Source organism: Bacillus sp. JH7 (assembly GCF_001563515.1).
Taxonomy (GTDB): Bacteria; Bacillota; Bacilli; order Bacillales; family Bacillaceae_G; genus Bacillus_A; species Bacillus_A cereus.
Genome location: NZ_LPUS01000022.1, coordinates 403,385 through 518,727, shown reverse-complemented (window position 1 = coordinate 518,727; position 115,343 = coordinate 403,385). Strand labels below are relative to the sequence as shown.

The following is a 115,343-nucleotide window of genomic DNA, read 5'->3' as shown; positions in this document are numbered from 1 at the left end:
AAACAAAAGTGAGAAGAGTATTGTGGTACAAGACCCGGATGGATATAAACTTCAAGTGATAGAGAAGGATGAATAGACGGAGGGGATTTAGTGGAGAGAAATTATGAAGAAAGTGCGTTGTTTGAGCATCAATTTTGGTTAAAGGTACTTACTGATCATGCACAATTTTTACTGGATGCATTAGCTCCGAAGGAAAAAGAGGATATAAAAAAAGCTACTTACTTTGTTGAAACATTTACGAATTTGTTAAATAAAGTTCGGAATGTGAATCTGATGGCATTTTCAAAAGAGGCAGAACAAGCCGCTAAGGAGATTCGGGCGTTTAAATTAAATATTATACAGAAACAGCTGGAAGGGAAAATTACTATTCATTTTACGCCAACTTTTATTAATCATATGGTAAACGAAGTGGAAGAGTATATAACAGTTTTAGAGTTTTTGAAGAAAGGGGAAGTTCCGCCTGTTTTTCATGAATTACATTATCATCTCGTTTGGTTAACGGATGCGGCTGGTCATGCAGGCTCTATTTCTGGTGGATTAGATCTTGTTGAAAAAAGATTGAAAGAGAAAAGCGAAGAATTTACGAAGCATTTTGAACAATTTTACTTAAAGGCAGTTGAAATGACAGGGTATTTACGGACAGAGCTGCATCATTTTCCTGCATTAAAGAAGTTTACGAAAGATGTTTCACTTGAATTGAAATTATTTTCGCATTTTTTACATGAAGTGGAAGAGCTCGAGTTATCTCATGAAGTATTAAGTGCATTATCAGCTAGAATGGCAGATCATATGGCAAGAGAAGAATGTTACTACTTATTAAAACTAGCTCAATCGTCTGGACTTGAAATGCCGAAATGTAATCCGCTTTAAAGAAAAAGAGGTCAATTTTATTTGGCCTCTTTTTCTGTTTTATTGTCTCTTTTTATTTTTGCTTGTTCAATGCTTGCCTGTAATGTCTCCATAATATTAATGATGTTCGGAGCTGGAGAGATTGTTTCGGTTTTTTCCTGCTGTTCAATTTTGTTTTCGATTAGTTCGGTAAGGGCTTCTTTATACTCATCTGTATACATCTCTTGTTCAAAAGGATTTGTAAGATGGTGGATTAAATTGATTGCTGCTGTGAGTTCTTGTTTTTGAATCGGATAATTTTCGTTACTTGGTAAGTTAGGTGTATTTGTTATAGCGCGAATTTCATTAGGGTAGTGAATAGTTTGCAACATAAGACCATCCTCAAAGTTACGGATAATAGCTAAATGTTGTTTTTTTCTAATAGAAATATGAATAAGCCCAAGTTTATTTGTACGTTCAAGAGCTTCTTTTAATAATAAATACGATTTTTCATGTCCTGGGGTAGGACCTATAAAATAAGAGCGATCATAAAGAACAGAATCGATTTCGTTATTTTGGACAAAAGATATAATACGAATGGATCGTGGTTCATGAGCTTGTTGTAATTCAGCTAATTCTTTTTCATCCATAATAATATATTTATGAGGTGCGTATTCATAGGCTTTTACAATATCGTTATCATCAATTTCTTCATCCGTACAATCAGGAGCAAATTTTTTATATTTAATAGGTGTTAAACATTCTTTATGGAGGCTTAAAAATTTTATATCGTTTTCTTCTACGGCACTGTATAGTTTAATTCCTATATTTAATAGTCCAAGTGAAAGTGCACCTTTCCAGACGGTATGCAAATGAAACATCTCCTTTCGTTCAAAAATGATTATGTATATTATGAGATAGTAAGAAATTTCCTATACGTTTTTTGTTTTTTACGAAAGGGATTGGGATATAAAATATATTGACAAGCCCTCTGAAATATTTTAATGTGAGTGTATAAAATTGTGTATAAAGGGGAGTAACTTATTACAGTAAAGTCGTCATTACAGGGAGAAACCCTCGGCTTTATTGGCAACGTTTCGTTGTTAGTGAGACCTTTACCAGCAATGGTAAAGGCCCCTTTCTGTCTTTTTGAGGACCCTTACCATATTTGGTAGGGTCCTTTTCGTATACAAAGAGAGGAGATATAAAAATGAAAAAACTTATTAGTAGATTAAGAGTTGTATTTCATGTTCGCCGATTTGTTCCATTCCTATTTGACTTTTTTACTTCAAAAGAGGTTTCAATAAAGAAGAAAATTTTATCTGTTGCTTTTTTAGTTGGTTATGTTGCGATGCCGCTTGATTTAATTCCAGACTTCCTACCGTTTATCGGTATTTTAGATGATATTGGAATTGTGTTATTTATTTTGAACCGAATTGTAAAAATGGCGCCAGTTCAATTACAAGAAAAGCATAACGTAAACGTAGGATAGGAGTTAAAATATGGAGCAAATGATTTTAGATATAATCGAGTTTTTAAAGCAGTTTTCTTATTTTGGAGTTGTATTGGCTTTAACGTTCGAATTTATTCCGGCAGAAGTTGTTTTGCCTATGGTTGGGTATTGGGTATACGAGGGAGATATGAATTTTTGGCTAGCTGTATTAGCTGGAACACTTGGCGGAACGACAGGACCGTTAACGTTATACGCACTTGGTTATTATGGTGGTCGTCCGCTATTAATAAAATACGGAAAATACTTCTTTATTAAAGAAGAACAAATTCAAAAAGCAGATGATTTCTTTGAGAAATATGGACCAGTTGTAGCATTTGTTGGACGCTTTGTACCAGGGGTTCGAACGCTTATTTCTGTTCCGTGTGGTATGGCGAAAATGAACATATGGAAATTTAGTATATATACATTTGTAGCAATGTTCCCGTTAACGACTTTGTATGTTTATTTTGGAATGAAATTAGGTCCGCATTGGGAAAAAGCAGCGGATGTTGTTGGACAATATATGCTACCGATATTAGGAGGCGTTATTCTTATTGTTGCTAGTATCTTTGTCTATAAATATATGAAGAAAAGAAACAAAACGGAATCTATCTAGTCATTTGAATATTTTTTGAAAATAGATGAATAGTACAGGCAAAAGACTCTGAGGGACATACACATATAGGGAATATAAAAGAGAGAGGGGAAACAACTATGTCTTGTGAGTGCTCAGGGTCAGCATTAACTTGTTGTCCAGATAAAAATTATGTGCAAGATAAAGTGTGTAGTCCGTGGTCTGCTACTGTAGTTGCAACAGCAATTGATAATGTTCTCTATACAAATAATATTAACCAAAACGTAGTTGGTACTGGTTTTGTTAAATATGATGTTGGACCAGGCCCAATTACTGTAGAAGCGCTTGATTCTGCTGGGGGTACAATTGATACACAAACATTAAACCCAGGAACGAGTATTGCTTTTACGTATCGTCGCTTTGATAGTATACAAGTTGTGTTACCTGCAACACCTGCTGGAACGTATCAGGGAGAATTTTGTATTACAACACGTTATCCACTTTCATAGCAGAATAGGAGAGGATCGAAATGGGAATGAGAAGTTCCAGTTTGTCTTGTTGTTCTAATAAAACACTTGTGCAAGACCAAGTATGTACAGACTGGTCTATTACAGGTGCTGGTACTCAAATTGTATATACAAATAATATCACGCAAGAAGTATATGGTTCAGGTTACGTGAAATATGATGTAGGTGCGAACCCGATTACAGTTGATTTTTTAGTTGGAGCTACAGTAATTGATACAATTACTGTACAACCGCAAAGTAGTGGTACTTTCACTGTCCGATATTTTACGACTGTTCGAATTACTACGACAGGAACAACTGTTAATCAAGGAGAGTTTTGTATTACTGTACGTTATCCGATTTCATAAAAAAGCATACCGTAAATGGTATGCTTTTTTATTGAGAAAGCAATGAAATTGGTATTCTATAAGCAACATGTAAATTCGCAACAGTACTTACCTTCTAAATATAGTGAAGGGTTACTTTGTATATTGATAATACTGACTGACTCTAAGTCTTTTCCTGTGTAAGATATTGTATTACCAGGAAACACAGTGAAAACATTAGTTACTGCTCCAACAATTTGAATCATAATTGCTTCCGTGCTGCTAGTACTATTGTAAACCGAGACAGTACCTGATATAAGTAGTATCCCATCACTTTGCCACAGTATCATTGATTGTGATCCATCTTTGACAGAGGGGATGGTGTTATTCGTTATGAGGAAATTTCCTGCAAATTCATTTGTTACTCGTTCACAATTTGGATTTGGAGGAGGGGGCGGTGGACAAGGGTCTGGATAAATGATAGATAAAGGAGCGAAACAGCCAATATTTTTTTTGTTCTTCAATACAACCCCTCCTTTTAAGTTGTCTTTTATTACTATTAAATGTAAAAGCATGGCCGATGTGTTAAAAAAAGAAGGAAATATTAAAAATTAAGATTGTCTAATAGGCTTAAACCTTAACTTATCATTAGTGTTATAGAAAAGATTATATGTAAATGGTCATAGGAAAAGAATGATTAGACTCTTTTAGACAAAAGGTGGTTGTATACCATAGTACGAGGAATGTTGGACTTAATTTCTAATTAACTGTATATTTACAAAAATCTAATAAAGTTCATTTGTTATTTAAACGACATTAACATATATTAGATAAAATAGCCCTTGTAATGAATCAATTATTATGAGGAGGATTCACGTGGACAGAAATGCTTTAAGAAAAGTAAAAGGCCTTATTGGATTATTAATGGTTTTTGTATTAGCATTCGTATCATTTCCGTGGAGTACATCAGTCAAGGCGGAAGAGAAAAAGCAAGAAAAGGCATCAAGTGAGAAGAAGATAGTTTTTCCAGTTGTAAGTGATGTGCATATTAAAAATAGTGGAACGGATGATACGTTTCGCTGGAAAAGAGCGATTGAACAGTTTAATACATTAGCACCAAAGCAAGATGCGTTTGTTATTGTAGGTGATTTCACAGATACAGGATCAGTGCAGCAATATGATCGTTTCATGCAAGTGTATAATGAAAATGCAAATAAAGATGCAGTGCGAATGAATTCTCTCGGTAACCATGATTATTGGAACGGTTTATCCGTAGAGGGTGCACAGAAGCGTTTCTTAGAAAAAACAGGTATGGAATCAATTTATTATCATAAGGTGGTAAAAGGTTATCACTTCCTTGTTATGTCTCCAGAGAATGGAACAACACATGGTTATTATTCGGACAAGCAAATTAATTGGTTAAAAGAAGAAATGGCAAAAGCACAAAAAGATGATCCAGAAAAACCGATTTTTGTATTTTTACATCAACATATTAAAGATACAGTGTATGGTAGTCAGGAATGGGGAACACAAGATAGCGCAAAAATTAATGCAGTGTTAAAAGAATATCCACAAGTTATTACGTTTTCAGGTCATTCACATTATCCGTTAGATGATCCGAGATCGATACATCAAAAAGACTTTACATCAGTTGGTACATCTTCAGTAAGTTATATGGAAGTTGAAGGTGGTAAAGTACAAGGGAATATCCCGCCAGGAGCTAGTACGTTAAGCCAAGGTTTATTAGTAGAAGTAGATGAAGAAGAAGTGACGATTAATCGCCGTGATTTCCATACGAATTCTTGGACAGGCGAGCCTTGGAAAATTAAATTACCAGCAAAGAAAGAAACATTTACACATGTAGAAGATCGTGATAAAGAAAAGCCTTACTTTGCTAAAGATGCAAAGCTTGCTGTATCAAATGTAACGGAAAATGCGGCAACAGTAACATTCCCGCAAGCATTGGACAACCTCCTTGTTCACTCTTACCGTGTGCAGGCTAGAGATAAGCAAACGGGTGAAATAAAAAATAAATTGTTAGCATTCTCAGAGTTTTATCGTGATCCAGTGCCGAAAGATCTTACGTTTACGCTTGCAGGGTTAGATGGCGGGAAAGCATATACACTTGAAGTAGTTGCGATTGATTCATTTGGCAATGAAACCGCACAGCCGTTAACTGCGGAAATTACTACGAAAAAAGATAATATTGACCCGAATGTGAAAGTACCAAAAGCTGATGTTTTCGATGTAAACTTTGCAGATGGTACATTTAAAGACAATTCACCATTTGGTACAAAAGGTGATGTGAAGGGCAATGTGACTATTGAATATGATAAAGCATTGAAGAAGAATGTTATGAAGTTAAACGGAAAAGCAAATACATTTGGATACCTTCCATTTTCAGCAGCACAAAAAGAGAAAATAGTAAATACGTTTACATTAGAAACTGTATTTTCAATGAATGAAATTCGCGGACAAGGTATTTTGCAAAATACAGAGAGCGGCGGAATTGGATTTGAGTCTACAGGAAGTGGATATGTTGAATTATGGGCTCACATTGGAGGTAGCTATAAACGTGTTGGTGTTCAATTAGAAGCGAACAAAACGTATCATTTAACAGGAACGTATAACGGAAGCGAATTGGCAATTTACGTAGATGGTAAAAAAGTAAATAGTCAGCCAGCTCAAGGAAAAGTTTATAACCCGAACGTACCATTTGCATTTGGAGCGGATCCTGATAGTAACGGAAATGGTGGTATTCCGTTAAATGGACAAATCGCGTTAGCAAAATTATATAGTAAAGCTTTAAGTTCTTCAGAAGTATTAGCATCATACAATGAGTTTTCTAACCGTACGAAGTTAGAGCAAGTAAATGCGTTATTTGAAGAGCTTGGAAAAGTAAAAGAAGTGTTAGTTAGTACGTATGAATTTGGTGATAAGCCAGGTCAATATTCAAAGGAAGCCTTTCAAGAATTAGAGAAAAGCTATAACATTGCAAAGCAAGCATTTGAAAATGTAGGAAGTACTGGGGAACAAATTATTCAAACATATACCGAATTAAAATCAGCTAATGTAACATTCGTACAATCTAAAGTAGTAGAACAACCGAAAACACCGAAAGAAAAATTACAAATCAATATTGAATCTGCAAAAGTAGTAGTGAAAAAAGCACAAGATGCAAATGTAACGGACGGTTCAGTGAAATCATTGCAACAAAAAATTACAGTTGCAGAAGCTGTATTACAAGATGTGCAAGTAAAAGATGCACAGGTAGAAACGATGAATCGTACATTAGAGTATGCGATTTCACTTGTTGAAAAAAGTATGAACAAATAAGAGAGAAGAAAAGAAGCTTATCATGATAGGCTTCTTTTTTGTTATACTAAAAGTAGCATAGAAAGAAGGAGCGAATAATTTGGAACAGAAAAAGCTAAAAAGAATTCTTGAATATGTATGGATCGCGGTTGTGCTCCTTGTAGGATATTATTTATTAAAAGATAAAAGTATTTGGGTTTTATTCTTAATGACGTTTTTATTAGCAGGATTAGGAACGTTATTTATTAACTTCTTCTTTGATAGTTTGAATGCCTGGAAGAAGAAAAAGAAGGGGACGAAGTAAAGGAGGGAATATATGCAAAAGTGGAAGCTCATATATCAGGTGATTATTTTCTTAGTGCTTGTGGGTATTGGAATGATCAAATACTCGACACCAATAGGAAATTGGGCATGGTTTACAGCTTGCATCGGCATATTTTTCATTTTACAATCGTTAACGAAAAAATATAATAGTACAGAAAGATAGCTCGCCGTTTTATCGGCGAGCTATTTTGTTATGCTTTTTTCTGTTCATCATTTGTTTTTTCAATAGCTAAATGACTATGCTTTCTAGAGTAGAAGAAATAGAAGCATAAGCCGACTATAAGCCAAACTGCAAAGCTAATCCATGTTGTTTTAGACAAATTGATCATTAAATATAAGCAGCAAAGAATTGCAACAACTGGTAATACAGGTACGAAAGGTGTACGGAATCCGCGTTTTAAATCAGGGTGTGTTTTTCGTAAAATAAGTACTGCGCAGCAAACGAATGTAAAGGCTGTTAATGTGCCGATGTTTACTAAATTCGCTAGCAAATGTAAGTCTAAAAGGCCTGCTAATAAAGCAGCAACAACGCCAGTAATCCACGTATTTAATAAAGGGATTTTTACTCTTTTATTTACACGTGCTAACGCTTTTGGAAGTAGACCGTCACGGCTCATTGCATACGAAACGCGAACTTGTCCATACATAACGACTAAGAGGACGGTTGTCATTCCAGTCATCGCTCCAACAGCGAGTAGTCCTGCAATTGTATCCTCACCAACGAAATGCAATGCAAATGCAACTGGATCAGAAACGTCTAATTGCGTATAAGGAACCATACCTGTTAAAACGAAAGATACAATCATATATAAAACAGTACAAATAAGAAGAGAACCGATAATACCAATTGGTAAATCACGCTGCGGTTTTTTCGTTTCTTCTGCAGCGGTTGCGATTGCATCAAATCCTAAGAAGGCGAAGAACACAGTGGCAGCCCCAGTAATAATACCGTCGTATCCGAATGGAATGAACGGTGTCCAGTTTTCAGGTTTTACATATTTTGCGCCTGCTACGATAAAAGCGATAATAACTGCTAGCTTGATAAGAACCATAATATTATTAATGCGAGCGCTTTCGCGTATACCGAAGCTTAAAAGACCGGTAATGATTAGTAAAATACAAACAGCGGGTAAATCGATGAGGCCACCTTTTCCTACGCCAGGCGCCGAGGCGATTATGGCGGGCAGGTGTATATTGAAACCTTGTAGTAATGATTGTAAATAACCAGACCAACCGACAGCTACTGCTGCAACGGCAAGTAAATATTCGAGCATTAAACACCATCCGACGATGAAGGCGACGACTTCTCCGACTGTCATATATGCGTAAGTATACACACTTCCTGAGACAGGAATAGAAGAAGCAAATTCAGCGTAACAAAAGGCTACACAAGCACAAGTAAATGCAGCAATAAGGAATGATAGCATAATACCAGGACCAGAATGTTTTGCTGCAACAATACCTGTTAATACAAAGATCCCTGTCCCAATTACGGCGCCGATTCCTAAAAACGTTAAATCGAGTGCAGTTAATGTTCTATCTAGCTGCTTTGGTGATTCAGTACTAAGCGCTTTTTTTCGTAATAATGACTTCACTTTGGACTCTCCCCCCGTTTTTTCATTTCCATAACTGCGACTATAGTATGAGCCCATTAAAAAAGAGTAAGTAAGGAAGTGGAGGTGCAGTTATGGTATGTAGTTTTTTAAAATTGCTGGATTAATCTTAATATAATTCAGAATATTTTGTCAAATAAAAATATGACAAATAAAATGCGGATCAATAGGGGAAACTACTTGCAGAAATGGACGAGGGTTAACGACCCACTGATTAAAGTTAAAGTAGGAGCAGATGCTATGTTATTTTATTTTGAACTTGTCGTCATTTTACTTTGTACGAAATTAGCTGGTGACATTAGTGTGAGACTTGGTCAGCCTTCTGTACTTGGTAAGTTAATTGTCGGTATTATTATCGGTCCGGCTGTACTCGGTATTATTAATAGTTCTGAACTGATTGATGAACTGAGTGAGATTGGTGTTTTGTTACTTATGTTTATGGCGGGACTTGAAACGGATTTAGAAGAGTTAAATCGGAATTTGAAATCGTCATTTGCAGTAGCGGCTGGTGGAATTATTTTTCCTTTCATCGGTGGTTATGTAACAGGATTGCTGTTTGGATTAATACAATCCCATGCCATTTTTTTAGGGTTATTACTTTGCGCGACATCGGTTAGTATTACGGTGCAGACGCTACGTGATCTAGGAAAAATGAATACGAGAGAAAGTACAACAATTTTAGGTGCTGCCGTATTTGATGATGTCATTGTCGTTATTTTATTAGCATTTGTAATGAGTTTTTTAGGAACACAAGATGTGAATATAACACTTGTCATTGTAAAGAAAATTATTTTCTTTGTAAGTATTGTTTTTATTGCTTGGAAAGTCGTTCCTTGGATTATGAAAATGCTTGTCCCGCTTCGTGTAACAGAAGCGTTAATTAGCGCGGCTCTTATTATTTGCTTCTCTTTTTCTTATTACAGTGAAATGATGGGAATTGCAGGCATTATTGGAGCATTTGCAGCAGGAATTGCTATTTCTCAAACAGAGTATAAGCATGAGGTGGAACATAAAATTGAACCGATTGCTTATGCAATATTTGTTCCAGTATTCTTCGTAAGTATCGGAATGGAAATTACATTTCAAGGCATTGGAAGCCAGCTTTGGTTCATTATTATTATGACTCTCATTGCAATTTTCACAAAGTTAATCGGATCAGGTTTAGGAGCGAGACTGACAGGATTTAATCTCCAATCTTCTATTAGTATTGGCGCGGGGATGGTATCACGTGGTGAAGTAGCGCTTATCATCGCTGCAAATGGACTTACGGCGAATTTATTAGCGAAAGAAAATTTCACAGCGATTGTTATTGTTGTTATATTGACGACGATTATTACACCGCCACTTTTGAAGAAATATTTTGTATAGAGAGGAAGGGCTTATCTGATGTAGGTAAGCTCTTTTTTTATTCCCAAAAGCAATGATCATATAGCATGAAGGGTTTGTAATTATGGTAAAATCTATGTATGTGATATGACAAGGAGAGGGAAGTGTGAAGATTACGAAGGAGAAGGTTATCGGTGTAATCGTACTTATTGCAGTATGTATACCATTTACGGCATGGAAAGAATCAAAAGTGAAAGATTTTCCGGTTTCTATTTTTTCGGAAGAAGCAGATGGTGAGTACGGTCAGAAGCTGAAATATACTGCTTTTTTACCTGATGTTGCGATTTGGATGAACGGTTGGGAAAAGAAGTGGACAGAAGGGGAAAGAACTGTTTATCAAAAAGGGAATCGCATTGTAAATGTGTTTCATCCTCCTGGCGATGATGGTTATTACCTTCTTGAAGCAAGAGAAAATAAGTGAACGCAACCGTAAGAAGTGGAGGTTAAATAGTGAAAGCTTCAACATTACTATTTAAAATTGAAAGTAATATGGATCAATTTTCACCAGCTGAGAAGAAGGTTGCCATGTACATAATGGAGAATGCAGAGATTGTTCCGAACTTAACGACGAAAGAAGTGTCAACGAATGCAGGCGCAAGTGAGGCGAGTGTCGTTCGTTTTTGTAAGTCGATTGGGATTGGGAGCTTTAAAGCATTTAAGATAGCACTCGTTCGTGAATTAACGATTGCTGATTATAATATTAACGATTTTTCAGTGATGAATACAGAAGATGGACCGTACGATTTATTTAATAAAGTTACTTATGTGAATAAAGCTGCAATTGAGGCGAGCGTGACGGCGATAGATAAAAAAGAACTTGAAAAAGCTGCAGATCGTATTGTAAATGCCGATAAAATTATCTTTTATGGAGTAGGCGGATCAGCTACTCCGGCGATGGACGGAGCTTATAAATTTACAAGGCTCGGATTTACAGCGATGATGCTATCTGATTTTCATATGATGCTGCCGCTTGTGACGAATTTAAAAGAAGGCGATATATTTGTTGCGATTTCAACATCTGGTCGAACGAAAGATGTGCTTGAAATGGCGCAGTATGCAAAGAGACAAGGTGCAACTGTTATTGGAATTACGAAACTAGATCAATCATCACCGTTATATAAAGAAGCGGATATTCGCCTTTGTATGCCAGATGTAGAACAAGATCATCGTATTGCGAGTATTGCTTCGAGAATGACGCAATTGAATATGATCGATGCTTTATATGTGATTACTTTCAATCGAATTGGTAATAAAGTATTGAATCAATTTATGGAGACACGAGAAGAAGCGTTGCGGTTACGGAAGTTAAAGTAGAAGAAAAGATGAGGAGACTCATCTTTTTTTATCCCGCTATTTGCCGTGCAGTAAGACCCTCACTTCAAAATTCAGCGGAAGCAAAGAAAGTTAGGTGGGGATCAACTGCCCGTTAATGCCCGATTGGTGCGGGCTAATAATCAGTGGGGATGAACAAAACCCCCACTGATTAAAGTTTCACTTTATGATCTTTGACAAAAATATGTCATGTTGTGAAATTTTATTTCGTAAAATAAGAAAGAGTCATTGATTTTTAGTTTCTTAAAGTTATAATAAAAGTGTGAAATATAATTTCAAAGAGGGTGGCAATATGTTAGAAAATTTATCGACAGAACATCGTAATGAGAAAACAATGAATTTGGATGAGATGAGCATAAAAGAAGTGTTGCAAAGTATGAATGAAGAAGATCGAACTGTTGCGTTAGCAGTTGAAAAAGAGATAGAACAAATTGAAAAGGTTGTACAGACTGTTATTAAATCTTTTGAAGAAGAGGGACGTTTAATTTACATTGGTGCTGGTACGAGTGGTCGTTTAGGTATTCTAGATGCAGTGGAATGTCCGCCGACATTTGGCACGGATGATAAAATGGTGCAAGGATTTATAGCCGGTGGATTGAAAGCGTTTACTAAAGCGGTGGAAGGTGCTGAAGATCGCGAAGAGTTAGCAGAAGAAGATTTAAAAAGTATTGGATTAAATGAGAAAGATACAGTGATTGGAATTGCTGCAAGTGGTAGAACTCCTTACGTAATTGGCGGCTTGAAATACGCACAGAGCGTAGGAGCGAGTACAGCGAGTATTTCTTGTAATAAAAATGCTGAAATAAGTAAATATGCAAAGTTAAATGTGGAAGTAGAGACAGGTGCAGAAATATTAACAGGATCAACACGTTTAAAAGCTGGTACAGCACAAAAATTAGTGTTGAATATGATTTCAACAGCTTCGATGATTGGTGTAGGAAAAGTATATAAAAACTTAATGGTAGATGTTCAATCCACAAATGAAAAGTTAGTAGAACGGTCAAAACGAATTATTGTGGAAGCAACAGGCGCTAGTTATGAAGTAGCGGCAGAGTATTATGAAAAGGCAGAACGTAACGTAAAAGCTGCCATTGTTATGGTGTTGTTGCAGTGCGAATATGGGGAAGCACTGGAGAAACTAAAATGCGCAAAAGGGTTTGTGAAGAAAGCACTATAAAATAATAGGGAGGGGGATTCTATTATGAAGAAAGAAGAGAGAATGGCCAAGGAAATTTCGGAGCAACTTGGAGGAATAAAAAATATTCGTAGTATTGCTCATTGTATGACGAGACTACGATTAACGCTTCATGATGAAAGTAAAGTAAACATGGACCTTTTGAAAAAGGTTGAAGGTGTTATGGGTGTTATAGAAGATGAGACGCTTCAAGTTGTCGTTGGTCCAGGAACAGTAAATAAAGTAGCAGCTGAAATGGAAGGCTTAACAGGACTACGAATTGGTGAGGTAGCAGATCATCACCTTGAAGATATTGGGCAAGAGATGAAATCAGAGATTAAGAAGAAAAATAATACACCGGTGAAAAACTTTTTACGAAAAATAGGAAGTATTTTCATTCCGTTAATTCCAGGACTTGTTGCGTCAGGAATTATAAACGGGGTTGCTAACTTTGCGAAAAATGCTGGTGCTGATCCAAATGCAACGTGGTTACAAATGTTACTACTCATTGGCGGCGGTATCTTTACATTCTTAGGAATTTTAGTTGGTTGGAATACAGCGAAAGAGTTCGGTGGGACACCGGTTCTTGGGGCAATTGCTGGTATTTTAATTTTCAACCCGGCGATGGCAAACGTAAAATTGTTTGGTGAAGCATTAGTGCCTGGACGGGGCGGATTATTCGCAGTTATTTTTGCAGCATGGCTTATGGTTGTAGTGGAAAGACAAGTTCGAAAAGCAGTGCCAAATGCAGTTGATATTATTGTGACACCACTCATTACTGTATTAGTTGTAAGTATCGTAACGATGTTAGCCATTCAGCCATTAGCAGGTTTCTTATCAGATGGTATTACGAGCGGAATTAATGCGATTTTAAATATTGGCGGAGCATTTGCTGGCGCAGTACTTGCGGGAACATTTTTGCCTCTCGTTATGGTCGGATTGCATCACGGTTTAACACCAATTCATATGGAATTTATTAATCAAACACACGTAACACCTTTATTACCAGTACTTGCAATGGCTGGTGCTGGCCAAGTGGGCGCAGCAATTGCGATTTATGTGAAAACAAAAAACAAACGACTTCGAAATGTAATTAAAGGTGGATTGCCAGTTGGCTTTTTAGGAATTGGTGAGCCGCTATTATACGGGGTTACATTACCACTTGGGAAACCGTTTATTACTGCTTGTTTAGGAGCGGCTGTCGGTGGTGCATTCCAAGCAGTTATGCAAACGGCTTCACTTGGAATTGGCGTATCAGGGCTATCTTTAATTCCGTTAATTGCTGACAATAAATATTTACTATATTTCTTAGGTTTAGTAATTGCATATGCTTTCGGATTTATCTTTACGTACTTCTTCGGATTTAAAGAAGAAATGGCAGAAAACATATAGAGAAAGGGATTCCTTTCTCTTTTTCTATTAATAGAAAGGGAGATTTACATGATCGGAGTTTCCATTTATCTTTCAAAAGAACGAGTAGAGAAACAAGAAGAGTGGTTAAAAGTAGCGAAGGAAAATGGGTTTACATCTATTTTTACATCACTGCACATTCCAGAAGATGATCCAAATACGTATAAAGAGTTAATTCAAATATTAGGGAGACAAGCTCTTGCACGTGAAATGGAGCTAATGGTTGATGTTTCTCCAAAATCGTTACACCATTTAGGGCTAACATATGAAAATGTGGAAGAGTTATTGAACTGGGGCATTACCGGTTTAAGAATGGATTACGGCATTGCGCCAAAAGAAATTGCAAGCGTATCTCATAAGATGAAAGTAGCTTTAAATGCGAGTACGATTACAAAATCATTTTGGAAAGAATTACTTGCAGAACATATAAGAGTAGAGAATGTAGAAGCATGGCATAATTTTTACCCGCGCCCAGAGACAGGACTAGCAAAGTCTTTCTTACAAAAACAAAATCAATATTTACAGAAGTGCGGAATAAAGACAATGGCATTTATTCCAGGAGATGCGGAAAAACGAGGGCCGTTATATGAAGGGTTACCAACGTTAGAAAAACATCGCAATATGCGCCCACTTGAAGCGTACTTAGAACTTGTTCAAGATTGTGGTGTTGATAAAGTATTGATTGGAGATATAAGCGCAAGTTTAAAAAGTATGCAAGAAGTAGCTAGTACAAGTAGAGGGATTATTCCATTGCGTTACAAATCATTTATAACTGATAAAGAAGTATTAAAAGTGGTAGAGCAAGTGCATACAAATAGACTAGATCCGGCTCGTGATGTTATTCGATCTGTAGAATCAAGGGAAGGAAATAGAGTGGTGATAAAGCCGATGCATACAATTGTAAGAAAGAAAGGGAGTATTACAATTGATAATGAATTGTACGGTAGATATGCAGGGGAGATGCAAGTTGCCATAAATGATTTATCTGTAGATGAGAAAGTGAATGTTGTTGGAATGGTTGTAGAAGAGGACGTGTCTTTACTGCCTTATATTGGTGCTGGAAAAATGTTTCAACTTTTTCTATGCGATAGAATAAAAGCTTGAATTAGCGCTATTTCGTATGAAAACATTATCCGTAAAACGGATAATGTTTTTGTTTTCTTTAAAAAAGTATTTGACGAATGAAATAAAATACCGTATTGTTTTGACTTGTAAATAAAAGTTCACCATAACAAAACAAAAAGGAGAGTTCAAAATGAATCAATATATTGGGAATTTAATTATTCGTATCGTGTTAGGAGTTACGTTCTTTGCACATGGTTTAGCAAAGTTTCAATCAGGTATTGATAACGTAGCAGGATGGTTTACAAGCATCGGTTTACCAGGTGGCCTTGCATACGGCGTAGCAACTGTAGAATTAGTTGGTGGTATATTATTAATTATCGGTTTAGGTGTACGATATGTAGGATTGTTATTCGCTCTTATTTTAGCTGGAGCTATCGTAAAGGTAAATGGAGCAGCAGGTTTATTAGGAGATGGAAAGAATCCAGGATATGAATTAGATCTTGCATTATTATCAATGGGTGCGTATTTATTCGTAGTAAAAGCAGAAGGATATGTAGATCGTTTCTTAAAAGAGAAAGTAATGAAAACGAAGTAAATTTTATTTATAAATTGTTGACTTGAAGAATTAATGTAACTATAATGATTACAGCTAATAGATTAAGAGTAAAACAATTTAAATGTTTTTTTATACAAGATGTAACCGTGATGGTTACGTCTTGTGTAAAAATAAATAAACGGGAGGAAGTAATATGCCTAAATCAAATTTAGAAATTATTAAAAGCACGTATGAAGGATCAGCTTCTTCGAATGCAAAGCATTTAGCAGAAGCCCTCTCTGAAAAAGTGGAATGGACAGAGGCAGAAGGTTTTCCGTACGGCGGAACATATAAAGGCGTAGAAGCTATAATGGAAAATGTATTTAGCCGTTTAGGATCAGAATGGGATGATTATAAAGCAAGTGTAAATACATATCATGAAGTAAACGGAAAAGATGTAATTATTGCTGAAGGTATGTATTCTGGAGTTTATAAAGAAACAGGAAAATCATTTGAAGCAGAATTTGTTCATGTATGGCAACTTGAGAACGGAAAAATCGTGAAGTTTAAGCAATATGTAGATAGTCATATTGTTAGGGAAGCGATGAAGAGATAATGCTTTTTAAATGGATCGTAGGTATATGCATTACAATTATAGTAATTTTCTCGTCTATAGTTGGCGGAAAGAAATTGCTTGCATATGTGGAAAAAGAAAATAAAAATATTCAAACCGAGCGAGCGGCAAACGAAAAAGAGAAAAAAGCTGCAGAAGAAGCTCCGCAAATTAGTGAAGGTGAAATTATTTCTACTATGCATAAAATGGTGCACCAAAAGGTAAAATCCTCTGAAAAATGGGGATTTGTAGAGATGACAAAAAAGGAAATTTCTAATGTAAAAAGAGATATTGAAAATAGTACAGGTTTTCAATATAAAATGAAGTTATTTTCTATTATAAATAGGTGGGAAAAAGGAGATTTTTCTCAAACTGTTGAGGAGCATAACTTTTTATGGAGCCTTCAAGGTGGAGATACTGGCAAGGCGACGGAACGTTTATCGCCAGAAGAGGAAAAGCAGTATATAAGAGAAATGAAGAGTAAATAAAAACATCGCCAACCTAGATGACGATGTTTTTTCATTAAGAATGTTTTCGTATTAAAGGTCTAGTTGGCTGAACGGCAACAGTTTTGAAATGAGAAAATAAATAACATCCTGTTACAACGACAACTGTCCCTAAAATTTGTATCCACGTTAATTCTTCTCCGAGGAATATGAATGCTAAAATGGCTGTGAAAATTGGATTGAAGTTTAGAAAAATACCTGATGTAGTTGCGCCTAATTTTTGTACGCCAATATTCCAAAATACCATACAAAGAACTGTCGAAATAAGCCCAGTATATAAAAGTGATGTGATGAAAGAAGTATTTATATTTGAAACAGTGAAGCTACCTATGTTGAACGGTAGTAATAAAATAACGCCGAAAATACCAGAGTACAACGTTGCCATAAGTGGTGTAGTTGTTTTTGTTGCCCATTTACTACAAACAGAATAGATTCCCCAAATACAAACTGCTGCAATCATCCATAAATCACCGCTATTAAAATGTAGTGAAAATAAAAGCGAGAAATCACCTTTTAATAGGACGAGGATGACCCCGAAGAATGAAAGAATCATGGATAGGATTTGAAGTGTATTTATTTTTTCTTTTAGAAATAATACTGAAAATAATGCGATTGAAATTGCATTCAATGTAGAGATAAGACCTACATTCGTAGCGGATGTTTTTTCTAATGCTAAAAATTGAAAGATGTTAAAAAGAGCGACTCCTGAAATTCCCATGAATATTAACGGAAGTATCGCGGTACGTGGTGGAAGGATTTTCTTTTCTTTAAACCATACCATTGGTAATAAACAAACAATCGCAATCAGCCACCTTAAACTTGTCAGTGTCATCGGTGATGCATGATCGACGAGTGATTTTCCAACGACGAAATTTCCTCCCCATAATAAGCTCGTTAGTAATAGTAAAAAGACGTAAAAATAAGGCATGATAAAATCCCCTTTTTTGTAATCAATACTAATTGTAAATAATTTTAGCATTTTTCTTTATTATGTAATATATTCTTTTGTATAATGGTGAAAACTCGATAAAATATTTAGTTTAAAATGATATTTACAGAAAAATATTCAGTTTTATATAAATTATAAGTTGTTTTTTCGAATAATCATCGGTAAGAAAAAAGGAGGAATTGTAATGGAGTCGTCTGTTATTAAAGTGTTGGATGATTTGGATGTACAAATTTTAGATATATTGCAGAAGGATTCACAAGTAAGTAATGCAGAGCTGGCACGTCGCGTTAATTTATCACCGGCTGCGATGCATGCAAGAATAAAAAGGTTAGATGGGGAAGGTTTCATCGATAAGCAAGTTGCGATTTTAAATCAAGAAAAGCTTGGGTTTGATTTATTATGCTTTATTTTTATGAGTACGAATATTCATCAATTTGACAAGTTGGAAGTGTTGGAGAAAGAATTAGAATCAATGCCGGAAGTGTTAGAATGTCACTGTTTAACAGGAGAGTACGATTATTTATTAAAGGTTGCAAATCGTGATCGTAAAGAACTAGAGCAGTTTATTAGAAAGCTGAATAAGCTTGGTATTACACGTATACAGACGAGTTTGGCACTTCGTGAAATTAAATATTCAACAGTATTGCCGATACGAGATGAGGAACCGAGCATCGATTAGATTGCTTGGTTTTTTGTTTGTATAAAGTGATTGACGAGGAGAAAAGAGAGCTGTATTATTATATAAAATTATGAATTAAAATTCATTTAAAGTTATAAATATTAATATCGAGGGCAAGGGGATGTAATATGAAAATCTGTAATGCGGTGACGAGTGATGTGAAAGAAATTTATAGTCTTATTGAGGTTTATGCAAAAGAGGGAGTTGTTTTACCACGTTCTCTTTTGTCTCTTTATCAATATTTGCAATGTTTATATGTTATGAAAGAAGATGAGAGAATTGTTGGAGTTGCTGGATTGCATGTATTAGGGGAAGATCTTGCAGAAATACGATCGTTAGTAGTTTCGCATACATATGTAGGGAAAGGAATAGGGCGTATGCTCGTAAATCATGTAATGGAGGAAGCTACGAAAATAAATGTAAGAAGAGTAATTTCCTTAACATATGAAACAGTATTTTTTCAAAAGTGTGGATTTGATTTTGTAAATAAAGAAACGTTGCCAGAGAAAGTATGGATTGATTGTAGACATTGCCCAAAGATGGATTATTGTGATGAGGTGGCGATGGTGCGGTATGTTGGATAAAAAATTTATAGGGAAAAAGTTCCCACTATTATTTACATATATAGTGGGAATATATATTTCCATAAGAAATGGATAGGTTATTAAGAATTTGAATTCGTTTGTCTTACGGCAAAATTATAAAGTGGATCTTTAAGTTCATAGTTATACGTTAAACCGTCGACAATTCCTACAACTTTATCATTATCATAAAGGTCGAGCATAAATTGTGCCATTTGTTTTGCAGTGTGGAATTTTGGTACAACATTATCGTATTGGAATTCATCAATATCAAATGAACGCTTCGCAAATTCTGTTTCAGTTGCAGCAGGAGCTAAAACTTTTGCTTGCAGTTTTGCGCCTTGTTCTTTCAGTTCGTGAGACAGCCCTTCTGTAAATGCACTTACATAGAATTTCGTAGCGCAATACGTAACAGCATCAGCAACAATCGTGTATCCGCCGCCCGATGAAACGTTAATAAGCTGTGTTCCATCAACCATTGAATAATCTCTAACGAAAAGAGAAGAGAGTATTGTTAGTGCTTCTATATTGACATGCAACATCGTCTCGATTTTATTTAAATTTTGTTCGGCAATTGAGGCGAAATTACCAAAACCTGCGTTATTAATCCACGTTTCAATTTGAAAAGCTTGTAGGCTTTCATAAAGTTTATAAACATCTTCAGTAACAGATAAATCAGTTCGTCGAATGACAACATCCAACTCTGGATGCATTTCGTTAATTTTCAATTTTAATCCATCTAATTCTTCTTGTCTTCGAGCTACAAGTACTAAATTTTTCCCGCGAGATGCAAATGCTAAAGCTGCTTCATAACCAATTCCGGAACTTGCACCAGTAATAACCGTATATTTCATATAAAATCCCCCTAAATTCAAATTCATTTATGGTTAGATTGTATTTGTTAGAGTATACTCTAAGTCAAATGTTTTTTATAAATTTGATACGTTCATAAAATATATAAGGATAAGCATGTGGAGGGAGTTTAGTATGTATACAATTAGTGAGGTAGCAAAATTATTAGGATTGAGCACACATACACTACGTTATTATGAAAAGGAAAATATATTGATTGCAAATCGTGATACAAATGGAAATCGACTTTACGAAGAGTCACATATAAAGTGGTTGCAGTTTGTAATGAAATTAAAACAAACGCAAATGCCAATAGCGAAAATAAGAGAATACGCTAGATTATATACAGAAGGGGCGCATACAACAGAAGCTCGTTTACAGCTCCTAGAAGATCATAGGAAATCTATTCAGATTCAAAGAGAAAACTTAGAGGTTACAGAGAAGATGCTTGAGAATAAAATTATTGCATACAAGGCCTCTTTGGAAAATAAATAGAAAACAAAATCCGCTCCTTAGTTATAGGATAAACATGGATTTGATCTCATAGTGTGTTGGCAAATAAAAAAGAGCAGCTAGCAAAAGCTAACTGCTCCATTCAAGGGATCTCTCCAAGGGGGAGTGGAGAAAATATTATGTTACTAGCATTATTGACAGATTATTAGGAAATATACAAATCGGATGAAAGAAATTTTAAATAAACTTTCGGCATTGACAATTTTTAAAATGTTCATGTACAATACATATGAATGACATTCAGTCATTTTTTTATGTGACAGGATGCATTTAGCTTAGAAATGAACAAATACAATGGTAAATGAGGATGATAGTTGTTTTTATATAGTATTGATGAAAGAGTATATTTTTTAAAACAAAAATGACTGATAGTCAGTCATAAGAGGTGAGAGGTATGAAAAATAGAGCTTGGTTATATGTCATATTAACATGTATCTTTGAAATTTTTTGGGTGTTTGGTTTTAATACGGCTAATACTTGGTGGCATTGGATTATTATTTTAGGAGTTATCGCTGTTGATTTTCACTTCCTTTCTAAAGCGTGTGAACATCTTGCAACAGGAACTGTATATGCTATTTTCGCTGGAGCTGGTACGGTAGGTACTTTCTTAATGGATGTATTTCTTTTCGGTGGAAGTTTCAGCGCAGGCAAACTATTCTTCATTCTTATGGTAGTAGCCGGCGTTATCGGTTTAAAGTTAGCTGACAATAAAGAAGAAACTGTGGAAGGAGTTGCTTAAAAATGGGTTGGTTTTTCGTATTTTGTGCTGCAATTAGTGAAATAGTCGGTGTGATAGGACTTAAAATGTATAGTAAAGATAAGACATTAGCCAATGGTGCGATTTATATAGGTGGGTTTGCTACATCCTTCGCATTTTTGTATACTTCCTTCTTATTTTTACAAGTAAGTGTCGCGTATGCGGTTTGGATTGGTATCGGAACAGCGGGTGCAGTTTTGTTAAACATGTTCTTGTTTGGTGAGTCGAAAAGTAAAGCGCGTATCATTAGTGTGTTTCTTATTGTATGTGGAGTGACAGGATTAAAGGCACTTTCTTAAAGATATATTGTATTTTTATCTCCTAATTGTTTATTAGGAGATTTTATTATAAAAAAATGATTTCCTCTTAGAGTTCACTATCATTGACAGTACAATCGATTATCTTATAAAATGAGTGACAGTCATTCAATATGCGTGTGAAAGGGTTTAGATGATGAATAAAAAAGAGAAAATTGTCTATGCAGCTATTGAAGTGTTTCAGGAAAAGGGCGTCGAAAAAACGAAGATTTCTGATATCGTGAAATTAGCTGGCATTGCGCAAGGAACTTTCTATTTATATTTTCCTTCTAAGTTATCTGTTATGCCTGCAATAGCAGAAGTGATGGTTGAAAAGATGATACTTGCAGTGAAAGAAAAAGTGCAAAACGATGCGCCTTTCTCAAGTAAAGTGACGCAAGTAATAGATGCGGTGTTTCACTTTATAGCTGAATATCGTGAAATACAAGCTTTAATGTATGCTGGTCTTGCATCTACAGAACATATAAAAGAATGGGAAGCTGTGTATGAGCCTCTTTATATGTGGCTAAGTGAATTTTTAAATGAGGCAAAAGAAGCCGGTGAAATTCGTGATTCGGTTCACGCAGAGCGAACAGCGAAGTTATTTATCGCTCTAGTTGAATCAGCAGCGGAACAAGTGTATTTATATGATCATAAAGATGATGAGCAAGTCGATTTGCAAAAGGCAGAAGTACTAGATTTTTTAACACATGCACTACATATAAAGAAATAGTGAGATGAACCTGTCTGAAAAGGTAGGTTCATTTTTGAGGAAAACTGAATGATAGTCATTCACCTAATGCGTATGTATGTGTGGAAGGATAGTGTGAAATTCTAACGAGTAGGGGGCATCTCTACTCATGACCAGCCCACAAATAGAAGGATAGAGAAAAAGCTTCTTGGGCATTATTTTTTGAGAGGAACTTACGGGAAGAGGTGTTAAAAAGTGAAGAAACCGATAAAAGAACAAAAGATGGTATTGGTCATTCTTTTGAGTAATATATTTATCGCTTTTCTAGGGATTGGATTAATCATTCCGGTTATGCCGTCCTTTATGAATGATATGCATTTAACAGGGAAGACGATGGGATATCTCGTTGCAGTGTTTGCAATGGCACAGCTCATTACTTCACCTATTACAGGCCGGTGGGTTGATCTTTACGGTAGAAAGAAAATGATAATCATTGGATTATTTATTTTTGGTGTTTCAGAGCTTCTTTTTGGATTAGGAAAAGATGTATGGATGCTTTATGTAGCAAGGGTATTAGGCGGAATTAGTGCTGCTTTTATTATGCCTGGTGTTACGGCATATGTTGCGGATATTACATCTATTCAGGAACGTCCAAAGGCGATGGGATACTTATCTGCGGCTATTAGTACTGGATTCATTATAGGTCCTGGAATCGGCGGATTTATTGCAGAATACGGTATACGTGTGCCGTTTTTCGTTGCAGCAGTAATTGCTTTTATAGCATGTGTGATTTCGATCTTTATTTTAAAAGAACCGTTAACGAAAGAAGAACTTGCAGAGATTTCTTCTAATACGAAGGAATCAAGTTTTATTGGTGATTTAAAGAAATCATTACATCCAATGTATGCAATTGCATTTATTATCGTATTTGTACTCGCATTCGGATTATCAGCGTATGAAACAGTGTTTAGCTTGTTCTCTGATCATAAATTTGGCTTCTCGCCGAAAGATATCGCAGCAATTATTACAATTAGTTCAATCTTTGGGGTAGTTGTGCAAGTATTTATGTTTGGCAAATTGGTAGACATGTTCGGTGAGAAAGTATTAATCCAAATATGTTTAATTGTAGGTGCAGTATTAGCATTCGTCTCAACTGTAGTCTTTAATTATTGGATTGTACTTCTCGTTACTTGTTTCATTTTCTTAGCATTTGATTTACTTCGTCCAGCTTTAACGACATTTTTATCAAAAGCAGCCGGAAAAGAGCAAGGATTCGTCGCTGGTATGAACTCGACTTATACGAGTTTAGGAAATATCGCAGGACCAGCGATGGGCGGAATATTATTTGATATGAATATTCATTATCCATATGCATTTTCAGGCGTTGTTTTAATAGTTGGTCTCGCTATTACATTTATGTGGAGAGAGAAACAGTTGGCTGAAAGTTTTGCGAAGTAATAAAACCCCTTACGACGTGAGGTAAAGTGACCCCCGACAACGGGACACATATCAAAACACCTAAACCATCTGTTCCCTAAATTCTTTAGGGGATAGGTGGTTTGATTTTCATTGAATTTTCACATAATTGTAGTGATGAATGTATTCTAGCACAATCTTTCGCACAGTTTGGATACTTTTGTTATCTTTTGTGAATCGAAAGCTTCACTTTTTAAATGGCCAAAGAAGCTTTCCATGACGGCATTATCATGGCAATTTCTTTTACGGGACATGCTGGTGATGATGCCGTTTTGTTTGGCATACGCTTGAAATTCCTTCGCAGTATAAATACTTCCTTGATATGAGTGAAGGATGACATTTTTTACTTTTCACCCTCTCATTGCTTGTTTCAATGTCTTCGTCGCTAATGTCAGTGTTTGTAATTCGTTGATGACACAACTAATAATTTCGCGATTAAGGGCATCCATGATCGTTGATAAATATAAGGTACGCTCTCCTAATAAGAGATACGTCACATCCGTAAACCTGGATGTATTGAATTGGCACTCCAATCGATCAGGGGCTACCATTGGTTCCGCACCATTGATATATTTCTTTTTTTCGACGTCCTTTACTTTCTCTTCTAAATGGGATACCACCCGCATTTTAACGAAAGTATACGCTAAGCAAATTTTGACATAAAAAAAGCCGATTTTTCTACTCTAAGAAATTTTCGATTCTAATTCGTTATAGGTTAGTTGTTACTTTGTGTGCTTCATATTCTTTCACTATTTTATAAAAGTATTTTTCTTCAGTTTTAATAGTTTCATAAACTTAACTCCTATTATTTCACTATTTTTCTACCTTGGATAAATTTCTTGTGTGAATATTTTACATATAAAATTATCTCTTTACATTTTCTACCATAATTATACCTCTACAAACTAATATTGATTTCCCAATAATCTGTTTTAATATTTAAATCTTAAAAGTAATTAATCTTTTATAGGAAGATATTTTTAAGCACATTTATTTTGCTTAAAGGTATCTTTAAATAGCATAAGTGAACAAGGCTTGCTGGAAGTAATGAAATAAGAGCAATATTTAAAATAAGATTGCAAAATGCAGAGAGTTTAAAAATTTAATGAAAATTTTATATTTGCCCTACATTTTATTTAATTAATTTTCTCTATCTTATACATGTTGGAATTCATATAATACCTTTCTGTTAAAGAAGGAATTGTACTGAGCTACGCATTAGATAAAAAAGTGATAATGAAAGGTAAATGTATAATGAAAAAAATAAAAAAGTTAATTGTTCCAATTAGCTTTAGTTTATTGCTAATTGGATGTAGCGGTAAAGAATTGAATGGGAATTGGAGATTAGCGGATAATGACACTACTTGTCCTGTTTCTTACCAGTTTGATAAGAAAATCGAAGTTAATCCAGAAAATAAAAAAAAGAAAACTATATGGTTAATAGAGATGCATACTCAAAAAATAGCAAATGAATATAAAAATGCAGGGACATACACTTGGCTTGATAATGAATGGATAAATATTGATTATGGAAACAATTTTACTCAAAAACAAAAAATGGTACAAGATAAAGACAAATTAACAATTTATTTTCCATGGGTAGAAAAAGTATGTACGTATAAAAAAACAAAGTAGGATGCCTTCAAAATTATAGAAGAAACTATGGATTGATAAAGGAACTTTAGATGTATGGCTAAAAAGCAATCTAGATATTATATATATTTGATATGTATGTAATGGAATACAAGCTGGTTTTGCTTGTTATCTAGTCAATGATACTTTATTCCAAACTTGGCTGTATGCGATAAGTTCTATTCATAATGGAGCTACATTTTCAATGAGGGAAAATATTAGAATGATGCTAGTAAGGTATTTAAAAATATGCTTTATTAGAGACATTCTGCACTTTCCTTCTGAAAATGATAAGATTTCAATGTAGAAACGTGGAATTTTATAGCCATTCAAAAAATACTAAAAGAATTTGTCTTTTTAAGGGAATGATAGGAATTCAAACTATTTTCAAAAAGAATGAATTACACATTAGTAATTTTGCAGATGAAATTAATAGAGTAATCAATTTTTTATTTGAATATAAGGAAGAAAAAGAAGAGGTAGGATAAAATGAAGCCGATTACAATTCTAATAGCTGATGATGACTTGAAGATTGCTGAATTAATTGAAATACATTTAAAAAAAGAAGGATACCAGGTTGTAAAAGCAACTGATGGAGAAGCCGCAATTGAAATTATTCAATCGCAGGCAATTGATTTAGTGGTTTTAGACATCATGATGCCAAAAATGGATGGTTATGAGGTGACGCGTCAAATCCGTACTAAACAAAATATGCCAATTATTTTCTTAAGTGCGAAAACATCTGATTTTGATAAAGTGACGGGTCTTGTACTAGGTGCAGATGATTATATGACGAAACCTTTTACACCAATTGAATTAGTTGCACGTGTGAATGCTCAACTTCGCCGATTTCTTACGTTAAATCAACCGAAAGTAGAAGAAACATCTGTTTTAGAGGCTGGAGGCGTTGTCATTGATTTTGAGAAAAGAACGGTACATGTATACGGAGAACGAATTGATTTGACACCAAAAGAGTTTGATATTTTATATTTATTGGCAAGTCATCCGAAAAAAGTATATAGCCTTGAAAATATTTTTCAGCAGATATGGACAAATGATTATTATGATGATAACAATAATACAGTTACGGTGCATATTCGTACTTTACGAAAGAAACTTGGAGAAGATAAAAGGAAGAACAAGTTAATAAAAACGATATGGGGAGTAGGTTATACTTTCAATGGCTAAAATAGTAAAAAGTTTTAGGTTTAAAATGATTGCCTTGTTTGCACTAAGTATGATGTTAGCAGCTTTCGGAACATATATAATTTATAAAACATTAGGGTTCTCTTTTAGAATGATGGTTAGTCATGAAGACTATGTAGCAAATAGAGTGGTTGGGGGAAGTATTTATTTCTCTTTCCTTTCCTTCACTTTGCTATCTATTTTATTCTTTTTCTTTTTAACGAAACCTTATTTAAGGTATTTTGATGAAATTTCTAATGGCATTCATCATCTCTCTAAAGGAGATTTCACACATAAAGTTTATATTTCATCAAATGATGAATTCAGCGATATTGCACGCGCAATTAATATTGCAAGTGAAAAATTAAAAGAGGCGGTTGAACGAGGAGACTTTGCAGAAAGTAGTAAAGATCAACTTGTTGTTAACTTAGCTCATGATTTAAGAACACCATTAACATCTGTCCTAGGTTATTTAGATTTAATTCTCAATGAGAAAAACTTAACTGCGGAACAAATTAAATATTATTCTACAATTGCATTCGCAAAATCACAACGACTTGAAAGTTTAATTGATGAGTTATTTGAAATTACACGAATGAACTATGGTGTACAACAAATAGATAAAAAAAACATTAATATAAGTGAATTGCTCGTGCAATTAGATTTGGAATTATATCCATTATTAGAGAAAAATCAATTAGAGGCTAGATTACATGTTGCACCAAATTTAACTATCAACGGTGACGGGAATTTGTTAGCACGAGTATTTGAAAATCTTCTAACAAATGCGGTTCGATATGGAAATAATGGGAAGTTTGTTGATATGAATGGATACATTGAAGATGGAGACGTTGTTGTACAGATTATTAATTATGGAGAAAGTATACCAGAAGAAGAGTTACCTTATCTTTTTGATATGTTTTATACAGGTGATAAAGCAAGAACAGTACAGAAAAATAGTACGGGTCTTGGATTATTTATTGCTAAAAATATTGTTGAGAAACATAATGGGAAGATTTCTGCAGAAAGTAATGTAGTGAGAACAATTTTTGAAGTGAGATTACCAAAAGAAGAGAATTGAAAAATTTAATAAATATTTAATTATTACCCCACTTTTTATTTAATTAATTTCTTCTATCCTATTTATAGGTTAGGCCAAAGAGAAATTACTAATAAAAGGTGGGGCTTTTTATATTGCGAAAAGTATACGCCTAGATTTTTATCACAATTTGATTTTAAAAGAGATATGTTAATACTTTGAAATCTAATTTATATATAATTTCTAAAAATGTTAACTAATTATACAAACGGAAATAATGGTCTCCAAAAATAAAGTACAAGAAATAGTGAGGATAATATGAAGACAGTAAATAAGGTAGTCATTGTTGGTGTATTAACAGTTGGTATAGGAGCTGGGGCTTATATGAATTTTGCCGGAAGTTCTGAACCAGTTATGACCTATAAAACATCTGAAGTACTAGAAAAACAAATCGAAAATCAGCAAAAGTTTGCTGGTGAAGTGATTCCAAATGGAATGGAGATCATTTCATTTGATCCAACAAAAGGTACGAATGAACTAGCTGTTAAAAAAGGCGATGAAGTAAAGAAAGGACAGCTTCTGTTTAAATACAATGATCCAACTGTTAAACAAGGTGTAACAGAAGTGGAAATGCAAAAGAAAATTGCACAAAAAGAAGTAACATTACAACAAAAACAAATTGATGCAGCAAAACAAAAGCTACAAAAAGATAAAAATGCTGGTCTTCCTGCAGAAGCAGTAAAAGCGTCAGAGATTGAAATTCAACAATTAGAATCACAGCTTGAAATGAAGAAGTTTGAAGTAGAAAAAGCGGATGAAATGATTAAAGTAGCAAAAGAGAAAGTAAACACACTTTCTGTTATGAGTCCTGCTGACGGTGTAATTGATGATATTATTACAGCTTCTAATGAAAGAAACGGTATGAGCGGAATTACACTTCGCCATGCAGGTCCATTTAAAGTAGCAGGTCAAATGTCTGAATTTGAACTTGCTAATGTAAAAATTGGACAAGAAATAACAGTTTCATCAAAAACTGTAGCGGGTAAAACATGGACAGGAAAAGTAACAGAAATTGGTTCTACACCATTAAAAAGTATGGATGAAAACAAAACAGTTTCTAGTTATCCATTTACTGTGACGTTAGACAATAGTGAAGGCTTACAAAATGGTTTCCACGTATACGTAGAAACTAAATCAGGCGAAGCAAAGGGTACAGTCATTCCAAAGACCAGTATTTTAAAAAAAGGTGATAAAAACGTTGTCTTTGTTGTAAAAGACGGAAAAGCAAAAGAACAAGTTGTTACGGTTGAATTTGAAACAAGTAATGAAGCAAAAATTTCCGGAGTGAAAAAAGGAGAAAAAATTATCTCTAGACCTACTGTAAATCTAAAAGATGGTATGGAGGTTGCCACGCAATGATTAATTTACAAGGCATTACAAAATCTTTTCAAAATGGTGAAGAATCCATTCAAATATTGCACGGAATTGATGTAACGCTAAATCAGGGAGATTTCACTTCTATCATGGGGCCTTCTGGTTCTGGTAAATCAACATTAATGAATATTATTGGGTGTTTAGATAAGCCTACGACAGGTTCCTATGAATTAGCTGGACAAAATATTTCAAACATGTCTGAAACCGAGCTTGCGCATGTTCGTAATAAAGAGATTGGATTCGTATTTCAAAACTTCATGTTACTGCCACGACTTACAGCGTTGCAAAACATTGAATTACCACTTATTTATGCGGGAGTCGATAAAAAGGAAAGACAAGAGCGTTCATTAGCAGCCTTAACAAAAGTTGGTTTAGCTGATCGCGATACCCACTTTCCAAATGAATTGTCAGGTGGACAAAAACAACGCGTTGCAGTTGCACGCGCAATTGTAAATAACCCGAAATTTATTTTGGCAGATGAACCAACAGGTGCACTAGATACGAAAACAAGTGAACAAATTGTAAATCTATTTTATGAATTAAACAAGCAAGGTTCAACGATTATTATGATTACTCACGATCGTGAAATCGGGGAAGCCGCAGCACGTCAAATCGTTATTCGTGACGGAAACATTGTTCAGGATTGGAGAGAATAAAATTGAATATACATGAAAATATACGTATGGCTATCTCTTCTATCTTTGCCCATAAAATGAGATCTATTTTAACGATGCTGGGAATTATTATTGGAATCAGTGCGATTATTACAATTCTCGCAACGGGGGATGGAAATACTGCAAAGATGCAAAAAGAGATTGAAGAGAGCCGCCATATGGATGAAATTAATATAGAGTATATCAACCCAGATTTTCCGCTGGAAATAGCGAAGATTACACCAGATATGGTAAAGCAATTAGAAGTAATACCAGGTGTAAAGGATGTGTACCCACATGTGAATATGGACGTAAAAGCATATGTAGGTTCAAAAGAAGCTTCTCTTAATTTAAATGTGGGAACAGGTAATTTTATGCAGGATCACAAACTACGAATGATACATGGGCGTGAGTTAACAGAGACTGAGCTGGAAAAACCAATTCCTGTTTTGATTATCAGTGAAGCTCTATTTAAAAAACTATATGATACATGGGAAAATGATTTATATATAGATATAAAAGGAAAACCATATAATATTGTCGGGGTGTACAAATATGATAATATATGGCAATCAAATGTGTATGCAGGATATACCTCGGTTGACAATGCACCGTTGATCTCAGGTGTTGAGGAATATAATGCAGTGACCATTAAGTTATCTTCTTCTAGCGAGCGAGAAATTGTAGGGAAACAAGCTGTATCTGTATTAAATGGATTGAAACCACCAGAATTTGAGCATCTATTTACAGTAGAGGATGAGACAAAAAACGATTTGGTCGTAGAAGAATCATTAGATACGATGAAAATGGTATTCACTGGTGTTGCTGGAATCTCTTTAATCGTAGGTGGTATTGGTGTGATGAATATCATGCTTGTATCTGTTACAGAGCGTACACGTGAAATAGGTGTTCGAAAAGCACTTGGTGCAACGAGAAGGGAAATATTAATGCAATTTCTTATTGAAGCTTGTATTTTAACAGCATTAGGTGGAGTAATTGGTTTTGTGTTAGGTATTTTCTTTGCTTGGGTATCAGCAATCGTAGGTGGATGGCCACTTGTTATTTCAGTAAATCTAGGTCTACTATCTGTTGGAATATCTATATTGATTGGCATTGTCTCTGGTATACTTCCAGCAAATAAAGCAGCTAAACTAGACCCAATTGATTGTCTACGATATGAATAATAGTTGTAGGTGAAAGATAAGATATTCTAGAAAAGAGTAAATACCCATATGGGTATTTACTCTTTTTGGAAATAAGGATTTTCATGGTATAAGCAAAAATCTAAACAATCTTAACTCTAATTTTATATAGATTTCTTGGCTGTAAATACTAAGAGGAGAGAGGAATATAAAATGAAAACAGTGCTAGAAGCAAAAAATATTAAAAAAGTATATGACACAGGTGGAAATACATTTGAAGCGTTAAAAGGGATTAACTTACAAGTACAAGAAGGAGAATTTGTTGGGATTATGGGCCCTTCTGGTTCAGGTAAGACAACTCTATTAAATGTTCTTTCAACAATTGATCATGTGACGAGTGGTGAGATTTTAATAGATGGAAAAGATATTGTAAAAATGAGTGATGATACGTTGGCATTATTTCGGCGCAATCATTTAGGTTTTATTTTTCAAGATTATAACTTATTAGATACGTTAACGGTCAAAGAAAATATCGCATTGCCTCTCGCTTTATCAAAGGTGAAGGTTAGTGAAATTGATCGGCTTGTTCTTGAAATCTCTAAGAAGTTTGGCATGGATCATATCTTAAGTCAATACCCATATCAAGTATCTGGGGGACAGAAACAACGCTGCGCAGCATCACGTGCCATGGTTACGAATCCGAGTATGATTTTTGGGGATGAGCCAACTGGGGCGCTTGACTCTAAATCAGCAACGGATTTATTAGAAAGTATGAAGTCATTAAATGAATATGATAACTCAACCATATTAATGGTAACGCATGATGCGTTTGCGGCAAGTTATTGTAAACGAGTGATTATGATTAAAGATGGTGAATTATATAAAGAATTACACCGTGGAGAATTAACACGTAAGCAATTCTTCCAACAAGTCATTGATGTAATGTCTTCCATTTCTGAAGATAAGGCTGATGATCTTATCTAATATGGCCATTTATAACATAATGTGTGATTAAAACAATGTATATTTTGTAGAAATAGTTTTTAGGAGGTTAAAATAAATGACTTTAATTGAAATCGTTCAACGAAATATAAGGCGAAATTTTAAGGAGTATATACTTTATTTTGTATCTTTAGCTTCGAGTATGCTGATTTATTTTATATTCGCGTCACTTCGATATAGTACGCAAATAAAAAAAGAAATGCTTAATAATGTAATGATTAATAGTGTTCTTCAGTCTTCAAAAGTGATACTCATTATTTTTATAGCCATATTTATTATTTACTCTACTAATTTTTTTATAAGAAAACGTAAAAAAGAGATAGGGTTATATTCTTTACTAGGTATTACTAAAAAACAAATTGGTACGATGTTATTTTGTGAAACATTAATAATGGGGGGCGTAGCTTTAATAGTTGGGATATTGATTGGCAGTATAAGTTTTAAGTTATTTTTAGAACTTCTAATGAGTTTGATGAAATTAAATGTGCCAATTACGTTCGAGTTATCTATAAAGGCCATAATAGACACAATTATTGTTTTTTTATCGATTCTATTATATACAGCTTGGAAAAACTCGCGCTTAATTTATCAATTTCCATTAATTGAAATGTTCCAAGCGAATCATAAAGGAGAGAGTATGCCAAAAGGATCTAAATATTTGGCATATATAGGTCTTATTTTAATTGGCTTTGGTTATGTTTTAGCATTCTTTTTTCGCGAAGTCGTAAAATTTGTGCAGAACCCTGAGGACCCTATGCGTCCGCTAATGGATCCTAAAATAATCCCGTTATGTATTTTGATTGCGATTGTTCTTGCAACCTACTGTCTATTCACGTCTTATACAGTTATTGTATTAAAGAAAATTAAAAGTAAGAGCAATATCTATTTTAACGGTATGAATATACTAAATATTTCACAGTTGTTATATCGAGTAAAAGGAAATGCCAAATTACTTGCGACTATTGCTATCTTAAGTGCCACAGCTTTAACGGCTGTTAGTACAGTTGTATCAGGATATTATGTAGGGCAATCTGAAACAAATGAAGATTTTATGCAACTGTATGGAGTTACATTATTTATTGGAAGCTTTTTAGGAATTATATTTGTACTAGCAACTGGTTCTATTATTTATTATAAACAACTATCTGAAGCACATGCTAATCAGAAATACTATGAGGTTCTTCGTAAGATAGGTGTTACGAAAAAAGAAGTAAGAAAGTCAATTTCTAACCAAGTTAGCTTTAGTTTTATTTCACCTATAATAGTCGGACTTACTCATAGCTTATTTGCTTTACCAATAATAAACAACATGCCTATATACAGTATTATGATTCCTATTTCCATTAGTTCTATTGCATATTGCATAATCTATTTTGGATATTATATATTAACTGTTAATTCGTATTTTAGAATTGTGTATAAATAATAAATTCTTTTGATATTGCGTAATAAAATTAGGAAATACAACCTATCAAGTTCTAAAGAATAATGAAATGAACAAAAGCCGATACCCTTAACGTGTAGGGAATCGGTTTTTTCTATATGGGGTACCGCCACATCGCTATCAAGCTAAGAAAACAAAATTCCTCCTAAAATGAAAAAATAAGCTGTTCTTTCTGTAGAATCGTAGGAAAGGATGGCGTTTTTTAATTTTTATAGATACTTTGTGGTAACCTCAAGTAGGAGGATTTAGCACAGTCAAATAATAATATCTTTTGTCTAGAAAGGAGAATGTTTTTTGAAATATAAATTAAGAAAAAAATTAAGCGTGTTTTTTATAGGATTATTAGTACTAGTACTAATCGCTTCTATTTTCGTTTATTATAAGTTTTTAACACCTTCAGCAGATATTCAACAATACAAGGCATATTATGCTCCAAAAACAACACAAAAAGTATTGAATCACGGTGAGGTAAAGGTCACATTCTTAGGAACATCATCTTTACTATTTGATGATGGAAATACGCAATTAATGATTGATGGTTTTATTTCTAGGCCATCCTTACCCAAAATATTGTTCAGCAATATAAAAACAGATGAAGATACTGTGGATAAAATTTTTAATCAAATAGGGGCTGATAATAATAAACTTAAGGGATTATTTATTGCACATACACATTATGATCATGCGTTTGATTTAGCTTATATAGCTAAACGAACTGGAACACATGTATATGGTTCAGAGTCAGCAACTAACATAGGTATTAGTGGTGATATAAATAAGAACCAGATGTCTGTATATGAAGTAAATAAGGGTATGAAGTTTGGTGATTTTACTGTTACTGTCCTTCCAGCGAAACATTCACCAACCTTTGATGAAGGAGAAAAAATAAAAAAGCCACTTAAACAACCAGCTAAAGCCCTAGATTATCATGAAGACTCTTCATATGATTACTTGATTACGTATAATAATAAAACTTTTCTTGTTAAACCAAGTGCTAACTATATAGAAGGTGTATTAGATGATATTCGAGCTGATGTCCTGTTCTTAGGAATAGGGGGATTAGGAAAGCAGGAAAGAAATTTCCAAAATATGTATTACGAGCAAGCTGTACGAAAAGTACAACCGAAGCTTGTTATTCCAATACATTGGGACGATTTCACCAAACCATTGACAGATACACTTGAAGCAATGCCTAAATATGCGGACAATACTAAAAATGGATTAGATTTTATAATTCAAAGGACAAAAGCAGATAAAATTGATCTTCAAATACTACAAGGTGTTAGAAGTATTTACTTCTAAAAAAGGGACCCACCACACCTCTATCAAGTTAAGAAACATAAAAAACGATAATAATGAACTTCCGTGCTAAAAAAGCTACAAAATTTTCGTTTAGGGACAAGCTGTTCTGTTAGCTTGATGGCGATGTGCCTGTACCCCTATATCATCTTTCAGATCTTCCGTTCGTTGTAATGAGCGATAAAATGTGGAAGGGGTAATTCTAATACGTTACGCAATTCTTTTACTGTTATTTTTGTTTGTACATTTTTCCATAAAGTAACTACAGTTTCTGATTTCAGCCCCTTTCGATTTCTAGATAATTTCCCCATACAAGTAATTTTGTTTTTAGGTGTTTATTTTCTATACGTAGCTATTCTAATTCACTGAGCTCTTTTGGTCTTTTTCCATAAGAATATTGTTTTCCTACAGGTTGTTGAAACTGATACGTTTGATCTGTACGATACCATTTCATCTATATCTTAATTTGGGAAACATTTTTAATTCCGAGTTTCTCTATAATGGTCCAATTGGAATACCCATCCTTTTTCATTTCAATCACTTTCCACTTTACTTCTTCGGGGTAATGAACTCTTATTTTTTCATGTACCACTATTCGGGTTCACTTCACTTTAACGGTAAGGCTTTTTTGTTTTATAAGCTTAATCCAAACCGTTTTAATTCAATAAAAATCCCCTCTAATTGCTTTCCTTTATCCGTTAATGTGTACTCTACACGAGGCGGAACTTCTGGATATACTTTTCTCGTTATAATGCCTTGAGACTCTAATTCTTTTAGTCGAAGTGATAATGTTTTTGGACTAATACCATCCATTGATTTTTGTAAATCACTAAAGCGTAATGTTCCTTCGATAAGAAGATCACGAATGATTAAAAACGTCCATTTTGTACTAATTACATCAAGCGTTTTAGCGATAGGACAAGGTATGCCAGGTAAACCTTTCGTTAATTCAACTGGATCTATATTGCTCATGGAACTAGCCTCCATAAAATTTTTTTAGATGAATTTGCTTTATAGTATCACAAAACTATACTTTTGGTAACTATATGAAAAAAATATCACTACTTCCATAAAGGAAGTTAGTGCATATACAATAGCAATACGAAACAAAAAGGATTTATATAAGGAGGTGGTGATTTCCATGGGGTTAAAAAAGTTACTTGGATTTCTTAGTTTGTTTGTTATTTGTATTGTGCTTGTAGCATGTGGTGTGGAACAAAAAACTGAAGTTCAGTTATTAAAAGAAATGCCAAAGCCAAAAGCAATGACAATTGATCCCTCACTAAGTAAAAAAGAAGCGACAGAAATGGTTCATGCGGCGCAGCGTTTTTATGCATTTTGGGATACAGGTAAGGAGGAACTTATTCCGCAGACTGTTAATAAAGATTTCTTCGATAATACATTGCCGAAAGGGCGACCACAAGGCATTGAAGGATTAAAGTTTGCAGCGCAAAATTTTCGTAAAGTTGTGCCTGATATACATTGCGAGATTGAAGACTTATTAGTTGTTGGTGATAAAGTAACGGCCCGTCTTTCTTTTACAGGAACGCATAATGGTAAGAAAATTAATTTTTTTGCAATTGATATTTTACATGTGAAAGACGGAAAGATAACAGACGATTGGCATTTAGAAGATAATCTTACACTACAGCAGCAACTCGGCTTAATAGCTGAAGAGTAGATCATATAGGGGAGAGAAAAACGATGAAAAATATATTTATTATAAATGGACATGAAAAATACGGTACAAAGGAAGGACGATTAAATAAAACGTTAGTAGATTATATGGTTACTGTATTAGGCGAGAATCATCATGTGAAAACAACAACGATTCAAGATGGTTACAATATTAAAGAAGAACAAGATAAGTTTTTATGGGCTGATGTTGTGATTTATCAAACACCAATTTACTGGTTTAGTGTTCCAGGCTTATTTAAAACGTATATGGATGAAGTATATGAATACGGTTTGTTCTTTAAAGGTGCAGATGAATATGGAACAGGTGGTTTATTAAAAGAGAAAGAGTATATGTTCTCTACAACTTGGAATGCACCTGAAAAAGCATTTGGAGATAAGACGAAGTTCTTTGAAGGAGAAAGTTTAGAATCAGCGCTTAGTCATTTACACCGCGTGCAAAAGTTTCTCAGTATGAGTCCGTTAAAGAGTTTTGCTTGTTATGATGTGGTGAAGAATCCGGATATAGAGAAGTATTTATTGAACTTGAAAGATCACTTAGATGGAGTAATTAAATAATAGTATGTGAAGAAGGTACTGCTAAGGATGTAGTACCTTCTCCTTTTATCATGACTCACATTTTAAGACATGGATGGCTGTATCCATAACTTCGCAAAATTTGCCCAACCGAATGAATCAATTGTTACGTTTTTTAAAGAAGAAGGGTATGTTTTTCTTTTTAGAACGTGATAGTTAAATAAAATGATGTGTTCTGCTTGTAAAAACTCTTCAATCTCATACATGAGTTCATAGCGCTTTTCTTTATTTTCTTCTAATAAAAATGTATCTAGTAAACAGTTAATTTGTTTTTCGTAGTGCGGGTCCATGAACCGATTTACGAAGCAACTTTTATTTTTAAATACATTTAAGAATGCAATTTCATGATTGGCAGCAAATACTTCTCCCATGAAAATAATATCAGCATGTTTATCAATAGAGTGATTCATATAATCTGAAACGGGAAATGGGTGAAGCTCTACTTGTATACCTAAACTTTCACAGCGTTCTTTTAAGAAATATGCATCATTTGCACTATCTTTAAATGCGAAGAAGTAAATATGTATCGTTTCTCCATTATATGTACTCTTTTTCAAATACTCTTTTGCCTTTTCTAAAGAGTAGGATCTTCTTGTTGCAAGGCGGCTTCTATCAGGGAAAAAGCTTGATGCAGCAATTGTCCGTCTACCCTCTATGTTACGAAGTATCATTTCAACATCATATAGTTCTCTCCAAGCTTTTCGAAAGTAAATGTCGTGATGAGGACCAGGTTTTGTAAAGTTGAAGCTAGCATAAATACAACCTATTTCTTCTATTTGTATATCATGCCTTTCATTTTCCTCTTCGTTTGGTAGTTCATAATCAGCATCTATTTGCACATGGTCAGGAATACCCCAAAATTCAATACGGTCTAATAATGCGCGCTCTTTAAAATAATGGGTGAACGCTTCGAGTACGATATTATCTTCAGAGTAATGAGCAAGTTTGAAAGGTCCAGTACCTATATAATGATGATTTTGAATACTCGTATCACGCGGTAAAATTGCGAGCTGCATTGAACTTACATAGTGTAAGAAAAATAAATTTGGTTTTGCTAAATGGAATCGAATTTGCAGTGGTGATGGTGTTTCAATTTGAACAATTTCTTCTGTTAACCATTCGAAAGGGGATTGAACTTGCTTTAGTCTTTCAAATGAAAACTGTACATCTTTAGAAGTTAAAATTGATTCATTGTGAAAATATATATCTTTTCGTAAATAAAAGGTCCACGTAAGTCCATCTTCACTTAATTCCCATGTATGCGCAATGTGAGGCTCCATTTTTTCAGTAACATCGTTATAGACAACTAACGTATCAAAAATTTGACTCGTAAGATGACTCTCTGTAGTTACAGCCACAAAAGCTGGATCTAATGGGAATATCTTTCTCGATATAGGAATCTTTAATACGTCGTACATATCATTTGAAGGTTCGTATCCAAAATGATGATGTAGTTTATTTTCTATCTTTTTTTGAAGTGCGAGGGGGAGGGGTTCTTTTAAAAGAAGAAAGATATCTTTTAATTTTTCTTGGGCTAACAGTTCATCTGTATAGGACTCAATCGCTTCTACGAAATTATGTATAAATAGAATTTCCGTTTTATTTCCGCGGCCTCGCCCTGGAGTCCAGCTAATTAATTGCTCCTCGCTCATTTTCTTTAATAAAATCTTTACGTTTTTCGTACTGCAATATAAAACATCCGCTAATTCTTGTAAGCTATTTCGCATATGTTGTTGATCTTGTGCATGTAGTCTTAGTCTAATGTAATAGTCCATAATTTTCATATATACACTTCCTTCTATCATAAAAGGGGAAACTCTTTAGAATATTCTAACCTTTTTCTCCCTTTTTTTCAAAGTAAAATAAGTAAGCATAAGGAGGGGAAACAATGGGATTTTGGAGTATGCATCGAAATATAAAAATTAGAATTATAACATCGTTTTTAACACGTACTGTGTCCACGATGATTTTTCCATTTATGGCGATTTATTTTTCCGTAAAGTTAGGTAGCGCGATTGCTGGTGCGTTACTACTTATTAATGTCATAGCTTCATTAGTAATTGGTTTATACGGTGGATATGTTGGAGACCGGCTTGGGCGTAAAAAGGTTATGATTATCGGTCAAAGTATACAAGTCATTTCCATTGCTTGTATGGGAGTTGCGAATTCGGATTACGTTGACTCACCGTGGTTAACATTTATCTTTATGCTAGTGAATAGTTTAGGATCGGGACTTATGAATCCTGCGACAGAAGCGATGTTAATTGATGTGAGTACATCTGAAAATCGAAAAGTGATGTATAGCATTAATTACTGGGCTATTAATTTATCGATTGCGATTGGAGCGATATTTGGAGGATTACTATTTGAAAACTATAGACTACAATTGTTTATCGTATTAACGCTTGTTGCCATTATGACTTTATATGTGATGGCTGTGTATATGGAAGAAGTGTATGTAGCACGAAAAACGATGGAGAAGAAAAATGTATTAAAAGATATGGCAGATAGTTATAAAGTCGTGATGAAAGATAAAGCATTTTTAATTTTTTGTGCAGCGAGTATATGTACATTATCGTTAGAGTTTCAAATTAATAATTATTTAGGGGTACGTTTGCAGAAGGAATTTGAAACGGTTCACTTTTTATTCGGGAATGGTTTTACGTTTGATTTAACAGGGATTCGCATGTTGAGCTGGATTTCTGCAGAGAATACAATTTTAGTTGTGTTATGTTCAGCACTTCTTATTAAAATGCTGAAAAGCTTCAACGATTTGAAAATCTTATATGTAGGCTTATTTATTTACACGATTGGATTTACAATACTCGGAACGAGCAATAGCTTATGGATTTTATTAATTGCAGGGCTTTTCCAAACGGTAGGCGAGATGATATATGTGCCAGTGCGTCAATCTATTATGGCAGATATGGTGCCAAATGAGGCAAGAGGTTCTTATATGGCGATTAACGGAATGGTCTTTCAAGTTGCAAAAATGAACGGGGCATTAGGTGTTATGCTAGGTTCATTTATTGCATCTTGGGGCATGAGTGCTCTGTACTTTATCGTTGGTATGAGCAGTATTTTATTATTTATGAAGGCGATAGGGAAAGAGAAGTATGAGGGGGAGGTTTCTCAGATTGGATAAAACGATATGAAAAGCGATGCTAGAAATCGCTTTTCATATGGCTTTTAAAACGGATCAACTTCAGCTAAATCAGGATTGCTATTTGGGTTTGTTAATAAGACTTTCAGCTCACCTACTTCAGAGAGCGCAACGAGGATATAACCACTAATAAGGACGACGAGTCCGATGACCCTTAATGTTTGCAGTGTGATATCACGGCTATTGTTTTCGGAGTTGTCTTGGGGCGTTGAAGGTGGATTGTTATTCATAAATAGGGCTCCCATCTTTTGTATTTATATATGTGCGAAATCATTATTTAACTTATGGATAGGAATTATATAGTCATTTTCACTATATGAGAACTGCCTATGAAAAGTGATAAGGAATTTTTGGGCGAGAAAAGAGGGGAATCCAAAAGATTATTAAAACTGAACTTTTGGATTCCCCTCTTTTTATTTATCTTGCTATTTGTGGTGGTCGGATTTCCTGTAAACGACCAGTTGATGAGGGCTAATGAATCAGTGGGGGATGAATAAAACCCCACTGATTCATTATTTTCATGTAAATACAAGGTTAGTTAACCAAATTAGTTATCCTAATATACGCAACGATTCTTCAATAAACGCTGGGATGTCCTCTGGCTGTCTACTTGTTACTAGCTGATTTTGACATACGACAACCTCTTTGTCATGAAAGTTCCCGCCGGCATTTTTCAAATCGACTTCAATAGATTTATATCCAGTTACATCGCGTCCTTCAAGTGTTTGTGCAGTGATGAGTAGCTGAGGTCCGTGACAAATAGCGAAAACAGGTTTTTCCGCATCCATAAATGCTTTACTAAAGCGAACAAAACGTTCATCGGCACGAAGTATATCTGGAGAAAATCCACCCGGTATGAAGAGGGCATCAAAGTTCTCTGGAGAAACATCATCAATACTTTTATCAATCACGACTTCACTTTTTCCTTGCTTACCGTGTACCGTTTTCCCTTTTTCCATTTCAATAGTTGTGAATTCATATCCCTTTTGTTTAAAAGCTTCTACTGGCTCTGTGTATTCTGTATCCTCGAAATAATCCGTTATTAAAATAGCAATTTTTTTACTCATTCTAATCCGCTCCTTATATTATATTATCGGCTCCAGAATCTTCCTTGGGCAATGCCTTCTATAAATGATTCAATTGAAGTATTTGTTAAGTTGTAAACTCCTGCTCCATCCAGTTTAATCTTACTATGGTCCAAAGCATGAGGATTACTAAGGACATGAGCTATCGGTTTAAAATGTTTAAAAGTAGTTTCTGCAAATTCTAAAACAGGGGGTTGAATGACAGACTCACTACTAAACACTAATACTGCATCAAAAAGGGAGGAGTCTGTTGTTGTATAAGTATCAGTTACTTTAATGGAATCATTGAACTGATAAATTTTATTATCTATGATACTATAGTTAATTCGGTGTTGTACAAAAGCTTGAATCCATTCGGACAGAAGTGAGACGCTTGGGTCACCATTTAATAGAATTGCAACATTTTTGGAATCAGATTTAAAAATAGTATTGGACATACTTAGTGCAGGTGATTTTGCATCTGAATTTACTTCGTGATTTTCCTTAGGTAAAGGAGCTCCAATAATGTTAGCGACTTCTTGTGCTAATTGACGATCGACGTGGTTTAAGAGAGCAATTACATTTGCCTTCACCATGTCTGATTTACACTTCCCAACTTCAAAGCAAAAAGCTTCTTTTATGTGCTGCTTTTCAATAGGGCTCATACTATTGTAGAAAAGTTTAGCCTGAGAATAGAAGTTAAGAAAGCTTTTACTGCGACCTCTAATTTTATGCCCATCAATCTTTTCTTGATAATGTTCATATCCTCCTTGTTCGGCTTGGACGGTTGCAGGTTGATTGTTATTTAATCCATTAGGATGATAGCTTGTTTGACCGCGATGAATCTGCATTTGATGCATACCATCACGTTGATTATTATGAAAAGGACATACGGGCTGATTAATAGGAATTTGATGGAAATTAGGGCCCCCTAAACGAGATAATTGTGTATCTGTATAGGAGAATAATCTTCCTTGCAGAAGAGGGTCATTTGAAAAATCAATACCTGGTACGACATGACCAGGGTGAAAAGCTACCTGCTCTGTTTCAGCAAAGAAGTTATCAACATTTTTGTTCAGTGTCATTTTACCAACTAATTTTACGGGAACTTCTTCTTCTGGCCATAATTTCGTTGGATCTAAAATATCAAAATCAAATTTATGTTCATCTTCTTCTGGAATTAGCTGTAATCCAAGCTCCCATTCAGGATAATCCCCTTTTTCAATTGCTTCGTATAAATCTTGACGATGAAAATCAGGATTTTTCCCGGCAATCTTTTGAGCTTCATCCCATACTAATGAATGAACCCCGAGGGTAGGTTTCCAGTGAAACTTTACGAAATGGGCTTTTCCTTCTGCGTTAATGAGTCGAAATGTGTGAACTCCAAAACCTTCCATCATTCGTAAACTACGCGGAATAGCTCGGTCGCTCATTTGCCACATGACCATATGAGTGGACTCAGGATTATGCGCAACAAAGTCCCAAAAGGTATCATGAGCGCTAGCTCCTTGAGGAATATCATTATGTGGTTCTGGTTTAACTGCATGGACAAAATCAGGAAATTTAATAGCATCTTGGATAAAGAATACCGGCATATTATTACCCACTAAATCATAGTTTCCTTCATCTGTATAAAATTTTGTGGCGAATCCGCGTACATCTCTTACTGTGTCGTTGGATCCTTTAGAACCTTGAACGGTTGAGAACCGTACAAATACAGGTGTTTTCTTTGAAGGATTAGTAAGAAAATCTGCTTTCGTATATGTTTCTAAAGATTCATAAAGCTGAAAATAACCATGAGCGCCAACCCCGCGTGCATGAACAATCCTTTCGGGAATTCGTTCGTGATCAAAATGGGTCATTTTCTCACGAAAGTGAAAATCCTCCATTAAGGTTGGGCCTCTTAAGCCCATCTTTAAAGAAAATTCATCTTCAGCTATTTTTACCCCATGATTTGTTGTTAAAGCATGTTTGCATTGATTGTCAGTAACGTGATGCTTCAATTGTTCCGTTTTTTTATTCACAATATAGGCCCCTCCTTTACTCTGTTAATTAATAGATACCCTTTTTATTAGGTCGTAAACATGTATTATCGTTTTTGTATGTAAAATCATAAAATATCGGTTGTCTCAGTGATTCTTGTTTGAGGAAGCAAAATAAAAAAGCCAAGGAGAAAATTTATTTTCTCCTTGGCTTTTAAGATAATTCTTTTCGTTAAAATGCGGAAATTCTTTGCTTCGTTTTTGGTACAATAATAAATTTGATCCAGAGTAACCCGACAATCATAATGATAAGGCTATGTAAAAATTGACCTGTAGCAATGAGTATAACACTCGAAAATACAATGAGTTGAATACTTAGCAATATAAAGATTAAGTGAAGAAATTGCTTCATCCTTTCTTCAGTATGGGTTGGATATAATGCTACAATAATATTTCCCGAAAAATATTTCCATAGTGAACGAAGCTGCATAGAGATCATATATAAAACGATGTAAGTAATAGCACCTTTTACGTATATATTTGGTATGAAATATAAGGCGAAAGCACCGATCAATCCTAAGCGAATATATATACCGAAATAATCATTTCCACGTAAAAATGCTAGTGTATGTAAGTAGAAGAAAGTTGCTCGTTTTTTATGTAATAAAGGTTCAATCCAATTTGTAAGCCATTTTCTTTTATTTACTTGTTTATTCAGTTGCGGAACATCTGTGAAAATGCTAGCAAATTGATAAAAACGAACGTTCATTTTTTCTTCTTGCTCAATTATGTAATCCCACGGTATTCGTTTTGTAGGCTGTTTTTTCGTATATAGAAGTAGGAAAGCAAGTAGTAAGAGTAGTCCGCCCAATATGAGAACATTTGCGGAATAAAACAGCATGTAAATGATTAGGGCGTTACAAGTAATACGAATGATCAGCCATATATTTTTTTCGTGACTATCACGCCACATCCAATGTATGTACATGTTCCAGGCTTTCGTAATCATTAACACGATAAAGATTGTACATAAAAAAGGTACAGTTAATTGTAATGATTGCATAGCAAGTGGAACGAGAATAAGGTACGTAAATAACAATGGGAAAAGCTGAATGATGTAATTGTATAGAAGAGATTTTTTGAAATAAGATGTTAATTTCTCTTCTAGTGCTAGTAAATAGACAGCATCAGGTTTTTGAATAAATGTACGGATAGGGCATCTCGTTATAAGGAATGTAAGTACAATCGTTATAATTATTAAAGATATTCCTTTAGAAGGAGAGGCTTTTAGAAACTGAGCATAATAATATGCGCCAACGCATGAAATAAAGATAAAGCTATATAGTAAACCGTTAATCATACGTGCAAAGTATGTAATGATATTTTGAATATGTTGTTGGAAGCGACTGCTCCATAGCGATTCGATTGACATGTTTTTCACCTCTTTGTTCTATTATATATGTTTTACAAAAGAAAAAACGAGCAAATTGCGTTATGCAACTTGCCCGTTTTTCTTTTCGTTATTTTTTTTCTGATCACGATTCATTAATGGATAGAAAGCAAATCCAATTACGAATAAACCAATTCCGAGAAGGAACGTTTTTATATCGGATGCGCCAGTTTTAATAACCCATAGTGCGTAGCAAAGTGCGATAACTGCGACTATGCCATCTGTAATTCTTGCCCGCATTTCATTTTTATATGTTTCACCAGTTGCGACTAGTTTTAACTGGAAGATTGGTGAAACGAGATATGGAATGAGGTAGGCCAGTGTTGATACGGTAATAACGAATGTATAAGCTTCCGCAATGGTTCCTGATAATGTTGAGAATAGGAATACTTGCGACATAATGTTTGTTAATCGTAATGAGTAAATTGGACTTCCTTTTTTATTTGTTTTCGTGAAGAAGGAAGGGAAGAAACCTTCTTTTGCTGCTTGATAAGGTACTTCTGAGCTTAATAAAATCCAGCCTAAGATAGAACCGAACAGGGAAGTAAGAGCAAGTAATGCCATCAGTTTCCCGCCGCCGTGACCCATTGCAGCATTTAGTGCATCTGCTAATGGACGTTCAGAAGCTTGTAATTTATCAACGTGAAGTACACCCATTGTTAAAATTGTAATTCCTAAGTAAATCGCAACTGTAATAAGTAATCCCGCAACTGTTGCACGTTTTACCGTTTTTGGAGAAACAGCACGGTTTGATAAAAGAACGGCTGATTCAATTCCGATAAACGCCCAAAGCGTTGTAAGAGCAGCTAAATTTACTTGTGAAAGAAGACCATGTGATGCACCTGATTTATCAATCATCGGTGTGTACCATTGTCCAAACTTAGAAGCTTCGAATGCAAATAACGTAACGACGATGAATAAAAGGAATCCAGTTACTTTCGTTGTTGTTGCTAAGAAGTTTAGTTTTCCAGCTCCGCTTACACCGTTTGTTAATATAATATGAGTTCCCCAAAGTAAGATGGAACAAATCGTAAATGTAATTAGTTTTCCGACTTCTACGTTAAACGAGCCGATTGAAAATAGTAGTCGCGTATCTTTCATAATTGGGAAGAAGAGTGATAAATATCCCGCAAATGATGTAATGATGGCAACGTTACTTGCCCAGTTTGCAACCCAATATCCCCATACCATACTGAAGCCAGCCATTTTTTTCTTTTTTGGTGTTGAGAATAAAGCATATGCATGACTTTGTGGCCCTGTCGTTAAATCAGGACGACGAATTGCTAAATTACCGAAAACAAGAGCTAGCATTAAAACACCAAACCCTGTAGTTAACCAAGCTAAAGTGACACCGAGTGGGCTTGCTGTTTGTGCCAACGTACTTGGTACCATGAAAATACCAGCGCCAACCATGTTACCGACAACGAAAGCTGTTAGTACCCAAAAGCCCCATTTTTTTTGTTGCATAGAAAAATACCTCCAAAGTTAGTATAACCAAGTCAAGCGAGGAGATATGTATGTCTTCCTGAGTCAGGAAGAGAAGTCCCAAACAAAACAAAAAAAGCACGTAATCTGCCGCTACATGCCTTCTATCTTATAAGAAACCCACGACATACCTCTCGATAGCTCTCCACAAACGAAACGTTTGTGACAGTTCTGCACTTATTAAATGCAGACCCAGCAAGCGTGCATGGTGGACACGACTTACTTCGGCAACCATTCCTTTCTCATTCCTTCATCAATGCCACTACATCTCCTGAAATGATACTCTTAATGATTGCAACCTCTACCTCACCGAGATACGAATGAGGATTTAAATATTAAATTAACGTCTTTAAGAGTAACAAATGAATTTTTATACGTCAATGGATATAGTAATAATCAGATTATAGAGAAGAGTTTGTGATTAAAAGTAAGAGGGATTGTTATGTGATATTTGAATTTTCGTAATATAATACATGTTATTAGCGCTAGATGATTGAAAAGGGGATGAAGTAAATGTCTGTATGTCATAAACATTCAGTAATAGGTGTGCTAGATTCGGGTGTTGGGGGATTAACAGTTGCGAGCGAAATTATAAGACAATTGCCTAAAGAAAGCATTTATTATATTGGTGATAATAAGCGTTGTCCGTATGGGCCAAGAAGTGTAGAGGAGGTGCAATCTTTCGTATTTGAAATGGTTGGGTTCCTCAAACAGTTTCCATTAAAAGCGCTAGTCGTAGCATGTAATACTGCTGCAGCTGCTGCATTGAATGCGCTGCAAGAAGCACTTTCCATTCCAGTTATTGGCGTTATACATCCAGGAGCAAGAGTGGCAATTAAAGTTACAAAGAAAGGGGAAATCGGGGTAATTGGAACTGTAGGTACGATAAAATCTAATATGTATGAAAAAGCATTACACGAGCTGGATACATATTTGGAAGTGCATAGCTATGCTTGCCCGACTTTAGCCACAGTTGTAGAAAATCAATTAGAAGATACAGCATATGTCACGCAGCAAGTGAAACAAGCTTTACTTCCATTAACGAAAGAAGATATAGATACGTTAATTCTTGGATGTACGCATTATCCACTTTTAGAGTCCTATATAAAAAAGGAACTAGGAGAAGACATAACGATTATTAGTTCGGCAGAAGAAACAGCGATAGAGTTAAGTACCATTTTACAGCACAAAGGAATTTTGTCTGACAATCTGAATCCGAAGCATCGCTTTTTTACAACGGGATCTGTTTTATCATTTGAACATATCGCTGAGCGATGGCTAGGGTATCAAATTTCTGTAGAATGTGTACATTTGCCTATGAAAAATGCGTGTATACATAATTAAGATTTAGTAAATTACTTTTTTTAATAAATGAGGTTCGTTTCATAAGAAGGAAAGAATAAGCTTTTAATTGAAGTGTTTAAGGGCAGTTCAATTAAAGGGGAGATTGGATTATGGAATTATTAAGATCTCAATTATTTGCTTTAGAGTATATTTCAAAATATGCAGAGAACGAAAAACGTGAGGCTAAAGCAACGATTAATCATATACTTAAAATGTCTAATATTACAGATGAAATATTTGAAGAAGCTGTCGCTAATTTAAAATCTCATGCAAGGATTGCTTTACACTTTCATCCAGACAGACTAGATTCGAATATGAAAAGTGTTGCTGAAGCACTGTTTGAGCAAGGAGTATATAAAAGTCAGTTTGAAACATTGCTATCTAATGGAAGCGTATCTGCTTATCCTGGTGGTGAACGTGACCTTTGGGAAAAGAGAATATTTGGAGGGGCATATCAATTAGAAGGCGTAACGAATGATCAACGGCCAAAATACGGAGCGCTAAATTTAATGTTACATCCAGATGGGCCGGCTCCGCGTTTTGGTTCATGTTATTTTCTCTTATCTCCAAAAGTTTCTTCGCGCTCTACATATACATATTTAGATTCGCATCAAGATCCGAAAGAAAAGGGGACTTATGAGGAGTTTGATATGATTTTAGCTGCTCTTTTGGAAGAGACATTCGTAAGAGATTTTGCAATTGGTGAAGGGAATTTGACTCCAACAAGACTCATTCATCATTTGCTGGATAACCTGGAAAGACCGTTTATAGATTTCGCAGATAAAGAGCCAGCCCGTAATCTTAATCATTATATCGAAGCGCAAATTCATGGAGAGATTTCTCTTAAAGAAGACGTAGAGGTGCTTGTTGCAGATCCTTCATTTAAGGGTACGGATGTAGGAAGAGTTTTAGAAGAAATTTGCCTGAAGTATGCGATTGATTTGTATTGGCACATCGGTTTTGTACTTGCGGTAGACGAAGTTCCGATGGATTTTAGAGGTTCAAAAATGCCATCTTTAGCAAGGCGCATTGCACGGAATCATTGCATCGATGCAAATATAATTGGCTCTGCTGTAGTGGATTTGAAACGCAATCCATTATCTTGGAGTGATCGTGGAACTTATGAAGAAGTGCTTCAGGAATTAAAATTATTATGGCATGTTTTAGTTCGATTTGGAAAACCAAATCGGAAGTAGAACGAAATACTCCGTTTTTCGGAAGTATTTATATAGAAAAGAAGCTGATCTAAAAATAGATCAGCTTCTTTTTATAAGATTAAACTAAGTTTAATACAGTTACTTTTTCACGTGTCATAGACTCAAGGCTCTTACGAATACCTTGTGCGCCCATACCTGAACCTTTTACACCGATGAATGGGAAGTGGTCAGGGCCGCGCTCTGTGCGTCCGTTAATTTGTACAGAACCAGTTTCGATTTTGTTAGCAATTGCAAATGCTTTGTTAATGTCTTTAGTGAAGACACTTGCTTGCAGACCGAACTCTGATTTGTTAGCAATTTCAATTGCTTGCTCATCTGAAGAAACGCGGATGATTGGAAGGATTGGGCCAAATGGCTCTTCCCAAGCAACTTTCATTTCTTCTGTTACGTGGTCGATTAATGTTGGGTAAATTAAGTTACGCTCACGTTTGTTACCCATAACGATCGTAGCACCTTTTTCAACAGCGTCGTCAACTAAACCTTGAACGAAGTCAGCAGACTTGTCATCGATTAATGGAACGATTGTGCTATCTTGCTCTGGAGATCCAACTGATAGTTCCGCTACTTGCGCTTTTAATAAGTCAACAAGCTCGTCTGCTACGTTTTCGTGTACAAGTACACGTTTAATAGCTGTACAACGTTGACCAGAGTAAGAGAATGCACCGCTTACGATATGGTTTGCAGCATCTTGTAAGTCAGCATCTTCACGAACGATACCAGGGTCTTTCCCGCCAAGTTCTAATACAAGTGGAATCATTGCAGCTTTTTTCGCTAAATGTTTACCTGTGTTTGTACCACCTGTGAACGATACCATATTGATGCCTTCGTGTTCTACTAAGTAGTCACCAATTACAGAACCGCGTCCTGTAGCTACGTTTACAAGACCTTTTGGAAGGCCAGCTTTATGTAGTGCTTCAACCATTTTGATACCGCTAATTGCACCTTGAGTTGCTGGTTTGAAAATAACAGCGTTACCCATAATTAATGCTGGTGCAAGTTTTGCAGCAGATAAGTTTACTGGGTAGTTAAACGGTGCGATTGCTAATACAACACCAAGTGGTGCGCGTTGGATGATCGCAAGTTTAGATTTTGTACCGCCCGGGAAGCTATCGCCCATCATGCTTTCTCCGTGCATATGTAAAGCTTCTTCGATAGTGTAACGAATGAAGTCAGCTGTACGAACAACTTCTTTCTTCGCATCTTTATATCCTTTACCGACTTCTTTCATAATGATATCGGCAATTTCATCCTGCATATTTACGAGCTCATCAGCCCATTTATATAAATATTTTGCGCGATCTTGTAGAGAAGCTTCTGCCCATGATTTTTGAGCTTCTTTTGCAGATGCAATTGCTTCATCCACTTCTCCGCGAGTAATTGCTTGTACTTGTCCAATTACTTCGTGTAAGTATGGAGATGGAATTTCGATTGTTTCTCCTGAAGAGCTTTCTCTCCATTCTCCGTTTAAATAAAATTTGTACGTATTGCTAGTTGTCATGATTAGTCCTCCTAAAATAGCAACTTGTAAGAGTGAGTATAAGGTGATTGTAGGGGGTTTGATAACATTTTTCAAATGAAATGTTTGTGAAAACGATTTCTTATTCTTTTTTTTTTTTTGTATGCCCTTTCTTACAGAACATTCCCTTATTTCAAAATGGTGTATCATATATTTTTATTTGAAGTGTGAAAAAATAATTGACAGAATACTCAATAAAGTTGTAAGATTATAAATGGAAAATAAATGAAGGGGGTGTGCGTAATGATTGTAATCGTAAATGTAATGGGCTTAGCTCTGTTAAATGGCAGAAAACATTCATATCATTACGCAACCCGTACGGATATATAGGGCATCTTTGTCTTATAAAAAGCGTACGTTGCGTATATCGTAACGTACGCTTTTTATGCATTCCTGTGCATATCGTCAAGCGGCGGTATGCTTTTTTTTGTTTATTTTCCCTTGTTTAGTTCCGATAAAAAACTTTGGAAGGTGGAAAAATGTGATGAGATTGTATGGGTTACGAAATGTAAATGTGATGGGTCTGGATAGTGGATAAAGAAATGAGAGGTAAACGAGAACGAGAAGGGAGAGGTTACATTGTTATCAGTATTACTAAAGTTAAAATGGTTTTTTAGGGAGCACTGGAAGAGATATAGTATTGCTATTGGAGCTCTTTTAATTGTGAATATAGTTGAAGTTATTCCCCCGAAAGTGTTAGGGGTTACGATAGATAATATAAAAACAGGAACGTTATCGAACGAAGCAATTATGCAATCTATTCTTATTTTAATAGGGGTTACAATCGTTGGGTATGGTCTTACTTTCGTATGGCAACATCAATTGTTTGGAGGTGCATTTGTACTTGAGAAAACGATGCGCTCTAAATTTATGGGGCATTTACTTAAGATGACGCCGACTTTTTATCAAAAAAATCGTACTGGCGACTTAATGGCGAGGGCAACGAATGATTTAAAAGCAATCGCTATGACAGCTGGTTTTGGTATATTAACGCTTGTGGATTCTAGTTTATACATGCTTACGATCGTTTTTATGATGGGATTTACAATTAGTTGGGAGCTTACATTTGCAGCGCTTATTCCGCTTCCAATTATGGCGTATGCGATGAATATATATGGAAAGAAATTGCATGAAAGATTTACCGTTGCGCAAGATGCGTTTGGTGATATGAACGATAAAGTGCTTGAATCAATCGCTGGTGTGCGTGTTATTCGTGCATACGTACAAGAGAATGCAGATGAGGAAAGATTTCATCACTTAGGAGATGACGTCTACGCAAAAAATATGAAGGTAGCAAAGATTGATGCATTATTCCAACCAACTGTGAAAATGCTTGTCGGTCTTAGTTATTTAATTGGCTTAGTGTACGGTGCATATCTTGTGTTCCAGTCAAAGGTGACGCTTGGTGAACTCGTTTCTTTTAACGTGTATTTAGGGATGATGATTTGGCCGATGTTTGCAATTGGTGAATTAATTAATGTTATGCAAAGAGGAAATGCTTCGCTTGACCGTGTGAATGAAACGTTAGCGTATGAACCAGATGTAAAGGATCCGAAACATCCAAAGCTTGTGCAAGAGCCGGATTATATTCAGTTTGATGACGTTACCTTTTCATATCCTTCATCAACTGAAACAAATTTAAAAAAGGTTTCGTTTACCTTAAAACAAGGGGAGACGCTTGGGGTTGTCGGAAAAACAGGAAGCGGGAAAACGACGCTTGTACGTCAGCTTCTTCGTCAATATCCACTTGGAGATGGAGATATTGCAGTTTCTGATGTGACATTAGATAAAATGACGAATGAAAATGTACTCGGCTGGATTGGTTATGTACCGCAGGAGCATATTTTGTTCTCAAAAACAGCGCGAGAAAATATTTTATTCGGAAATAGGGAAGCGACTGAAGAAGAACTAGAGAAAGCAATTGAAATTGCTGCGTTTAAAAAGGATTTAGAGTTTTTACCAGAAGGGTTAGAAACGCTCGTTGGAGAGAAAGGTGTTTCTTTATCAGGAGGGCAAAAACAAAGGATCTCGATTGCAAGAGCTGTTATTCAAAATCCAGAAATTTTAATTTTGGACGATTCTTTATCAGCTGTAGATGCTCGTACGGAAGCAGCGATCATTGAAAATATAAGAACGGAAAGAAGCGGAAAGACGACGATTATTACGACGCATCGTTTATCAGCAGTGCAACATGCGGATTGGATTCTCGTTATGGATGAAGGCGCAGTTATAGAAGAAGGTACGCATGCTCAGCTTATCCAAAAGGGAGGCTGGTATGCTGAACAGTTTGAAAGACAACAAGGTGAAAGTGAAAGTGCGGATAGTGGGGTGAAAATATGAGCGTTTCAAAACGATTGTTTCAATACGCGATGAAAGTGAAAGGGACGATTTTTGCTGCGATGTTAATGTTATTTATTTTCGTCATCGCAGAGCTTGCTGGTCCTTTCGTCGCTAAAACGATGATTGACGATCATATCGTCGGGATAGAGAAACCTTGGTATGAAACAGAACAGAGTGAAGATGCTGTTTCGTATAATGGGGCTTTTTATAAGCGAAGTGATCGCTTTGAACAAGGCGAGAAAAAAGGAAAAGAAGTACGCGTGATGCAAGTCGGTTTTCAATATTATTTTGTACCGAATAAGGTAAATGTGGAAGGGTCACGTACTGTAAAAGGGGATATGATTACCGTTCAAAATGGTAAGGCGGTGCAAGTGTATAAAGCGAAAGCATTAACAAAGGAAGAAGTATTTGCATTTTATAAGCCAGAAATAAACCGTCTATTATTACTTGGTGGTGGCTATTTCGCTTTATTAGTAGTCGTGTCATTATTTGCATACGGAAAGCAGTTCTTCTTGCAAAAGGCAGCGAACAAAATTATTCAAATTATGAGGGAAGATGTGTTTTCTCATATTCAAACGTTGCCAATTCGTTACTTTGATCATTTACCGGCGGGGAAAATTGTTTCGCGTGTGACGAATGATACAGAGGCCATTCGTGATTTATATGTAACGGTGTTGGCAACATTCGTTTCTAGTATCATCTATATTATTGGGATATTTGCTGCGCTATTTTTATTAGATGTGAAGCTCGCTTCATTATGTTTATTAATTATCCCAATTTTAATTGTTTGGGCGATTCTTTATAGAAAATACGCGTCTGTATACAATCATAAAATGCGCTCTCGTTTATCTGATATTAACGGAACAGTAAATGAATCCATTCAAGGGATGCCAATTATTCAAGCGTTCCGTCAAGAGCGTGAAACGAAAAAAGAATTTGAAGAATTAAATGGCGATTATTTTAAGTATCAAAATAAAATTTTGAATTTAAATGCAGCAACTTCTCATAATTTAGTATCCGTATTAAGAAATATCGCTTTCACAGGTGTGATTTGGTATTTCGGTGGCGCTTCATTAAGTGCTACAGGCGTCATTTCTCTAGGGATACTGTATGCGTTCGTTGATTATTTAACACGATTGTTCTCACCGATTACAAATATGGTGAATCAGCTTGCTAACTTAGAACAATCGCGTGTTGCATCAGAGCGTGTTTTTGAATTGTTAGAGGAAAAAGGAGAAGCAGTAGAAGAAGAGCGTATGCCTCGCTTACAAGGAAATGTGAAGTTTGATAATGTATCGTTTTCTTATAATGGGAAAGATGAAGTGTTAAAAAATATTTCTTTTGAAGCGAAACAAGGGGAGACCGTGGCACTTGTCGGTCATACTGGATCAGGAAAAAGTTCTATTATGAACGTACTCTTTCAGTTTTACGAGTTTGAAAAAGGAAAGCTTACGATTGATGGTCATGATGTAAAAGAGATGCCGAAACAAGCAACTCGTGAACATATGGGAATTGTACTGCAAGATCCGTTTTTATTTAGCGGAACAGTAGCATCTAATGTAAGTTTAGAAAATGAAAAAATTTCAAAAGAGCGCATCGTAAAAGCATTGCGTGATGTTGGTGCTGAAAGATTTGCGAACAATATAAATGAAGAAATTACAGAAAAGGGAAGTACGCTTTCCACTGGAGAACGTCAGCTTATTTCGTTTGCTAGGGCGCTCGCTTTTGACCCAGCCATTTTAATTTTAGATGAAGCGACATCTAGTATCGATACAGAAACAGAGGCGATGATTCAACAAGCGCTAGAAGTTGTGAAAAAAGGAAGAACGACATTTATTATCGCTCACCGACTTTCAACAATTAAAAGCGCAGATCAAATTATTGTGCTTGATAGAGGAACCATTTTAGAAAAAGGGTCTCATGATGAGCTAATGAAAAAGCGCGGGCGTTATTATGATATGTACAAAACGCAAATGGAAGGGAATCAGAGCGCTTAATAGGTATGGGAGAGAACTTGTGATTTTCACAAGTTCTTTTTTTAGTGAATCAGGGCAGTTAAATAAGAAGTATTATTTTACCTTTCGTACAATAAATGCTATATTAAAAAATGTTACTTATTTTTTGTATGTAGCGTTATTTTTCCCTTTTGTTTGATTATGAAGAAAAAGGATAAACTAAATAAGAACATTTTCATTGAAAAATTGTTCAAGATTGCATACAATCAATATAGTTTTTAAATTCCTATCAGAATACTTGGAGGATTACTATCATGAAGAAATTATTTTCAGTGCTTGCAGTAACTACATTAGCGATCGGGATTGTAGCCGGCTGCGGTAAAGAAGAGAAAAAAGATACAGCTAGTCAAGACGCGTTACAAAAGATAAAACAAAGCGGTGAACTTGTAATTGGAACAGAAGGTACATACGCACCGTTCACATTCCATGATTCAAGCAATAAATTAACTGGATTTGACGTTGAACTATCAGAAGAAGTTGCAAAACGTTTAGGTGTAAAACCTGTATTTAAAGAAACACAATGGGATAGCTTACTTGCTGGCCTTGATGCAAAACGTTTCGATATGGTTGCAAACGAAGTTGGTATTCGTGAAGACCGTCAAAAGAAATATGATTTCTCTAAACCGTACGTTTCATCTTCAGCGGCATTAGTTATTGCAAAAGATAAAGATAAGCCTGCTACATTTGCTGATGTAAAAGGATTAAAAGGAGCACAATCTTTAACGAGTAACTATGCAGATATCGCTAAGAAAAATGGTGCGGAAATTATTGGTGTAGAAGGATTTAGCCAAGCGGCAGAATTATTAGCTTCAGGACGCGTTGATTTTACAATTAATGATAAGTTATCAGTATTAAATTATTTAGAAACGAAAAAAGATGCGAAAATTAAAATTGTAGATACTGAAAAAGAAGCTTCAGAAAGTGGATTCTTATTCCGTAAAGGTAGCGATAAGCTTGTACAAGAAGTAGATAAAGCGTTAGAAGATATGAAAAAAGACGGTACGTATGACAAAATAACGAAAAAATGGTTCGGTGAAAATGTATCTAAGTAGTGCATTGGTTTCAGATCGATTGTCTACTTGGATAGATATTATGCAGACTTCCTTCATGCCTATGCTGAAGGAAGCTGTTTTTACAACAATTCCATTAACGCTTATTACATTTATTATCGGGATTATACTGGCAACGTTAACAGCGCTCGCACGTATTTCTGGTAGTCGTATTTTACAATGGATTGCTCGTATCTATGTATCTATCATTCGCGGAACGCCACTTCTTGTACAATTATTTATTATTTTCTATGGTCTTCCAACTCTTAATATTGAAGTTGAGCCATATACAGCAGCAGTTGTTGGATTTTCATTAAATGTCGGTGCATATGCATCTGAAATTATTCGTGCTTCTATCCTTTCCATTCCGAAAGGGCAGTGGGAAGCAGCTTATACAATTGGGATGACATATCCACAAGCATTAAAACGTGTTATTTTACCACAAGCAACGCGCGTATCAATCCCGCCGCTTTCGAATACATTTATTAGCTTAGTGAAAGATACTTCGTTAGCATCGTTAATTTTAGTAACAGAAATGTTCCGAAAAGCGCAGGAAATTGCGGCGATGAACTACGAGTTTTTAATTGTTTATTTTGAAGCAGGTCTTATTTATTGGGTTATTTGTTTCTTATTATCAATCGTACAACAGATGTTAGAAAAGCGTTCAGAACGCTACACATTAAAATAATCCTTTTACAAAAGGAGTTTTTGTTTTTATGATTTCAATTCAGCACTTACAAAAAAGTTTCGGAGATAATACCGTACTAAAGCATATAGATTTAACAGTTGAGAAGGGGGAGGTTGTTGTTATTATTGGTCCGTCTGGATCTGGTAAAACGACATTCTTACGTTGTCTCAATGTATTAGAAACGCCAAACGCTGGTAATATTCGTATCGGTAATAAAGAGCTTAACTTCTCTCAAAAAGTAACGAAGAAAGATATTGTTAATCTTCGTACGCAAACAGGTATGGTATTCCAGCACCATAATTTATTCCCGCATTTAACAGCACTTCAAAATGTAATGGAAGGGCTCGTTACAGTGAAAAAGATGGGGAAAGAAGAAGCAAAGAAAAAAGCACACTATTTCCTTGAAAAAGTTGGTTTAGCAGATAAAGTGGATTTATATCCGTTCCAATTATCAGGCGGACAGCAACAGCGCGTTGGAATTGCGCGCGCGCTTGCGATGGAGCCGGAAGTGTTACTATTTGATGAGCCGACGTCAGCGCTTGATCCTGAACTCGTTCAAGAAGTTCTGAAAGTAATGAAAGAACTTGCTAAAGAAGGCATGACAATGGTTATTGTAACGCACGAAATGCGTTTTGCACATCAAATTGCGAACCGTGTTATTTTCATGGATGGTGGTGTCGTTGTCGAACAAGGTACACCAGAAGAAGTATTTACAAATCCAAAAGAAGAACGTACGAAGAAGTTTTTACAAATGTTGCAATAAATTAAGGAAGGTCTCAAGGCATATGCCTTGAGACCTTTTTGCCATATATATTTATTTGTGGAATCCGCCAAGGCTTTGCTCAGCCATTGCAACTAGACGTTTTGTGATTTCTCCACCAACTGAACCGTTAGCGCGAGCCGTAGAATCTGCTCCTAATTGTACACCAAATTCTTGAGCGATTTCGTACTTCATTTGATCGATTGCAGCTGTTGCACCTGGTACTACTAATTGATTTGAAGAATTTTGGTTTGCCATAGGAATATATCCTCCTTAGAGTTATAAAAGTTTTTTTGGTTGGACTAGCTGGAGTTGAACCAGATTATCGCCCCGATTGGCGCTAATCCATCGGTAATTAAGTTTGTACTCATAGTATGGATGTTACCTAGAAAGATATACAAAATAATAATTTGTAAATTTTGTCAAAAAAAAACTTATTGATTTCGTAAATTATGAAATAAGAGTAATCGTTGTATTTTTAAGAAAACAGGCCAAACTAAGGAGGATATTAAATATAATTTTCTCATTGTAGCCTGCTACTTGTAGGCTAATTATTAGCTTCTTATATAGGATTTATTGAAATAAAAATGAAATCGGTAGCAACTTTATAGTTCTATTTTTAAGTAGGGATGGAGTGGGCACTCCTATGTCTGGATAGGTTGCTCTCTTCACTCTAAAAAAGAGAGGCTTTAAACGATAACGTATGGAGGAATCATGATGGGGATTTGCCCGCTTTGCAACGCATTAGAATCACAAACATATTCTTGTCAAAATTGCCAAAGTATACTCCAAGATTATGGGAAGTCTGTAGATTACATAGACGATTATAGTGCCTATATGGATCAAGAATTATTAAGTGCAGTAGATGGTTTAACGCATAATAATTCAAATGAATATTGCAATCATATTTTTTATTGCGGAGTATGTAGCGTGGAAACTGAGGTTGTAGTAAAACTTGTGTAAATAGAAAACTTCCACCTTATTATCTAGGTGGAAGTTTTTGTTTTTGTATTTGTGAGTGAATCATAGGAGAAGGGATATGTTCGGTGTTTGATGAAGCCCCTGATTTTATTTGAGACATTTTTTCCTTTGTATCACGTAAAGAATGTTCAGTTAAGTAGACGGCATATTCGTAAAATAATTGGCGTGTCAGTTCACTTTGTTCTTTTAATTTGGCATCTTGGAATACAGTTCGCCCAGGTTTAGAGTTGGCTTCAAATAACCACGGATTTTCCTTTGTGTCTAAACCGATATCGAAACCAATCTCACCGATGTTTCCAGTTACTTGCTCGTCGAGTGCATAACTTATTTGCAGAGCTGTTTGTTTTAATTTATTTTCAATTTGAACTTGCTTCGTTGAATCTGGAAAAAGCTCTTGTAGCAATTTTGTATTACCGCCGCTATTTACATGCGTTGTTAAACTGCCTTTGCCGGCGATTTTGGCGACGATTGCACTAACTATCCAATTACCGAAATGATTTTTATTTGTATGAATGCGGAAATCAACAGGTTGACCATCAAAGCGAAGTAACGAAATACCTTGCTGTACGATAAACTTTTTTAAATCATGCCCTTTTAATACGTGGTTTAGAAGAGTTTCTAATGATTGATACTTTCTTAGTTTATTTTCTTCATTTTCGCGATAACGACAGTAGTAGCAATTCTCTGTTTGAGAATAAAATATTTGATGAATATTTCTACCGAAGCTCCCGTGTATTGGTTTCATGTACACAGATTTATACGTGCCAAGAAACCGTTCTACTTGTTCAAAATGCTGAAATGCTTCTGTGTTTGGTAATAAGGGTCTAATTGATTCGTCTTTCATAAGAAGTTGATGAACTTCCCATTTGTTGAAAAAACCTGGGTTAAACCATGGAATGGAGTAGTCTTGTTCTAACTTTCTTTTTGCTCTGACGATTGGTTTATAATTTTCCGCTTGTCGATTCGGTAATCGATCGTAAATGACGTTTGGTAAAGGGACCTTTTTCTTTATCCATTGTTTCTCTTGAAAGAAATATCCTTCAATCGTTTCTTCTTCCCAGTTTATATGTTGAACGCCAAAGACGAATACGAACGGTCGTAATGAGAATGGTGGTGTTAACAACTCACTGAGAGCAATTGAACGATTTCCTAAAGGATTAGAAGAATCATCGTTAAAGCCAGTTGTGAAAATGCCGATTAATGGTCCGAAAATAATTGTTTGGTTTTGTGTGAATGCATGAATAGTAGTTGATTGAGGTAGTAAAAGTTTATCGGCAATATGTTTTCCAATAATAATTTCGCGAGTAAAGGAATAATGAATTTTTACTTCTTCACTTGCTATATGACGTATGCCGAAGGAGAGGGATGTAATAGGTGGCGTAATAGAAAAAACGTAAGGTAAAGTAATACTATTTGGATGTTCATCTGAAATGTTTAATGTATATATATGTTCTTTCAAAATAGGTTTACCTCCTTTCATTATGGTGTAAAGCGACTGAATTTAAGTGGTCCGTGAAATATCTTTTCAGCTAATGAATCACTATGACGAATGTATTGTTCGTAAGGAGGGATCGTGTTGACATACATAAGCCAGATTGCACCTTTTTGATCCATAATTGTGGAAAGTTCTAGTTCAAATAACGAAGAATAAGACTGATCTAGTGTTTGGAATACTTCATTTATAATGTCGTGTAAAGCGTCGTGTAATAGTTGCACACCTGTACTAGATAGTACGTATTTAATTTTTGAAAATGAATGTAATGAATCATCGTCCGTTGTTGAGGGTAAAAGCTGATTAGGAAATGAGCTTTTTTGTATAAATTGACCGATAACATTCCAAGTTTGTTCTTTGTTTTTTTGCAAAATGGTTCGAATGTGCAGTGGATATGTTAATTGATTTGGTGGTTGTAGCATAGTGTGCGCTATGTAACGTGATGAACGTATGTTAGATTTACACCAAGATATAAATTCGTCTGTGCGTTTGATTGGAATAGAAGTATGGTATTTTTCATTTACCGTATCGATCTGAAACGTTTTATTTTTGTAAGCGACTCGATATAAGTTATCTTTAGAATGTATATTAGTGGGGCGTATAATAATATCTTTAGTTTTTAACAACAGTTTGAAAATGTTTTGTATCGTCGCAATTTCAAATTTTGGTATATAAGGAGACAGTTTTTTATTAGTGAGAAATAAATCATGTAGTTCACTTGAATTAATAAGTGTGTTATTTAAAAAGGTAGTGGAAGGACGATTGTGCAAAGAGTGAATAATTGATTTTACTTTTTCAAAGTCTGTTTCCTCTTGAAAAGAATAACGATCATATATATAAGAAGGAATAGGGAATGTTTGCTTTTTCCATTTTCCTGTATCTGTATCGTAAATAAGACCAGAAACAAGGTCTGTTTTAGGATCAATACAAAATGGCGTAAACTGGGCAACGACATTATGATAAAGCCGAGCGCGTTTAGCGATTTCGGTGTAATACGTTTGCTCATAATGAAGTTTAGAAGTTAAAAGGCCGAGAACCAACGAAATCACTCCTTTACTACTATTTGCATAATAGGCGAAGCTATATATTGCAAATACGTTTTTATACCATTATACTTTTGTCCGTATGATGATATGCTATAGTTTTGGAGTAGTGAAAGGTTGATTGTAATGAATATATGGTTAAATATGTTAACGACGACAGGACTCGGAGCAATTATTGGAGGATATACGAATCATTTAGCGATAAAAATGTTATTTCGTCCTCATCGTCCTATTTATATCGGAAAGTTTCAAGTTCCATTTACACCAGGGTTAATTCCGAAGCGGCGTGATGAACTTGCTGTTCAATTAGGAAAAATGGTTGTAGAACATTTGTTAACACCAGAAGGAATCGGAAAAAAGCTAACAAATGAAGAGTTTCAAAAAGGTTTAATTCACTGGGCGCAAGTGGAAGTGGATAAAGTAATTACGAATGAACAATCACTGCGATATATGTTAGAAAAATGGAATGTAGCACATGTAGAAGAAGAAGCAACTCGAAAAATCGAACATGTGATTACAGAAAAAATTCATGCATTTTTAGCAGAGTATTATACATATACATGGGAACAGGCTTTACCTCATTCTGTACATGAAAAGATAGAGAATGCGATTCCGAATGCCTCGGCGTTTATTTTAGAGCGAGGAATTAGCTTTTTTGAAAGTGAAGAAGGGAAAGCGCGTCTTTCAAAAATGATTGATGATTTCTTTGCTTCTCGTGGAACGCTACTTAACTTAGTTGGGATGTTTTTAGGAAATGTGAGTCTAGTGGATCGTGTGCAGCCAGAAGTTATTAAGTTTTTAGGGCAAGATGCTACAAAGCAGCTTTTAACTGACGTACTGCAAAAAGAGTGGGAAAAGTTAAAAGGAAGAGATGTAAAAGAATTAGAAGCATTTGTAGAGAAAGAAATGATTGTAAGCTCCGTGCTGTCAGCAGTTAAAGTAGAGGAAACAGTGAGTAAGTTTTTTAATCAATCGGTTCAGCAAGTATGTGAACCAGTTCGAGAAACAATTATTGAAAAAGTGGTTCCAAGTGCAGTAACGAAAGGCTTAAAGTGGGGAACAGAAAACGTAGAGAGTATACTAAACAATCTACACCTTGCGGAAATTGTCCAGCAAGAAGTGTCTACATTCTCAACAGAAAGATTAGAAGACTTAGTTCTGTCTATTACGAAAAACGAATTAAAAATGATTACGTATTTAGGAGCGTTATTAGGCGGAATGATCGGGCTCGTACAAGGATTGTTACTATTGTTTCTTAGATAATAAGGTGAGTACATAGAAATAAAAGTGAAATTTCTTCACATCTCTTGCATAGTTTGATATGGTAAGAAGAGGTGCGTATGTAAATGCACTGAAAAGGCAGTGCGTATGAAAAGCGCTAGCCTTCTAAAGGAGGAAAAATAAAATGACAAAGAACATTCATGATGTTGCATATGAATTACAAAAAGCAATCGCTGAAAACGATGACTTCAAAACTTTAAAAGAGAGCTACGCAGCAGTTCAAGCTGACACAGCTTCAAAGAACTTATTCGATGAGTTCCGTACAATGCAACTTAGCCTACAACAAAAAATGATGCAAGGCCAAGAAATCACTGAAGAAGACAACCAACAAGCACAAGAAGTTGTAGCTCGCATTCAACAAGATGCTAAAATTACAAAATTAATGGAAACTGAGCAACGCCTAAACGTTGTAATCGGTGACGTTAACAAAATTATCATGAAGCCACTTGAAGAATTATATAGCGCGCAACAACAAGCGTAATAGTGGAAGACGCTCCTAGTTTAGGAGCGTCTTTTTTGTTTAGGGAATTTAATAGTTATATCACAAAAACTCCCTTTCAAAATAGCCATTTCTTATTGATTATTTTGAAAGGGATATGTAACACATCGGTTAATTTTTTTTATTGCTGTTAATTGAAGTTTTAATATTTTTTTCGTTCAAAAACTTTTCAATCTCTTTTTGTTTCCTCCCATTTATTTTCTCAAGGCGTTTCGTAAAAGAAAAATTCGCCTTGAATAAGTTACCATCTTGGGCGAGTTTGTCTAACTCTTGATCTAGTTCTACTGAAAGTGCTGTAGACGATGAAATAAATTCATATATTTCTTTTGAAGGCTTTTTGTAATCATCAGGGATTGTATTGTTACTAATAAAATTATGGAAGTTTGCATCATTTTGCTTCGCTAACTCTATTAGTTTTTGTAATTTTTCTCGGTCAGATTCAGTGAAATTCTTATCAGAATTTGTTGAAGCGAGAGGAATTATATTTTCAGCTAACTCCCAACTATAATCTATATAATTTTTTATATTTTGTTTCATTTCGTCTTCACTAATAGTTTCATTTTTCTTTGAGGAACTAAATATATTTTCTGGAACTTTAATAGCAACATCTTTAATAGATTGTACATCATTTTTTTCCTTAGGCTGTACACTGTTTGAACAAGCTGATAGAAATAACATTGTAAGTAACATGAATGGGTATAAAATATAATTTTTCATCTTAATCTCCTTTTGCATTAGTGTCGTTGCAAAATAGCTACATTCCATTTCAAATACTTAACTAAAGCTACGTATAGATGTTTTATTATTTGATAACATATGACTGATATTAGTAAGCCGATGCAAAAAGCTATGAATACATTGTAAACATCGGAATAACTGATTTGGTGAAACCCTTTAAAGAATCCTAATCCTATTAATAAAATAGGCGAAATAATTAATACTGGCGTGGCAATGATAAGTGCTAGAAGAATCGGTAATAAAAAGAGTAGTACGAAAAAGGCGATAATGATACATATAAAGTTTAAAATACTTAAGCTCATAACAGAAAACAGTGCTGTCATAATATTTTTTAGGCTGCGCCTATTGTCAGCGTTACTTATTACATATGAAATATTAAGTTCTTTAGCGATAGTTTTAGGGTTTCCTAGCTTTTTAGAAATTTCCTCTTCAGATATTCCATCTTGTTTACCACTAATAAAATGAGTTTCGTACTCCGAGATAATATCCTCTTTTTCTAAATTAGGCATATTCCGTAGGGAAGAACTAAGTTGCTCTAAAAATTCATTTTTGTTCATAACAATCACTTTCCTTTATAAAATGATGAATTATGGCTGAAAATCCTATCTTTTTTCTAAACAGCACACTCAATCTATATCTACTTTTTGAAAGGAGATATACTAATTGTGAATAAAATTCCAAATGATGGGTATTCCATTATTTACAAATATATCACTTACTATTATTCTTTGCAAGGTACTATAAATTTGTTAATAATGTGAATAGGTGGAAGTATTTTTGTACATTTTTAGAAGAGATATAAAAATGTTATTTTAAGATAAACAAAAGGTTGTAAGCGTATTCTTTAAATCTTGTCAAAATAATGTCGAATTCATATTGTTGGAAAAATAATGCATTTGTAATATAATGATAAATGATACTTCACCAGCTTAATTAACTAGGTGAAATTAAAATCTTTATTACACACATTATGAAATAAAGGGATGATTAGTTTTGAGTACAGGTGTAAAAGCAAACGACGTGAAGACAAAAACAAAAGGAGCAGATCTTGTTGTTGATTGTTTAATTAAACAAGGTGTTACACATGTTTTCGGTATTCCAGGAGCAAAGATTGACTCTGTATTTGATGTATTGCAAGAAAGAGGACCAGAGTTAATTGTTTGTCGTCATGAACAAAACGCAGCATTTATGGCAGCTGCTATTGGTAGATTAACAGGGAAACCGGGCGTATGTCTTGTAACTTCAGGACCAGGGACATCAAATTTAGCGACAGGTCTTGTTACTGCGAATGCGGAGAGTGATCCCGTTGTTGCTTTAGCTGGTGCAGTACCGCGTACGGATCGATTAAAACGTACGCATCAATCTATGGATAATGCTGCACTATTCGAACCAATCACAAAATATAGCGTAGAAGTAGAGCATCCTGATAATGTGCCAGAAGCACTTAGTAATGCATTTCGAAGTGCGACTTCCACAAATCCGGGAGCTACTTTAGTAAGTCTTCCGCAAGACGTTATGACTGCGGAAACAACTGTAGAGTCTATCGGTGCGCTTTCTAAGCCACAGCTTGGAATCGCTCCCACACATGATATTACATATGTAGTAGAAAAAATAAAATCAGCGAAATTACCAGTTATTCTACTTGGTATGAGAGCGAGCACAAATGAAGTGACGAAAGCTGTTCGTAAATTAATTGCGGATACAGAACTTCCTGTTGTTGAAACATATCAAGCAGCTGGTGCGATTTCACGTGAGTTAGAAGATCATTTCTTCGGCCGCGTTGGATTATTCCGTAACCAACCAGGTGATATTTTACTAGAAGAAGCAGACCTTGTTATTTCTATCGGTTATGATCCAATCGAGTATGATCCAAAATTCTGGAATAAACTTGGCGACAGAACGATTATTCATCTTGACGACCATCAAGCAGATATCGACCATGATTACCAACCAGAGCGTGAATTAATTGGTGATATTGCCTTAACGGTAAATAGCATCGCGGAGAAATTACCGAAACTTGTATTAAGTACGAAATCAGAAGCGGTATTAGAACGATTACGCGCGAAATTATCAGAACAAGCAGAAGTTCCGAACCGTGCTTCGGAGGGTGTTACGCATCCACTTCAAGTGATTCGTACACTTCGTTCTTTAATTAGTGACGATACAACTGTTACATGTGACATCGGTTCCCATTCTATTTGGATGGCGAGATGTTTCCGTTCTTATGAACCACGTAGATTATTATTTAGTAACGGTATGCAGACGTTAGGTGTTGCACTTCCTTGGGCAATTGCTGCTACTTTAGTAGAACCAGGTAAAAAAGTAGTTTCCGTATCAGGTGACGGTGGTTTCTTATTCTCAGCGATGGAGTTAGAAACGGCGGTACGTTTAAATTCTCCAATCGTCCATCTTGTTTGGAGAGACGGCACATATGATATGGTTGCATTCCAACAAATGATGAAATACGGCAGAACATCAGCTACAGAGTTTGGTGATGTTGATCTTGTTAAATATGCGGAAAGTTTCGGGGCGTTAGGTCTTCGTGTTAACACGCCTGATGAATTAGAAGGGGTATTGAAAGAAGCACTAGCAGCAGACGGCCCTGTCATTATTGATATTCCAATTGACTATCGTGACAACATTAAATTAAGCGAAAAATTATTACCAAACCAATTAAACTAATGGAGGCAGATTTGAGATGACTGTTGCGCAATTAATTGATATTGATGCAAAAAAAACGAAAACGAGTAATGAAGTATATCAAACATCTACAATGCTTGCGCTATTAGATGGTATATATGATGGTGTAATTAGCTTTGAAGATTTGAAAAAACATGGTGATTTCGGCATCGGCACATTTGATCAATTAGACGGTGAAATGATTGCATTTGATAATGGATTTTATCATTTACGTTCAGACGGTTCAGCGGAAAAAGTAGAGCCAGAAGAAACAACGCCATTTGCAACTGTAACGTTTTTTGAAAAAGAAATGAGTTATACGGTAGAGCGTTCGATGAATCGTGAAGAAGTTGAAGCGTTATTACATGAATTAATGCCAAGTAAAAACTTATTTTACGCTATTCGAATGGACGGTACGTTCCGTGAAGTAAGAACGAGAACTGTTCCAAGACAAGAAAAACCGTATACACCACTCGTTGAAGTGACGAAATCGCAACCAATCTTTTCGTTTGAAAATACAGAAGGTACGCTTGCTGGATTTTGGACACCAGATTACGCACAAGGTATTGGGGTAGCTGGATTCCACTTACATTACATTGATGATGAAAGAAGCGGAGGCGGACATGTTTTCGACTATGTTGTAGAAAACTGCACGATCCAAATTTGTCAAAAAGCTCATATGCATTTAGCACTTCCAGAAACAGCAGATTTTATGGCGGCTGAATTATCAAGAGAAAACTTAGAGGATAATATTGCAACTGCGGAAGGTGCGGAGTAAAAGGAGAAGACTGTTCCACTTTGGAACAGTCTTCTTTTATTTGTCGGTAAGTCGATATCGTTTATTTCTTTGAAACAAACGGATGTCCCTCATAATAAAAACGCCACGGATAATGTACAGCTTCTTCTGCATAGTCGATATTAATACGAGGTCCTGCTGTTATTTTATATTGTAATGATATGTGTTCTTCTTTTGGAACTAATTCAATATGTAACGTATCACTTTGTAACGATACACCGCGTTCTTTTAAAGTGATGCCAAGTGCACGGCATAGTTTGCCAGGACCGTTCGTTAAATTTTTGTACTGCGCTTTTGTAATTTCTGTCTTATTGTAGCGCGCTAGTTTTATTTCTTCTATTCCATCTACCGGCTCAAGAGCTCGAATGAGAACACCTTGCGGGGTGCCCACTGGCGCTGTAATAACGTTAAAGCAATGATACATACCGTAAATTAAATATACGTAAGCATGCCCTGGTGCACCAAACATAACTTCTGTGCGATCTGTTCGTCTGCCTCCGTAACTATGTGCGGCCTTATCATCTGGGCCTTTATATGCTTCTACTTCTACAATGATTCCGCTTCGCTTTATTCCGTCTACAATATGAACAAGTTTTTGCCCGAGTAATTTTTTTGCGACTTCTAACGTATCGCCTTCATAAAAGGAAGGAGGTGCCTGCATTGTACTATCTCCTTTACTAAGTGTATATGTATATAGTAAACCAAATTTTCAGTAGTAATTCTAACTCGTTCTATTTATCGGGTTTATTTCATAAATTATGGATAGAGTACAACAGCGAAGAGGGGGAGTGCGACATGATTTATCGCTTACTAGCTCTTAATATAGATGGGACACTACTATACAACAATGGAAAAATTGCAAAAGGATTAAGAGAAACAATTGAATTTGTGAAAAGAAAAGATGTATACGTTACGTTATTTACGAGTCGTAATTTTCAATCCGCTCATAAAGTAGCAAAGGCGTTAAAATTAGATTCTATATTAGTGACACATGGTGGTGCTTTCGTTTCAGCAACGTTAGATAAGCCGTACGTTCAAAGAAGATTATCTGAAGAGAAGACTTTTAACATTGTGCAAGTGTTAGAGCACTTTGATTGTAACGTACGTATTTCTCATGAACGGTTTTCAATAGGAAATCGTGAGAGAAATACACCAAACTTAATTGCGCGCACTGTATTATCAAGCGCAGATCCGTTATTTTATCCAGTTCAATTTGTAGATTCGTTAGGTGACGCGCTTCGTGACCATCCGGTAGCAGCGCCAAAAATTGATGTTCTTTTCCAAAGTAAAGGTGAAAAAGAAAGAGGACTGAACACATTAAGAAAAGCATTTCAAGATGTAGAGTATGTTGAATGTGATTCAAAACGAATAGAAATTTTACCGCAAAATGTATCAAAGTTACGTGGATTACAATTGCTTGGAGAGCATTTAAATATTTCGCTAAATGAAATGGTTGCGATTGGAGATAGTATGGAAGATTTAGAGATTATTGAAAACGTGGGACTTGGGGTAGCAATGGGGAACTCGCCTGTAGAATTAAAGCAAGCAGCAGATTGGATTACACGTTCAAATAGCGAAAACGGTGTAGAGTATATGATTAAAGAGCATTTCCGTAAGCAATTCCCGCTTCCGTTTTTGAAGAATCATAAAAATACACCGAAACGATGACAGAAAAACGTAGCTTTTTGGCTACGTTTTTTTGTTTATCTTATTAAAAACAGTGAAAGCGTTTTAAAATATGAATTGTGTATGAAATCTATACAATTCACTTGAATCCTTTAGAAAACTAATGTAAAGTGAATGATGTTGCCAAAATAGTTACACCACATGAAATATTCTTCAGATTAATTTTATTGGGCTCCCATACGTAAAAGTATTTCCGCATGACAGTTTAGTTCAAGTATTATTTCAAAAATGAATTGTAGCAATCTTATTAAGTAGTTGTAGTGTTTCTTTGTTTTATTTAAATGGATTATTTTAAGTTAATGTGAGTAAGGTTTGGTACATATGATATGTACTTCTTTTTGTGGTTTTAGGAAGTTTAAAAGGGGGAATGAATTTCTTGAGGAAATCATTTAATCAAAAAATTAAAAAGTTAAGTAGTAGTTTAATAGTTGTATTACTAATATGTATGAATTTTTTAATCCACTTACCATTTAAAGCAGAGGCAGCTACAACAGAATTAAAAGGTTTAGGTGATGTATCTTATTACAATGCCATCATTTTTGGAGATCATAGTGCAACGAGTGCGGATATTGAAGGTGCGATGGCTGTTCAGAAAAATATGAACGCATCAAGTTATACAGTCGTAGCGGCTGCAACTGGAGCAAATAACTTAGCTGGAGCAACTTGGGTAGATGAAGGATATCCATCATTATTACTAGGCGGTCAATTTACGAAAGCGGGAGCAGGACAAGTAATTATTCAAGATGGAACAGTGGCGATGACAAAAGACGGTGACCCAGATGGCGCAATGAAAACATCATATGACCGTATCTCTTATAAAGAGCAAGCGGAGATTGATGCTAAGTTTAAAGAATTTAGAAAAGACGTTGATGGTGTAATCGGGGATGCAAGTAAACTACAGACTGATAAGCCAAAACCTAATATGAGCTTTGGCATCGGTGAAGATTTAAATAACCCTAATATTTATGTCTCTTCAGGCCAAACTGGAAAGAAAACATTTGATGTAAAAGACGTTTTTCTTCCGAATGTAGAGAATAAAGACTTTATTGTTATTTATTCAGATGCAGAAGAAGTGAGTTTTGGTGGCGGTGCAATTTTGTATGATACAAGAAATACTGGGATGGCGACGGATTTAATTAATACATCTCAAGCATACGATCCTAATTCATCTTTTACTGAGTTAGCTAGTAAGGTAATTTGGGTATTTCCTAATGCTACAAAGATAACAACTAAAGGTTATGGTGTAGTAGGTAGTGTGTTTGCACCTAATGCAGTTGTAGAAACAAAAGGTGGTTCTATTAATGGACAAGCCTATGTTGGAGGATTACACCAAAGAGATGGTTTTGAGGTTCATAACTTTAAATTTAACTGGCCAAAGTGGAATAAACCAGCAGTTGAAAAAGGACATTTACAAATTAAAAAAGTTGATGAAAAAGATGAAAATATTGTTTTAAAAGACGCAAAATTTGATGTTATAGACAAAGATAATAACGTTGTGGCTACTGTTACAACAAACGAAAAGGGTATTGCGGAAGTTAAAGATTTACCACTTGGTGACTATTTTGTAAAAGAAATAAATGCACCAGAAGGATATATAAAAGTTGATACACCAGTCAAAGTAACAATTGATAATACAAACGTAATTGAACTTGTTATGAAGAATACGAAAAAAGTAGAGAATGGCCAATTTAAATTATTGAAAAAAGATAGTGAATCTGGTCAACTTCTACCAGGTGCAAAATTTGATGTTATCGATAAAGATGGGAAAGTTGTGGAAACGATTGTTACAGATGATAAAGGTGAAGCCTTATCGAAACAACTTCCAGTTGGAAGCTATATATTAAAAGAAGTAGAAGCACCGAAAGGATATGAATTATCATCTAGTTCAGTTTCTGTTGATGTAGAGGCTAATAAAATAGTGACTGTAGATGTGGTGAATAAAAAGATCTCCGAAAAAGTAACGGGTCAATTTGAAATCGTGAAAGTAGATGCGGAAGATAAAACGAAAGTATTATCAGATGCAGAATTCGAAGTGTATAAAGATGGTAAAAAAGTAGATACGTTACGAACAGATAAAACTGGTAAAGTAGTTTCTCAGAAATTAGAACCAGGAACATACACATTAAAAGAAACGAAAGCACCACAAGGATATAAATTGTTAAAAGAAGAAATTGAAGTCGTTGTGGAAGCAGACAAAGTAGTAGAAGTACAAGTAGAAAATGCGAAAGAACTAGGAAGCTTACAAGTAATCAAAAAGGATGCAGAGAGTGGAAAAGTTCTAGCAGGTGCAGAATTTAAATTAAAGAACGAAGCTGGTCAAGTAGTTGGAGAAGCGAAAACAACGAATAAAGACGGTGTTGTGAAATTCGAAAACTTAGTGCCAGGAAAGTACACGTTAGAGGAAACGAAAGCGCCGGAAGGTTATAAAGCGCTAGAAGTGACAGTAGAAGTGAACGTTGTAGCGAACGAAGTAGTAAAACAAGAAGTCATGAATGAAAAAGTAATGGGTCAATTCGAAATCGTGAAAGTAGATGCGAATGATAAAATGAAATTGTTATCAGGTGCAGAATTCGAAGTGTATAAAGATGGTAAAAAGGTAGCAGAACTAAAAACAGATGAGAGTGGAAAAGTGATGTCACCGAAATTACCGCTAGGTGAATACACAGTGAAAGAAACGAAAGCACCAGCGGGCTACAAGCTTTCAAATAAAGAATGGAAAGTAACAATTCAAAACGAGAAAGAAGTAGTAAAAGTAGAGGCAGAAAACGAAAAAATCTTAGGTTCTCTACAAATTATTAAAATGGATGATAAAGATCAAACGAAACGCTTAGCAGGCGCACAATTTACATTGAAAGATGCGAAAGGAAATGTTGTAAAAGAAGGAATTACAACAGATAAGTCTGGAACGGTTAAAGTAGACGGACTTGTGCCAGGTGAATATACGTTAGAAGAAACAAAAGCACCAGAAGGTTATGAGTTAACAAAACAAATAATTCATGTAACAGTTGACGGTGAAAAAGTTGTTGATGTAAAAGTAACGAACAGTAAGAGCCTTGGTCAATTCGAAATTGTAAAAGTAGATGCGGAAGATAAAACGAAAGTATTATCAGATGCAGAATTCGAAGTGTATAAAGATGGTAAAAAAGTAGATACGTTACGAACAGATAAAACTGGTAAAGTAGTTTCACAGAAATTAGAGCCAGGAAAGTACACATTAAAAGAAACGAAAGCACCACAAGGATATAAGTTGTTAAAAGAAGAAATTGAAGTCGTTGTGGAAGCAAACAAAGTAGTAGAAGTACAAGTAGAAAACGCAAAAGAACTAGGAAGCTTACAAGTAATCAAAAAGGATTCGGAGAGTGGAAAAGTTCTAGCAGGTGCAGAATTTAAATTAAAGAACGAAGCTGGTCAAGTAGTTGGAGAAGCGAAAACAACGAATAAAGACGGTGTTGTGAAATTCGAAAACTTAGTGCCAGGAAAGTACACGTTAGAGGAAACGAAAGCGCCGGAAGGTTATAAAGCGTTAGAAGTAACAGTAGAAGTAAATGTTGTAGCAAATGAAGTAGTAAAACAAGAAGTTATGAATGAAAAAGTGAAAGAAGAAATTACAGGTCAATTAGAAATTACAAAGGTAGACGCTAATAATACAAATAAAATATTAGCAGGCGCAGTGTTTGAAATTTGGAAAGACGGAACAAAAATCGACACATTAACAACAAACAAGAGCGGTAAAGCGACTTCTAAGAAGTTAGAACCAGGAGATTACACTTTAAAAGAAATCCAAGCGCCAGAAGGATATACTTTATCCGATAAGGAAATAAAATTTACGATTTCTAATGAAAAAATTGAAGTTGTAAAGCTTCAAATTACAAATAAAAAAGATACAGAAAAAGGTCCGGAAAAACCAGGTGAAGGAACAGAAAAGCCGGGTGAAGGAACAGAGAAGCCAGGTGAAGGAACAGAGAAGCCAGGTGAAGGAACAGAGAAGCCAGGTGAAGGAACAGAGAAGCCAGGTGAAGGAACAGAAAAGCCAGATGAAGGAACAGAAAAGCCAGATGAAGGAACAGAGAAGCCGGGTGAAGGAACAGAAAAACCAGGTGAGGGAGTAGAAAAACCTAATTTACCAGAAAAAGGACAAGGTTCTTCTAATAATCAACAACTTCCAGCTACAGGACACAATACGAATTACGTTCCATTCATCGGTTTTATGCTTCTGCTATTAGGCATACGTTTAAGATTCATGGCTAAAAATAGCTAAAAGATGTATAAAAGGCATCAGAGATATATAATCTCTGATGCCTTTTAAGTGAATACAGATAAAATGAAAATATCTATATGGAATGATAAATATGTTAAGCTTCAATTACGCTAAGCATTCTGTTTATAAATGCAGCTGCGTGTGCACGTTGTGATGGTCCTTTTGGTACGAATTGATTAAATTCATTACCTTTTACAATTCCATATCCATACACTCTTTGCACTTCTTCTTTAGCGTAAATTAAGTTTTGGTCTACGAATGGTAGTTCAACTTGTTTTGCAAAAATACCAGCGTGTTTTAGAGAACGATCGATCATAATAACAGCTTCTTCGCGTGTAATTGTAGTATTTGGATCAAATGTATTATCACCACGTCCGCGGATTATACCTGCGCTTGCTGCACGATTAATACCGTCTCTTAACGATGGGTGTACTTGTTCTAAGTCTGTGAAATTAGCATTTCCACTTGGTAATTGTAAAGCACGAGTAATTAGTGTAGCAAATTCAGCACGCGTTACAAGACGTTCTGGGAAGTACTTGCCGTTCCCTTCTCCTTGCATAATGCCTCTAGCTGCTAATTGACGAATGTCTTGTTCATACCATCCACCTGTAATGTCATCAGTTACGGGATTTTTTTGATTTTCTTTATAGTATGTTTCAGTTCCTTTTAAGAAAGCATCCCATTGTCCGCGTTGAATCATAAACGCAGGGCAGTTTTTTCCTGACCAAAATTGGTGTTTTTGGACCTTATCTAGAGAAATATTTAAGTCGTTCATTAAATAAGCTGCCAATTTACGGGCATTTTCTACCGCTTTTTCATAGTTTCCATCTTGATTAACGGCAATTTCAATTCCGATAGATTCATAGTTTCCAGTTTTATTTCCAGCATGCCATCCAACTTCATTTACTGGAAGATGTTGATAAATTTCTTTATCATCTACTGTGAAATGCCAAGATGCGGCGCGATCAGCTGTTCCGCGTGCTTGATTATCTAAGAATTTTGCATGATTTAGAGCATTGGCACCCTTCGCTGTATTAGCTGTTTCGTGAATCGTAATATATTTAGGTACCATCGGGTAGCCAGGGCGAATATCGTCATTTCCTTTTGGGACAATCATTTCTTTAAATGTAACGCCATAAATATTGTTTGTTTGTAGAGCTTCTGGTGATCTCAATAAACTATTTTTAGCAGTACGACTGTTTTTTAATAATGAAGCTTTTGTACCTTCAAATGTAGCAGAAGGTGCATAAATCCATTTTGTTGTTTCATTTATTTGGACTTTAAACCAATTTCCAGCTTGTTCAGTAGGAGTTATGACTTGTGGCTGTAGTTTCCCTTCTTCTTTAAATGATTGGAACGGAAGGGCATGTATGGAAGCTTCTTCTTTTACGATTAATTTTTGATTAGATAGTTTATGAATCTCTTGAACTTCTAAGCTATTATCATTGTTATCTATCCATCCAGCGCCAGTTGGCGTCGTTATGTAATAAGCATTTCCTTTTTTCTTTGTCGCCGTTACGACTTGTTCTGTAATCTCGATATTCGATTTGTTTTTTAAATCATTCGCGGTATATAATGACTGTTTTTTTGAAGTGTATAGTAGGAATTGACCAGTAACCTCGATATCTTCTTCATGAGTACTATGCTCATTAACATGCTCTTTAATACTTTTAAAAACTTGATCTTCCGTATATACTTCAGCGGATTTTTCAGCACTCTCTGCAAATGAATAAGTAGGTGCAAGAACAGTTTGTAATGCAAGAGAGAGAGTTAAAACACTATAAAATTTCTTTTTCATATTTTTTTTAACACATTAGATTATGGAATCTAGTGTTAACATTCCTCCTTTTTATATTGTATTTTCACTATGTATCGATTTTAGTACTAATAAATTTTAACAAGAGAAAATGATGATGTCTATATACAGGAGCGATATTCATAAAAAGAATTATTTGAAAAAATGTAAGAGAAACAGGTAAAACCTTCTGTATTGACCTGTAAACGCCCTTCAAGTAAACTAAAGAGAGTTTGCAAATGAAAAGGTGATAATGTTGTTAATTTCAATTAAAACGTTACAAGATGATCGTTTTTTACGTCCGCTACAAAATATTGGCGGCTTATTTTTTGAAGATAGTACGATTGGATTTGAACAAGAGGAAGCGAATCTTATCGTTGATATACACATTGAGGATAATGTGAAAGCATCCGCTCGATTAACGGATGTTAGCACAGGAAATGTGTATGAAGAAACATTCTCGAAAGATTTATCTGCTTTCACAGATGAAAAAGAGCGTATGAAGCAAGTGAAACACGTTGTTTCTTATGTATATCTTTCTGTTCTTCAGCAGTTAACTGGTATTGAACAAAGCTGGGGTATTTTAACGGGAGTACGTCCGACGAAACTTCTTCATAAAATGCTTCAAAATGGTATGTCAAAAGAAGAAGCGCATCAAGAGCTTCGTGAAAGTTATTTAATTCATGAAGAGAAAATTGAACTTCTTCAGCGCATTGTTGATTGCCAATTAGCAGTTGTTCCAGATTTATACCGTTTGAAAGAAGAAGTAAGTATTTATATCGGTATTCCGTTCTGCCCAACGAAATGTGCATATTGTACATTCCCGGCTTATGCGATTAATGGACGCCAAGGGTCTGTTGATTCGTTCTTAGGTGGTTTACATTATGAAGTTCGTGAAATTGGTAAGTTTTTAAAAGAAAAAGGTGTAAAAGTTACGACGATTTATTACGGCGGAGGTACACCTACAAGTATTACAGCAGAAGAGATGGATATGCTGTATGAAGAAATGTATGAAGCGTTCCCAGATGTGAAAAATGTGCGTGAAGTAACAGTTGAGGCAGGTCGCCCAGATACAATTACGCCAGCAAAGCTAGAAGTGTTAAATAAATGGAACATTGACCGTATTAGTATTAATCCACAGTCATACCATCAAGAGACACTAAAAGCAATTGGACGTCATCATACTGTAGAAGAAACAATTGAGAAATACCATTTAGCTCGTGAAATGGGAATGAACAATATTAATATGGACTTAATTATTGGTCTTCCTGGTGAAGGGTTAGATATCTTCAAGCATACGTTAGATGAAACAGAAAAGTTAATGCCAGAATCATTAACAGTTCATACGTTATCATTTAAACGTGCTTCTGAAATGACGCAAAACAAACGTAAATATAAAGTAGCAGGTCGCGAAGAAATTACAGCGATGATGCACGAAGCAGAAGAGTGGACGCAAAAGCATAATTACGTACCATATTACCTATATCGTCAAAAGAATATTTTAGGTAACTTAGAGAACGTTGGTTATGCAATGCCGACGCAAGAAAGTATTTACAACATTGTCATTATGGAAGAAGTACAATCAATTATCGGACTTGGTTGTGGTGCATCAAGTAAATTTGTTCATCCGAAGACGGGAGCAATTACGCACTTCGCAAATCCGAAAGATCCAAAATCATATAACGATGGCTTTGTGAAATATACAGAAGATAAACTGAAAATTTTAGAAGAGCTATTTGCATAAGAAGAAAGAGGTTGTTCCGAGTTGGAACAACCTCTTTTTATCCTGCAGTAACGGGCGGTCCGATTATATCTTGTCAGTTTTTGTCGGTAAGTCGATATATTCGAAAAATCGCTGATATAATTCGAGTTGCGCTGATATATTTTGAAAATCGCTGATATATTTCAAGTTACGGTCGATATATCTGGAAAATCGCCGATATAATTTCATTTACCGTCTAGCGGTACCGTATGTAAAACTATGTCGATAATAATCAGAAAAATTAGTCAAATCATTAAAGGACAATGTCTACTTATGGACGAAATGATAGATTTATGAAAGAGAAAAGGGGGAAATTGTTGGCATGTACATGACGATAGGGAGAATTTTTGATTTATCAGTTGGTAAGTATCCGAATAAAGAGGCGTTAGTGGAACCTGAAAAGAATATTCGCTGGACGTATAAACAGTGGGATGAACAAATAAATAAAACAGCGCACGCTCTATTAGAAGACGGAGTAAGAAAGGGAGATACGGTATCTGTTTACTTATATAATTGCCGTGAATTTGTAAACGTTTACTTAGCCTGTGCGAAAATCGGAGCGATCTTTAACCCGATTAATTTCCGCTTAAAGGCGAAAGAAGTATCTTATATTCTTCAGGACGCATCCTCGAAAGTCGTTGTCTTTGAAAAAGCAGTTGAGTCAACTGTTGCTATAATTGAAAGAGATTTTCCAAATACATCTTTTTGGTCTATAGAAAACGATAAACCTTCCTATGCAAGTTCCTACCATGAAAAAGTGAATGCAGCATCTTCTGAGAAAGTAAATATCGAAATTGATGAAATGGATTATTGTTCAATACTTTATACGAGCGGTACGACAGGTCATCCGAAAGGCGTATTACATCGTCATCGCGAAATGACTGAGCATAGTATGATTTGTACGTATTTCCTTAAATATAATAGAGATAGTGTAGGGCTTGTCGTTGCGCCTTTATATCACTGTGGTGAATTAAACGCTGGAATCATACCACGCATTCAAGTTGGCGGAAAGAATGTTATTTTGCATCATTTTGATACAGAAACAGTATTACATACGATTCAAGAAGAAAAGATTACGACGTTCTTTGCAGCGCCGACAATGTGGAATATGTTGTTGCAAAAAGATTTAGCTCAGTATGATTTAACTTCGATGAAGATTGGTATATACGGCGGAGCAGCAATGGCACCGGCGTTAGTAAAAGAATGTAAAGAACGTCTTTATATTGATCTTGTTCAAATATACGGAATGACAGAAATGGGGCCAGTTGTTGCGTTTCTCGTAGAGGAGGATCAAATTACGAAAGCTGGTTCAGCAGGCACGCCATGCTTTAGCCATGAAGTTCGTATTGTGAAACCGAACGAGGATGCACCGGCAGAACCAGAGGATGTATTACCTCCTTATGAAGTGGGAGAAATTATTTTGCGCGGCCCAACTATGATGGCTGGCTATCATAATCGTGAAGAAGCGAATAAAAAATCGATGTATAAAGGATGGTATCATTCGGGTGATCTAGGCTATTTTGATAAAGACGGTTATTTATTCGTTGCTGATCGCGTTGATGATATGGTAATTAGCGGTGGCGTAAATATTTATCCTCGTGAAATTGAAGATTTCCTTCATAGTCATCCAGGTATATTAGATGTGGCCGTACTTGGTGAGCCAGATGAATTATGGGGAGAGCGTGTTGTGGCGGTTATTGTGAAGAAAGATGAAACAATAACAGAAGCTGATTTAGAAACGTATTGCAAAGAAAGTGATGAACTAGCAGATTATAAACGTCCGCGTCATTATTTATTTGTAGATGAACTTCCTCGTAATGCGAGCGGGAAGTTGCAGAAGTTTGTGCTGAGGGAGTCATTGAAAGGTGCGAAAAAATAAAAAATGAAGGATACCCCATATCTATGGGGTATCCTTCATTTTTCTGTATTAAACAGAAGAAACAATATCTTTGTTAATTCTCGTTTCTTCTTGGTGAAGGTTAATTAGTGCATTTGAAATAAGGTGGAAAAACAAAATGGATGTAATGTCCAAAAAGAAAAGACACCTTAAGGTGCCTCTCTCCGACTTGAACCATTTCATTTCATACGAATCTATCCGTATTACCATTACCCCTTTGTTATGAGTGTAAACACATACTATAAAGCAGAATCGTCTATATACACTAGATTGTTAGTTCACAAAAGACAAGAGATTTGAGATCAATATTGAAGTGACGCCACATCCCCTATAATAATTGATATGTTACGCCTTTTAAAAGAATCTGCTTTATAGAACGTGCCCACAAGTTATATTTTACTACATGTAATATTCATTTAGTGTATTTTTTGATGAATATGTATAATTACATAAACTGTATGAAAAAAAGAGAGTATACTCTGATGTTGTGTAATAAAGATAAAGCCCGCCTACGGAATAGGGGGCTTTTCTTACTTTTTATAAATATTTATTCCAATTATATTATCAGATGAGTCTAAACGAATATAAACGTCAGCTGATAAAAGGTGTGCATTATATATTCTTTGTTTATATGTTGATATCTCGAAGCGTTTTCCATTTAATTCACATTCTAGAATAATCATATCGCCATGTTCTTTCCAATTTATTAATTTAGCAGTTGTATTCATATAAACCTCCTCTGAATCATTTTATGAAAATTAGTAGAGATAGTGTGAGAAAGGAGTTTATATAACAAAAAAAGACACCTTAAGTGTCTTCTTTGATTACTATAAAAGTCGTTGAATGAAATAGGTTTCTATTTTTATTTGCGTGAAAAGCCTTCTTCATCAAGGTATTCCGCAGCTTCTGGATAAGAGTTGAATGTACCGTCTAAGTTTACACCAGCGTACACGTTCCACATGTCATCCTCTGAAATAAGAGTAAGAATATGACCATCTTCGTTCTGCCATTCTTCTTCTTTCGCAGGTTCTACAGGTGCTACTACCTCTTCTTGTGATAGAAGGTCAATTGATTTCTCGATTACTGAACGTAACTCCTCTGCTGAAAACTCACGGATGTTAACCATGCCTTTATCATCTGTTTTATAACCTTTAATACCGCTTGCATATACAAATCCATTTCCATTTGGGTGTAAATGAAATACAACGTTCTTTTTATCTAAACGACTTTCTTCAAAGTGGAAGTTTACACGTTTTAATGATACGTTCTTTCTTTCTAGTTCTGGGAAAGATTCAATAATCGATAATTTTTCTTCAAAAGTTAGCATAGTGCCTCCAAGTATATAGTAAAAGATTTAATTTGTTCATTATAGCATAGTTGCAATTGTTTCCAAAGATAAGGGGAAAACTTTTCGTTGAATACGTTTACGTCACGAGAATGTAAAAAGTGAGCTAACGAATGTATCTTTTTAGGTGTACAATGGAACATGGACTTTATACAAAGGTGGTTTTTTTATGTTTCAAAAAATAGCAAAGGAATGTTTAGCAGGATTTACTGTTGCGATTGTTGCGTTACCACTTGCGATTGCATTTGGTATTGCCGCGACAGGAACGTCTGAGGGAGCGCTTGTTGGATTGTATGGTGCGATTTTTGCAGGTTTATTCGCAGCGTTATTTGGCGGGACACCTGGGCAAGTAACAGGGCCAACTGGACCAATTACCGTTATTGCAACAGGAGTTATTGCGACGCACGGGTTAGAGGCAAGTTTTATTGCCTTTATGATGGCAGGGTTATTTCAAATTTTATTCGGTGTATGTAAGCTCGGTTCTTACGTTCGATATATTCCGTATCCTGTCGTTTCAGGATTTATGAATGGTATTGCATTAATCATTATTTTAGGCGAAATAAAGCACGTACAAAATAGTTTTTTACTTGTTGTGTTAACGATTATTGTAATGATTGTTTCTGGCAAATGGATTAAGGCGATTCCGTCTAGTTTAGTAGCACTAGTCGGTGTGACAGCTTTGCTTCCTTTATTTTCTTCTCTACTCGAAGGACTTACAGTAAAGTTACCGATTATCGGAAATCTTTCACTAAATAAAGTAATTGAAAAGATTGGAACCATTCCAGAAGCGATACCTACGCTTCATATTCCATCTTTAAGTGGAACAGGAATAGCAGCACTTATTTTACCAGCGCTTAGTATTGCTTTATTAGGATCGATTGACTCGTTGTTAACATCGGTCGTAATGGATAATGTGACAGGTACACGTCATAAAAGTAATAAAGAGCTCGTTGGACAAGGTATCGGTAATATGATGAGCGGATTGTTTGGCGGATTAGCAGGTGCAGGTGCGACTGTAAGGTCTATCGTGAATATAAGAAGTGGCGGTAAAACGGCACTTTCGGCATGTATGCATAGTGTTATCTTATTTATTTTTATTATGGGTCTTGGTTCGGTCGTACAATATATTCCACTTGCTGTATTATCAGGTATTTTAATTTTAACTGGTATTGGAATGTTCGATTGGGGAAGCATGAAAAAGATGCATGTCGCTCCTAAAGGTGATGTCGTTGTTATGCTCGTAACGATGATTGTAACGGTGAAGTTCGATTTAATGATTGCTGTTGCCTTCGGTATTATTCTTTCGTTCATCATATATATGGTGAAATGTAAAGAACGTAAAACTTCTATCGTAAAAGAAAAAGAAGAAACGTACACAATTCAAGGGCCGCTCTCTTTCCTATCAGTAGATCGTATTTTCTCTACTTTACAAGATGTGAAGTCACCGGTTGTTTTACGTATGAAAGATGTGCGTTATATGGATGTATCAGGAGCTATGGCATTATTAAATTTTGTTGAGCAATCAAATAAAGTAGGAGCAAGTGTAAAGCTTGAGCAAGTACATCCGAGTATTGAAAAAACAATCGCAGTAATGGCAAGCGATGAACAGAAAGAGCAATTGAAAATCTTAAGTGTTTAGATAGTAATTAGAATATCTCACAATTTTACATAAATTATAATGTAGAGTTGTGGGATGTTTTTATAATGTTTTTAGTAATATGTACGCAGTGACAGAGAGGAAGGGCTCTTTTGGCGTAACAGAAACGCTTATAGTGTGTACATATATAATGGAAGGAATTAGAAAAATATTGTGAAGAGACAGGCTTAAATGGGTTCGCTTTTCTATTTTGAAAAAAAAACCAAGTATTCAACCTATAATAAATTTGTTATGATAACCAATGGGATAAAATGAATCCCTATCGCTTAAAACAATATGTTTGAGAGTATATGTATAAAAGAAAAGAGAAAAAATATGAATAAAACATTTGTAAAAGGAGCAGCAATTTTAACCATTACAACTTTTTTGTCAAAATTGCTTGGTAGTTTTTTTCAAATTCCATTACAAAATATTGCAGGAGATGAAGTGCTCGGTATTTTTCGCCTTGTTTTTCCTGTATATATGATTGCTCTTACATTATCGGTAGCCGGAGTTCCACTTGCAATTTCGAAACTAATTGCAGAGTTGAACGAAAAAAATAAGCAAAAGGAAATTGCGAAATTATTTAAATCAGCGTCAATTATTGGGATAGCATTTGGCGTTTTCGGCTGTTTAGTCATTGTATTATTTTCTATTGAAATTGCGAATATGCTCGGTGGACAAGAAACTAGAATGCCGTTGCTTATTACTTCATTAGCATTACTCATTGCGCCATACATGGCGGTGTATAGAGGGTATTTTCAAGGTTTCGGTGATATGAAACCCACAGGGGTATCACAGGTCATTGAGCAATTTGTACGTGTGTTTTTTATGTTAATAATTGCTTACATACTAGTATCATGGGATAAGAGTAATACTGTTATTACTAGTGGTGCGATGGTTGGCTCTTTTCTTGGAGTCATTAGTTCGCTTATATATTTGCGTATAAAATATAATAGAAGTCCATACTACAATAAAAGCAATTCCTATTCGCTCCGAGATTTAAGAGAACACGGCAAAAAGATATTGCGGGTATCGATCCCAATCGCTATCGGAGCTTTATCAATGCCACTTTTAAATTTAGTAGACTCGCTTACAATACCACATGTATTACAAGGATCATCAGCAGAAATTCAAGAACAATTTGGAATATACAGTCGCGGTTTTGCATTCACGCAAATAATTGTTATTTTTGCAAGTGCAATTGTATTTCCGTTAATACCACTCTTAACTTCCGCATTGGCCAAAAGAGATATAAATTTGGCGAAAATAACAATTCAAAATACAAATCGACTAGCGCATGTTTTGACAGCACCGTTAACAATATGGTTGATGGCATTAACAGTACCGTTAAATGTCGGATTGTTCACAGACGTAAAAGGCAGTAGTATGTTAACAGTTATGATTGGCAGTTCGTATTTTACTGCGGTTATGGTATTATCAATAGGTGTTTTACAGGGCATTAACCGTTCTGCACAAGCTGCATGGATTGTTATTGGTGCGAGTTGTGTGAAAGTCATGTTAAACATGATGTTCGTGCAGAAGTTTGGCATAGATGGAGCGGCGTATAGTACACTAATTACTTACGTATTGATTTGTATTGTAAATCATTTGTATATTCGAAGCTATATTGCCTATTCTATTCATTTAAAAAGCTTTTTCGGTGTGTTAGCAATAGCATGTATTTTGGGACTAGGATTGTATGAATTATGTAATGTGATAGATGTTACAACTTCAAGAATTATGACGTTATTATTCAGTGGTATAGCATTAAGTATTACAACCATTTTGTATGGTGTATGTGCTTTGAAATTAAAATGGATATCAATAAACAAAATACCATTTTTGAAAAGATAAATATAGAAATTTAATTTTTTATTATAATTCATATGAACTGATAAAGAGGAAACTATGTAGGGTATCAAGTGTTTAGGTAAGGAATGGGTACTAGTTTATGTTAGATGAAATAAACGGTTACCTAGTTTTGGAGGAGATTTAGGGTGCGTTTAGTCTTATCAGGATATTATGGTTTTTATAATGTTGGAGACGAGGCGATTCTACAATCAATTATTGAATCGTTAAGTAAAGAGAACCCGGATATAGAACTAGTAGTACTATCAAATGATTCTAAATATACAAAGGAAATGTATGGTGTAGAATCGGTAGATCGCTGGGATATAAAAGCTGTTTATCATGCGATAAAAAACAGTGATGGAGTTATTAGCGGTGGCGGGAGCCTTCTTCAAGATCAGACAAGTACGAAGAGTATTCTATATTATACGGGTATTATGGGACTCGCTCGATTATTAAAAAAGCCGTATTATATTTATTCACAAGGAATAGGTCCAATTACAAAAGGATATAATCGTCTATTAGTAAAATGGAACTTGTCAAAAGCTTCCTATGTATCAGTTCGAGATGAGGATTCGTTTTTATATTTAAAAGAACTTGGCATAAAAAACGATATTGAAATTGTTCCAGACCCTGTTTTAACATGGAAACGGACAAAACAATCGGATTGGTTGCAAAAGCATTCGATACATGGAAAAGTAATTGCGGTTAGTGTGCGTTATTGGAATGCAAAAGAAGATTATATAAAAAAATTAGCTGAGGCATTAAAAAAATTAAAGCAAGAAGGATACCAAATTCTATTTGTTCCAATGCATGAGCCATTTGATCAAAAAGCTTCGCGTGAAGTAGTAGACTTAATGGGAGAAGAGACGTATATGCTTCCGTATAAAATGGATATCGACGAGAAAATATTCATTTTATCACAATGTTCATTACTAATTGGTATGCGTCTTCATGCACTTGTTTTTTCTGCCGTAGCCAAAACTCCAATGGTCGGGATTTCATACGATCCGAAAATTGATTCGTTTTTAAGTCAAGTGAATCAGCCAGTTATAGGAAGTGTGGATGGCGAATGGAGTGCTGAGTATTTATATGAAATTGCGAAAAAGCAATTAATGCAACAAGGAACTGTGCAGCAAGAGTTACAATTGACAATAGATGAGCTTCGGTTGCAAGGCAAACAGGCAACAAAGAAACTCATTGATCATATGGAAAAAGGCACTTTATTAAAAAAGTAAAGTGTCTTTTATTTTGTTTTGAATTTAATGAAAATTCTAATTAAAAAACGTTTTATTTTAATTCCTATTTATTATGCTAAAATGATTGTGATTATTATATAATCAAATTTGTGATAATAAATTCGTAGATTACGAGGAGGATAACCTTGAAGACTTTTTCAAAAGGTATAACAGCAGTGGCATTAACGGGATCATTACTTTTAACTCCTATTTCAAGTTATGCGGCAAATGATGATATTACAGGACATATGTTTGAGACGAATATGCGCTCACTTATTACTAAAGGAGTTTTAATGGGGTATGGAGACAATGTATATGCGCCTGATAAATTAGTAACAAGAGCAGAGTTTGCTACATTCATAGCAAGGGCTTTAAATTTACCGAAAGCTGATTCGAATTTCGAGGATGTGCCGAAGACTTACGGTTTATATGATGGTGTAAGTAGAGCATATGGAGCGAAAATTATTAATGGTCGTACGAACGAGACATTCTCACCAAATGATGTGATTACACGTGAAGAAATGTCGATAATGGTAAAGCGAGCGTTAGACTATAAAAATATTAAAGTAGCTGTAAGCCCGCTTACCTTTACTGATAAAGATAGTATTAACTATAAAGAGCATGTACAAGTTATGGTGGCTACTCAAATTATTAAAGGGTATCCAGAAGATAATACATTTAGACCACATTTATCAGCTACAAGAGGGATGGCTTCAGCTATGTTGGATCGTATGCTTCAGACGATTGAAAAAAACGGAAATAGCAACCCTGTAGAAACTAAGAAATATGTTGTGACAAATGTAAGAGAAAACGGAACAGAGCAAGAAGTAGAGCGCTATAATACGTATAAAGAAGCGGTTACGGCTGCTCAAAATAAAGGTATGAATGCGGTAAAATACGAGAACGAATTTTTATGGATTAAAGATGGTTTTGCAAGTGCGAAAAGAATAACTGGGCAAAACATCATTAATATTTATGATGAGAATTTGTCAACAGTATATACGTATATTCAGTATGGAACAGAATTGAAAGTGTTAGAAGTTGGCGAAGATCGTGTGAAAGTTCAACTTTCTGGTTTAACAGGTTATGTGAAGAAGAATGAAATCACTTTAATTCCTACAAATGAAATGAAACAGTCGTCTTATTATGTGAAATCAGATGGATATTTATACCATAAATATTATACATATAATACAAGTTCACCTGGATATACAGAATTTAGATATGGTGTGGCACCTTCTTTCATGAAGCAAGGACAGCAAATGTATAGTGTAGATGGAAAGACATTTGGAGACGAAACTTTCTATCAATATTTCAATTATTTATCATTACGTTCGAAAACAGATTATACAGCTGAACAACTAGATAGTTATGTGAAATCGATTAAGCCAGACTCTCCATTAATTGGTTTAGGAAAGAAATTTAAAGAAGTAGAAAGCAAGTATAATGTAAATGCATTATTCTTATATTCATTAGCAATTCATGAAAGTTATTATGGAACAAGCGCTCTTGCAAAAGACAAAAATAATTTATTTGGTTTAAAAGCAACAGACGATAGTCCGTATGGTAACGGAGAAGCATTCAATTCAAAAGAAGATTGTATTGAACATGCAGCAAAATTATACATGAATGAAGGATATTTAAATCCAGGACATTGGCGTTATACAGCAACATATACAGGTGATAAAGCTGCTGGTTTAAATGCGAAATATGCATCTGATGCGAACTGGGGTAAAAAAGTAGCGGGGCATATGAACCGTTTTGATTCTTATTTAGGTAAAAAAGAATACAACAAGTACAAACTTGCACGTGTGATGAATAACGTGGAAGTGAAAAAGAATCCTAGTATATCAAATGAGCGACTGTATCGTTTAAATACAAATGTAGTTGTTACAGTTACTGGTGAAGAAATAATAAATGGAAAAGCGTGGGTTAAAGTTATTTCAGATAATCCTACTGTAACAGAAGCGTATATTGCAAAAGAAAGCTTAGAATACGTAAAACATTAATTAAATAAAAAAGAAGGTGCTACTAATATTTCGTAGCACCTTCTTTTTATTCAATTTCAAAATCAACAATGATATAAGCGAGTATAACAACGAAGAAAATACTAACGGCTGGCGCTGTTAATACGTGGCCAGACATAAAGCCGATGCCAAGTGATAGAACGAGTGTGCTCGCTAATAACATATACTTTACTTTCATGATTTTCTTAAAGTTTGTGATCATGCGGATAAATAATTTAATACCAAAGTATAGAAGAGGTATTAAGTAAATAAGGAAACCGACAATTCCAAATGCGAAAAATAGGTCATGGAAGTCCATTTCAATTAATTTAATTTTATCTGTGTAGTTACCAGCGTAACCCATTCCGAATAGTTTTTGTGAAAGCGGTGCGTCTTTATAGTATTGTTTGTATGTTTTTAAAAATTTGTCGCGATCACTGTAAATTAAACTTTTTACTTCAGAATCTGTAAGTTCACCTTTTGCATGTTTTTTTGCATCTTCTGGATCTGCTTTAATTACTTTTCCTTCTTTTCGATCTTTCTCTTCTTGTACTGATTTTTTGTATTCGTATATTTGCATGTGAATGCCCATATTTTTTGCGATAGGAGTATGCGGTGTAAGAGCAATTAAACCTCCTAGTATAACTGCGACAACAACGGTATTTACAATATGTGTGAATCCTTTTCCTTCTTTTTTACGATTTATCATATATTCAATGAATGAGAAGAAAAGTGCTACGCCTAATGTAATAACAATTGCGCCATATCCGACTTTCGTTCCGACCATAATACTTGCATACATCGCAAGTATTGTTGGAATCCAGTAATATATTTTCGAGAAAGAAGTTGTTTTATGAATCGAATATAAGACAATGATTGGGAACATAATGGCGAAAAGAGAACTTAAATCATTTCCAGCGAAGAACCAACCTCTTGAACCGATTTTTGAGTGAGGATAGCTTGGGAAATCCGTTCCAGTTTGCATTGCGACAATCATTGTAATGCTTAAAATTAAAGTTGCATATAAGAAATATGTAATGATTTTATGGAATACATACTCTTTATTTTTTAGCTCTTTAAAGGCGATAATATATCCAAACAGTAGCACAATTGGATATACGCTCTTTAAGATGAATTTAACTTCTTCTCCAAATGAAACTGGAGATTTAACCATCATATTATTTACAAGACCGATTGCGAGTGCGATCCCGAGTAAGCATAAATAGAGGATGTACTTTTTCGCATCTTGTTGTTTGTGATGAAGAAGTAGGTACCCTAATGCAAGAAGCATAAAGGCGAAACGGACTACAACTCCAACTGTTGCGCTCATGTGTAGTATATAGATTGAAAAAGATGTTAATAAATCTAAAATTGGTTGAAACACAATGAATAGCAATAGGAAATGTGGGAAGTAGTTATCCGTTTGTTTCAACTTATTAACCATATGTTCCTCCAGTTCTTCATTCCTTTATTACAACACCCAAAAGATGGGTATAAAGCCTTTTTTACATAGTAAGGCGAATGAATTTCAATATTTGTTTTTTATCAAACTTAAGAATACACCATTTCATTGTAATGGTAAATAGATGAAAAGCATGGATAAACCGACTTTAATTTCTATATTTTTCAACGGAATTGTATGTTTTATACGGTAAATGTACAAATTGCGAGATTATTAGACAGAAAATTGAGAAAAAAGAAGGATTTTTCAGTGGTTTTCTATAATTATATAAGTATAATCTTTATGGAGAAAAGAGGGGTATATATAATGGAAATAACAAGTAAAACAGAATCTGTCGTTGTGAAATATGAAGGCCACGTTGCAACGGTTATGGTCAATCGCCCAGAGGTGTTAAATGCGTTGGATGAGCCGACCTTAAAAGAGTTATTACAAAAGTTGAAAGAAGTAGCGGAAAGTTCTGCGCATATCGTTGTGTTATGTGGGAACGGCCGTGGTTTTTCTGCGGGTGGGGATATTAAATCGATGCTTTCAAGTAATGATGAAAGTAAGTTTGATGGCATTATGAATACCATTTCTGAAGTTGTCGTGACATTATATACGATGCCAAAGCTTGTTATTAGTGCAATTCATGGACCGACTGCAGGTCTTGGGTTAAGTATTGCGTTAACAGCTGATTATGTAATGGCGGATATATCATCTGTTATTGCAATGAACTTTATTGGAATCGCTTTAATTCCAGATGGAGGCGGTCATTTCTTCCTTCAAAAGCGTGTCGGTGAAAATATGACGAAGCAAATTATTTGGGAAGGTAAGAAGTTATCAGCGACAGAAGCGCTTGATATCGGCTTAATTGATGAAGTAATCGGCGAAGATTTCCAAACGGCTGTGAAACAAAAAATTAATGAATGGTCACAAAAACCGATTAAAGCAATGATTCAAACGAAGCAAATTTTATGTGAAGTAAATCGCTCTAATTTAGAGCAAACATTGCAATTAGAAAAGCGTGGTCAATATGCAATGAGACAAACAGCGGATCATAAAGAAGGAATTGCTGCGTTTTTAGAGAAACGTTTACCAGCATTTAAAGGGGAATAAAGTGAAGTGAGGATTTTGTCCATTCCTCACTGATTATTAGCTCGTTAATTCGGGATAAAGGGGAGAAAGTGCTAACACATTTTAGTATAATTGTGTTAGCACTTTTTTTAAGGAGTAATACATGAAGAAAATGATCGGTGTTATTACTATTATTTTGCTTACATATTCTGTTTTGCATAGTACACCATCTTTGGCAGTTCGGACTGCGTTATTTTTTGAGGGACATCCAAGTGTTGCATTTTCTGACGAGGTGACGAAAGAAAAAGATGTGAAAAAAGAAGCGATTCCAGATGAGTATCAAACTCTATATGGTAAGGAAGAAGACTTAGAGCACTATTTCTTTCCGCATGTAAGAGCACATGGATCAGGAATTGATATGTTAAGTGCGTGCGTGAAGAAAAAATGGTTTTTCTATAAAGCAGAGCTCGGATGTTATTAAATATAGGAGGATGAATGATGTCAGCATATAACAAGTTAGTAAGAGATCGTGTTCCAGAGAAGATTTTAATGTCTGGAAAAACATATACAGCACAAAAATTAACAGGGCAAGCATACATACAAGCTTTAGCGAAAATTGGAACGGAAGAAATTCGTGAATTTGCTTCTATGAAAGAACGCGAACATGCGCTAGATTCTCTTGCGGATGCGCTAGAAGTTATCATCTCATTAGCACGTGCAGAAGGTGCATCGATTGAAGATGTAGAACGCCTTCGTAAGCAAAAAGAGATAGAGCGCGGTGGATTTGAAAAAGGGATTTATTTATTAGACGTTTCAGAAGAATAGTTTTATAGGAAAAGCATAGCGTTAATGAGTAACGCTATGCTTTCTTGTTGCAATGAAGCTAATAATGAAGAAGATAGCTGTTAATATCCAGCCGATTGTAATAGAAGTAGTAGTATGAACGGCATAAGAGATTTGTAAACAAAATAATGATGCTAAAAACCAAATGAGTGCAATGTGTATATATTTTTTTGATATATTCATATTTCAAGGCTCCTTTTGTATACTAAAAAGAATTTTACTACAATTTAGAAAATTAGGCCATATAAGTAGAGGTTTTCTGGCGAATTTTGTATACTGAATAGTAGAGAAAATGAGGAGGAAACGACAATGGCACATCATGCGAAAGAAACGATGGAACTGATTAAGGAGCTTGTCTCTATTCCAAGTCCATCTGGAAATACAGCAAAAATTATTAATTTCATTGAAAACTATGTCAGTGAGTGGAACGTAGAAACGAAACGTAATAATAAGGGAGCTCTTATTTTAACGGTAAAAGGGAAGAATGATGCGCAGCACCGCTTATTAACGGCACACGTTGATACGTTAGGTGCGATGGTGAAAGAAATTAAGCCTGATGGTCGCCTGAGTCTTTCTATGATTGGTGGATTTCGCTGGAACTCTGTAGAAGGGGAATATTGCGAAATTGAAACATCAAGTGGCAAGACATATACAGGAACGATTTTAATGCATCAAACATCTGTACATGTATATAAAGATGCAGGTGAAGCAAAACGCGATGAGAAAAATATTGAAGTTCGTATTGATGAGCGCGTATTTTCAGCTGATGAAGTACGCGAATTAGGAATTGAAGTAGGAGACTTCGTTTCATTTGATCCGCGCGTTCAAATTACAGAGAGTGGATACATAAAATCACGTCATTTAGATGACAAAGTAAGTGTTGCAATTTTATTAAAATTAATTAAAAGATTACAAGACGAAAACGTAACATTACCATATACGACGCATTTCTTAATTTCTAATAATGAAGAGATTGGATACGGTGGTAACTCTAACATTCCAGAAGAAACTGTTGAATACTTAGCAGTTGATATGGGAGCGTTAGGTGATGGACAAGCATCTGATGAATATACAGTATCTATTTGTGCAAAAGACTCTAGCGGCCCGTATCATTATGCACTGCGCAAACATTTAGTAGAGCTTGCGAAAACGAATCATATTGAATATAAAGTAGATATTTATCCGTACTACGGATCTGATGCATCAGCTGCGATTCGCGCGGGATTTGATGTGAAACATGCGTTAATTGGAGCGGGTATTGATTCTTCCCACGCATTTGAACGTACGCATGAAAGTTCTATTGCGCATACAGAAGCATTAGTGTATGCATATGTAATGTCTAATTTAATTGAAGAATAATTTCATAGATAATAGAGAGCTGATTAAAGATATTATTTTTAATCAGCTTTTTATTTGGCAAAGCGATTAGGAGACATGTCCTAATCGCTTTTTTATCCCGCTATTTGCCGGGCAGTAAGACCACTACCTCAAAATTCAGCGAAAGCAAAAAAGTTAGATGGGGGCGGGCTGCCCGTAAAAGCCCGATTGGTGAGGGCTGATTAAAGCTTTTTATATACATTCATTATAAGTTATATATATGCGATTTTTTTTATACGGCCGGAAACGTATTTACTATAGATATATAATGTTATACACTATGAAAGGAATTAATTAATAGTTAATATTTTTTAGTTAGCTTGATTAAAAAAATGAATGAATATGAAGTTTTGAGAGGAGATTTATTTTTCATGAAGTACAAAGCAATAGCCGCAGGTTTATTAGCAGCAAATTTACTAGCACATCCAATTAGTAGTTTAGCAGAAACGAAGAAATTTCCTGATGTTTCAGATAGTGCGTGGTCAAAAGACGCAATTTATTATTTAGTAGAGAGAAATGTAATTAACGGTATGCCAGATGGTAACTTTATGCCATACGGAAATTTAACACGTGCTCAGGCAGCAAAGATTATCGCAACAGCAATTGGTGCTAAAATAGATCCAAATGCAAAGCCGTCTTATAATGATGCAAAAAATAATTGGGCAGCTTCATTTATTGCAGCCATGGAAAAAGAGAATATTATTAAAGGGCGAGAACCAGGAGTATTTGATCCTGAAGGAAAAGTAACTCGTGCTGAAATGGCAGCTATGCTTGTAAGAGCATATAATCTGAAAAGCAAAGTAACAGGACCAGTTCCTACAAAATTTGCTGATTTAGAGAATCATTGGGGTAAAGAAGAAGTTAATATTTTAGTAGAATTAAAACTTTCGTTAGGTACAGAGAATGGCTGGAAACCGAATGATTCTATTACGCGTGAACAAGCAGCTCAACTTACTGCGCAAACAGATAAATTTAGCAAGAATAGTGATCGTCCAGTAGAAACAAAGAAAATGTACATAGATAGAAAATTCATTACATATCACGCACCATCATTAAGTTCTGGGATTAGTGCAAATCAGCATAATCCACAAATGGTTGAAATTAAAGAAGAACGAGATGGATGGATCAAAATTGCAACAAGTAAAGGTGATAAATGGACACCTTTAGTAGAGAAAACAGAAGTTATTAATGAAGGATTCACTACTTATGCAGAAGCTTCTTCTTCTTCAAAAGTAATGGGAACACATAACGCACAACAAGTAACTGTTATTGAAGAGAACGGCAGCTGGATTCGTATCCGTATGGGCGCTGGTTTCCAATGGGTTAATAAAAATCAATTAAATCCAGTCAAGCAAGGTAACTTCTTAGAGGGCAAAGCGATTATCATTGATCCAGGTCATGGGGGAGCGGATTCAGGTAATCCAGGTTATTATGAGAAAGAAAGTGAAACTGTATTAGATGTATCACTACGATTACAGAAAATATTTGAGAAAAAGACACCATTTACTGTGTTATTCACTCGTACAGATGATACACGTCCAGGAACAAGTGCTTCTGATTCTTTAAAGAAACGTGTAGAATTTGCTCAAAAAAATAATGGGGATATTTTTGTAAGTATTCATGGTAATGGCACGGAAGAGAAAAATGGACAAGGTACAGAAACGTTCTACTATGAATCAGCGACAGCAAGAGGAACAAATCCTAACGTATCAGAAAGTCGTTTACTAGCAGAAAAAATTCAAGAGCGTCTTGTAGATGCACTGGGAACAAAAGATCGTGGTGTGAAAAAAGGCGATTTATACGTAATTAGAGAAAATACAATGCCAGCTGTATTAGCAGAATTAGCATTTGTAGATAATAAAAGTGATGCAGATAAAATAGCTACACCAGCGCAGAGACAAAGTGCAGCGGAAGCTATTTATCAAGGTATTTTAGATTACTATGAAGAAATGGGTAACAACGTGTCTTCTTTCCGTTAATAAATAATAAGAGATTGCCATTGGCAGTCTCTTTTATTTATTAACGTTTCTCTTTATTTCCGGCATATGATATCATTTAATTTTATATACAAAAGAAAAGTATTTGAGTAATTGTAATCAGAAGAATTTTAAACGATAGAGGATGATAATAGATTGAATAATCATAGTAAAACACCTGCCTGTATATATACGTATGCATTTCGTGAGGAGGAGCGTGCTTTATGTTACTTGGAAATGCGCTCGTTCTTTGGAATGGAGTCCCACGTTAATATTTTAAAAAGTGATGTCAAAATTGACCCGAGTAGAAGTGCGTTTATAAAAGAGCGCGTTGAGGTTATGTATGAAGGGGACGACTTAGAAAGCATTTTAAAACAAGTGGAACAAATTGATTTGGCGGGAGCGACATTTAAAGTTATCTTCGTTAAAATCAATGACCTCGTTGGAGAGAATAAAATTGAATATGGAGAAAGACGTCTTATTGAACGAGACCTCGGCATGCATATTGAAGGAGAAGCGGATGTTCGTAATCCAGAGCGTGTATTCGGGATTGTTCCTCTTGGAGGACGCTGGTACTTCGGGCACTATGTAGAAAGCGAACCCGTTTGGTATCATCACATAAAAAAACCGCATAGTTATTCGACATCTCTTAGCACACGTGTTGCGAGATCAGTTGCAAATATCGCTGTACCAAATCCAGAGGGAGTACGAGCAATTGACCCGTGCTGCGGTATTGGAACAGTAGTAGTAGAAGCACTTTCTATGGGGATTAACATCGTTGGTAGAGATATAAATCCACTTGTAGTTCTTGGAACGAGAAAAAATATCGCGCATTTCGGATTTGAAGGAACAGTAACAAAAGGTCCAATCGAGGAAATTACTGAGAACTACGACGTTGCCATTATCGATATGCCGTACGACCTATTTACGCACGCCACACCAGAAGATCAACTATCAATTCTCTCAAGTGCACGCCGCATCGCGAAAAAAGTAGTCGTTGTCACGATGGAAACAATGGACGACATGATCCATGAAGCAGGATTCGAAATTACAGATCGCTGTATTACAAGAAAAGGATCATTTACTAGACAGATTCTTGTTTGTGAATAAGAAAGAAAGGTCACCCAAACGGGTGACCTTTTTTGTTTGTATTGATGTGTAATTGGTTGGTGGTTTAGGTAGATGAATTAGCGAAATTTGTCTGTAAGTCGATATTGCATGTCGAATCGCCGATAAATTTAAAAAATCGCTGATATATTGTGTTGAATCGCTGATATATTGTGTTGAATCGCTGATATATTCCGAGAATCGCCGATATCGTTACATTAGAATATTACTGTTCTTTTAATTTCTCTTGTTGTGCAAGTAGTAAATTGCGCAAGATGTGTCCGCGGTAACTTTCTAGTTTTCGTCCTTCATGATAGCGTACGCCTAATTTTTTTAGTTCAGCTACGTACCAGCCTTTTGTTCCGTAATACATGGGATCACTTCCTTTTTGCTTTTGAACAGTATATGTTTGGGAGCGAAGTAACTTTACATTGAAAATAATAATGATAAAAGGAATTTTGCATGTGTATACCAGTGAAATTGCAAAGTTATCGAGGTGTTTTATAACGTAACGTCCAAGCCGTGTATAAAAAAGTAGACAGTTGTATATGAATTTGTTGAAAAAAGAATACACATTACTGAGGGGATTTGAAAAAAGTAATGCTATACGCTTTGGCATGATACTTGCGTTGGAAATAGTATCAACATATAGGGGAGAGATCGAAATGAAGGTTAGTAAAATATATACAACGATTGATGCACACGTAGCTGGGGAGCCGCTTCGAATTATTACGGGTGGTGTGCCAGAAATAAAAGGAGAAACGCAGCTGGAAAGACGCGCCTACTGCATGGAACATTTGGACCATCTTCGCGAAGTTCTTATGTATGAACCGAGAGGACATCACGGTATGTACGGTTGTATCATTACACCGCCTGCAAGTGCTCATGCTGACTTTGGCGTATTATTTATGCACAACGAAGGATGGAGTACGATGTGTGGTCATGGCATTATTGCTGTTATTACAGTCGGAATTGAAACAGGTATGTTTGAAGTGACAGGTGAGAAACAACAGTTCATTATTGATAGCCCTGCTGGGGAAGTCATTGCGTATGCAAAATATAACGGGAGCGAAGTAGAGTCCGTATCATTTGAAAATGTTCCTTCATTTGTATATAAGAAAGACGTTCCTATTAAAATAGATGACTATGAATTTCAAGTAGATATCGCGTTTGGCGGAGCTTTTTATGCGGTAGTAGACTGTAAAGAATTTGGTTTGAAAGTTGATTTCAAGGATTTATCTGCTATTCAAGCGTGGGGCGGTAAAATTAAGCACTACATCGAGAGCAAAATGGAAGTGAAGCATCCACTTGAAGAAGGATTAAAAGGGATATACGGCGTTATTTTCTCAGATGAACCGAAAGGAGAAGACGCAACTTTACGAAATGTAACAATCTTTGCTGATGGGCAAGTAGATCGTTCTCCTTGCGGTACAGGAACTTCCGCAAGAATCGCAACTCTTTTTGGAAAAGATGCTTTACAAAAGGGAGAAATTTTCGTCCATGAATGCATTACTGACGGGAAATTCGAGGGGGAAGTATTGTCGGTAACCGCAGTAGATACATATGAAGCTGTCGTTCCAAAATTAACGGGGAATGCCTTTATTACAGGATTTCATCAGTTCGTTGTAGACCCGAGAGATGATTTGAATCGAGGATTTTTGTTAGGATAAGAGGAGGGGGTGGAAAGATATGCTAGTCATAAGCGCGAACGAACAAAGAAACTTAGTAAATATGAATGAAGTTATTGAATACGCGGCGCTTGCTTTAAAAGAATTTTCCGCAGAAAGAACGATTACACCAATAAGGGGCTCATTACCATTTGCGAACGAGCAAAATACGGCATTAATTATGCCTTCAGTAGCGGAAGGGCTTGAGGCGCTTGGAGTAAAAATAGTAACGGTAGTCCTGCAAAATAAACAGATAGGAAAGAAAACGATCAACGGGATTGTGATGCTATCAGACTTTCAAACGGGAGAACCGCTCGCACTTTTAGAAGGATCGTACTTAACGATGATCCGAACAGGCGCCTTATCAGGAGTAGCGACAAAATATTTAGCTCGTCATAACGCAAAAACTTTATGCATTATCGGCACGGGTGAACAAGCGAAAGGAATTGCTGAAGCTGTATTTGCGGTAAGAGCTATCGAAAAAGTCATTTTATACAATCGAACAGAGGAAAAGGCGTATGCATTTGCGGAGTATATACAAGAGAGATTCAACAAACCTGCATATGTTCACACCAATGCGAATGAAGCAATAAGCGAAGCAGACATCATCGTCACAACTACGAATGCATCCACACCAGTCTTCTCAGAAACACTACAAAAAGGCGTCCACGTAAACGCCGTCGGCTCATTCAGACCGAGCATGCAAGAACTACCCTCACATGCCATAGCTAAAGCAAACAAAGTAGTAGTTGAATCAAAAGAAGCAGCACTAGACGAAACAGGAGACCTTCAAGTTCCGATAAAAGAAGGTCTATTCAAAGCAAACGCCATTCACGCTGAACTTGGTCAAATTATAAGCAAAGAAAAAGCTGGACGCGAAAATAATGAAGAGATTACTATTTTCAAATCAGTTGGTTTGGCGGTAGTGGATATTATCGTTGCGAAGTATTTGTATGAGAAAGCGGTGGAGCAAGGAGTAGGGAATAAGATTGAGTTTTGAGGGACTGCCTTTTGGTGGTCTTTTTTGTCAGGATGGGTGTGCTAGTATTTATAATTAAATACTTTTAATATTATGTTTGAATATATGAATTCTGCGCGGACATCACATCATTCATTCAATTGGTATATGAAAAAAGCTGCACCTCTAACAATTAGAGGTGCAACTTTTTACCATTCTCGCCATTCTTCTGTTATATCTTCCTCGGATTCTAAGCCAGCTATTCGTGCTGCTGTATCGATAAATTCATAGAGATCTTCTCTTTCCATTGTTTCAATAAAATAGTCATGTTCGTCATTTAATTCATTTATGTTAAGAACAACCTCTTTAACAACATGCATTATTTCAATTTCAGTTGGATTTTTTCCCAATTTCTCTAAATTATTTATGTAAGTATCAAGAACTTTATTTGTTGCACTTATATTTTCTTCAGTGAAAAATTCCCCATCTTCATCATTCTCAATCCATTGGGTTGTTGGTTTGTTTTTTTTCAGTTCATCAAATGTCATGATAACCTCCTAAATGTGTTTTTTGTCTTTAATCCCATTCTACATTTTCGGTCATATATAACAATCATTTTAGAGGGATTTTCTGTAAGTTGATAGTTTTTTAACTCATTTTATGAGGCTACTTATTCGTGGTCTTTTTATTTTCTCCTCCGCATAAATATAGTTTATCGCAAGAATGCATTAATAGATTACAAACTTTCTACCTTTGCGAAAAAGTTTGACAATACATACGGGTAGTGGTAATTTAAAACCTATAAGAAAACTCGGTATTAATTCCGAGTTTTCTTATAGGTGTAAATAGTCGAGAGGGGTCGAAATATGAAGAAGAAGTTGTTTGTATTACCATTTGTCCTACTATTATTTATTGCATTAGCTGCTTGTTCAGGGGAAAAAGATTCGAAGCAAGCGGGCACTAGTAAATCAGGGACTCCGAAAGATGGAGGAACGTTAACGATTGGTGTTAGCGATAATCCAGATACGATGAATCCGCTTTATGCGAATGATCGTGTGTCATTAACTGTGCAGCAGGCTTTATATGCGCCGCTATATCATATGGAAGACGGTAAGAAAAAGTTTGTTCTTGCTGAGAGCTTTACGCCTTCAGAAGATCAATTAACGTGGACATTGAAATTAAAAGATAATTTGAAATGGCATGATGGTAAGAAAATTACATCAGACGATATAGCATTTACATTCCAATCTATTTTGGATGAGAAGCAAAATAGCTCAAGTCGTGAAAACTTTATTTTTAAAGGAAAGCCGCTTGAGGTGAAAAAGGTAGATGAGTTAACAACTCAATTCGTTTTACCACAAGTAAGCGCATCTTTCGAAGGTGTAATGAATGATTTCTTCCCAATTCCGAAACATGTATTTGAAGGGGAAGCAGATTTAGCGAAGAGTAAGAAAAACTTACAGCCTGTAGGATCAGGGCCGTTTAAGTTTAAAGAGTATAAATCAGATGAGTATGTTGCATTAGATCGATTTGATGATTATGTAGGTGGGAAAGCTAAATTAGACTCTATCGTATACCGCGTTGTAAAAGACCGTAATACAGCAAATGTTTCACTGCAAAATGGTCAAATCAACATGAAAATGATTGAGCCGCAAGACTTTAAAAAACTAGATAGTACTGGGAACTTCTCAATGGTGACATTCCCTGAAGGTAGATTATTCTACTTATCTTATAACATGAATACAGATTTGATGAAGAAAAAAGAAGTGCGCCAAGCAATTGCGCATGCGTTAGATAAAAAAGAAATGATTAACTCAGCATTCGTTTCGGGTGAATTTGCAGAACCAGCAAATTCAATCTTAACGCCAGACGCTATGTATTATGCGAAAGATATTAAAGGCTATAAGTATGATAAAAAAGAAGCGAAAGATTTATTAGCAAAAGCTGGTGTGAAAGATAAAGAAAAAGTACGTGTGATGTATGTCACGAATAATAAAATTATGGAAAGCTTAGCGCTTTATACACAACAAAAATTAAAAGAAGTTGGCTTAGAAGTTGAACTAAATGCATTAGATGCTAGTGCGGCAAGTGAAAAAGGCTTAGATAAAGAGAATAAAGAATATGACATTACATTTGGTGGTTACATAATGGGACCTGAGCCAGATTCATATAAAAGCCTATTCTTAAGTAATGCTGAATACAACTATGCACGATATAAAAACGCTGATTTCGATAAGTTATGGGAAGAAGCTGCAGTTGAAACAGATAAAACAAAACGTGCAGAGCTATACCATAAAATTCAAGAAACAGCTAGAGAAGATGTACCTTATCTACCAATTGCGTATCCGAAAGCAGTTATTGCAGTAGATAAAAAGTTTGATGGATTAAAAGAAGCGAAAGCAATTCCTGTCACAATGTTTGAAGATCTATCTAAGATTTATGAAGTGAAATAAGAAACAATAAAGAAGCTGGTGGAAATCAGCTTCTTTAGCTTGAGGGGGGAAGTTTGTGTATAAAGTAATTGCGAAGAGGCTTTTAAATGCAATTCCGCTTTTATTTGTTATTTCTATTATTTCTTTTCTATTAATAAAGCTAGCGCCGGGGGATCCTGTTCGAAACTTTGTAACGCCAAATATGAGTCCAATTGATGTGGAGCGTATTCGTAAAAGTTTAGGACTAGATCAACCAATTTACGTGCAGTATTTTTTATGGTTAAAAAACATTTTAACAGGGAACTTTGGTTATTCACTTCAAAATCATCGTCCTGTTTTAGATCTTATCGCAGAAAGATTACCCGCAACAATCGGCTTAATGGGATCATCTTTACTCGTCTCATTCGTAATCGCAATACCACTTGGACTATTTACAGGTGTGAAAAAGAATTCATTCTTTGACCGCATTGTAAACTTTATTTCATACGTTGGTATTTCTATGCCGGTTTTCTGGTTTGCACTACTATTAGTCTACTTATTCTCTTTAAAATTGGACCTACTTCCGAGTATGGGTATGCGCACCGTAGGTAAAGATTCTGTTTGGGATATTGTGCAACACGGCATTTTACCTTGCATGGTGCTAGCGTTCCAAAACGTATCTGTTTATATGAGATATATTCGTTCAAGTACGATTCAGCAATTAGAAGAAGAATATGTACAAATTCAATATGCGTACGGCGCTTCAAAGAAAACGGTGTTATTTAATCACGTACTTCGAAATGTATTAATACCGATCATTACAATTTTCGGATTATCGATTCCAAGTTTAGTAGGCGGAGCATTTATTACGGAAACAGTATTTTCATGGCCGGGTCTTGGTTCACTTGGGGTAAATGCTATTTTTAGATTTGATTATCCGATTATCATGGCAATTACATTACTATCATCATTCATGTTAATTCTCGGTAACTTAATTGCTGATATTTTATATGGCGTAGTAGATCCGCGCATTCGAATGAGGGGGTGATTTGGAATGAATAATAGGAGATTTCAAACGATAAAACATAGCTTTACGAAAAATAAGTTTGTTGCAATGGGAGTTATTATACTTGCGATTTTAACGGTCGCATCAATTTTCGCATTCGTATCGCCGTACGATCCTAGCAAAATGTCGATTCCAGATCGCTTACAAGAACCAAGTATGAGTCATCCTTTCGGAACGGATGATTACGGAAGAGATTACTTAACGAGAGCGTTATATGGTGGACGAGTTTCACTTGCGGTCGGTTTTCTTGCGATGGTTGTTTCTATTACAATCGGTACCGCAGTTGGAACAATTAGCGGATATTTTGGTGGAAAGTTAGACAACTTCTTAATGAGGGTTGTTGAAGTACTTATGTCAATTCCATCATTCTTTTTAATGCTACTATTAAATGCGTATTTAAAACCAGGAATTACGACGTTAGTTCTTATTATCGGATTACTAACATGGATGGACACCGCCCGTATTGTAAGGGCAGAAACGTTATCTGTAAAAGAGCGTGAGTACGTTTTATACGCAAAAGTATCAGGACAAAAATCACTTATGATTATTGTAAGACATATCATTCCTAACATTTTATCAACCATTATTATCGCTGCGACATTAACAATTGCGACATCGATTTTAATGGAATCATCACTTAGTTTTTTAGGTTTAGGTATTAGAGAACCAGATTCTTCTTGGGGCAGCATGCTAAACAATGCGCAAGGATATATTGGTGAAGCTTGGTATTTAACACTCTTCCCAGGATTCCTTATCCTTTTAACGGTACTTAGTTTTAACGTAATTGGTGAAGCATTGAAGAAAGCTTTCGCGCCAAAAGGAGCTGGAAATGAAAACTAAAGTGTTACGTGAAAGGAGTGAGAAGCGTGTCTGAAAAACTACTAGAAGTGAAAAATTTAAAGACTTCTTTTTTCATAGAAAGTGGCGAAGTTGAAGCGGTTCGCGGCGTTACATTTCGCTTAAATAAAGGAGAAGTAGTTGGTATCGTTGGGGAATCTGGAAGCGGAAAGAGTGTAATGGCGAAGTCCGTTATGTCTCTCGTTACGTCACCAGGAAAAGTGAAAGAAGGGGAAATCCTTTTTCATAATGAAAACATACTTTCTAAATCTGAAAAAGAATTGCGTTCTATTAGAGGAAATCAAATTTCACTTATCTCTCAAGACCCAATGTCAGCGCTAAATCCGGTCGTGAAAATTGGGAAACAAATGATGGAAGTAATTATACGTCATCAAAAAGTGAAAAAGAAAGAAGCAGAGCAAATCGCGGTCAACTTGTTAAAACAAGTCGGTCTTTCTTCACCAGAAGAAAGGGTGAAACAATATCCGCATGAACTAAGCGGAGGTATGAAGCAGCGGGTTATGATCGCAATGGCGATGTCTTGTAATCCGGACCTTCTTATTGCTGACGAACCGACGACTGCACTTGATGTAACGATACAGGCGCAAATACTAGATTTAATGAAAAACTTAAAAAACGAAACGAATATGGCGTTACTTCTTATTACGCATGACTTAGGAATCGTCGCGCAAAACTGTACGCGCGTTATCGTTATGTACGGCGGGCTTATTATGGAAGAAGGACCTGTACTTGATATTTTCCAATCGCCGAATCATCCATATACGAAAGGACTATTAAACTCTCTGCCAAAAATATCGAACGGCGTAAAAGAAAGACTCGCTCCTATTCAAGGTGTAACACCAAACTTATTAAACCCGCCACAAGGTTGCCCATTCGCAGAGCGTTGCCCGCATGCGATGGACATTTGTGAAAAAGAACGTCCACCATATTTTGAAATCGGAAACGAAAGACGTTCCATGTGCTGGCTAAACGATAGGGCGGTAGGTGATTTTCATGCATGAAGAAAACTTAATTGAAGTTCGGAACTTAAAAAAGTATTTTCCTATTAAAAAAGGACTATTCGGCAGAAAAACAGAGCAATTAAAAGCAGTCGATGACCTAAGCTTTACAATTAAAAAGGGTGAAACATTCGGACTAGTAGGAGAATCGGGCTGCGGAAAATCAACGACAGGAAGAAGCATCATTCGTTTACACGATGTCACTTCAGGTAACGTTTTATTCGACGGAAAAGACATCGCAAGTTTAAAGGAAAGTGAACTAAAAGAATATCGAAAACGAATGCAAATCATTTTCCAAGATCCATACGCATCATTAAACCCGGCAATGAATGTATTCCAAATTATTAGCGAACCGATGAACATTCACGGTTCTTACGAAAAAGAAGAACAAAAAGAAATCATTTTAGACCTTCTGAAAAAGGTAGGATTAAAAGAAGAACACTTATATCGCTACCCGCACGAATTTAGCGGAGGCCAGCGCCAGCGCATTAGCATCGCGCGTGCATTATCTGTAAAACCAGACTTTATCCTATGTGACGAACCAATCTCAGCACTCGATGTCTCAGTCCAAGCACAAGTCGTAAACATGCTGCAAGACATCCAAGAAGAAACAGGAGTCACATATTTATTCATCGCACATGACCTATCTATGGTAAGACACATATCAGACCGCATCGGAGTCATGTACTTAGGAAACATAGTAGAAATTGCCGACAGTGAAGACCTATACACAAAACCGGCACATCCATACACACAAGCACTACTCTCATCCATGCCAGAACCAGATCCAACAAACATAGGCAAAGAACGGATCATTTTGCAAGGAGAAGTACCAAGCCCACTCAACTCACCATCCGGCTGCAAATTCAGAACGCGCTGCAAATTCGCCACTGAAAAATGCGCACAGGAAGTACCGAAGATGGTTGAGATTGCGAAGGGGCATCAGGTGGCTTGTCATTTGTTTTAGAGTGGGGGAAAGCATCGGGGGGACCTGGTGCTTTTTTTCTTTGTAGGTGAACGTGATGTGGGATTGGTTGTTAGTTTAGGAGATAACGCGCTCGAAATTTGTCGGTAAATCGATATGTTGTGTCGAAACGTTGATATATTCGGAGTTACGATCGATATAATCGAATAATCGTTGATATATTTTTTTAAAGAGTGGGATTGGTTGTAGATTAATGTAGAAATTTAATGTTTTCGAAAAAAAGAATTGACTTCTATATTAGTTGTAACTAAAATAGTTACATAAAGATGTAATTAATTTAGTTACAACTAATATCTGCTAAAAATATGATTTATATATTTAATTAAGGATGGTGGTCCATACGTTGCCACCCGGTGTAGAAAGTTACTAACACATTCAAATCAATGCATATTCCAAGCTTTAGTATTTTCTGTTACGGAGCAATAAGGTGCAATGTTATCTTTTGTTAAAAACCTTGGTGGATCTTTCTTTGGAAATATTAGTTTTGGGGAAATATAGTAAGGTATCTAAAAAAGAACAAGGTATAAAAAGATGTACCTATATAAACCAAAAATTTAGTTGAGCTGGATAATAAAAAAAAGGTAGGAGATTTAAATGGAGACGAAACAAGATAATCTTATTTACGTATGGGATGCATATTGTGGATGGTGCTATGGTTTTTCAGAAAGTATTAAAGGATTTTACAAAAACCACACTGAAGTACCATTAACGGTTTTATGTGGAGGGCTATTTTTAGATAATTTACCAATGAAAAACTTCTCATATATAGAAGAAGGAAATAAAAGAATTAATCAACTTACAGGTGCTGAATTTGGTCCTTCCTATCAAAAATTGGTGGAGGAAGGGACTTTTAAAATGAATTCGAAAGATGCTGCAATTGGCTTTTCAGCTTTACGCTCATTAGCGCCAGACCGTTTATTAGAATTCACTTCGGCTATGCAAAAAGCGTTTTATTATGAGGGCCAAAGTCTGAGTGATCCTGAAACATATCGCAAAATTGCAATCGAGCATGGTTTGGACCCTGAACAAGTATTGGAACGTTTAAACGCTCAAGAAACAATAATAGATGTCCAAAATGATTTCAATAAAGTTCGACAGCTTGATGTTAATAGCTATCCTTCATTACTTTTACAAAAGGATAATCAAATTATTCCTATTGGTGGTGGCGTAATGACACCGGATAAAATTGAAGCGCGTTTTAAAAATTTATATTAAGAAAATTTAGGATATAGTAGCAAACATGTTATCTTAGGCCATCTGACATTCATCTCCGGAATATTCGCTAGTACTATTACACTTTCAGATAAATGGGAGTGGGAGATTTTATCCCGCTTTAACGGGCAGTAAGACCCCCACCTCAAAATTCAGTGGAAGCAAAGAAGTTAGGTGGGGGATCAACTGTCCGTAAAAGTCCGATTGGTTCAACTAATAATCAGTGGGGGATGAACAAAACCCCCACTGATTAAAGTTTCACTTTATCGGAACAAGATAAAAATATGATGATTAGTTAATAACTTTAACAAAAGGAGAATAACATACTATGTTTAAAACAATCGATACAAATCAAAAAGATGTGAAATTAACGGTGTTTAGTTCGGACGAAAAAAGCTTTATGGTCACAGCAACATTAGTTGAGAAAGCAGGACATGCATTTTTAATAAACTCAAAATTTACGCAGTCTGATTCGAAAGAAATTGTAGAGTATTTGAAAAAAAACAACTTATCTCTAGATAAAATCTTTATTATTCATGGGGATCCAGACTACTACTTTGGATTAGAGAGCATTAAAGCCTTTTACCCAGAAGCTATAGCGTATGCAACAGAGTCTACTGTTGAACATATCGTTCATTCTGTCTTAGGGAAATTAAAAGTTTGGAAAGACGTCCTTGGAGAAAATGCACCAAGTAACGTGGTATTACCTCAAGTATTTAAAGAAAAAGCGATTGATTTTCAGGGGTTAACATTTGAACTAGTAGGCTTAGATCATTACAGAACTAGCCTATTTAATAAAGAACTAAAAGTATTAATTGGTGGTATCGATGTATTTAACGAAATACATGTATTCTTAGCGGATACTAGCTCAAAAGCGGATATGGAGGCATGGATTGAGAACTTGAAAGTATTACAAGCATTACATGCTGACATAATTGTGCCTAGCCATGGATCAATCGAAAAATCCCTAAATAATCAAGCACTTACTGCGACAATGGATTATCTAAGAACGGCGGTTCAAGCTTCTGAGGAAAGTGGAACTTCAAAAGATTTTGTGGCAAAACTTGAAGCAGCATATCCAGGCTATGCAAATAAAGGTGTATTAGAATTAAGTGCAAAAGTTGTAACAAAAGAAATGCCTTGGGGTTAATGATATGAATAAATATCAAAAACTATTACATGAAACGTATGTGTTAACTGGCGAAGGGAAATTGGATGCGTTCAAAACGTATTTAAGTGAAAATGTATCTTGGACAGAAGCTGCTGGGTTTCCATATGCAGGTACTTATATAGGTCCAGATGAAGTAGTGAAAAACGTACATGAACGTCTTGGCACAGAATGGGATGACTATAGCGCTAAAGATGAAATTTATGCTTTTAATAACAATACTGTTATCGTTTATGGAAAATATAGTGGAACATATAAAGCTACAGGGAAGTCATTTGTAGCAGATTTTGGTCACCTTTATAAGTTTGATGAGAACGATAAGGTTAAGAAGTTTATTCAAATTGTGGACAGTGCAACTGTTAATGAGGTATTAAGTTAGAATTAATCGTTTCTAATATGCCTTGTATAGGGGGAGGTTAGGATAAATGAAATTCCTAACATTACCCCTGACATTACATTTTGGGGAAGGTTTCTCCTTCTTCAAGCTTTTTATAGAAGAAAACTTATTTAAGTAGAAGAGGTAGGTATATATGAAATTAGAGAAAAGTTTAATCATAACAATTATTTCTGTATTTATTTTAGGAGTAGTTTCGACTTTGGTATATCAAGCTTCCAACGGTAATAACAAAGGGAACTCAATAAAGAGTGAAAATGTCGCTTCTGTATCAAAAGAAGTAAAAGAAAATGAAAAGAATAAAAAGATGGTAGTTGATTTCTATAATGAAGTTTTTAACAAACATAATATCGATATTATCCCTAAATATGTTAGCGAAGATTATAAGCAACATAATCCTTTTGTTGCTGATGGACGAAAAGCCTTCATGGATTTCTTTAAGGAGGATTTTGTTAAAAATCCTAATTCCTCTGCAGAGATTAAACGTGTAGTAGCTGAAGGGGATACAGTTGTTCTTCATGTACACTCTCGTACTAATTCTCAAGATAAGGGAGTTGCTATAGTGGATATATTTCGTATCAAGGATGGAAAGATTGTCGAACACTGGGATGTAATTCAAGAGATTCCAAGTGAAGCAGCTAATGATAATACGATGTTTTAGAGAGAAGATATATTTAATAATTGTTTAATTGATAGTGCTTTGTAGAATTTAGAAATTTAGATAATTAGTCATCAAATTTGGAAATCATTTAAAAATAGCATATTAAATGATGGCACAAATTAATACGAAATAGCTCTTTAATAAAAAATCCTACTCATTAAAAAATGAGTAGGATTTTTTATTAAAGAATAGTGCTAATTTTGTGGTTCGGCACCATCTAAATTTGGAAACCATGAAAGTATAGGTACTCTATATCCACGTAAAGTAAAATCGTAATTTTTTCCTTCTTTTATGTTTGCTTGCAGATTCACTGAATGAAACTTCATCATAAGAAGGCTATCCTCATTAGAAATAACTTTTTCGGTTCCATTTTTTTGCTCAACCTAGTACAATCTTACCAATTTAAAAAAGACCACCATTACTGGCAGTCCTTTTTTGGTAGTTTTAGAAATTAAATTATAACATGTTAATATACAAATTATAAATATACTTTTACAAAAGATACTATAAGTTTTTTATAATTCTTGATTTCTCAGTTTCCATTGCATACTGAATTTTCCTGTAAGTATTAATAACTACCATTAAAATTATCAATTCACTATATTATTAGAAAAAACTGGTTATCTACATAATTGTTTGGTAAAATATAGATATAATTTAAGAGGGTAAAGTTAATATAGATCAACTAAGTAATGCTAAGAAAATGTTTTATTGCATAAAAAAAGGCTCCATTGCTGGAGCACTCAAAATAAACAAACGAATTAAAACAAGAAACAGACAATTTAACTATATAGATAAAACATAAATAAATCTATATATATGTAAAAATGTATATAAAAACTCTATTTATTGATGCTATAATAGGTTTACTCGATGATTGTTATATTTTTTTATGGTTTTTAAGCAATAAATACCTTCTTAACACCAAGTGTACAAGAAAAGAAGACATCTTAAGTGATGTCTTCTTTTCTTATATAATAACAACACAATAAAATTAAGATGGTTCAAGTGGGAGGAAGGCACCTTTGGGTATCTTTTCTTTGTCGAATTTGCCTAATAGGTGTAGCACCACATTGCTATCAAGTTAAAAAATTTTTTCACCCAAAACAAAAAAACGAGCTGAATTCACATAAATAACTATGGAAGAAAACAAAAACTTAGGATTAAAGAACTTGTGATGTATGACTATATTGGCTGTTTTTATTCAGAAGGATATATTAATCCTGAGTATACATTTGTATTTAATCATGAGGATATCGAAGAAATTATATTTGTAGGTTTTATAGATGAGGAAGAAGAGGCATTTGTAGGATTGCTTAATTGAATAGAATCTAGAAACAGGTAATTTTCAAATTTCGATAAAACTAGCAATCTCCACGCCGAACTTGGACAAATCCTAAGCGGGGGAAAAACGGACGCGAAAATGATGAAGAGATTACTATTTTTAAATCAGTTGGTTTGGCTGTAGTAGATATTATCGTTGCGAATTATTTGTATGAGAAAGTAGTGGAGCGCGGGATGGGATTGAGTTTTGAGGGACTGCCTTTTGGTGGTCTTTTTTGCATAAAATCTTGTAAAGTAAGAAAAAGTTGAATATTAATATTCTAATATTCAATAGAAAGATAAAATGTTTTAAAGTTCAAAATAATACATTATAATATATTTAGTAAAATTAACCAATTTATATTTTGCTCATTATGTATTAAAGGGGAAATGAAAATGGCTGGACAAATTCGTATGTCACCAGAGGAGCTTAAATCGAAAGCGGCTCGATATGGACAAGGTGCAAATCAAATTGAGGACATTTTAAGTCAACTACAAAACTTACAAAATGAATTAAGAGGAGAATGGGAAGGTCGTGCTTTCGAAGGTTTTGATCAACAGTTCAATCAATTAAAGCCAAAAGTACAAAACTTTGCACAGCTATTACAAGAAATTAATATGCAGCTTAATAAAACTGCAGAAGCTGTTGCTTCTCATGATGAAGAATTATCACGTAATTTCGGTTTGAAATAAAAATTGTCATACTCTATATAACAGGCATTTCAAATGAGCCATACAGCTTATAGTGTATGGCTCATTTGATTGCATGCCCAACTTAGCTGGACACACGTTTAAAAAGAGTGATATTAATAGGGAATTTTCATATATTTATTGGGGTTTCTTTGGCATCTTCTGAAAATTAGAGAAAGGATTTGAGTGATGGGACAATTTCAAAGTAATTTTCAAACGGCACAACAAATTGCTACGCAGATGAGAACAGCTTCGAATATAATCCAAAGTGCAACAAATCGTTCTATAACAAAGGCGACGCGTACAACATTATCTGTTAATTTCAAAGCACAAGAAGCGAATCAACAAATGTTAGACTTGACGAAACAATTTTCCGCTGCCTTTCAACAAGCGGTTGATAATATTCATTCAGTAGCCCAAGAGTTTGAGAGAATGGATAACGAACTTCACAACACTTTTCGCTAATGTGACAACCTACGTAAAGGTAAAATGGCAGGAGGAATATAATGAGTCAAGATATTGAAAAACAAATCAATCAAGTAAATCAAAAGTTAAGAAGTGTATTTGAAGAACAAGACCGAAATCAATCCGCGATTCACATTCAGGAGCAAGCGGAAGCAGATTTTTATGAATGGAGAGGTCGAAACCATCGTTTGTTTGATCGAATTTTAGGAACTTGGCATGGTGATAGAGAAATGTCTCAGTTTTTTATGAATACATATCAAGAGGCACAACATATTGAACGAAAAGTCACATTTGAATTAGAAAACCAAAAAGAAACGTTGCTTAAAGAAAAACGAGACCTTAATGATTTAGAAAACGATCTTTCCTATCAACAACAACAATTAGCGAGGGAGGTCAATGCATGAGCTTAAATATGTATTTAGGAGAAGTACAAGGCCAAACTCAAAGTATGAATGCTGTATGTAACGCTACTATTCAAGGTATGGAACAAGTCATTCAGTCAATTGATGCCTTTGCAATTGATACTGTGTTACAAGGGCAAACGTATAGCAGTGCAAAATCATTTTTTGTACAAACCTTTCGTCCTTTAGCGCAAGGAATCATTTATCTGTGTGAAGAGTTAATTCGCCAGAACGATGCTTTTCCAAGTCAATTTCAATCACAAGTCGCTTCCACAGATGTAATTGAACAAGAAATATTAGAACAAATTCGAGAAATTGACCGAATGAAAGCAAGTATGGAAGCCATCAGTCAAGCTATGCCAATCCCAGGTATGGAAGCTATGGTAAATCTTTTTACTGTGATGAGGCAAAAACTGCAAGAAAAACTAGAACATCTATATGAATTTAATTATACTTCTAGTAGTAATTATGATACTGCTCTCCAACTAGCTGTTAGCATTGCGACAGGTTTGGCGGAAGTTCAAAGTGGAAAAGGCTTTAGTCCTGCAAGTGGTACATTTAGTACGCAAGGGTTGAATATGGATTGGATAGCGCCTATTCAGAAAATTACAGAAAAGAAAATTACAGAAAAGAAAACTCTTGAAGCAGATAAGAAAAAGTCACGAGACGAAGATGCTAAGTTCATGGAGGGATCAGTAAAGGGTAAAGAAGGAAAGCGAATTGGATTTGAGGCTGAAGGGTCTATAATGGGAAAAAAGAGCAGCTTCTCTAATGGTGATAAGCTTACTAAGGAACGATATATTGATGAGCTTTCAACAAAGGCTATAGCTGGGCAATTGGATGTGAATATACCCTATGATTGGAAGAGTTTAAAAGAAGATGTATTTGCTAGTAAAGTTATTGGTTTAAAAGGGGAAGCAGGTATTTTAGATAACTCATATAAATTTAAATCCACAATTCCTTTCATGACACCTTTAGGTATTATACAATTAAAAGATAGAGAGGTTACAGTTACTCAAAAAATTTTTTCAGGAGAAGTTGTAGCAGGTATTGACGATTACTCCTTAAAAGCAGCATCGGAAGCTTCTACACTTAAGTATGAAGTAGAAGTAAGTATGCTACATTTTCCAGATTGGTTGCCAATTATTGGAGATACAGATCTAAAAATTAAAGGTGATTTGGGATTGGGCGCAATAGGTTTGAAAGGTAGCGTTGGAAAAGAAACTGGTATAACAGTTCCTGTTTTAGAGGGGTTTACTGTGGGAAGTAGTTTTAAATTTGAAAAATCTGAGGAGAAAAAATGATATGAAAACACCATCGTATAAACCATTATATATTTTAGTTTATGTCGTAATATCCGTATCTATTATAGGGTTAATGATTACTCCATCCAACAATTGGTGGGAAAAGTTGTTAGGAACTATCGTTCTCATTCTTTTGGGAGCAGGTTTAATATGTTTTTTAAAATTTGGACGGTGGGCGCAAGAGAAATTTTATGATAAATTTACAAAAAAACGGGATTAATATAAGACTGGAGTAATTAAGATATGCGTACAATAAATAGAATTCTGACTTTTACTGTATGTATTATGTTTATGTTGTTAATTGGGGCTTCTTCTACTATACGGTTAGAAGATAAAATTTTACTTATAGGTTTGCTGCTAATTTGCAATGTTATTGCATACTTTACAGTAGAGTATATCTATAAACGTATAGACAATAAGAAAAAATAGTAGATTTATAATTCTCGGAATTTATTCAATATTTAGGAGGCAAAAGTATCAATGAAACTATTACCAATTGGAACAGTAGTTAAGCTAGAAGATATGGAACAAAGCGTTATGATTATTGGAAGAATGGCTATTTCAGAAGATAAACGTGAATTTGATTATGTAGGTGTTCTTTACCCTATTGGATTTATAGGTAATGAGAATGTGTTGTGTTTTAACTACGATAAAATCACAGAAGAAATGCATAAAGGATACATGACAGATGAAGAATTAGTTTTACGTGAAAAGTTATTAGAAATGTAAATAAAGCTTTTGTTTATAAATATCCTTTTAGTAAGAATACTTTAAACGTTTTGGTAGAAATCTTTAAAAGATGACATGCTATAATTTAGCATGTCTTTTTTATGAAAAAAATTCTTCCTATCTAAATATCTTCCTTTCTGCCAATTTCATATGCTGCTCTAGATGCTTCGAATAACTTTTGATTACGTTGGTATTTAACTTGTTTTATGATAATTGTGGCATACTGATTTAAGGTGGTTTTGGTGCGAAGTTCTTGCAAGTAATCTACTAAACTTGGACATACCAGCAAAATCTCCGGCTTTTTGAAATTTTTGATAAGCCTAGATTTTATTAATGGGTTGATCTTCTTTTCGAGAAGGGAATAATATTTCACAGAAGGTGTGAAATGGGATGTTGATTTAGATGATGATGGTGAAGATGATAGTATTAAAGATATGGTGAAAACGGGTGTGAAAAAAACTTAGTCAACAGTAGCGGGGTGGTTTAATTCACATGAAAAAAAATACAGATTTTAATAAAAAAGCTTTTGAATATTATATGGCTCTTTATGCTGTAAATGATATAAGATCGACTATAATTACTCTTGTGATTGGGATAGCAGATATATTTGTGCTTTTACCTGCTTTTGCGAATCCTGTTCAACCGATATATATGTACATAATAGTTCCACCAGTTGCTTTTTTAAATGTATGGGCAATATGGATTGTTATAAATCCTAGGAAGCGGCAATTACAATACACTCTATTTCGTGGGGTATTTGGCATCGTATGTTCAGTAGGATTATTAATTATAACCCAAAAGTTTGCATATGGAATGTTAGGATTACAAACTCCTATCTATTTTATTTTTTCGGTTGGTTTGTATATTTTTGCTTTGCATTATTATTATAAAAATCATATTAAAAAACTTCAGGAATCAATCAAAAAATCAAAATCATCGAAAAAAAACTCTAGTTTTGGAGTAGTGGCTTTTGTAGGATTGGGTCAACTCATTGCTAATATCAGTCTTGGTTTTGCAACACAAAAGATGGTAGCAATTGTATTAATGTGTGTATACTCCATGCTTTCGTTTATGTTGTTTCATTTCATTATGGAACTCCATAGGTACTATTATTTAAGGAAGCATATAGAAGATGGGGGTAGAACACATGAAACCTTTTAAAGAGGTTTATTGAATTTTAAGTATTGTGATTTATGGAAGGAAACAAAAACTTATGGTTAAAGAACCTGTGATGTATGACTATATTGGCTGTTTTTATCCAGAAGGAGGAAAGCTGATATGCAAGCATTTAAAGTTGGGAAATTAGTCACATTCGTTGCAATTATAATACTTCTTGCAGTTGCTATTTTATCTCCTTACAACTTATTTAAAAAGATTTATTTTATTATTGGTGTTCTTATTATTGGCGCAATTTCACTTGGTGCAAATAAATTCTTTGAACTGATACACAGTAAATTTGATAAGAAATGATATTACTTATGTGATATGGAAATTCCCCTCTAAATCATTAAGGTTTTAGAGGGATTCATAACGCAGAAAAAGCGATTGGAGCATGGGGAAAAGATGCAGAATATGTAGAAATGCTTCAGAAATGTATTGAACATCATACATTAGGAGGTAAATAAAAAAATGAAAAATGAAATGGAAAATTGTTTTGATAAAATAATTAGAGAGTGGCAAGACTCTAATAATTCATTGCCAAAATCTTTATGGATAGAAGAAGCAGAGGCTTTTATCTATGAAGGAGAACCAGATACAGAGGGGTACGTATTTTGGAAACCTTTAGAGAAAAATATAATTCATGATTTTTCTGATATAGAAAAAGATTTGGGGATACAATTACATAATTCAATTAAAGAATATTATAATTCTTATTGGTTTTTAGACTTAGGAGGTAATTATTTAGGTTATGATTTTGAATTAAATCCCGTTATACCAGGAATTGAACTGCATGATTTTTATGTATCTTTACAAGGATACCAAGGCGCACATGATAATCAACTGAATAATATTCCTATTGGTATGGAATTTAATGGTTTCCTGGTAGTTGTAGATAATGGAAATGGACAAGTGAAATTAGAAGATTATGAAAGCGGAAGCTTCGAAGTTATTTGTGATAGTTTAGCAGAATTAATTTTAAATCTTTCATAATTTATATTAAAAAATAAAAAGTAAAAGTTGGCATTTATGAGTTCGCTTTTATTTTTTTAAATATATAGTTTGGATTTGTTTTTAAAAATTAGATAAGGAATGTATAAAGGACATTTGAAACGTTGATAGTGTTACAAACATATGAAGCGGAAATTACTAAAATTAAGATACCTAATTATATACCTGTATTAGGTGATTATGATATAAGTTCCAAAGGTGAGATTGTAATAGGTGGGTATGGTTATAGATTCCGCAGGAGTTTCATTTAAGTTTGAGAAGGAAGCGAGATAATAGAATGCGAAAATTTTCAAAAATAGTTATATGTGTTGGTGCGTTAATAATGATTATACTAGGCATGATTGTATATGATACATGGAAGGATAGGATTTATTTTTCTTTAGCTGTACTTTTTGTTACCGTACTTTCTTTACTATGGAATATAGTTGCTCATAATATTATGGATAAATTTAGGGGGAGAGAATGAATAGTTATGAAACTTTTACTGATTGGAACAGTAGCAGGGTGGTTTAATTAACATGAAAAAAAGTATAGATTTTAATAAGAAAGCTTTTGCACATTATATGGCTCTTTATCCTGTAAATGAAATAAGAGTCCACGTAATTGTCCTTGTCCTTTTGGGGGCAGACGTGTTTGTTCTCTTGCCTGCGTTTGCGAATCCTTTTCAATTACTCTATGTATATGTAATAACTCCTCCAGTTATTTTTTTAAATTTGTGGGCGATATGGATTGCTATCAATCCTCGGAAACGACAGTTACAATACACTCTATTTCGAGGAGTATATGGCACCATATGTTCAGTCGGATTATTAGTTATAACTCAAAAATATGCTTATGAAGTGTTACAATTACAAACTCCCATCTATTTTATTCTTTCATTTGGTTTGTATGGTTTTGCTTTGTATCTTTTTTATAAAAATCATATTGAAAAACTTCAGGAACCAAGAAAAAAATCAAAATCGTCGAAAGGAACTGGTGGTGTAAAAGTAGCAGCTATTGCAGCGGGATCGGGGCAGTTAATTGCTAATATAATTCTTAGCATTGCAACACAACAGATGGGTGCGATTGTATTTATGTGTGCATGCACAGTGTTTTCATTTGGTTTGTTTTATATGATTATAGAACTCCATAAGTATTATTATTTACGGAAGCATATAGAAGATGGAGGGAAAATACGTATAGGCTTTTAAAGAGAATTTGTTGCATTTCAAGTATATAATCGCATTCTTCTTATGGAAGCCATTCACGAGGCTTATAGCAATAAAAGATGTATAAGTGGAAGATTATATTGTGGTAAAACATCTGAAGGAATGGAAATTAGGTTTGTTCTTATTAATGATAAGATTATAGCTGTTTATCCCGTGTATTAAAGAATGTGAGGTACTCAAAAATGAAAGTAACTAATCAGCCCATAGTTAAAAATGTAAGAAAATATAGAGGTAATTGCTAAGAAGCACTCCCCCTAAGTTTCAGATGAAATTAAATGATTGAATATTTACATTTAAATAATCGACTATTTATGCTTTAATATTTATATGTACATAATTGGGATAATTAGGGATTTAAATTTAATATGTTTTAAGAAAGGGGAATGTTTTTTATATGGAAACTCCAGAAAATCAATTTAAACGTGCGCTTAATCCTTGGTTCTCCATTTGGACAAAACCACGTGATACAATGAAAGAAATTTTTATATCCAAACCAAAGAATGTGTTTTTACTCATTTTACTAGGCTCATTCGTACAGACTTTAGATCGAGCATCTTCTAAAAATATGGCGGATTCAATAAGTAGTCCAGTTTCATTAATCTCAATGGTTATATTCGGTACCTTCGTTGCCTTCTTAATTTATTATTTTTTGTTACCAGCGTTATTTAATTGGGTGGCAAAAAAACTTGGTGGACAAGGTACCTTTGAGAAAACACGTTACTCAGTTGCCTATTCTTATATCCCTTACGTTTACTCTCTTATATTAGTTTGGGTGCCTTCATTTTTCTTGTTTGGGATAGAAAACTTTACGAGTGAGACACCGAAAATGGAGAGTAGCATAACTTTAACGATTTTGTTTCTTATTTTTGCCATAATTGATATAGTTATTGGAATTTGGACAATCATTA

The 115,343-nt window shown here is 35.1% G+C and carries 113 protein-coding genes, 5 pseudogenes and 1 riboswitch (2 of these 119 running past the window's edge); of the genes and pseudogenes, 89 read left to right on the top strand and 29 right to left on the bottom strand.

Annotated elements, in window-relative coordinates:
* On the top strand, positions 1–76 hold the end of the coding sequence (locus AU379_RS23115; RefSeq protein WP_157462731.1) for a VOC family protein. Its footprint begins 338 nt before the window's first position; the window shows 76 of its 414 coding nt (coding positions 339–414); its start codon lies off the left edge, out of view; it ends in the stop codon at positions 74–76.
* 14 nt (positions 77–90) lie between these two features.
* A complete protein-coding gene (locus AU379_RS23110; RefSeq protein ID WP_000440975.1) occupies positions 91–870 on the top strand; it encodes a DUF2935 domain-containing protein in 780 nt (259 codons plus the stop codon).
* A 17-nt stretch (positions 871–887) separates the two neighbouring features.
* Here AU379_RS23110 and AU379_RS23105 read toward each other — a convergent pair whose 3' ends face one another.
* On the bottom strand, positions 888–1,700 hold the full coding sequence (locus AU379_RS23105; RefSeq protein ID WP_000557745.1) for a Ku protein: 813 nt from the start codon (positions 1,698–1,700) through the stop codon (positions 888–890).
* A gap of 338 nt (positions 1,701–2,038) precedes the next feature.
* Here AU379_RS23105 and AU379_RS23100 point away from each other — a divergent pair, with 338 nt between their 5' ends.
* From AU379_RS23100 to AU379_RS23085, 4 genes are all read left to right on the top strand, one after another.
* Complete coding sequence (locus AU379_RS23100; RefSeq protein WP_000733852.1) at positions 2,039–2,320, top strand: DUF1232 domain-containing protein; 282 nt, start codon at positions 2,039–2,041, stop codon at positions 2,318–2,320.
* Between the two features lie 10 nt (positions 2,321–2,330).
* The gene (locus AU379_RS23095) at positions 2,331–2,936 is read left to right on the top strand and encodes a DedA family protein (RefSeq protein ID WP_000437066.1); all 606 of its coding nucleotides are present in this window, start codon (positions 2,331–2,333) and stop codon (positions 2,934–2,936) included.
* Between the two features lie 98 nt (positions 2,937–3,034).
* Positions 3,035–3,403: a DUF3992 domain-containing protein gene (locus AU379_RS23090; protein WP_001277540.1), complete on the top strand. Its 369-nt coding sequence runs from the start codon at positions 3,035–3,037 to the stop codon at positions 3,401–3,403.
* A 20-nt stretch (positions 3,404–3,423) separates the two neighbouring features.
* The gene (locus AU379_RS23085) at positions 3,424–3,768 is read left to right on the top strand and encodes an S-Ena type endospore appendage (RefSeq protein WP_000525814.1); all 345 of its coding nucleotides are present in this window, start codon (positions 3,424–3,426) and stop codon (positions 3,766–3,768) included.
* A gap of 56 nt (positions 3,769–3,824) precedes the next feature.
* On the opposite strand, the gene AU379_RS23080 is transcribed toward AU379_RS23085, so the two are convergent.
* Complete coding sequence (locus AU379_RS23080) at positions 3,825–4,250, bottom strand: S-Ena type endospore appendage (RefSeq protein ID WP_025966909.1); 426 nt, start codon at positions 4,248–4,250, stop codon at positions 3,825–3,827.
* A gap of 352 nt (positions 4,251–4,602) precedes the next feature.
* On the opposite strand from AU379_RS23080, the gene AU379_RS23075 reads away from it, so the two are divergent.
* The 3 genes from AU379_RS23075 (at position 4,603) to AU379_RS30715 (ending at position 7,528) form a co-directional block, all read left to right on the top strand.
* Entirely contained in the window at positions 4,603–7,062 is a 2,460-nt protein-coding gene (locus AU379_RS23075) for an FN3 and LamG domain-containing metallophosphoesterase family protein (RefSeq protein ID WP_025966910.1), read from the top strand.
* 79 nt (positions 7,063–7,141) lie between these two features.
* Positions 7,142–7,345, top strand: coding sequence for a hypothetical protein (locus AU379_RS23070; RefSeq protein WP_000435800.1), 204 nt, complete (start codon positions 7,142–7,144; stop codon positions 7,343–7,345).
* Between the two features lie 12 nt (positions 7,346–7,357).
* The gene (locus AU379_RS30715) at positions 7,358–7,528 is read left to right on the top strand and encodes a hypothetical protein (RefSeq protein ID WP_001174850.1); all 171 of its coding nucleotides are present in this window, start codon (positions 7,358–7,360) and stop codon (positions 7,526–7,528) included.
* Positions 7,529–7,556: 28 nt separating this feature from the next.
* Here the strand turns inward: AU379_RS30715 and AU379_RS23065 are convergent, their stop codons facing one another.
* Positions 7,557–8,960, bottom strand: coding sequence for an amino acid permease (locus AU379_RS23065; RefSeq protein ID WP_000838711.1), 1,404 nt, complete (start codon positions 8,958–8,960; stop codon positions 7,557–7,559).
* A 174-nt stretch (positions 8,961–9,134) separates the two neighbouring features.
* Between AU379_RS23065 and AU379_RS23060 the strand changes: the two genes are divergently transcribed.
* From AU379_RS23060 to AU379_RS23020, 9 genes are all read left to right on the top strand, one after another.
* Entirely contained in the window at positions 9,135–10,346 is a 1,212-nt protein-coding gene (locus tag AU379_RS23060; protein ID WP_061139763.1) for a cation:proton antiporter, read from the top strand.
* Positions 10,347–10,470: 124 nt separating this feature from the next.
* Positions 10,471–10,785 (top strand): hypothetical protein, encoded by a 315-nt coding sequence (locus tag AU379_RS23055; RefSeq protein ID WP_000704958.1) that lies wholly within the window; start codon positions 10,471–10,473, stop codon positions 10,783–10,785.
* A gap of 29 nt (positions 10,786–10,814) precedes the next feature.
* Positions 10,815–11,678: a MurR/RpiR family transcriptional regulator gene (locus AU379_RS23050; RefSeq protein ID WP_000648164.1), complete on the top strand. Its 864-nt coding sequence runs from the start codon at positions 10,815–10,817 to the stop codon at positions 11,676–11,678.
* A 310-nt stretch (positions 11,679–11,988) separates the two neighbouring features.
* Entirely contained in the window at positions 11,989–12,873 is an 885-nt protein-coding gene (murQ, locus tag AU379_RS23045) for an N-acetylmuramic acid 6-phosphate etherase (protein ID WP_000892344.1), read from the top strand.
* A 24-nt stretch (positions 12,874–12,897) separates the two neighbouring features.
* Positions 12,898–14,262, top strand: coding sequence for a PTS transporter subunit EIIC (locus AU379_RS23040; RefSeq protein WP_000711293.1), 1,365 nt, complete (start codon positions 12,898–12,900; stop codon positions 14,260–14,262).
* A gap of 48 nt (positions 14,263–14,310) precedes the next feature.
* Complete coding sequence (locus AU379_RS23035) at positions 14,311–15,384, top strand: MupG family TIM beta-alpha barrel fold protein (RefSeq protein WP_061139762.1); 1,074 nt, start codon at positions 14,311–14,313, stop codon at positions 15,382–15,384.
* A 151-nt stretch (positions 15,385–15,535) separates the two neighbouring features.
* The gene (locus tag AU379_RS23030; RefSeq protein ID WP_001077751.1) at positions 15,536–15,940 is read left to right on the top strand and encodes a DoxX family protein; all 405 of its coding nucleotides are present in this window, start codon (positions 15,536–15,538) and stop codon (positions 15,938–15,940) included.
* A gap of 154 nt (positions 15,941–16,094) precedes the next feature.
* The gene (locus AU379_RS23025; protein WP_001126689.1) at positions 16,095–16,496 is read left to right on the top strand and encodes a nuclear transport factor 2 family protein; all 402 of its coding nucleotides are present in this window, start codon (positions 16,095–16,097) and stop codon (positions 16,494–16,496) included.
* Positions 16,496–16,981 carry a PRK06770 family protein gene (locus AU379_RS23020; RefSeq protein ID WP_000897980.1) on the top strand — a complete coding sequence of 162 codons (486 nt, stop codon included), beginning with the start codon at positions 16,496–16,498 and terminating at the stop codon, positions 16,979–16,981. Before AU379_RS23025 ends, AU379_RS23020 begins: the two co-directional genes overlap by 1 nt.
* Positions 16,982–17,015: 34 nt before the next feature.
* Here AU379_RS23020 and AU379_RS23015 read toward each other — a convergent pair whose 3' ends face one another.
* Positions 17,016–17,927 carry a DMT family transporter gene (locus tag AU379_RS23015; protein ID WP_001146264.1) on the bottom strand — a complete coding sequence of 304 codons (912 nt, stop codon included), beginning with the start codon at positions 17,925–17,927 and terminating at the stop codon, positions 17,016–17,018.
* Positions 17,928–18,132: 205 nt separating this feature from the next.
* Here AU379_RS23015 and AU379_RS23010 point away from each other — a divergent pair, with 205 nt between their 5' ends.
* Together AU379_RS23010 and AU379_RS23005 are read left to right on the top strand one after the other, a co-directional pair.
* Entirely contained in the window at positions 18,133–18,627 is a 495-nt protein-coding gene (locus AU379_RS23010) for an Lrp/AsnC family transcriptional regulator (RefSeq protein ID WP_000446088.1), read from the top strand.
* Between the two features lie 128 nt (positions 18,628–18,755).
* Positions 18,756–19,211: an N-acetyltransferase gene (locus AU379_RS23005; protein WP_030023437.1), complete on the top strand. Its 456-nt coding sequence runs from the start codon at positions 18,756–18,758 to the stop codon at positions 19,209–19,211.
* An 80-nt stretch (positions 19,212–19,291) separates the two neighbouring features.
* On the opposite strand, the gene AU379_RS23000 is transcribed toward AU379_RS23005, so the two are convergent.
* Complete coding sequence (locus AU379_RS23000; RefSeq protein WP_000878071.1) at positions 19,292–20,062, bottom strand: SDR family NAD(P)-dependent oxidoreductase; 771 nt, start codon at positions 20,060–20,062, stop codon at positions 19,292–19,294.
* A gap of 133 nt (positions 20,063–20,195) precedes the next feature.
* On the opposite strand from AU379_RS23000, the gene AU379_RS22995 reads away from it, so the two are divergent.
* From AU379_RS22995 to AU379_RS22975, 5 genes are all read left to right on the top strand, one after another.
* Entirely contained in the window at positions 20,196–20,555 is a 360-nt protein-coding gene (locus AU379_RS22995) for a MerR family transcriptional regulator (protein ID WP_000288058.1), read from the top strand.
* 412 nt (positions 20,556–20,967) lie between these two features.
* On the top strand, positions 20,968–21,312 hold the full coding sequence (locus AU379_RS22990; protein ID WP_000796019.1) for an SMR family transporter: 345 nt from the start codon (positions 20,968–20,970) through the stop codon (positions 21,310–21,312).
* Between the two features lie 2 nt (positions 21,313–21,314).
* Positions 21,315–21,629, top strand: a complete 315-nt coding sequence (locus AU379_RS22985) for a multidrug efflux SMR transporter (protein WP_000539671.1) — start codon at positions 21,315–21,317, stop codon at positions 21,627–21,629.
* Positions 21,630–21,780: 151 nt separating this feature from the next.
* Positions 21,781–22,359: a TetR family transcriptional regulator gene (locus tag AU379_RS22980; RefSeq protein ID WP_001999151.1), complete on the top strand. Its 579-nt coding sequence runs from the start codon at positions 21,781–21,783 to the stop codon at positions 22,357–22,359.
* A gap of 213 nt (positions 22,360–22,572) precedes the next feature.
* The gene (locus AU379_RS22975; RefSeq protein ID WP_000742955.1) at positions 22,573–23,775 is read left to right on the top strand and encodes a tetracycline resistance MFS efflux pump; all 1,203 of its coding nucleotides are present in this window, start codon (positions 22,573–22,575) and stop codon (positions 23,773–23,775) included.
* Between the two features lie 108 nt (positions 23,776–23,883).
* On the opposite strand, the pseudogene AU379_RS29810 reads toward AU379_RS22975, so the two are convergent.
* Positions 23,884–24,446: pseudogene (locus AU379_RS29810) on the bottom strand (DDE-type integrase/transposase/recombinase); the annotation flags it as partial.
* Positions 24,447–25,047: 601 nt separating this feature from the next.
* On the opposite strand from AU379_RS29810, the gene AU379_RS22970 reads away from it, so the two are divergent.
* From AU379_RS22970 to AU379_RS22930, 9 genes are all read left to right on the top strand, one after another.
* On the top strand, positions 25,048–25,428 hold the full coding sequence (locus AU379_RS22970) for a hypothetical protein (RefSeq protein ID WP_000721367.1): 381 nt from the start codon (positions 25,048–25,050) through the stop codon (positions 25,426–25,428).
* Positions 25,429–25,914: 486 nt separating this feature from the next.
* Entirely contained in the window at positions 25,915–26,613 is a 699-nt protein-coding gene (locus AU379_RS22965; protein ID WP_000802755.1) for a response regulator transcription factor, read from the top strand.
* Positions 26,606–27,691 (top strand): HAMP domain-containing sensor histidine kinase, encoded by a 1,086-nt coding sequence (locus AU379_RS22960; RefSeq protein WP_001074332.1) that lies wholly within the window; start codon positions 26,606–26,608, stop codon positions 27,689–27,691. Before AU379_RS22965 ends, AU379_RS22960 begins: the two co-directional genes overlap by 8 nt.
* A 276-nt stretch (positions 27,692–27,967) precedes the next feature.
* The gene (locus AU379_RS22955; protein ID WP_000859793.1) at positions 27,968–29,068 is read left to right on the top strand and encodes an efflux RND transporter periplasmic adaptor subunit; all 1,101 of its coding nucleotides are present in this window, start codon (positions 27,968–27,970) and stop codon (positions 29,066–29,068) included.
* Positions 29,065–29,739 carry an ABC transporter ATP-binding protein gene (locus tag AU379_RS22950; RefSeq protein ID WP_000609181.1) on the top strand — a complete coding sequence of 225 codons (675 nt, stop codon included), beginning with the start codon at positions 29,065–29,067 and terminating at the stop codon, positions 29,737–29,739. The genes AU379_RS22955 and AU379_RS22950 overlap by 4 nt, the downstream gene beginning before the upstream one ends.
* 2 nt (positions 29,740–29,741) lie before the next feature.
* Entirely contained in the window at positions 29,742–30,920 is a 1,179-nt protein-coding gene (locus AU379_RS22945; RefSeq protein WP_001020777.1) for an ABC transporter permease, read from the top strand.
* 171 nt (positions 30,921–31,091) lie between these two features.
* Positions 31,092–31,862 carry an ATP-binding cassette domain-containing protein gene (locus AU379_RS22940; protein WP_000859668.1) on the top strand — a complete coding sequence of 257 codons (771 nt, stop codon included), beginning with the start codon at positions 31,092–31,094 and terminating at the stop codon, positions 31,860–31,862.
* Between the two features lie 76 nt (positions 31,863–31,938).
* A complete protein-coding gene (locus AU379_RS22935; RefSeq protein ID WP_000172531.1) occupies positions 31,939–33,306 on the top strand; it encodes an ABC transporter permease in 1,368 nt (455 codons plus the stop codon).
* 312 nt (positions 33,307–33,618) lie between these two features.
* Positions 33,619–34,626, top strand: coding sequence for an MBL fold metallo-hydrolase (locus AU379_RS22930; protein WP_047385663.1), 1,008 nt, complete (start codon positions 33,619–33,621; stop codon positions 34,624–34,626).
* 138 nt (positions 34,627–34,764) lie between these two features.
* On the opposite strand, the pseudogene AU379_RS30370 reads toward AU379_RS22930, so the two are convergent.
* Positions 34,765–35,155, bottom strand: a pseudogene (locus AU379_RS30370) (IS3 family transposase); the annotation flags it as partial.
* A gap of 101 nt (positions 35,156–35,256) precedes the next feature.
* A complete protein-coding gene (locus tag AU379_RS22920; RefSeq protein ID WP_000065115.1) occupies positions 35,257–35,595 on the bottom strand; it encodes a helix-turn-helix domain-containing protein in 339 nt (112 codons plus the stop codon).
* 169 nt (positions 35,596–35,764) lie between these two features.
* On the opposite strand from AU379_RS22920, the gene AU379_RS22915 reads away from it, so the two are divergent.
* The gene (locus AU379_RS22915) at positions 35,765–36,304 is read left to right on the top strand and encodes an ester cyclase (protein WP_061139761.1); all 540 of its coding nucleotides are present in this window, start codon (positions 35,765–35,767) and stop codon (positions 36,302–36,304) included.
* 23 nt (positions 36,305–36,327) lie between these two features.
* The gene (locus tag AU379_RS22910; RefSeq protein WP_002098791.1) at positions 36,328–36,876 is read left to right on the top strand and encodes an NAD(P)H-dependent oxidoreductase; all 549 of its coding nucleotides are present in this window, start codon (positions 36,328–36,330) and stop codon (positions 36,874–36,876) included.
* A 62-nt stretch (positions 36,877–36,938) separates the two neighbouring features.
* Here AU379_RS22910 and AU379_RS22905 read toward each other — a convergent pair whose 3' ends face one another.
* Positions 36,939–38,699: an SgrR family transcriptional regulator gene (locus AU379_RS22905; protein ID WP_157462728.1), complete on the bottom strand. Its 1,761-nt coding sequence runs from the start codon at positions 38,697–38,699 to the stop codon at positions 36,939–36,941.
* 83 nt (positions 38,700–38,782) lie between these two features.
* Between AU379_RS22905 and AU379_RS22900 the strand changes: the two genes are divergently transcribed.
* On the top strand, positions 38,783–40,039 hold the full coding sequence (locus AU379_RS22900) for an MFS transporter (protein ID WP_061139760.1): 1,257 nt from the start codon (positions 38,783–38,785) through the stop codon (positions 40,037–40,039).
* A 44-nt stretch (positions 40,040–40,083) separates the two neighbouring features.
* On the opposite strand, the gene AU379_RS22895 is transcribed toward AU379_RS22900, so the two are convergent.
* Positions 40,084–40,287 carry a hypothetical protein gene (locus AU379_RS22895; protein ID WP_001063872.1) on the bottom strand — a complete coding sequence of 68 codons (204 nt, stop codon included), beginning with the start codon at positions 40,285–40,287 and terminating at the stop codon, positions 40,084–40,086.
* Positions 40,288–40,386: 99 nt separating this feature from the next.
* Here AU379_RS22895 and AU379_RS30710 point away from each other — a divergent pair, with 99 nt between their 5' ends.
* Positions 40,387–40,554 carry a hypothetical protein gene (locus AU379_RS30710; RefSeq protein WP_015382203.1) on the top strand — a complete coding sequence of 56 codons (168 nt, stop codon included), beginning with the start codon at positions 40,387–40,389 and terminating at the stop codon, positions 40,552–40,554.
* Positions 40,555–40,608: 54 nt separating this feature from the next.
* Here the strand turns inward: AU379_RS30710 and AU379_RS22890 are convergent, their stop codons facing one another.
* From AU379_RS22890 to AU379_RS22875, 4 genes are all read right to left on the bottom strand, one after another.
* Complete coding sequence (locus AU379_RS22890) at positions 40,609–41,124, bottom strand: type 1 glutamine amidotransferase domain-containing protein (protein ID WP_000037532.1); 516 nt, start codon at positions 41,122–41,124, stop codon at positions 40,609–40,611.
* Between the two features lie 23 nt (positions 41,125–41,147).
* A complete protein-coding gene (locus tag AU379_RS22885; protein ID WP_061139759.1) occupies positions 41,148–43,145 on the bottom strand; it encodes a catalase in 1,998 nt (665 codons plus the stop codon).
* Positions 43,146–43,335: 190 nt separating this feature from the next.
* Complete coding sequence (locus tag AU379_RS22880) at positions 43,336–44,535, bottom strand: ABC transporter permease (protein ID WP_061139758.1); 1,200 nt, start codon at positions 44,533–44,535, stop codon at positions 43,336–43,338.
* A gap of 60 nt (positions 44,536–44,595) precedes the next feature.
* The gene (locus tag AU379_RS22875) at positions 44,596–46,020 is read right to left on the bottom strand and encodes an amino acid permease (protein ID WP_001186301.1); all 1,425 of its coding nucleotides are present in this window, start codon (positions 46,018–46,020) and stop codon (positions 44,596–44,598) included.
* Positions 46,021–46,168: 148 nt separating this feature from the next.
* Positions 46,169–46,350, bottom strand: a riboswitch (Lysine riboswitch).
* A 201-nt stretch (positions 46,351–46,551) separates the two neighbouring features.
* Here AU379_RS22875 and racE point away from each other — a divergent pair.
* Entirely contained in the window at positions 46,552–47,382 is an 831-nt protein-coding gene (racE, locus tag AU379_RS22870) for a glutamate racemase (protein WP_061139757.1), read from the top strand.
* 110 nt (positions 47,383–47,492) lie between these two features.
* Positions 47,493–48,578, top strand: coding sequence for a DUF3626 domain-containing protein (locus AU379_RS22865; protein WP_061139756.1), 1,086 nt, complete (start codon positions 47,493–47,495; stop codon positions 48,576–48,578).
* A 79-nt stretch (positions 48,579–48,657) separates the two neighbouring features.
* On the opposite strand, the gene gapN is transcribed toward AU379_RS22865, so the two are convergent.
* A complete protein-coding gene (gapN, locus tag AU379_RS22860) occupies positions 48,658–50,097 on the bottom strand; it encodes an NADP-dependent glyceraldehyde-3-phosphate dehydrogenase (protein WP_061139755.1) in 1,440 nt (479 codons plus the stop codon).
* A gap of 597 nt (positions 50,098–50,694) precedes the next feature.
* On the opposite strand from gapN, the gene AU379_RS22855 reads away from it, so the two are divergent.
* From AU379_RS22855 to AU379_RS22835, 5 genes are all read left to right on the top strand, one after another.
* The gene (locus tag AU379_RS22855; RefSeq protein ID WP_061139754.1) at positions 50,695–52,455 is read left to right on the top strand and encodes an ABC transporter transmembrane domain-containing protein; all 1,761 of its coding nucleotides are present in this window, start codon (positions 50,695–50,697) and stop codon (positions 52,453–52,455) included.
* Entirely contained in the window at positions 52,452–54,452 is a 2,001-nt protein-coding gene (locus AU379_RS22850; RefSeq protein ID WP_000116648.1) for an ABC transporter ATP-binding protein, read from the top strand. Before AU379_RS22855 ends, AU379_RS22850 begins: the two co-directional genes overlap by 4 nt.
* A gap of 272 nt (positions 54,453–54,724) precedes the next feature.
* Complete coding sequence (locus tag AU379_RS22845) at positions 54,725–55,522, top strand: amino acid ABC transporter substrate-binding protein (RefSeq protein WP_003311772.1); 798 nt, start codon at positions 54,725–54,727, stop codon at positions 55,520–55,522.
* Positions 55,509–56,207, top strand: coding sequence for an amino acid ABC transporter permease (locus tag AU379_RS22840; RefSeq protein WP_000281499.1), 699 nt, complete (start codon positions 55,509–55,511; stop codon positions 56,205–56,207). Before AU379_RS22845 ends, AU379_RS22840 begins: the two co-directional genes overlap by 14 nt.
* 28 nt (positions 56,208–56,235) lie before the next feature.
* Positions 56,236–56,970 carry an amino acid ABC transporter ATP-binding protein gene (locus AU379_RS22835; RefSeq protein WP_000623608.1) on the top strand — a complete coding sequence of 245 codons (735 nt, stop codon included), beginning with the start codon at positions 56,236–56,238 and terminating at the stop codon, positions 56,968–56,970.
* A 51-nt stretch (positions 56,971–57,021) separates the two neighbouring features.
* On the opposite strand, the gene sasP is transcribed toward AU379_RS22835, so the two are convergent.
* Entirely contained in the window at positions 57,022–57,225 is a 204-nt protein-coding gene (sasP, locus tag AU379_RS22830) for a small acid-soluble spore protein, SasP family (protein ID WP_000013338.1), read from the bottom strand.
* A gap of 459 nt (positions 57,226–57,684) precedes the next feature.
* On the opposite strand from sasP, the gene AU379_RS22825 reads away from it, so the two are divergent.
* Positions 57,685–57,930, top strand: a complete 246-nt coding sequence (locus AU379_RS22825) for a hypothetical protein (protein WP_000510475.1) — start codon at positions 57,685–57,687, stop codon at positions 57,928–57,930.
* A gap of 19 nt (positions 57,931–57,949) precedes the next feature.
* Here the strand turns inward: AU379_RS22825 and AU379_RS22820 are convergent, their stop codons facing one another.
* Both AU379_RS22820 and AU379_RS22815 read right to left on the bottom strand, forming a co-directional pair.
* Positions 57,950–59,407, bottom strand: coding sequence for a YheC/YheD family protein (locus AU379_RS22820; protein ID WP_000658091.1), 1,458 nt, complete (start codon positions 59,405–59,407; stop codon positions 57,950–57,952).
* A gap of 20 nt (positions 59,408–59,427) precedes the next feature.
* A complete protein-coding gene (locus AU379_RS22815; protein WP_000242813.1) occupies positions 59,428–60,480 on the bottom strand; it encodes a YheC/YheD family protein in 1,053 nt (350 codons plus the stop codon).
* Between the two features lie 129 nt (positions 60,481–60,609).
* On the opposite strand from AU379_RS22815, the gene AU379_RS22810 reads away from it, so the two are divergent.
* Together AU379_RS22810 and AU379_RS22805 are read left to right on the top strand one after the other, a co-directional pair.
* On the top strand, positions 60,610–61,746 hold the full coding sequence (locus AU379_RS22810) for a DUF445 family protein (protein WP_061139776.1): 1,137 nt from the start codon (positions 60,610–60,612) through the stop codon (positions 61,744–61,746).
* Between the two features lie 142 nt (positions 61,747–61,888).
* Entirely contained in the window at positions 61,889–62,245 is a 357-nt protein-coding gene (locus AU379_RS22805; RefSeq protein ID WP_000164610.1) for a YlbF/YmcA family competence regulator, read from the top strand.
* A 92-nt stretch (positions 62,246–62,337) separates the two neighbouring features.
* Here the strand turns inward: AU379_RS22805 and AU379_RS22800 are convergent.
* Positions 62,338–62,980, bottom strand: a pseudogene (locus tag AU379_RS22800) (NDxxF motif lipoprotein).
* Positions 62,981–62,997: 17 nt separating this feature from the next.
* On the bottom strand, positions 62,998–63,558 hold the full coding sequence (locus AU379_RS22795) for a DUF1700 domain-containing protein (protein ID WP_030023509.1): 561 nt from the start codon (positions 63,556–63,558) through the stop codon (positions 62,998–63,000).
* Between the two features lie 436 nt (positions 63,559–63,994).
* On the opposite strand from AU379_RS22795, the gene alsS reads away from it, so the two are divergent.
* Positions 63,995–65,683 carry an acetolactate synthase AlsS gene (gene alsS / locus AU379_RS22790; RefSeq protein ID WP_000103523.1) on the top strand — a complete coding sequence of 563 codons (1,689 nt, stop codon included), beginning with the start codon at positions 63,995–63,997 and terminating at the stop codon, positions 65,681–65,683.
* A 16-nt stretch (positions 65,684–65,699) separates the two neighbouring features.
* Positions 65,700–66,458, top strand: a complete 759-nt coding sequence (alsD, locus tag AU379_RS22785; protein ID WP_000215027.1) for an alpha-acetolactate decarboxylase — start codon at positions 65,700–65,702, stop codon at positions 66,456–66,458.
* A gap of 61 nt (positions 66,459–66,519) precedes the next feature.
* Here the strand turns inward: alsD and AU379_RS22780 are convergent, their stop codons facing one another.
* Positions 66,520–67,137, bottom strand: a complete 618-nt coding sequence (locus tag AU379_RS22780; RefSeq protein ID WP_001148796.1) for a DNA-3-methyladenine glycosylase — start codon at positions 67,135–67,137, stop codon at positions 66,520–66,522.
* Positions 67,138–67,271: 134 nt separating this feature from the next.
* Here AU379_RS22780 and AU379_RS22775 point away from each other — a divergent pair, with 134 nt between their 5' ends.
* Complete coding sequence (locus AU379_RS22775; protein ID WP_000640418.1) at positions 67,272–68,144, top strand: Cof-type HAD-IIB family hydrolase; 873 nt, start codon at positions 67,272–67,274, stop codon at positions 68,142–68,144.
* 394 nt (positions 68,145–68,538) lie between these two features.
* Complete coding sequence (locus tag AU379_RS22770) at positions 68,539–72,420, top strand: SpaA isopeptide-forming pilin-related protein (RefSeq protein ID WP_061139753.1); 3,882 nt, start codon at positions 68,539–68,541, stop codon at positions 72,418–72,420.
* A 94-nt stretch (positions 72,421–72,514) separates the two neighbouring features.
* On the opposite strand, the gene AU379_RS30365 is transcribed toward AU379_RS22770, so the two are convergent.
* Complete coding sequence (locus AU379_RS30365; protein WP_061139752.1) at positions 72,515–74,218, bottom strand: S-layer homology domain-containing protein; 1,704 nt, start codon at positions 74,216–74,218, stop codon at positions 72,515–72,517.
* Positions 74,219–74,468: 250 nt separating this feature from the next.
* Between AU379_RS30365 and AU379_RS22760 the strand changes: the two genes are divergently transcribed.
* Complete coding sequence (locus AU379_RS22760) at positions 74,469–75,959, top strand: coproporphyrinogen III oxidase (protein WP_001999181.1); 1,491 nt, start codon at positions 74,469–74,471, stop codon at positions 75,957–75,959.
* Between the two features lie 340 nt (positions 75,960–76,299).
* Positions 76,300–77,856, top strand: coding sequence for a fatty acid--CoA ligase (locus AU379_RS22755; RefSeq protein ID WP_000281979.1), 1,557 nt, complete (start codon positions 76,300–76,302; stop codon positions 77,854–77,856).
* Positions 77,857–78,404: 548 nt separating this feature from the next.
* Here the strand turns inward: AU379_RS22755 and AU379_RS22750 are convergent.
* Complete coding sequence (locus tag AU379_RS22750) at positions 78,405–78,602, bottom strand: hypothetical protein (protein ID WP_001098258.1); 198 nt, start codon at positions 78,600–78,602, stop codon at positions 78,405–78,407.
* 134 nt (positions 78,603–78,736) lie between these two features.
* Positions 78,737–79,201, bottom strand: a complete 465-nt coding sequence (locus tag AU379_RS22745) for a hypothetical protein (RefSeq protein WP_000954998.1) — start codon at positions 79,199–79,201, stop codon at positions 78,737–78,739.
* 187 nt (positions 79,202–79,388) lie between these two features.
* Between AU379_RS22745 and AU379_RS22740 the strand changes: the two genes are divergently transcribed.
* From AU379_RS22740 to AU379_RS22725, 4 genes are all read left to right on the top strand, one after another.
* Positions 79,389–80,858, top strand: coding sequence for a SulP family inorganic anion transporter (locus AU379_RS22740; protein WP_000486650.1), 1,470 nt, complete (start codon positions 79,389–79,391; stop codon positions 80,856–80,858).
* 333 nt (positions 80,859–81,191) lie between these two features.
* Entirely contained in the window at positions 81,192–82,712 is a 1,521-nt protein-coding gene (locus AU379_RS22735) for a polysaccharide biosynthesis protein (RefSeq protein WP_001043994.1), read from the top strand.
* Between the two features lie 143 nt (positions 82,713–82,855).
* Positions 82,856–83,944: a polysaccharide pyruvyl transferase CsaB gene (gene csaB, locus AU379_RS22730; protein WP_001241595.1), complete on the top strand. Its 1,089-nt coding sequence runs from the start codon at positions 82,856–82,858 to the stop codon at positions 83,942–83,944.
* Positions 83,945–84,090: 146 nt separating this feature from the next.
* On the top strand, positions 84,091–85,953 hold the full coding sequence (locus AU379_RS22725; protein WP_000847506.1) for an S-layer homology domain-containing protein: 1,863 nt from the start codon (positions 84,091–84,093) through the stop codon (positions 85,951–85,953).
* Between the two features lie 46 nt (positions 85,954–85,999).
* Here AU379_RS22725 and AU379_RS22720 read toward each other — a convergent pair whose 3' ends face one another.
* Positions 86,000–87,394, bottom strand: coding sequence for an O-antigen ligase family protein (locus AU379_RS22720; RefSeq protein WP_000247535.1), 1,395 nt, complete (start codon positions 87,392–87,394; stop codon positions 86,000–86,002).
* A gap of 300 nt (positions 87,395–87,694) precedes the next feature.
* Here AU379_RS22720 and AU379_RS22715 point away from each other — a divergent pair, with 300 nt between their 5' ends.
* The 3 genes from AU379_RS22715 to AU379_RS22705 all read left to right on the top strand — a co-directional run bounded on the left by AU379_RS22715 (position 87,695) and on the right by AU379_RS22705 (position 89,290).
* Positions 87,695–88,507 carry an enoyl-CoA hydratase gene (locus tag AU379_RS22715; RefSeq protein ID WP_001999174.1) on the top strand — a complete coding sequence of 271 codons (813 nt, stop codon included), beginning with the start codon at positions 87,695–87,697 and terminating at the stop codon, positions 88,505–88,507.
* A 121-nt stretch (positions 88,508–88,628) separates the two neighbouring features.
* Entirely contained in the window at positions 88,629–88,946 is a 318-nt protein-coding gene (locus AU379_RS22710) for a hypothetical protein (protein ID WP_000738201.1), read from the top strand.
* A 17-nt stretch (positions 88,947–88,963) separates the two neighbouring features.
* Complete coding sequence (locus tag AU379_RS22705; RefSeq protein ID WP_001277349.1) at positions 88,964–89,290, top strand: nucleoside triphosphate pyrophosphohydrolase; 327 nt, start codon at positions 88,964–88,966, stop codon at positions 89,288–89,290.
* A 21-nt stretch (positions 89,291–89,311) separates the two neighbouring features.
* Here the strand turns inward: AU379_RS22705 and AU379_RS22700 are convergent, their stop codons facing one another.
* The gene (locus AU379_RS22700; RefSeq protein ID WP_001027086.1) at positions 89,312–89,491 is read right to left on the bottom strand and encodes a hypothetical protein; all 180 of its coding nucleotides are present in this window, start codon (positions 89,489–89,491) and stop codon (positions 89,312–89,314) included.
* A gap of 126 nt (positions 89,492–89,617) precedes the next feature.
* On the opposite strand from AU379_RS22700, the gene AU379_RS22695 reads away from it, so the two are divergent.
* The 3 genes from AU379_RS22695 to AU379_RS22685 all read left to right on the top strand — a co-directional run bounded on the left by AU379_RS22695 (position 89,618) and on the right by AU379_RS22685 (position 93,771).
* Positions 89,618–90,667 (top strand): M42 family metallopeptidase, encoded by a 1,050-nt coding sequence (locus AU379_RS22695; protein ID WP_000930028.1) that lies wholly within the window; start codon positions 89,618–89,620, stop codon positions 90,665–90,667.
* Between the two features lie 389 nt (positions 90,668–91,056).
* Positions 91,057–92,664 carry an N-acetylmuramoyl-L-alanine amidase gene (locus AU379_RS22690; protein WP_030023543.1) on the top strand — a complete coding sequence of 536 codons (1,608 nt, stop codon included), beginning with the start codon at positions 91,057–91,059 and terminating at the stop codon, positions 92,662–92,664.
* Between the two features lie 153 nt (positions 92,665–92,817).
* The gene (locus tag AU379_RS22685) at positions 92,818–93,771 is read left to right on the top strand and encodes a methyltransferase domain-containing protein (protein ID WP_001059316.1); all 954 of its coding nucleotides are present in this window, start codon (positions 92,818–92,820) and stop codon (positions 93,769–93,771) included.
* Positions 93,772–93,994: 223 nt separating this feature from the next.
* Here the strand turns inward: AU379_RS22685 and AU379_RS30360 are convergent, their stop codons facing one another.
* Complete coding sequence (locus AU379_RS30360) at positions 93,995–94,225, bottom strand: YflJ family protein (RefSeq protein ID WP_100240272.1); 231 nt, start codon at positions 94,223–94,225, stop codon at positions 93,995–93,997.
* A gap of 208 nt (positions 94,226–94,433) precedes the next feature.
* On the opposite strand from AU379_RS30360, the gene AU379_RS22675 reads away from it, so the two are divergent.
* The gene (locus AU379_RS22675) at positions 94,434–95,438 is read left to right on the top strand and encodes a proline racemase family protein (protein WP_044584178.1); all 1,005 of its coding nucleotides are present in this window, start codon (positions 94,434–94,436) and stop codon (positions 95,436–95,438) included.
* 19 nt (positions 95,439–95,457) lie between these two features.
* Positions 95,458–96,435 (top strand): ornithine cyclodeaminase family protein, encoded by a 978-nt coding sequence (locus tag AU379_RS22670; protein ID WP_061139751.1) that lies wholly within the window; start codon positions 95,458–95,460, stop codon positions 96,433–96,435.
* A 167-nt stretch (positions 96,436–96,602) separates the two neighbouring features.
* Here AU379_RS22670 and AU379_RS22665 read toward each other — a convergent pair whose 3' ends face one another.
* Positions 96,603–96,941, bottom strand: a complete 339-nt coding sequence (locus AU379_RS22665; protein WP_000141765.1) for a hypothetical protein — start codon at positions 96,939–96,941, stop codon at positions 96,603–96,605.
* A gap of 318 nt (positions 96,942–97,259) precedes the next feature.
* On the opposite strand from AU379_RS22665, the gene AU379_RS22660 reads away from it, so the two are divergent.
* The 9 genes from AU379_RS22660 (at position 97,260) to AU379_RS22620 (ending at position 106,146) form a co-directional block, all read left to right on the top strand.
* Entirely contained in the window at positions 97,260–98,846 is a 1,587-nt protein-coding gene (locus AU379_RS22660) for an ABC transporter substrate-binding protein (protein WP_061139750.1), read from the top strand.
* Positions 98,847–98,901: 55 nt separating this feature from the next.
* Entirely contained in the window at positions 98,902–99,852 is a 951-nt protein-coding gene (locus AU379_RS22655) for an ABC transporter permease (protein ID WP_000278770.1), read from the top strand.
* A gap of 6 nt (positions 99,853–99,858) precedes the next feature.
* Positions 99,859–100,710 (top strand): ABC transporter permease, encoded by an 852-nt coding sequence (locus AU379_RS22650; RefSeq protein WP_001065279.1) that lies wholly within the window; start codon positions 99,859–99,861, stop codon positions 100,708–100,710.
* A gap of 26 nt (positions 100,711–100,736) precedes the next feature.
* Positions 100,737–101,729 carry an ABC transporter ATP-binding protein gene (locus tag AU379_RS22645; RefSeq protein WP_001291152.1) on the top strand — a complete coding sequence of 331 codons (993 nt, stop codon included), beginning with the start codon at positions 100,737–100,739 and terminating at the stop codon, positions 101,727–101,729.
* Positions 101,722–102,693, top strand: a complete 972-nt coding sequence (locus AU379_RS22640) for an ABC transporter ATP-binding protein (RefSeq protein ID WP_000544133.1) — start codon at positions 101,722–101,724, stop codon at positions 102,691–102,693. The genes AU379_RS22645 and AU379_RS22640 overlap by 8 nt, the downstream gene beginning before the upstream one ends.
* 612 nt (positions 102,694–103,305) lie before the next feature.
* Entirely contained in the window at positions 103,306–103,926 is a 621-nt protein-coding gene (locus AU379_RS22635; RefSeq protein WP_000448621.1) for a DsbA family protein, read from the top strand.
* A 325-nt stretch (positions 103,927–104,251) separates the two neighbouring features.
* Positions 104,252–105,073: a hypothetical protein gene (locus tag AU379_RS22630; RefSeq protein ID WP_000477267.1), complete on the top strand. Its 822-nt coding sequence runs from the start codon at positions 104,252–104,254 to the stop codon at positions 105,071–105,073.
* A gap of 4 nt (positions 105,074–105,077) precedes the next feature.
* The gene (locus AU379_RS22625; RefSeq protein ID WP_061139749.1) at positions 105,078–105,470 is read left to right on the top strand and encodes a nuclear transport factor 2 family protein; all 393 of its coding nucleotides are present in this window, start codon (positions 105,078–105,080) and stop codon (positions 105,468–105,470) included.
* Between the two features lie 151 nt (positions 105,471–105,621).
* Positions 105,622–106,146 carry an ester cyclase gene (locus AU379_RS22620; RefSeq protein WP_061139748.1) on the top strand — a complete coding sequence of 175 codons (525 nt, stop codon included), beginning with the start codon at positions 105,622–105,624 and terminating at the stop codon, positions 106,144–106,146.
* A gap of 194 nt (positions 106,147–106,340) precedes the next feature.
* Here AU379_RS22620 and AU379_RS31160 read toward each other — a convergent pair whose 3' ends face one another.
* Positions 106,341–106,475 carry a hypothetical protein gene (locus tag AU379_RS31160; RefSeq protein WP_000975275.1) on the bottom strand — a complete coding sequence of 45 codons (135 nt, stop codon included), beginning with the start codon at positions 106,473–106,475 and terminating at the stop codon, positions 106,341–106,343.
* Positions 106,476–107,284: 809 nt separating this feature from the next.
* Here AU379_RS31160 and AU379_RS22615 point away from each other — a divergent pair.
* The 14 genes and pseudogenes from AU379_RS22615 to AU379_RS22555 form a co-directional block, all read left to right on the top strand.
* Positions 107,285–107,470, top strand: a pseudogene (locus AU379_RS22615) (DUF4176 domain-containing protein); the annotation flags it as partial.
* Between the two features lie 134 nt (positions 107,471–107,604).
* On the top strand, positions 107,605–107,739 hold the full coding sequence (locus AU379_RS31270) for a hypothetical protein (RefSeq protein WP_002025378.1): 135 nt from the start codon (positions 107,605–107,607) through the stop codon (positions 107,737–107,739).
* A gap of 126 nt (positions 107,740–107,865) precedes the next feature.
* Positions 107,866–108,162 (top strand): WXG100 family type VII secretion target, encoded by a 297-nt coding sequence (locus AU379_RS22610; protein ID WP_000918591.1) that lies wholly within the window; start codon positions 107,866–107,868, stop codon positions 108,160–108,162.
* Between the two features lie 186 nt (positions 108,163–108,348).
* The gene (locus AU379_RS22605; RefSeq protein ID WP_000529653.1) at positions 108,349–108,624 is read left to right on the top strand and encodes a TIGR04197 family type VII secretion effector; all 276 of its coding nucleotides are present in this window, start codon (positions 108,349–108,351) and stop codon (positions 108,622–108,624) included.
* 41 nt (positions 108,625–108,665) lie between these two features.
* The gene (locus tag AU379_RS22600) at positions 108,666–109,028 is read left to right on the top strand and encodes a DUF3958 family protein (protein WP_061139747.1); all 363 of its coding nucleotides are present in this window, start codon (positions 108,666–108,668) and stop codon (positions 109,026–109,028) included.
* A complete protein-coding gene (locus AU379_RS22595) occupies positions 109,025–110,329 on the top strand; it encodes a T7SS effector LXG polymorphic toxin (protein ID WP_000056055.1) in 1,305 nt (434 codons plus the stop codon). The genes AU379_RS22600 and AU379_RS22595 overlap by 4 nt, the downstream gene beginning before the upstream one ends.
* 1 nt (position 110,330) lies before the next feature.
* Positions 110,331–110,549, top strand: a complete 219-nt coding sequence (locus AU379_RS22590; protein ID WP_000856866.1) for a hypothetical protein — start codon at positions 110,331–110,333, stop codon at positions 110,547–110,549.
* A gap of 260 nt (positions 110,550–110,809) precedes the next feature.
* Positions 110,810–111,058 (top strand): DUF4176 domain-containing protein, encoded by a 249-nt coding sequence (locus AU379_RS22585; protein ID WP_000771621.1) that lies wholly within the window; start codon positions 110,810–110,812, stop codon positions 111,056–111,058.
* Between the two features lie 492 nt (positions 111,059–111,550).
* Entirely contained in the window at positions 111,551–112,219 is a 669-nt protein-coding gene (locus tag AU379_RS22580) for a hypothetical protein (protein WP_061139746.1), read from the top strand.
* A gap of 22 nt (positions 112,220–112,241) precedes the next feature.
* Positions 112,242–112,325, top strand: a pseudogene (locus tag AU379_RS30355) (DUF4176 domain-containing protein); the annotation flags it as partial.
* Positions 112,326–112,336: 11 nt separating this feature from the next.
* The gene (locus AU379_RS22575; RefSeq protein ID WP_061139745.1) at positions 112,337–112,528 is read left to right on the top strand and encodes a hypothetical protein; all 192 of its coding nucleotides are present in this window, start codon (positions 112,337–112,339) and stop codon (positions 112,526–112,528) included.
* A 159-nt stretch (positions 112,529–112,687) separates the two neighbouring features.
* Positions 112,688–113,209 carry a SecY-interacting protein Syd gene (locus tag AU379_RS22570; protein WP_000787235.1) on the top strand — a complete coding sequence of 174 codons (522 nt, stop codon included), beginning with the start codon at positions 112,688–112,690 and terminating at the stop codon, positions 113,207–113,209.
* Between the two features lie 536 nt (positions 113,210–113,745).
* Positions 113,746–114,417: a hypothetical protein gene (locus AU379_RS22560; RefSeq protein ID WP_061139744.1), complete on the top strand. Its 672-nt coding sequence runs from the start codon at positions 113,746–113,748 to the stop codon at positions 114,415–114,417.
* 412 nt (positions 114,418–114,829) lie between these two features.
* On the top strand, positions 114,830–115,343 hold the 5' portion of the coding sequence (locus AU379_RS22555; RefSeq protein WP_000449722.1) for a Yip1 family protein. It continues 137 nt past the right edge of the window; 514 of the gene's 651 nt are visible here — the first part of the coding sequence; its start codon is at positions 114,830–114,832; the stop codon falls past the right edge of the window.

Bases quoted from the DNA above. Each gene is read 5' to 3' on its own strand.
- AU379_RS22985 (WP_000539671.1), top strand. From the start codon at position 21,315: ATGGGTTGGTTTTTCGTATTTTGTGCTGCAATTAGTGAAATAGTCGGT.
- AU379_RS22850 (WP_000116648.1), top strand. From the start codon at position 52,452: ATGAGCGTTTCAAAACGATTGTTTCAATACGCGATGAAAGTGAAAGGG.
- gapN (WP_061139755.1), bottom strand. From the start codon at position 50,097: ATGACAACTAGCAATACGTACAAATTTTATTTAAACGGAGAATGGAGA.
- AU379_RS22630 (WP_000477267.1), top strand. From the start codon at position 104,252: ATGTTTAAAACAATCGATACAAATCAAAAAGATGTGAAATTAACGGTG.
- AU379_RS30710 (WP_015382203.1), top strand. From the start codon at position 40,387: ATGAAAAGTGATAAGGAATTTTTGGGCGAGAAAAGAGGGGAATCCAAA.
- AU379_RS23005 (WP_030023437.1), top strand. From the start codon at position 18,756: ATGAAAATCTGTAATGCGGTGACGAGTGATGTGAAAGAAATTTATAGT.
- AU379_RS23100 (WP_000733852.1), top strand. From the start codon at position 2,039: ATGAAAAAACTTATTAGTAGATTAAGAGTTGTATTTCATGTTCGCCGA.
- AU379_RS22570 (WP_000787235.1), top strand. From the start codon at position 112,688: ATGAAAAATGAAATGGAAAATTGTTTTGATAAAATAATTAGAGAGTGG.
- AU379_RS22580 (WP_061139746.1), top strand. From the start codon at position 111,551: ATGAAAAAAAATACAGATTTTAATAAAAAAGCTTTTGAATATTATATG.
- AU379_RS22595 (WP_000056055.1), top strand. From the start codon at position 109,025: ATGAGCTTAAATATGTATTTAGGAGAAGTACAAGGCCAAACTCAAAGT.
- AU379_RS22970 (WP_000721367.1), top strand. From the start codon at position 25,048: ATGAAAAAAATAAAAAAGTTAATTGTTCCAATTAGCTTTAGTTTATTG.
- racE (WP_061139757.1), top strand. From the start codon at position 46,552: ATGTCTGTATGTCATAAACATTCAGTAATAGGTGTGCTAGATTCGGGT.
- AU379_RS22840 (WP_000281499.1), top strand. From the start codon at position 55,509: ATGTATCTAAGTAGTGCATTGGTTTCAGATCGATTGTCTACTTGGATA.
- AU379_RS22910 (WP_002098791.1), top strand. From the start codon at position 36,328: ATGAAAAATATATTTATTATAAATGGACATGAAAAATACGGTACAAAG.
- AU379_RS22735 (WP_001043994.1), top strand. From the start codon at position 81,192: ATGAATAAAACATTTGTAAAAGGAGCAGCAATTTTAACCATTACAACT.
- AU379_RS22940 (WP_000859668.1), top strand. From the start codon at position 31,092: ATGAAAACAGTGCTAGAAGCAAAAAATATTAAAAAAGTATATGACACA.
- AU379_RS22755 (WP_000281979.1), top strand. From the start codon at position 76,300: ATGTACATGACGATAGGGAGAATTTTTGATTTATCAGTTGGTAAGTAT.
- AU379_RS22605 (WP_000529653.1), top strand. From the start codon at position 108,349: ATGGGACAATTTCAAAGTAATTTTCAAACGGCACAACAAATTGCTACG.
- AU379_RS22775 (WP_000640418.1), top strand. From the start codon at position 67,272: ATGATTTATCGCTTACTAGCTCTTAATATAGATGGGACACTACTATAC.
- AU379_RS23025 (WP_001126689.1), top strand. From the start codon at position 16,095: ATGCCTAAATCAAATTTAGAAATTATTAAAAGCACGTATGAAGGATCA.
- AU379_RS23015 (WP_001146264.1), bottom strand. From the start codon at position 17,927: ATGCCTTATTTTTACGTCTTTTTACTATTACTAACGAGCTTATTATGG.
- AU379_RS23085 (WP_000525814.1), top strand. From the start codon at position 3,424: ATGGGAATGAGAAGTTCCAGTTTGTCTTGTTGTTCTAATAAAACACTT.
- AU379_RS22995 (WP_000288058.1), top strand. From the start codon at position 20,196: ATGTATACAATTAGTGAGGTAGCAAAATTATTAGGATTGAGCACACAT.
- sasP (WP_000013338.1), bottom strand. From the start codon at position 57,225: ATGGCAAACCAAAATTCTTCAAATCAATTAGTAGTACCAGGTGCAACA.
- AU379_RS22600 (WP_061139747.1), top strand. From the start codon at position 108,666: ATGAGTCAAGATATTGAAAAACAAATCAATCAAGTAAATCAAAAGTTA.
- AU379_RS23030 (WP_001077751.1), top strand. From the start codon at position 15,536: ATGAATCAATATATTGGGAATTTAATTATTCGTATCGTGTTAGGAGTT.
- AU379_RS22585 (WP_000771621.1), top strand. From the start codon at position 110,810: ATGAAACTATTACCAATTGGAACAGTAGTTAAGCTAGAAGATATGGAA.
- AU379_RS22960 (WP_001074332.1), top strand. From the start codon at position 26,606: ATGGCTAAAATAGTAAAAAGTTTTAGGTTTAAAATGATTGCCTTGTTT.
- AU379_RS22635 (WP_000448621.1), top strand. From the start codon at position 103,306: ATGGAGACGAAACAAGATAATCTTATTTACGTATGGGATGCATATTGT.
- AU379_RS22710 (WP_000738201.1), top strand. From the start codon at position 88,629: ATGAAGAAAATGATCGGTGTTATTACTATTATTTTGCTTACATATTCT.
- AU379_RS31160 (WP_000975275.1), bottom strand. From the start codon at position 106,475: ATGATGAAGTTTCATTCAGTGAATCTGCAAGCAAACATAAAAGAAGGA.
- AU379_RS30365 (WP_061139752.1), bottom strand. From the start codon at position 74,218: ATGAAAAAGAAATTTTATAGTGTTTTAACTCTCTCTCTTGCATTACAA.
- AU379_RS22715 (WP_001999174.1), top strand. From the start codon at position 87,695: ATGGAGAAAAGAGGGGTATATATAATGGAAATAACAAGTAAAACAGAA.
- AU379_RS22625 (WP_061139749.1), top strand. From the start codon at position 105,078: ATGAATAAATATCAAAAACTATTACATGAAACGTATGTGTTAACTGGC.
- murQ (WP_000892344.1), top strand. From the start codon at position 11,989: ATGTTAGAAAATTTATCGACAGAACATCGTAATGAGAAAACAATGAAT.
- AU379_RS22935 (WP_000172531.1), top strand. From the start codon at position 31,939: ATGACTTTAATTGAAATCGTTCAACGAAATATAAGGCGAAATTTTAAG.
- AU379_RS23040 (WP_000711293.1), top strand. From the start codon at position 12,898: ATGAAGAAAGAAGAGAGAATGGCCAAGGAAATTTCGGAGCAACTTGGA.
- AU379_RS23090 (WP_001277540.1), top strand. From the start codon at position 3,035: ATGTCTTGTGAGTGCTCAGGGTCAGCATTAACTTGTTGTCCAGATAAA.
- AU379_RS22835 (WP_000623608.1), top strand. From the start codon at position 56,236: ATGATTTCAATTCAGCACTTACAAAAAAGTTTCGGAGATAATACCGTA.
- AU379_RS22980 (WP_001999151.1), top strand. From the start codon at position 21,781: ATGATGAATAAAAAAGAGAAAATTGTCTATGCAGCTATTGAAGTGTTT.
- AU379_RS22675 (WP_044584178.1), top strand. From the start codon at position 94,434: ATGAAGGTTAGTAAAATATATACAACGATTGATGCACACGTAGCTGGG.
- AU379_RS23095 (WP_000437066.1), top strand. From the start codon at position 2,331: ATGGAGCAAATGATTTTAGATATAATCGAGTTTTTAAAGCAGTTTTCT.
- AU379_RS22690 (WP_030023543.1), top strand. From the start codon at position 91,057: ATGAAGTACAAAGCAATAGCCGCAGGTTTATTAGCAGCAAATTTACTA.
- AU379_RS22660 (WP_061139750.1), top strand. From the start codon at position 97,260: ATGAAGAAGAAGTTGTTTGTATTACCATTTGTCCTACTATTATTTATT.
- AU379_RS22905 (WP_157462728.1), bottom strand. From the start codon at position 38,699: ATGATAGAAGGAAGTGTATATATGAAAATTATGGACTATTACATTAGA.
- AU379_RS22845 (WP_003311772.1), top strand. From the start codon at position 54,725: ATGAAGAAATTATTTTCAGTGCTTGCAGTAACTACATTAGCGATCGGG.
- AU379_RS22750 (WP_001098258.1), bottom strand. From the start codon at position 78,602: ATGAATACAACTGCTAAATTAATAAATTGGAAAGAACATGGCGATATG.
- AU379_RS23010 (WP_000446088.1), top strand. From the start codon at position 18,133: ATGGAGTCGTCTGTTATTAAAGTGTTGGATGATTTGGATGTACAAATT.
- AU379_RS22895 (WP_001063872.1), bottom strand. From the start codon at position 40,287: ATGAATAACAATCCACCTTCAACGCCCCAAGACAACTCCGAAAACAAT.
- AU379_RS23035 (WP_061139762.1), top strand. From the start codon at position 14,311: ATGATCGGAGTTTCCATTTATCTTTCAAAAGAACGAGTAGAGAAACAA.
- AU379_RS22745 (WP_000954998.1), bottom strand. From the start codon at position 79,201: ATGCTAACTTTTGAAGAAAAATTATCGATTATTGAATCTTTCCCAGAA.
- AU379_RS23000 (WP_000878071.1), bottom strand. From the start codon at position 20,062: ATGAAATATACGGTTATTACTGGTGCAAGTTCCGGAATTGGTTATGAA.
- AU379_RS22705 (WP_001277349.1), top strand. From the start codon at position 88,964: ATGTCAGCATATAACAAGTTAGTAAGAGATCGTGTTCCAGAGAAGATT.
- AU379_RS22890 (WP_000037532.1), bottom strand. From the start codon at position 41,124: ATGAGTAAAAAAATTGCTATTTTAATAACGGATTATTTCGAGGATACA.
- AU379_RS22590 (WP_000856866.1), top strand. From the start codon at position 110,331: ATGAAAACACCATCGTATAAACCATTATATATTTTAGTTTATGTCGTA.
- AU379_RS23060 (WP_061139763.1), top strand. From the start codon at position 9,135: ATGCGGATCAATAGGGGAAACTACTTGCAGAAATGGACGAGGGTTAAC.
- AU379_RS22990 (WP_000796019.1), top strand. From the start codon at position 20,968: ATGAAAAATAGAGCTTGGTTATATGTCATATTAACATGTATCTTTGAA.
- AU379_RS22740 (WP_000486650.1), top strand. From the start codon at position 79,389: ATGTTTCAAAAAATAGCAAAGGAATGTTTAGCAGGATTTACTGTTGCG.
- AU379_RS22920 (WP_000065115.1), bottom strand. From the start codon at position 35,595: ATGAGCAATATAGATCCAGTTGAATTAACGAAAGGTTTACCTGGCATA.
- AU379_RS22915 (WP_061139761.1), top strand. From the start codon at position 35,765: ATGGGGTTAAAAAAGTTACTTGGATTTCTTAGTTTGTTTGTTATTTGT.
- AU379_RS22700 (WP_001027086.1), bottom strand. From the start codon at position 89,491: ATGAATATATCAAAAAAATATATACACATTGCACTCATTTGGTTTTTA.
- AU379_RS22665 (WP_000141765.1), bottom strand. From the start codon at position 96,941: ATGACATTTGATGAACTGAAAAAAAACAAACCAACAACCCAATGGATT.
- AU379_RS22805 (WP_000164610.1), top strand. From the start codon at position 61,889: ATGACAAAGAACATTCATGATGTTGCATATGAATTACAAAAAGCAATC.
- AU379_RS22610 (WP_000918591.1), top strand. From the start codon at position 107,866: ATGGCTGGACAAATTCGTATGTCACCAGAGGAGCTTAAATCGAAAGCG.
- AU379_RS22965 (WP_000802755.1), top strand. From the start codon at position 25,915: ATGAAGCCGATTACAATTCTAATAGCTGATGATGACTTGAAGATTGCT.
- AU379_RS22720 (WP_000247535.1), bottom strand. From the start codon at position 87,394: ATGGTTAATAAGTTGAAACAAACGGATAACTACTTCCCACATTTCCTA.
- AU379_RS30715 (WP_001174850.1), top strand. From the start codon at position 7,358: ATGCAAAAGTGGAAGCTCATATATCAGGTGATTATTTTCTTAGTGCTT.
- AU379_RS22810 (WP_061139776.1), top strand. From the start codon at position 60,610: ATGAATATATGGTTAAATATGTTAACGACGACAGGACTCGGAGCAATT.
- AU379_RS22760 (WP_001999181.1), top strand. From the start codon at position 74,469: ATGTTGTTAATTTCAATTAAAACGTTACAAGATGATCGTTTTTTACGT.
- AU379_RS22825 (WP_000510475.1), top strand. From the start codon at position 57,685: ATGGGGATTTGCCCGCTTTGCAACGCATTAGAATCACAAACATATTCT.
- AU379_RS22670 (WP_061139751.1), top strand. From the start codon at position 95,458: ATGCTAGTCATAAGCGCGAACGAACAAAGAAACTTAGTAAATATGAAT.
- AU379_RS22900 (WP_061139760.1), top strand. From the start codon at position 38,783: ATGGGATTTTGGAGTATGCATCGAAATATAAAAATTAGAATTATAACA.
- AU379_RS22695 (WP_000930028.1), top strand. From the start codon at position 89,618: ATGGCACATCATGCGAAAGAAACGATGGAACTGATTAAGGAGCTTGTC.
- AU379_RS22955 (WP_000859793.1), top strand. From the start codon at position 27,968: ATGAAGACAGTAAATAAGGTAGTCATTGTTGGTGTATTAACAGTTGGT.
- AU379_RS22560 (WP_061139744.1), top strand. From the start codon at position 113,746: ATGAAAAAAAGTATAGATTTTAATAAGAAAGCTTTTGCACATTATATG.
- AU379_RS22640 (WP_000544133.1), top strand. From the start codon at position 101,722: ATGCATGAAGAAAACTTAATTGAAGTTCGGAACTTAAAAAAGTATTTT.
- AU379_RS23020 (WP_000897980.1), top strand. From the start codon at position 16,496: ATGCTTTTTAAATGGATCGTAGGTATATGCATTACAATTATAGTAATT.
- AU379_RS22875 (WP_001186301.1), bottom strand. From the start codon at position 46,020: ATGCAACAAAAAAAATGGGGCTTTTGGGTACTAACAGCTTTCGTTGTC.
- AU379_RS22620 (WP_061139748.1), top strand. From the start codon at position 105,622: ATGAAATTAGAGAAAAGTTTAATCATAACAATTATTTCTGTATTTATT.
- AU379_RS22780 (WP_001148796.1), bottom strand. From the start codon at position 67,137: ATGCAGGCACCTCCTTCCTTTTATGAAGGCGATACGTTAGAAGTCGCA.
- AU379_RS22950 (WP_000609181.1), top strand. From the start codon at position 29,065: ATGATTAATTTACAAGGCATTACAAAATCTTTTCAAAATGGTGAAGAA.
- AU379_RS22650 (WP_001065279.1), top strand. From the start codon at position 99,859: ATGAATAATAGGAGATTTCAAACGATAAAACATAGCTTTACGAAAAAT.
- AU379_RS22795 (WP_030023509.1), bottom strand. From the start codon at position 63,558: ATGAACAAAAATGAATTTTTAGAGCAACTTAGTTCTTCCCTACGGAAT.
- AU379_RS22865 (WP_061139756.1), top strand. From the start codon at position 47,493: ATGGAATTATTAAGATCTCAATTATTTGCTTTAGAGTATATTTCAAAA.
- alsD (WP_000215027.1), top strand. From the start codon at position 65,700: ATGACTGTTGCGCAATTAATTGATATTGATGCAAAAAAAACGAAAACG.
- AU379_RS22575 (WP_061139745.1), top strand. From the start codon at position 112,337: ATGCAAGCATTTAAAGTTGGGAAATTAGTCACATTCGTTGCAATTATA.
- AU379_RS22880 (WP_061139758.1), bottom strand. From the start codon at position 44,535: ATGTCAATCGAATCGCTATGGAGCAGTCGCTTCCAACAACATATTCAA.